Raw genomic sequence first — 115343 nt, forward strand, 5'->3', positions numbered from 1 at the left:
AGGCCGGGTTCCTGCGGCTCCTTCTCGACCCGCGGGGGAGCGTAGTTGATGTAGTAGTCCGCCGCCGTGGGCTGGTAGCTGGCCACTGACGTGGCCTGGGCCGCCGGGACGGTCAGCGCGGCGCCGAGGAGGGCGACCGCCGGGAACGCGACTAACAGGCGCTTTGAGCTTGGCACCAGGTACCCTCTCTGCCCGGGGTCGCCGGGCGCATGGCCATAGGGTGTGCAATGCCGGACGCTAGAGGGTGGATAAACGGGTCGTAAAGTACGTTGTTGAAACGTGATCAAACTACGACATTTTGACCAACAGAATTGCCGCGGCGGCGTCGCCCGCAATCGCCTCGGATAAACCGAACGACGCGATCTTGAAACGCCGTGTCAGTCGGCGGCGAGCGCCGGGGGCGGCTGCTCGGGGCCGGTGTCCGGCTCCACGGCGGGCGTCGCGTCCTCGTGCGGGTAGTGCAGGTCGAACGCGGGCCGCTCGGAGCGGATCGGCGGCATGCTGGTGAAGTTGTGCCGCGGCGGCGGGCAGGAGGTCGCCCACTCCAGCGAGTTGCCGTAACCCCAGGGGTCGTCGAGCGTGACCCTGGGCGCGTGCCTGGCCGTCCGGTACACGTTGTAGAGGAACGGCAGCGTCGAGGCGCCGAGCAGGAACGCCCCGGCCGAGGAGATCTCGTTGAGCGCGGTGAAGCCGTCGGCCGCGCTGTAGTCGGCGTACCGGCGCGGCATGCCGAGCTGGCCGAGCCAGTGCTGGACGAGGAACGTGGTGTGGAAACCGGCGAACAACGTCCAGAAGTGCACCTTGCCGAGCCGGTCGTCCAGCATCTTGCCGGTCATCTTCGGCCACCAGAAGTAGAAGCCGGCGAACATGGCGAACACGACCGTGCCGAAGACCACGTAGTGGAAATGGGCGACGACGAAGTAGGTGTCGCTGATCTGGAAGTCCAGCGGGGGCGAGGCCAGGATGACGCCGGTCAGCCCGCCGAGCAGGAACGTGACCAGGAACCCGACCGCGAACAGCATCGGCGTCTCGAACGACAGATGGCCGCGCCACATCGTGCCGATCCAGTTGAAGAACTTCACCCCCGTCGGCACCGCGATGAGGAACGTCATGAACGAGAAGAACGGCAGCAGCACCTGCCCGGTCGCGAACATGTGGTGCGCCCACACGGTCATCGACAGCCCGGCGATGGCGATGGTGGCCCCGATCAGGCTCATGTAGCCGAAGATCGGCTTGCGGCTGAACACCGGGATGACCTCGGTGACGATCCCGAAGAACGGCAACGCGATGATGTAGACCTCGGGATGGCCGAAGAACCAGAACAGGTGCTGCCACAGCATCGGCCCGCCGTTCGCGCCGTCGAACACGTGCGTGCCGAGCTTGCGGTCGGCCTCCAGCACGAGCAGCGCGGCGGCCAGCACGGGGAAGGCCATCAGCACGAGCATGCTGGTCAGCAGCACGTTCCAGGTGAAGATCGGCAGGCGGAACATGGTCATTCCGGGGGCCCGCATGCCGATGATCGTGGAGATGAAGTTGACCGCGCCGAGGATCGTGCCGAGGCCGGACATCACCAGGCCCATGATCCACAGGTCGCCGCCGACCTGCGGCGAGTGGACGGCCGACGACAGCGGCGTGTAGGCGAACCAGCCGAAGTCGGCGGCCCCGCCCGGGGTGAGGAAGCCCGCCAGCACCATCAGCCCGCCGAACAGGAACAGCCAGTACGCCACCGCGTTCAGCCGGGGGAAGGCCACGTCGGGCGCGCCGATCTGGAGCGGCATGACCACGTTGGCGAACCCGGCGAACAGCGGCGTGGCGAACAGCAGCAGCATCACCGTGCCGTGGATGGTGAACAGCTGGTTGTACTGCTGCTGGGTGACCACCTGCATGCCGGGCTGCGCCAGCTCGGCCCTGATCAGCATCGCCATGACGCCCGCGACGAGGAAGAAGCCGAAGGAGGTGATCAGATAGAGGTACCCGATGACCTTGTGGTCGGTCGTCGACAGCCAGGAGGCGATGACGGTCCCGGTACGGCGGCGCCTGACCTGCTCGATCGAGGTGTCCCGAACAGTCGTCACGGCTGCTCCCTCCTTCGCGGAGTTGTGCCTGCCCCGATGTCCTCCATTCCACTCCGGCGAACGCCGGACGGGAAGCGCTTCTTTAGAACGTCTTTGATCCGGTGTCCCACATGCCGGGCGATTACCGGACCCCTTGGGGAGTTCTTCTATCCTTTGGACCGAACCGACTCGGAGGAGAGATCTCGTGACCGCACAGAGTGACTACGCCGCCCTCGTCCAGCGGGGGCTCTCGCTCGACCTCACCCGGGGCAAGCCGTCACCGCGCCAGCTCGATCTCTCCGACGGCATGCTCAAGCTGCCCACCTCCGTCAAGGCCGCCGACGGCACCGACGGCCGCAACTACGGCAACCTCCAGGGACTGCCCGAGCTGCGCGAGATCTTCGCGCCGCTGGTGCAGGTGCCCGCCGGGCAGCTCGTCGTGGGCGGCAACTCCAGCCTGACGCTGATGCACGACACGATCGTGCACGCGCTGCTGTCGAAGGTGCCGGGGGCCGAGCGCCGCTGGGTCGAGGAGCCGGAGATCACGTTCCTGTGCCCGGTGCCCGGCTACGACCGGCATTTCACCATCTGCGAGCGGCTCGGCATCAAGATGACGGCCGTCCCGATGACCGCCGACGGCCCCGACATGGATGTCGTGGAGCGCCTGGTCGCCGCGGACCCGTCGGTCAAGGGCATCTGGTGCGTGCCGAAGTACAGCAACCCGTCCGGCGTCACCTACAGCGACGAGACCGTGCGCAGGCTGGCCGCCATGCCGGCGGCCGCCCCCGACTTCCGGATCATGTGGGACAACGCCTACGCCGTCCACCACCTGACCGACACCCCGGACGAGCTGGCCGACCTGCTCGCGCTGGCGGCCGAGCACGGCAACGCCGACCGCGTGTTCGTCTACGCCTCCACCTCGAAGGTGACGTACGCGGGCTCGGGCGTGTCGTTCTTCGGCTCCTCGCCGGCGAACGTGGAGTGGTTCCTCGCCAACACCGCCAAGCAGTCCATCGGCCCCGACAAGCTCAACCAGCTCCGGCACGTGGAGTTCCTGCGCGACGCCGCGGGCGTGGCCGCGCACATGCGGCGGCACGCCGAGCTGATCGGCCCGAAGTTCGAGCTGGTCGACAAGGTGCTGACCGAGCGCCTGGGCGACCTGGCCGCCTGGACCAGCCCGCGCGGCGGCTACTTCATCAGCCTGGAGGTGCCGCACGCCGCCGAGGTGGTGGCCAGGGCCAAGGCCGCCGGCATCGCGCTCACCCCGGCCGGCGCCACCCACCCCTACGGCCAGGACCCGGCCGACCGCACGATCCGCATCGCCCCCACCTTCCCCGAGCTGGACGAGCTGGAGCAGGCCATCGAGGGCCTGGCCGTCTGCGTCCGCCTGGTGGCGGAGGAGCGCGGCTAGATCGCCCGGCCGCGGAAGCCGAAGATGTACTCGCGCGTCTCGCCCGGATGGAACGAGACGCCGACCCCCGGCTCGAACGCGACGTTGTCGCGGGCGCAGTAGTACAGCCGTTCCCACACGGCCAGCGCCTTCTCCCGGGCCGGGGCCTCGGCGTGGTCGCGCCTGCGGGCGCCGCGCGCGCCGAGCACGAAGAACAGCCCGAGCCCCCAGAACAGCCCGGTGAGGCAGAACGGCGCGAGCAGCACCTCGCTCCACTGCGAGTCCTTGCCCATCGCGATCACCAGCGACACGACGAGGTGCACCAGGGCCGCCACGCCGAGCATGATCCACCCCTGGTTCCTGGCCCAGGGCGTGTAGTGGCGGCTGGGGAACGACATCCACACCGCGAGCTGCGTACGGCTCATGACGTGCTTCGACGCGCCCATCGACGGCGCGGTCGGCAGGTCGGCGACCTCCCGCTGGCCGGGCAGCCTGACCCTGCCGATCCGGTATGTCGTCCCCGCGGCGACCGCGCCCGGGACCGCGACGAGCTGGTCAGCCTGCGTACATACCGGGCACCTGACTTCCACCCAGGGCAGTCTGGCCTTAAGGAACGGTCGGCGCAAACCGTAGGGTGCAGGTGTGAGACCGATTGATGCCCTGGCGAACTCGCTGTCCGAAGCTCGCGTGCTGACCGACCCGGACGTGATCGACTCCTACGCCCGCGACCGCACGTTCGTCGAGCCGGGCAAGCCGCTCGGCGTGGTGCTCGCCGCCTCGCGCGAGGACGTCGTGACGACCCTGCGGTGGGCCACCGAGCACCGGGTGCCGGTCGTGCCGCGCGGCGCGGGCACGGGCCTGGCGGGCGCGGCCACGGCCGGCGACGGGACGATCGTGTTGTCGCTGGCCAGGATGACGGCCATCAGGGAGCTCTCGCCCGCCGACGAGATCGCCGTGGTGGAGCCGGGGGTCATCACCGCCGACCTCGACCGCGCGGCCCGCGAGCACGGGCTCATGTACGCGCCGGACCCCTCGTCGTACGAGATCTCCACGATCGGCGGGAACCTGGCCACCAACGCCGGCGGCCTGCGCTGCGTGAAGTACGGCGTCACCAGGGACGCCACGCTCGGCCTTGAGGTCGTGCTGGCCGATGGGCGGATCCTGAACACCGGCCGGCGCACGATGAAGGGCGTCACCGGCTACGACCTGACCGGGCTGTTCGTCGGCTCGGAGGGCACGCTCGGCGTGATCACCGCGGCCACCGTGCGGCTGCGGCGGGCGCCGGCCGCGCCGCCGGCCACGTTCGCCGCCGAGTTCGGCTCGCTGCGCGAGGCGGGCGCGGCCGTGTCGGCGATCATGGCCGCGGGCTGCCAGCCCTCGCTGATGGAGCTGCTGGACCGGGCCACGCTGGAGGCCATCGACGACTGGCGCAACATCGGGCTCGAACCGGCCACGCAGGCCATGCTGATCGGCCAGTCCGACGCGAGCGACGGCCAGGACGTGGCCGCCCGCATGGAACGGCTCTGCCTGGACAACGGCGCCTCGTTCGTGGCCGTCTCCACCAGCCCGCAGGAGACCGAGGAGCTGGTCGGGCTGCGCAGGATGGCCTACCAGGCCAAGGAGCGGCTGGGGGCGTGCCTGGTCGAGGACGTGTGCGTGCCGCGCTCGGCGCTGCCCGAGATGATCACCGCGATCGAGGCGGCGGCGGCCCGGCACGGCGTGCGGATCTGCACGGTCGCCCACGCCGGCGACGGCAACCTGCACCCGGTCTTCATCTTCGAGCACGGCACGGCCGAGCCGCCCGCCCAGGTGTGGGCCGCGGCCGACGAGGTGTTCCGGCACGCGCTCTCGCTCGGCGGCACGCTGACCGGCGAGCACGGCGTGGGCGTGCTCAAGCGGCGCTGGCTGGGACTTGAGTCCGGGCCGGTGGCGGCCGAGGTGCAGCAGGGCATCAAGGCGGTCTTCGACCCGCTGGGCATCATGAACCCGGGCAAGGCCATCTGAATTTGCCAAGCCGTGACCTTGGGCTCCGGAGCGGACACGACCTGCGACGAAACACTGACATGTCCGGTCAAAAGGTGGAACTTACTTACAGGTCCGGCAGACGTCCCACATGTCACGCTGGTAGCGTTTTGCCCCATCTATTGGGTTGTCATGGGGGTCCGACGTGAATCAGTTCCAGCCGTTGGCGGCGGACGACCCGCGGCGGCTGGGGGCGTACGACATCGTCGCCCGGCTCGGCGAGGGTGGTCAAGGCGTCGTCTATCTGGGCAAGAGCGACTCAGGTGACCAGGTCGCCGTCAAGCTGCTGCACAACGCCCTCGTGGCCGACGCCGACGCGCGGACCAGGTTCCTGCGCGAGGTGGCCGTGGCGCAGCGGGTCGCCCGGTTCTGCACCGCGCCCGTCCTCCACGCCGACCTCGACGGCAGCCGCCCGTACATCGTGAGCGAGTACGTGCCCGGCCCCTCGCTGCGTGAGCTCGTCATCAACGAGGGCCCGCGGCGGGGCGCGGCGCTGGAACGGCTCGCGATCAGCACGGCCACCGCGCTGGCGGCCATCCACCGGGCCGGGATCCTGCACCGCGACCTCAAGCCCGCGAACGTGCTCATGGGCCCCGAGGGGCCGGTCGTGATCGACTTCGGCATCGCCCGCGCGCTGGACTCCCCCGGCGCGACGGCCACGGGGATGGCGATGGGGACGCCGTCGTACCTGGCGCCGGAGCAGCTCAGCGGGGCCGCCGTGTCGGAGGCGGCCGACGTCTTCGCGTGGGGCGTCACGATGGTGTACGCGGCCACCGGCAAGCCCGCGTTCGGGGCCGACTCGATCCCCGTGGTGATGAACCGCATCCTGAACGAGGAGCCGCAGCTCGGCGGGATGGAGGGCGAGCTCGCCGCGCTGGTGGGCCTGTGCCTGTCGAAGGACCCGGCGCAGCGGCCGAGCGCCGACGAGCTGATCGTCCGGCTCACGGGGCAGCCCGCTCCCAAGGCCGCCGTCGAGCCGGTCACCGGGGCGACCGCCACCCCGGCCGTGCCCCACCAGGCCGGGCCTTCGCACGGGTCCGCCGGTCCCTCCGGTGCGGCGCAGGACGCCTACCCCGGCCCCTGGACCCAGCCCACCGGCACCAACGCCGTGCCCCGGCAGCCGGGCCCCCAGGGTGCGGCGGGTCCGCAGGGCGTGGCAGGTCCTCAGGGTGCGGCGGGCGGTCCTCAGGGCGTCCCGGGCCCCCAGGGTGCGACGGGCCCCCAGGGCGTCCCGGCCGGTCCCGGCGCGCAGGGCGGTCCTCACGCGGGCGCCATGCCCGCCGCCGCCCAGGGCGTCCCCCACCCGGGCGGCCCGCAGGCCGGTGTTCCCGGCGGTCCGCACACGCCGGGCGGGCCCCAGACGGGCGCTCCCCACGGCGGCTCCCCCACCGGCTCACCCGGCGCGCCTCACGGAGGCACGCCCGGCGGCCCCCAGACCGGCGTTCCCGGCGGACCTCAGAGCGGCGTCCCCGGCGGCCCCCAGAGCGGCGTCCCCGGCGGACCCCAGGCCAGTGGCATGGGCGGGCCGGCCGCGCAGGGCGCGGTGCCGCACGGGCACCCGCACGGCGGCATGCCGGGCGCCCCTCAGCCGGGACACCCCGGCGGTCTCCAGGCGGGACACCCCGGTGGGCCGCAGGCAGGGAATGCGGGGGCGACCAGGGTCGGCGGGCCGCAGGGCGGGGCGTCCGGTGAGACGTCCGGCAAGGTGCCGGACCGGCAGCGGCGGACGCTGACGCTCGCGCTCTCCGGCGCGGCCGCCGCCGCGCTGCTGGTGGTGGCGGGCGCCGTCGTCGTGCAGGCCAACAGCGACAAGGTCGCCGTGACCGCCACCGGAAACGCCTCCCAGAACCCCTCGGGCGACGGACAGGGCGCCGGGCAGCCCGAGCCGCCGGTCGCCGAGGTGACCCCGGACCCGATCCTCACGGCGGAGACCGGCGAGCCCGTCCCCACGCTGGACGTCGGCCAGGCCGAGCCGCCCAAGAAGGTCAAGCACACCAAGGAACCCGTCATCGCCGTCCCGAACCCGGTGACGACCGTGACGGCGACGGCCCACCCGGCCGCCAAGAGCCCCACGCCCAAGCCCACCCCCAAGAAGACGAAGAAGCCCACGGGCCTGATCGACGGCGAGGACCAGCCGACCACGACCCCGACCCCCGGGCCCACGACCACGGTCCCGGGCCCGGCCAAGAAGCCGACGACGAGCAAGCCGACCGTCAAGCCGACCGTCAAGCCGACCGCCACGCCCAAGCCGAACACCTACAACGTGGTGACCGTCTGCGGCTCCGGCTACAAGGTGATCGACAAGCACGCGCTGGGCACCTCGGCCACGATCTACCTGCTCTACAACACCGCCGCGGGCAAGAACTGCGTCGTCACGATGTCGAAGCTGGTCTATCCCGGCAAGGTCTCCATGAACGCCACCCTCCAGGTCCAGGGCGGCGCGAGCGGCGGCAACCCGGGCACGTTCACCGCGTACGCGGGCCCGGTCCGGCTGGCGGCCGTGAAGAAGTGCGTGATCTGGGGCGGTTCGTGGAAGTCGCTGAGCTGGAAGTCCGGCTGGAGCCACTGCACCTGACGTGACGGCGCGCGGCGGGACCCCTTCCTTCCGCGCGTCCCGCTCGCTACGGTGACTGACGTGATCGTCAGGTCCCTGACCCTGCGCGGCAAGCGCACGCGGGCCACGTTGCTCGCCGCCGGGCGCGAGGCGTTCGAGGAGCACGGGTACGACGCCGTGCGGATCGACGACGTGTGCGCGCGGGCCGGGGTCTCCCACGGCACCTTCTACACCTACTTCGACTCCAAGGAGTCGCTGTTCGGCGAGGTGGCGCAGACGGTGGTCGGCGAGATGTTCGCGGCGAGCGCGGTCGGCGACGCCGCCTCCGGCGACCCGTACGCCCGCATCGAGGCCGCCAACCGCCTCTACCTGCGGGCCTGGGCGGCCAACTCGCGCCTGGTCCGCATGGTGGAGCACGCCGCCGACGCCGACGCCCGGTTCAGGCGGCTGGTGCTGGAGCTGCGCGAGGCGTTCGTCCGGCGCGGCGCCGACGGGCTGCGCCGGCTGCAGGAGCAGGGCCTGGCCGACCCCTCGCTCGACCCCCGGCTGACGGCCGTCATGCTGGGCGGCATGGTCGAGCACTTCGCGCACGTGTGGCTGGATCTCGGGGAGCGGGCCGGCGAGCAGGACGCCGTCGACCACCTGACCCGGCTGTGGGCGCGGGCCATCGGGCTGACGCCCGCGTCGACTTCCCGACAGGAGGCCCCGTGATCAGGAGCCGGCTCGATCCGCGCGACGCCGAACATCTGGCCCGGCGCGCGGCGATGCTCGCCAAGCTGGCCGAGCTCGACGCCGAGCACGCCAAGGCGGTGGCCGGCGGCGGCGAGAAGTACGTCGAGCGCCACCGCCGGCGCGGCAAGCTGCTGGCCAGGGAGCGCGTCGAGCTGCTGATCGACCCCGATTCGCCGTTCCTGGAGCTGTCGCCGCTGGCCGCGTGGGGCAGCGAGTTCCAGGTGGGCGCGGGCATGGTGACCGGCATCGGGGTGATCGAGGGCGTCGAGTGCCTGATCACCGCGAACGACCCCACGGTCAGGGGCGGCGCGTCCAACCCGTGGACGCTGCGCAAGTCGCTGCGCGCGGCCGACATCGCGCTGGCCAACCGGCTGCCGTACGTCAACCTGGTGGAGAGCGGCGGCGCCGACCTGCCGACGCAGAAGGAGATCTTCATCCCGGGCGGCCGGATCTTCCGCGACCTGACGCGGCTGTCGGCGGCGGGCGTCCCGACGGTGGCGCTGGTCTTCGGCAACTCCACGGCCGGCGGCGCGTACGTGCCCGGCATGAGCGACTACGTGGTGATGGTCCGCGACCGCGCCAAGGTGTTCCTGGGCGGGCCGCCGCTGGTGAAGATGGCCACCGGCGAGGAGTCCGACGACGAGTCGCTGGGCGGCGCCGAGATGCACGCCAGGACCAGCGGCCTGGCCGACTACCTGGCCGAGGACGAGCACGACGCGCTGCGCATCGGCCGCGCCGTCGTGCGCTCGCTCAACTGGCGCAAGCAGGGCGTGGCGCCGCTGCCCGCCCGCGAGCCCGCCTACCCGGCCGACGAGTTGCTGGGGATCGTCCCGGAAGACCTGAAGATCCCCTTCGACCCGCGCGAGGTGCTCGCCCGCGTGGTGGACGGCAGCGAGTTCGAGGAGTTCAAGCCCCTGTACGGCCCCTCGCTGGTCACCGGCTGGGCGCGCGTCCACGGTTACCCGGTGGGCGTGCTGGCCAACGCGCGCGGGGTGCTGTTCAGCCAGGAGTCGCAGAAGGCGACCCAGTTCATCCAGCTCGCGAACCAGTCGCGCACGCCGCTGCTGTTCCTGCAGAACACCACCGGCTACATGGTGGGCAAGGACTACGAGCAGGGCGGCATCATCAAGCACGGCGCCATGATGATCAACGCCGTGTCGAACTCGACCGTGCCCCACCTGACCGTCGTCATGGGCGCCTCCTACGGCGCCGGCAACTACGGCATGTGCGGGCGCGCCTACGACCCCCGCTTCCTGTTCAGCTGGCCGAGCGCCAAGTCTGCGGTGATGGGCCCGGCCCAGCTCGCCGGGGTGCTGTCGATCGTCGGCCGGGCCGCGGCGCAGGCCAGGGGGCAGGTCTACGACGAGGAGGCCGACGCGGCGATGCGTGCCATGGTGGAGTCCCAGATCGAGGCGGAGTCGTTGCCGTTCTTCCTGTCGGGGCGGCTCTACGACGACGGGGTGATCGACCCCCGCGACACCCGTACGGTGCTGGGGATGTGCCTGTCGGCGATCAACAGCGCGCCGGTGCCGCCCGCGGCGGGGTTCGGGGTGTTCCGCCCGTGATCACCCGTCTGCTCGTGGCCAACCGGGGCGAGATCGCCCGCCGGGTCTTCCGCACCTGCCGCTCGCTCGGCGTCTCCACGGTCGCCGTCTTCTCCGACGCCGACTCCGGCGCGCCGCACGCCCGCGAGGCCGACCTCGCCGTCCGCCTGCCTGGGGTCCATCCGGCCGAGACCTACCTGGCGGTGGACCGGATCATCGAGGCGTGCCGGGCCTGCGGCGCCGACGCGGTGCACCCGGGCTACGGGTTCCTGTCGGAGAACGCCGCCTTCGCGCGGGCCGTGCTGGCGGCCGGGCTCACGTGGGTGGGGCCGCCGCCCGAGGCGATCGAGGCGATGGGATCCAAGATCGCGGCGAAGCGGCTGATGGCCGAGGCCGGGGTGCCGGTGCTGCCCTCGCTCGACCTGGCCGCGCCGGGAGAGTTCCCGCTGCTGGTGAAGGCGTCCGCCGGCGGGGGCGGGCGGGGGATGCGGATCGTCCGGCACGCCGGCGAGCTGGCCGCCGAGGTGGAGTCGGCGCGGCGGGAGGCCGAGGCGGCCTTCGGCGACGGCGCCGTGTTCGCCGAGCCGCTGCTGGAGGCCGCCCGGCACGTCGAGGTGCAGGTGCTGGCCGACGCGCACGGCACGGTGTGGGCGCTGGGCGAGCGGGAGTGCAGCGTCCAGCGCCGGCATCAGAAGGTCGTCGAGGAGTGCCCGTCGCCGGGGATCTCGGAGCGCACCCGCGAGCTGCTGTGCGCGGCGGCCGTGCGCGCGGCCCGCCGGATCGGCTACGTCGGGGCCGGCACGGTGGAGTTCCTGGTCAAGGGCGAGCGGGTGGCGTTCCTGGAGATGAACACCCGGCTCCAGGTCGAGCATCCGGTGACCGAGCTGGTGTTCGGCGTCGACCTCGTCCGGTTGCAGCTGGAGGTGGCCGAGGGCGCGGCGCTGCCGTCCGGGCCGCCCGCGCCGCGCGGCCACGCGATCGAGGCGCGGCTGTACGCCGAGGACGCCTCCTACGTGCCCCAGACGGGCGTGCTGCGCCGGTTCGAGGTGCCGGGTGACGTCCGGGTCGACTCGGGCGTCGAGTCCGGGTCGCAGGTGTCGCCGCACTACGACGCGATGCTGGCCAAGATCGTCGCGTACGGCGGGACGCGGGCGGAGGCGGCGCGGAAGCTGGCCGCGTCCCTGCGCGGGGCCCGGCTGCACGGCCTGACCACCAACCGCGACCTGCTGCTGGACGTCGTGACCAGCCCGGCCTTCCTGGCCGGCGAGACCGACACCGCCTTCCTCGCCCCGGACGGCCCGCTCGCCGCGCGACGCGGCGGCCCGGCCTCCGCCGACGCCGATCCGCTCTCCTCGCGACCCGGCGGCCCCGCCCCCGCCCCCGCCCCTGCCCCGGCCTCCGCCGACGGCGATCCGGAGGGCGGGCTGCCGGCGCTGGCCGCCGCGCTCGCCATGGCCGCCGCGCACCGGCGCGACGCCTCCGTCCTGGCCGGGCTGCCCAGCGGCTGGCGCAACGTGCGCTCGCAGCCCGCCCGCGCCCGGTTCGAGGAGGCCGACGTCGTCTACGACCCGCTGCCCGCGGGCGTCACGGTGATCTCCGCGCGGCCGGAGGAGGTGGTCCTGGAACGCGACGGCCTGCGGCGCACGTTCCAGGTCGCCCGGTACGACGGCGACGAGTGCGTATACGTCGACTCCCCCATGGGCGCGGCCGTGCTGACGCCGGTGCCGCGCCTGCCCGAGCCGGTCGAGCACGTCGCCCCCGGCTCCCTGCTCGCGCCCATGCCGGGCAGCGTGCTGCGGGTCGAGGTGGCCGCGGGCGACACGGTGGCCCGGGGCCAGCCGGTCCTGGTGCTGGAGGCGATGAAGATGGAGCATCGCATCGCCGCCCCGGCGGGCGGCGTGGTGTCGGACGTACGCGTCGAGAAGGGCCAGCAGGTCGAAGCCGGGGCCGTGCTGGCGATCATCCAGGAGGAGACCACATGACGAGCCTGGTGCACAGGGAGCTGGCGGAGGGCGTGGCCACCGTCACGCTCGACTCGCCGGCCAACCGCAACGCGTTGTCCAGGCGGCTGCTGGCCGAGCTGGCCGAGCACCTGCGCTGGGCGCTGGCCGAGCCGGACGCCCGGGTGATCGTGCTGACCGGCACGGGCCCGGTGTTCTGCTCGGGCGCCGACCTGAAGGAGCAGCGCGGCGACGCGGACGCGCCGGTGACGGCGTCCTTCCCGGAGATCATGACGCTGCTGTGGGAGAGCCCGAAGCCGGTGATCTGCCGCCTGAACGGCACGGCCCGCGCGGGCGGCCTCGGCCTGGTCGCCGCGTGCGACTTCGCGATCGCGCCGGACACGGCGTCGTTCGCGTTCACCGAGGTGCGGCTCGGGGTGGTGCCCGCCATGATCTCGGTGCCCGTGCTGCGCAGGCTCGACCCGCGCGCGGCGGCCGAGTACTTCCTGACCGGCGAGGTGTTCGACGCCGCCACGGCGGCCCGCATCGGCCTGCTGACCAGGGCCGTCCCGCAGGACGAGCTCGACGCGACCGTCGGTCACTACGCGGGGATGCTGGCCAGGGGCGGCCCCGAGGCGCTGGCCATCACCAAGCGGCTGGTGCGGGAGGTCCCGGCGGTCTCGTTCGAGGAGGGGCTGCGGCGGATGAGCGAGCTGTCGGCCGAGCGGTTCACCTCGGCGGAGGGGCAGGAGGGCATCGCGGCGTTCATGGACAAGCGCCCGCCCAAGTGGGTGCCGTGATGGCGCTGCGCGTCGCGAACTGCAGCGGCTTCTACGGCGACCGGCTCTCCGCGGCCAGGGAGATGGTCGAGGGCGGCCCGATCGACGTGCTCACCGGCGACTGGCTGGCCGAGCTGACCATGCTCATCCTGGCCGGCAACCGGCTCAAGGGCCGTCCGGGCTACGCCCCGACGTTCCTGCGCCAGCTTGAGGACGTGCTCGGCCCGTGCCTCGACCGCGGCATCAGGATCGTGACGAACGCGGGCGGCCTCGACCCGGCCGGGTGCGCCGAGGCCGTGCACGAGCTGGCCGCCCGGCTGGGCCTGTCCCCCAAGGTCGCCCACGTGACCGGTGACGACCTCATGGGCCGTCCGCTCGACCTGGTCCACGCCGGCACCGGCGAGCGCGCGCCGGCCGCGCCGCTGACCGCCAACGCCTACCTCGGCGGCCGTCCCATCGCCGCCGCGCTGGCGGCGGGCGCGGACGTCGTGGTGACCGGCCGCGTGACGGACGCCGCCCTGGTCACCGGCCCCGGCATCTGGCGGTACGGGTGGGGCCCCGGCGACCTCGACCCGCTGGCCGGCTCGGTCGTCGCGGGCCACGTCATCGAGTGCGGCTGCCAGGCCACGGGCGGCAACTACGCCTTCTTCCAGGACGTGCCCGACCTGGCCCACTGCGGCTTCCCCATCGCCGAGCTGCGCGCCGACGGCTCGGCGGTGATCACCAAGCACCCGGGCACGGGCGGCCTGGTCTCGGTCGGCACGGTCACCGCGCAGCTCGTCTACGAGCTGGGCGGCCCGCGTTACCTGGGCCCCGACGTGGTGGCCAGGTTCGACACGATCACGCTCTCCGACGACGGCCCCGACCGGGTGCTGATCTCCGGCACGCGGGGCGAGCCGCCCCCGGACACGCTCAAGGTCGCCGTCAACTACCCGGCCGGCTACCGCAACACGATGACGCTCGTCCTGACCGGCCTGGACGTCGAGGCCAAGGCGCGGGTCGCCGAGGAGGCCGTCTGGGCGCGGGTGCCGCGCGAGACCTTCGACCAGGTGGACGTGACGCTGACGGACGCGGGCCTGCTGCGGATCACCGTCATGGACGCCGACCGGCGCACCGCGGGCCGGGTCTTCTCCTCGGCCGTCGTGGAGACGGGCCTGTCCAGCTACCCGGGCTTCCACGGCCTCACCCCGCCCGGCGACGCCTCCCCGTACGGGGTGTACTGGCCGGTCCTGGTGCCGGCCTCGCAGGTGCGCCCGCGGGTCTTCCTGGACGGGGTGGAGCTGCCCGTCCAGGAGGAGCCTCCCGTTCCGCAGGGCGAGCCGGTCCCCGAGCCGCCCGCGCCGCCGCTTCCCGCGCCTCCCGGCGGGCCGGCCGTGCGCGTGCCCCTGGGCCGGGTGGCGGGGGCGCGCTCCGGCGACAAGGGCGGCGACGCCAACCTCGGCGTCTGGGCCGCGACCGACGAGCAGTACGCCTGGCTGGCGGCCACCCTCACCGCCGACCGGCTCACGTCCCTGCTGCCGGAGCTGGCCGCCCACCGCGTCGAGCGGTACGAGCTGCCCAACATCAGGGCGCTCAACTTCGTCGTGCACGGGCTGCTGGGCAGGGGCGTGGCGGCCAGCCCGCGCCTGGATCCGCAGGCCAAGGCCCTGGGCGAGGAGCTACGCGCCCAGGTGGTCGACGTGCCCGCCGTCCTGCTCCCCCAGCGCCCGCAGGCCGAGCAGCCCGGCGCCTAGCAGGCCCGCGTCCACGCCGAGCGCCGACACCCGCACCTCGGGCGCGGGGCGGAAGGCGAGCCGCGCGGCCAGCCGGGCGCGCAGCGGGGTCAGCAGGGCGTCCCCGGCCAGCGACAGGCCGCCGCCGACGACGATCGCCGCGGGGTCCAGCACCAGCGTGTACGTGGCCAGCGCCAGCGCCAGCGCCTCCACGGCCTCGGCCCACACCCGGGCGGCCGGCTCGTCCCCGGCGGCGGCCCGGCGGACGACGTCCTCGGCGGAGGTCTCGCCGGCGCGGGCGGCGACGGAGGCGGCCGAGGCGTAGGCCGACAGGCAGCCGCGCTGCCCGCACGGGCACGGGAGCCCGCCGGGACGCACCGGGATGTGCCCGATCTGCCCGGCCCAGCCGGCGGCGCCGCCGTACAGGGAGCCGGTCAGGACGACCGCTCCGGCGATGCCGGTGCCGATGGGCAGGTAGAGCGCGTCGGGGGCCGCCGATCCGTACGCCAGCTCCGCCTCGCCGGCCGAGCGCACGTCGTGGCCGAGTGAGAGCGGGAGCCTTCCGTCGGTGAAGGCCGCGGCGGGCACGTCCCGCCAGCCGAACGCGGCCGAGAAGACCGCCCGCCCGGACGCGACCAGGCCGGGCACGGCCAGGCCCACGGCCGCCGGGCGCAGCGGGACGCCGGCGACGGTCCGCGGCGCGCTCAGGTCGGCGACGAAGGCGGAGATCGCCGCGATCACGCGGTCGGGCCCCTCGGTGCGGGGGGTGGGGCGGCGTTCCCGGTAGAGGATGCCGCCGTCCTGGGCGATCAATCCGCCCTTCAGGGTTGTTCCGCCCACATCGACTGCCACAACACACGTCATCCACCCATATTGTCCCAATGAAGGATGAGGGCGGCCAGGGCGAGCCGTCGGGCCGTCCTGCCGTTCCCGCCGGCGCCGGGTTGACCGGGGGTCGGGGCTCTCGTAGGTTGAAGCCTCCAGAATATCGTTCTGTCAAAGGGCGGCCATGACCTCCACCCACATCGACGTCAGCGCCATCGACCTCGACGACCTCGGCGCGTGGATGGACGCCGAGGGGCTGCCGGGCGGGGCGATCACGGAGGTCGCGCCGATCCCCGGCGGCACCCAGAACGTCATGGTCCGCCTCGAACGCGGCGGCCGGCCGTACGTGCTGCGCAGGCCGCCCCTGCACGCCAGGGCCAGGAGCAACGAGGTGCTGCGGCGCGAGGCGCGGCTGCTGGCGGCGCTGAGCGGCACGGCGGTGCCGGCGCCCCGGCTGGTGGCCGCGCAGACCGCCCGGGAGCCGGTGTTCTACCTGATGGAGCCGGTGGCCGGGTTCAACCCCTCGACCGGGCTGCCCGAGCCGCACGCCTCCGACGCCGCGATCCGGCACCGGATGGGCCTGGAGGCCGCCGCCGCGCTGGCCGAGCTGGGCCGGGTGGATCCGGCGGTGCTGCCCGGTTTCGGCCGTCCCGAGGGCTTCCTCGACCGGCAGGTGCCGCGCTGGCTGAAGGAGCTCGACTCCTACGGCGAGCTCGACGGCTACCCCGGCCCCGACATCCCGGGCCTCGACGCCACCGCCGACTGGCTGACCCGCCACCGGCCGGCCGCGTTCGTCCCGGGGATCATGCACGGCGACTACCACTTCGCCAACCTGATGTTCGCCCTCGACGGGCCCCGGGTGGCGGCGATCGTCGACTGGGAGATGTGCACGATCGGCGACCCGCTGCTCGACCTGGGCTGGCTGCTGGCCACCTGGCCGGTGAACAACGGGCACGTGCCGGGGCTGCCGTCGGAGCGGGAGCTGGTCGCGTACTACGCGGCGCTGTCGGAGCGCGACCTGTCGGCGATCGACTGGTACGCGGTGCTGGCCTGCTTCAAGCTCGGCATCGTGCTGGAGGGCACGCACGCGCGGGCGTTCGCCGGCAAGGCGCCCCGGGACATCGGCGACGTGCTGCACGCGACCACCCTCGGTCTGTTCGCCCGCGCCCACGACATCATGGAAGGCTTGTTGCGCTGAACCCGATGCGGGAAAAGGATCACGCCGGACGCCCAGATGCGTACAATTGCGCGCAATTGCATCTGGCATTCGGGGAAAGGATCGTCATGCGCATGCGGTTCCTCGGCTCCACCTCGGAGGCGGGCGCCTGCCCCACCCTGTACGAGACCGATCGCGGCACCATCGTCGTCCAGGGGCTTCACGTCACCGACCCCGAGGCGCTCGCGGACCTCCGCGACGTGCTCGACGGCGAGGCCGCCGTCGAGGTGCCCCGCGAGCTCCTCACCGAGATCGCCCGCCGGGTCCTGACCGACGGGCCGGCCGGCGCCCTGCCCACCAGCGACGGGACACCGTCGGCAACCGCTTGATCACGATTGCGCGGCTGGGCCTGGCATGATCGGTGCCCGCGGAGCTAGCCTCTTGCCGCGTGACGTCCTATCAGCAGGCGCGCATCGACCTCGGCGGCCAGCTTCGCCAGTTGCGCGAGGCCGCCCACCTGTCGGGCAAAGACCTGGCCGAGCGGCTGCGCTGGCAGCCGTCCAAGGTCTCCCGCCTGGAGAACGCCAGGCAGACGGCGACCGAGGACGACGTGGTCGTGTGGGCGCAGGCCGTCGGGGCCGCGCCCGACACGACCGACGAGCTCATCAGGCAGGCCATCGCGCTGCTGGAGCGGCACGACGACTGGAAGCAGCGGCACCGCAGCGGCCTGGCCGCCATCCAGGAGGACATCCGCGACCTGGAGGCGCGCACGAAGCTGTTCCGCGTCTTCGAGCCCGGCATCGTCGTCGGCCTGCTGCAGACCTCCGAGTACGCCCGGCACGTGTTCCGCAAGGTCAAGCGCCTCTACAGCGCGGCCGACCAGATCGACGCGGCCGTCCGCGTGCGCATGCAGCGGCAGGAGATCCTCTACGACCGCACGCGCACGTTCCGGTTCGTGGTGCCGGAGTCGGCGCTGCGCAGCGCGCTGGCCCCGGCCGACGTCATGCGCGGCCAGCTCGACCGGCTGCTGGCCGTCAGCACGCTGCCCAACGTGGAGTTCGGGGTGATCCCGTTCGGCACCGAGCTGCCGTCCGCGCCGATCAACGGGTTCTGGATCTACAACGAGGCCATGGTGGGCGTCGCCACGATGACCAAGGACCTCGTGCTGCGCGACCCCGACGACATCGCCTTCTACGTGCGGGCCTTCGACGACTACGCCAAGGTGGCGGAGTTCGGCGAGCCGGGGCGAGAAGTCATCATCCGTATTCTTCGCGAATACCTGCAACAAACCCCACATTAACCTCAGCAATTGCTTGCCACCCGCAGCAAGATCGTGCAATTCTGTCGCGAGACGTTGCGGAGGTGACGCATGATGCTTGATACCGCGCTCTGCCTTGAGCGGTTCGCGTGGCACGCGGGCCGTCACGCCGATCTTTCGGTGCAGAATGTCGCGCTGGCCAGCGACCCGGCGTACGTGTCGGTGCGCAACCGGTTCTCCGCCACCCTGGCCGAGACGGTGACCTGCTCCGACGACGGCGCGTACATCACGTCGTGGGGCTACCGCCTCGGCACCGCCGAGGACGTCGAGTCGGCGGCCGCCCGCCTGGCCTTCCTGCTGGCCGCCCTGCCCGCCTGACGCCGGCCGGACCCGAGCCCGGCCCAGGCCGGGCTCAGCCGAACCGCTCCACCGCGATGCCGGCCTCCCCGGCCGCGGCGGTGCGCGCGTGGGCCAGCAGCCGCGCCCGGTCAAGCACGTTGGGATGCAGGGTGTAGCGGATGATCAGGCCGTCGAGCATGGCGTCGATGCGCTCGGCCGCGCCCGCCGGATCGGCGCAGGCGAACTCCCCGGCCTCGGTGCCGGCCGACAGCACCTGGGCCAGCGCGTCGAGCCAGGCCGTCTCCAGCTCCAGCATGATCGCGTTGACCGCGGGCTCGCGCAGCGCGGTGTTCCAGGCGTCGATCCAGAGCAGCCAGCTCTGGTCGGAGCGCGACTCGGGGATGTAGTAGCGCAGCACCCGGTCGAGGCGCTCCACCGCCGTGCCGGGGCCGTCGGCCAGCTCCTTGAGCCGGGCGCTCTCGATGTCGAGCGTGGCCCGCAGCATGGCGGTGATCAGCTCGTCCTTGGTCGCGAAGTGGTAGTGGATCAGGCCGCCGCTGACGTTGATGGACTTGGCGATGTCGGCGATGCGCGTGTTGGCCAGGCCGCGTTCGAGCACCACTTTGCGGGTGGCCTCGAGAAGCTCTGCTCTGCGCTGGTCGGCCTGATCGGCCCGGGTCGTACTCGCCACCCGATCAGCCTATAGCGCGCCGCGGGAACGGGCCCCGCGGCCGCCGTCGCTTCCTCAGTGGGCGCAGTCGTACAGGCCGGTGTGGCCGTCCACGGCCGCGCAGTTGGCGGTGACCCAGGCGGTCACCTCGGTGTCGCCGCCGGGGCCGCCCCGGCCGCCGGGCAGCACGTACCTGAGCCGTCCCGACGAGACGAGCTCCCGCAGGCGGGGGACGGTCATGGCGGGATCGGAGCCGGTGAAGCCGCCCATGGCGATCACCGGGCGGCCGGTGGACAGGATGATCGAGGACGCCTGCTGGGCGCTGCCCACGGCCACCAGCCACGTCGCCCGGCCCTGGTTCGCGACCAGGTACTTCACCGTCGAGTCGGTCACGCCCCCGCCCGTGAGACCGCGGTCCCTCGCGCCGGGCTGCCCCGCAGGCGGCCGGTCCTGTGGCGGCTCGCCGTCCTGGAGGGCGTCCGGCCGGCCGGTGGGGAGCTCGCCGCCCGGTGGCGGGCCGCCGAAGCCGCCGGGACCGCCCGTACGCCCCGTGGACGGGCCCGCCGTGGGGTTGGTCCCGTTCACCCGCGCCCCCAGCGGTGAGACGGCGTAGGCCGCCGGACCGGCGAGCCCCGCGACCAGAGCGGCCGCCAGCGCCACGACGCTCACCCGGCCCACCACCCGGCCCGTCATCCGGCCCGCCACCCATCCGCTGCCCGCCACGAGCCCTGCCACGGCCACTGCGGTCGCCCCGAGCACGACCCAGGCCAGCCACGGCAGCCACTCCGGCGTACGGCGCAGCACCGCGAACGCCCACCCGCCGGTCACCGCGACCGCCACGGGCAGCGCCCACGCCCACCCCCGCGACCTGCGGTACTCCCGCCACATCACGGTCGCCCCCGTGCCGGTCAGCGCGGCCACGGCGGGCGCCATCGCGGTGGTGTAGTAGGGGTGGAACGTGCCACTGGAGAAGCTGAACACGGCGTGGTGCACGACCAGCCAGCCGCCCCACAGCAGCCAGGCGGCCCCGTCGAGGGGCCTGCCGCGCACCCGCAGCAGCACGGCGAAGGCCAGCGCCACCGCGCAGAACGGCAGCAGCCAGGAGATCTGCCCGGCCATGACGTCGTTGAACAGCCGCCCGGCCCCGGCCTGCCCGCCGAAGTTCGCGCCGCCGAACCCGCCGCCACCGGCCCGGTCCTGGCCGAAGACCCGGCCGAGCCCGTTGTAGCCGATCACCAGGTCCCGGACCGTGTTGTCGGTCGAGCCGCCGACGTAGGGCCGCGAATCGGCGGGCCACAGGTCGACGACCACCATCCACCAGGCGCTCGACACCACCATCACGGCCCCGGCGGCCAGCAGGTGCCCCACCCGCCGGGCCAGGCCGTGGCGGGCGCACGCCAGGTACGCCACCCCGAACGCCGGCACCACCAGGTACGCCTGCAACATCTTGGCGTTGAACCCGAGCCCCACGAACAGCGCGGCGAGCAGCAGCGGCCGCAGCCGGGCCGTGCGCAGCGACTCCAGGCAGAACCAGGCCGCCAGCACCAGCAGCAGCACGAGCACGGTGTCGGGGTTGTTGTCCCGGTTGATGGCCACCGTGATCGGGGTGAGCGTCATGACCACGGCCGCGACCAGCGCCGCGACGTGCCCCTGGCGGGCGCGCCCGAAGGACCGGCGGACCGCCGAGTACACCGCCCCGACGGCCCCCACGCCGGCCAGGACCTGCGGCATCAGCATGCTGTACGTGCCGTGGCCGAAGATCCGCGCCGACAGCCCCATGACCCACAGCGCGAGCGGCGGCTTGTCCACCGTGATGAACGACCCGGCGTCGATCGCGCCGAAGAAGAACGCCTTCCAGCTCCGCGTGCCCGACAGGACGGCGGCGGCGTAGTACTCGTTGGCGTTCCCGCTGAGCGCCCAGGCGTACAGGGCGAAGGCGGCGGCCAGCACCGTCCACATCGCGGGCCGCGACCAGCGCGGGTCGCCCGCGGCCCCGGTCAGCGCGCGCACGCGGGCCGGCGCGGCGACGGCGGTCATCGCCCGCTCCTGCGCCGGGGGTTGAACACCCACACGCGCAGCAGCAGGAACCGGACGAGGGTGGCCGCCGCGTTGGCCGCGACGACCGCCACCAGCTCCACCCCGTGCGAGACCCCGCCGGGCAGCAGCGCGAGGCTCCCCGACGTCAGCGCCAGCCCCACCAGGAACGCGATCAGGCCTTCGAACTGGTCGCGCAGCGCCCCGCCCGAGCCCCTGACCCCGAACGTGAAGCGGCGGTTGGCCGCCGTGTTGGCCACGGCCGTGACCAGCAGCGCGACCGCGTTGGCGAGCTGCGCCGGGACGACCTGACGCGACATCGAGAACAGCGCCAGGTAGGCCAGCGTGCTGACCACGCCCACGATCGCGAACCTGGGGAGCTGCCTGGCCATCCCCTTCGGCAGCTCGGCCCGCCGCACCCGGGCGGGCATCGGCAGGCGCGCCGCGCCCGACAGTGTCCTGCGGGCCACCCTGGCCAGCCCGCGCAGGTCGTCCAGGGCGGTCCGCAGGAGGTCCACGCGGCTGTCGGGGTCGTCCACCCAGTCGACGGGGACCTCGTGGATGCGCAGGCCGTGCCGCTCGGCCAGCAGCAGCAGCTCGGTGTCGAAGAACCACTGCTCGTCCTCGACGGCGGGCAGCAGCGCCTGCGCGATCTCCGTCCGCACGGCCTTGAACCCGCACTGCGCGTCGGAGAACCCGGCGCCCATCACCGAGCGCAGGAGCAGGTTGTAGGAGCGGGAGATGAACTCCCGCTTGGGCCCGCGCTCCACCCGCGAGGCCCTGGCCAGGCGGGTGCCGATGGCCAGGTCGCTGTGGCCCGACAGCAGGGGTGCGACCAGCGGGAGGAAGGCGTCCAGGTCGGTGGACAGGTCGACGTCCATGTAGCTGACGACGTCGGCCTCGCTGGTGGACCAGACCTGGCGCAGGGCCCGGCCGCGGCCCTTCTCGTCGAGGTGCACGGCCCGCACCTGCGGCAGCTCGCGGGCCAGGTCGGCGGCCAGCCGCCAGGTGTCGTCGGTGCTGGCGTTGTCGGCGATGGTGATGCGGAAGCCGTACGGGAACGTGGTGGCCAGGTAGGCGTGCAGCCGGGCGACGCTCTCACGCAGCGCCCGCTGCTCGTTGTGGACCGGGACGACCACCTCTACCAGGCGCGTCCTTACCGCTGTTGTCTCCATGCAGCCAGCTCACGATTCGGGTCTTTGAGAGGACTTATCCGATTGTGAGTGACGAATGAGAGTTCCGGGAAGATCGATCGTGGCGATCGCGCCGCCGCCGGGCGCGTTGGACAGCCGTACCTTGCCGCCGGTCTCCGACACGGCCTGCGCCACGATCGCCAGGCCCAGACCGGAGCCGGGCAGGCCGCGGGCCGAGGGCGAGCGCCAGAAGCGCTCGAAGACGTGCGGCAGCTCCTCCTCGGGGATGCCGGGGCCGTGGTCGCGGACGGTCAGCCGGCCGTCCTTGAGCGAGACCTCGACCTGGCCCTCGGGGCTGAACTTGCGGGCGTTGTCGATGAGGTTGAGCACGGCGCGTTCGAGCGAGGCGGGGCTGCCGACGACGTACCAGGGGTGCAGGTCGGTGCGCACGTCGGCGCCGCGCAGCCGGGCGCGTTCGGCGGCGGCTGTGACGACGTCGTGCAGGGCCAGCTCGACGTGCGGCTCGTGGTCGGTGTCGCCCCTGGCGAGCTGGAGCAGGTCGCCGACCAGCGTGGACAGCTCGGCGAACTGCGCCTTGACGTTGACCAGCAGGCGTTTCTTGGCGCCCGGGTCGAGCTGCCTGCCGGTCTGCTCGCTGCGCAGCAGCAGGTCGATGTTGGTGCGCAGGGTGGTGAGCGGGGTGCGCAGCTCGTGACCGGCGTCGGCGACGAGCTGCTGCTGGCGTTCGCGGGAGCCGGCCAGGGCGGCGGTCATGGCGTTGAAGGAGGAGCTGAGCCGGGCGATCTCGTCGTTGCCCTGGACGGGGATGCGGGTGTTGAGGTCCTCGGTCTCCGCGATGTGCTCGGCCGCCCTGGTCAGCCGGCCCACGGGACGCAGGGCCGTACGGGAGATGGCCCGTCCGGCCAGAGCGGCGCCGATCACCCCCACGGCCGCGATGGCGGCGAGCGCGAGCGCGGTGTTCCGCAGGGTGATCTTGATGTGGTAGAGCGGCCTGGCCTCCAGGACGGCCACGCCGGGCGCGAAGTTGATGGCCACGACGCGCACCTCCTTGCCGTCGCGCGTCACGCCGTTGCGGTAGACCGGCTCGTCGTGTCCGGGGATCGCCTTCTTGTCCTCTTCCACCGGCACGATCGGCGAGCCGAGCGAGCAGGTCCTGCCGTCGGCGTACAGCAGCGTCACCAGGTCGTGGTAGACGAGGGCGCCCTCCGGCCTGCACCTCTCCTGCAGGAACCGCTTGTCCCCCTCGAGCTCCGGTTCCAGGATGGTCTGGTCGAGCTGCCTGATGACCTGGTTCTGCACGATGAACCAGGACAGCCCGGCGCACACCGCGATCGCGATCGCGACCGCCGCCGCGACCAGCAGCGTCAGCCGGGTGCGCAGGCTGCTGCGGATCACGGCGCGGCCCGCAGGACGTACCCCACCCCGCGGACCGTGTGGATCACCCGGGGCTCTCCCCCGGCCTCGGTCTTGCGGCGCAGGTACATGACGTACACGTCGAGGGAGTTGGAGGTCGGCTCGAAGTCGAAGCCCCACACCTCGTTGAGTATCTGGTCGCGGGTCAGGACCTGGCGGGGGTGGGCCAGGAACAGCTCCATCAGCAGGTACTCGGTCCTGGTCAGGTCGAGCGCGCGGGCGCCGCGGGTGACCTCCCTGGTGGCCGGGTCCATGCGCAGGTCGCCGTAGGAGAGCGTGCCGCCGTCGGCGGAGGCGGCGTTGAGCGCGCCGCGGCGCAGCAGCGCGCGCACCCGGGCCAGCAGCTCGTCCAGCTCGAACGGCTTGACCAGGTAGTCGTCGGCCCCCGCGTCGAGCCCGGACACCCGGTCGCCGACGGCGTCGCGGGCGGTGAGCATGAGGACGGGGATGTGGTTGCCCTGGGCCCGCAGCCGCCGGCAGGTGGTGAGCCCGTCGAGCCGCGGCATCATCACGTCGAGCAGCACCGCCTCGTACGATCCCGCCGCCAGCGCCTCCAGCGCCGCCTGGCCGTCGTTGGCGGTGCCGACCCGGTAGCCCTCGAACTCCAGGCTCGACTGCAGCGCCTCGCGCAACGCGGGCTCGTCGTCCACCACCAGCAACCGTGCGGGCTCAGTCATGTGTCACAAGATATGAGCCCACTATGAGAACACGATGAACGGGTTCACCGGCGTCCTCTGAGAATCACCACGCCACGGGCAGGGCCTTGAGCCCGAAGATGACGCCGTCGTACTTGGCGGGCACGTCCTCGTCGGCGACCGTGACGCGCAGGCCGGGGACGCGCTCGAAGAGGGTGCGCAGCGCGATCTCCAGCTCGGCCCTGGCCAGGTTCTGGCCGAGGCACTGGTGCACGCCGTAGCCGAAGGCCACGTGGTGGCGGGCGCCGCGGGCGACGTCGAACTCGTCCGGACGGTCGAAGACGCGCTCGTCCCTGTTGGCGGAGGCGCCGAGGACGAAGATGCCCTCGCCCTTCCCGACCCGCTGCCCGCCGATCTCCTGATCCCGCGTGGACACCCGGTCGAAGGCCACCCAGTCGACGATCGAGTGGTAGCGCAGCAGTTCCTCCACCGCCATCGGCCAGCCCGAGGGGTCGGCGCGCAGGGCGGCGAGCTGGGCGGGGTGGCGCAGCAGCGTGAGCACGCCGAGCGGGATCATGTTGGCCGTGGTCTCGTGGCCGGCGACGAGCAGCAGGAAGAGCACGCCGACGAGCTCCTGGTGAGTGAGCTGCCCGCCGGTGATCAGGCGGCCGAGCAGGTCGTCCTCGGGTGCGCGTGCGGCGGCGGTGACCAGGTCGTCCAGGAACCCCCTGATCTCCGTGACGGCCGTGTAGCCCGCCGCGGGGTCATCGACGGCGGAGACGATCATGCGGGTACGCGACTGGAAGAACTCGCGCTCGGCGTACGGGACGCCCAGCAGCCGGCAGATCACCAGGGACGGCAGCGCCAGCCCGAACGCCTCGACCAGCTCCGCCTCCGTCCCCTTGGCCAGCATGTCGTCGATGAGCTCGTCCACCAGCCGCTGGATGGACGGCCGCAGCTCCCTGACCCGCCGGACGGTGAACTCGGGGATGAGCAGCCTGCGGAAGCGGGTGTGCTCGGGCGGGTCGAGGTCGATGAAGTTCCCGATCGCGAACTGGCGCAGCGTCTCCGCCTGATCGGGCGAGGGCGGCTCGGGGCTGAGGAGCGCGTTGGGGTGGCCGGGCGTGGCCGGGTTGGTGCTGATGCCCTCGCCCGACAGCACCCGCTGGGCCTCGGCGTGCCGGGTGACGAGCCATGCCTCGCCGCCGGGGAGCGCCGCCCTCACGAGGGGGCCCTGCTCGCGCAGGCGGGCGTACTCGGCAGGCGGGGCGAACGGGCACGTGCGCTGGACAGGGAAGTGCTGAGCCATAGTCTGCTCCCTACAAGCCGGACCGCATTGCTTACTTACGTGAAAGTAAGCAATGCGAGGGCCGGCCGTCAAGGGATGGGAGCACGATGGCAGGGCGGCGGACGGACACTCGTGAGCGGATCCAGCGGGTGGCGCTGGAGTTGTTCGCCGAGCGCGGCTACGACAAGACGACCCTCCAGGAGGTCGCCGAGCGTCTGGAGATCACCAGGCCCGCGCTCTACTACCACTTCCGCACCAAGGAGGCGATCCTGGCCGGCGTCGTCGACCACCTGGTGGTCTCGATCGACGAGCTGGTGGCGTGGGCGAGAGAGCAGCCGCGCACGCCGGAGGCCAGGCAGGAGATCCTGCGCCGCATCTCCGGGCTGCTGGAGGACAGGTGGCGGCCGCTGTTCAGGTTCGCGCAGGTGAACCAGGGGGTGATGGGGGACCTGCCGTCCGGCTCGCGGATGCAGGAGGGCCTCGTCTCCATGCTGTCGGTGCTGAGCTCGCCGGAGGACGACCCCGTTCAGCAGTTCGAGGCCAGGCTCGCGGTGATCGCGGTGATCCTGGGGAGCGTCCCCGTCCTCTTCGACCTGCAACTGCCCGACGCCGAACGCACGGGCGTGGCGCTCACGGTGGCCACGAAACTGATTTCCCGGTGATTCCCGCCTGATTCACGGGCGCAGCAGCGCCATGGCCGCGTTGTGGCCGCCGATCCCGCTCACGCCGCCGCCCCTGCGGGCCGCGGCGCCGCACAGCAGAATGCGTTCGTGCCCGGTCTCGACGCCCCAGCCCCTCTCTTCCGCGTACGGCCAGCTCAGGTCGGCGTGGAAGATGTGGCCGCCCGGCAGTCCGGCGTCCCGCTCCAGGTCGACGGGGGTTTTGACCTCGACGCACGGGGTGCCGTCGGGGGCGCGCAGCAGGCAGTCCTCGATGGGCTCGGCGAGCACCGCGTTCATGGAGGCGAACGTGGCCCGCAACGCCTCTTCCCGCGCTTTTTCTGGATTTTTCCGGAAAAGTCGGGCGGGCATGTGGAGGCCGAACAGGGTCATCGTCTCGGCCTTCCCCCGCAGTTCCGGCCCCAGAATGGACGGGTCCGTCAGGGAATGGCAGTAGACCTCTGCCGGCGGCGATTCCGGGATCTCCCCGCGCGCCGCCTGCTCGTACGCCTTCGCGAGCTGGTCGCGCCCCTCGTTGATGTGGAACGTGCCGCTGAAGGCGGCCCGGGGGTCGGCCGAGCGGTCCTTCAGCCGGGGCAGCCGGGCGAGCACCATGTTGACCTTGAGCTGCGCGCCCTCCGGCACGGTCGCGGGCCGGCCGAGCACCCGGTCCAGCACCGCCGGGGGCAGGTTGACCAGCACGTGGCGGCCGTCCACGGTGTGCTCGCCGTCCTCGGCGACGTAGGTGACCTCGCCCGACGGGGAGATGCCGACGATCTCCGCGCCGGTCCTGATCTCGGCCCCGGCCCGCCTGGCCGCCCGCTCCAGCGCGCCGGAGACCGCGCCCATGCCGCCCACCGGGACGTTCCACTCGCCGGTGCCGTCGCCGATCACGTGGTAGAGGAAACACCTGTTGGCCAGCAGGTCGGCGGACGGGTCGGCGAACGTGCCGATCAGCGCGTCGGTGAGCACGACGCCGCGCACGGTGTCGTCGGCGAACCGCTCGTCCACGGTCTGCCCGATCGGCCGGGCGAACAGGTCGCGCCAGGCCTGCGGGCCGACCAGGCGCTCGATCTCGGCGGGGGTGCGCAGGGGTTCGAGCAGGGTGGGGGCCAGGGCGCGGGCCACGTCCGCCGTCATGGCGTAGAAGTCGCGCCAGGCGCGGTGGTCGCGCTCGCCGCCGGTGACGGCGCGGAAGGAGGCGGCGGTGCGGGCCTCGTCCTCGTTGTCGACGAGCAGGCCGGTGTCGCCCACGGGGGTGTAGGAGGCGTACCGGCGGCGGCGCAGGTCGAGGTCGAGACCGAGGTCGCGGACGATCTGGGCGGGCAGCAGGCTCACCAGGTAGGAGTAGCGGGACAGGCGGACGTCCACGCCGGGGAAGGCCCGCGTGGAGATCGCCAGGCCGCCGACGTGCCCGAGGCGCTCCAGCACCAGCACCCGGCGGCCGGCTCCGGCGAGGTAGGCGGCCGCGACCAGCCCGTTGTGCCCGCCACCTGCCACGACGACGTCATACGCACCCATCCCCGCACCTTATGACCCGACCTGTGCCCTTAGTCAACGGTTCGCGCGGATATGGTGCGGGCCGCTCGCGGGTCGGCCCGGCCGGGTCCACTCCCGGCCGGGCCGGACCCGTCAGCCCGTCCTGTTCACCCAGACGCGCTTGACCGGCCACGGCGTGAGCCGTACCGAGGAGACCCCGCCGACGGCCGTCCAGCCGCCGGTCAGGACGATGGGACCGGCGTACGGGTGCGACTGCTCCACCCCGACGGCGTGCTGGCCGGTGCCGGAGGCGCAGCTGCTGTAGGCGTAGCCGCCGCTGACCCAGGCGGTGCAGTCGGTGGGCGCGGCCAGCGCGGGCGACGGCGCCAGGCCCGCCGCGGCGAGGCACATCACCGCCGATCCGGCCAGGGCGACGAGAGGACGACGAAGGCTCATGCGGAGTCTCCTGAGGTTCGGGGGGTGAACGCGCTCTTACTTTTAGGAAACTTTCCTAAGGGAAAGCTAGATCGTGCTCCAGGCGGCGTCAACGGCCACCTTCGGGCGACGCGCTCACGGACGGCTGGCGATGGCCAGGAGCGTGGCGGCCGGGGCGGTGAGCGAACGCCCGCGCCGCCACACCGCGCGCAGGTTCCGGACCAGGGTGAGCCCGGCGAGGGGCACCTCCACCAGGCGGCCGGTCGCGACGTCCGCCTCGACCGCGTAACCGCTGAGCACCGCGGGCGCGGCCCCCGCCTGCGCCGCCCCCTTGACCGCCGAGTTCGACCCCAGCTCCAGGCGCGGGCTGGCCCGGTGGAGGCTCTTGAACGCCACGTCCAGGGTCTCGCGGGTACCTGAGCCCGGCTCGCGTACCACCAGCGGCGTGGCGGCCAGCTCGGCCCCGCGCAGGGCCGTCCGGCGGCGCGCCCAGGGATGGCCGGGGGCCACCACGACCACCAGCCGGTCGGTGCCGACCACCCGGCTGTCCAGCCCCTCGGGCACGGTCGGCCCCTCGACGAACCCGAGCTCCACCTCCTCGCCCAGCACCCTGGCCGCGACGTCGGCGGAGTTGACCACGTCCAGCCCCACCTGGACCTCGGGCTCGCGGTTCTGCAGCTCGCCGAGCCAGCGCGGCACCAGGTACTCGGCCACCGTCATGCTGGCCGCCACCCGCAGGTGGGCCGCCTCGCTGTGCCGCACGGCCTCCACGGCCCGCATCAGCTCCTCGGCCGCGGCCAGCACCTGGGCCGCCCACCCGGCCACCATCCGGCCCTCGGCGGTGAGCGTGGACCCGCGCGGCGTGCGCTCCAGCAGCGGGACGCCGAGGCGGCGCTCCAGCATGGCCACCCGCTTGCTGGCCGACGGCTGGGCCATGCCCGCCGCCTTGGCCGCCTGGCCCAGGCTGCCCAGCTCGCCCACGTCGACCAGCAGCTTCAGCGAGTCGAGATCCGGCAGCGCACTCATAGCCACAGGCTATGGCCTCCCACCCAACGCGTGTCTACCGGCCGGTACGAAGGCCCCGAAGACTGGGATCATGCCTCTCCCCGACCAGCGGATCCCCCCGCTCACCGCGCCCCGGCCGGCCCCCGATCCCCAAGGCGGCCAGGGCGTCCGCGCGGCGTCGGTGTGGCCCGGCATCGGGCTGGCGGCCGTCGCCGTGGTGGCGGCCATGGTGGCGAACCGGTACGTCCCGGCGTTCAGCCCGGCGGTGATCGCGGTGCTGTCCGGGGCGGTCCTGGCCAACCTCGCGGCCTGGGCGGCGACGTCCGCGCGGGGGGCCGGGGCTGGGGCCGTCTGGGAGCGGTTCAGGCCGGGGCTGGCGTTCGTGGCCCGGCGGGTGCTGCGGGTGGCGATCGCGCTGCTCGGGCTCCAGATCGCGCTGCCGCAGGTGCTCGCGCTCGGCTGGCAGACGCTGGTGATCGTGGTGACGGCGACCGGCGTGACGTTCACGGTGACGCCGCTGATCGGCCGCCGCCTGGGCCTGTCGTCCGGCACGTCGCTGCTGGTGGCGACCGGGGTGTCGATCTGCGGGGCGGCGGCGGTCGCGGCCATGCGCGAGAGCGCGGAGGACGCCGACGACGACGACGCGGCCGCCGCGCTGAGCGTGGTCGTCCTCTACGGCAGCGCGGCCATCGTGGCCGTCCCGGCGCTGGCGGCGCTGCTCGGGCTGTCGCCGGCCCAGCTCGGCGTCTGGACCGGCGCGGCCGTGCACGAGGTGGCGCAGGTGGCCGCGATCGGCGCGGCGTCGGGCGTCCTGTCCGCCGCGGTGACGGTCAAGCTGGCCCGCGTCGTCCTGCTGGCCCCGCTCGTCGCCCTGACGTCGTTCCGCGCCCGCCGCTCGGCGGCCGGTGCGCCCGCGGCGGGCCGGCGGGAGGGGCGCAGGACGCCCGTCATGCCGCTGTTCGTGGCGGCGTTCCTCGTCATGGTGGCGGTACGCAGCACCGGCTGGGTGCCGGACATGGTCACGCGGGCGGTCCCGCAGGTCACCAACGTGCTCATGGCCGCCGCCCTGTTCGGCCTGGGCACCGGGATCGACGTGCGCAAACTCGTCAAGGGCGGGCGGGCCGTGCTGCTCGGCGGCATCGCCACCGCGATCATCGCCGCCGTGTCGCTCACCGGGGTCGCCGTGCTGCTGTGAGGCCGCCTGAGTGGACGTCCTGGCCAGGCCACCGTACGCTGCTCTGTTCGGAACAAATTCCGTCAGGCACGCCGTTCTCCCTGAACCGGCCAGGACCACTCAAGGAGCTTGAAACCCGTCATGCGCAGCGCCACCGATCCCCTTCTCCAGCCGTCCGACGAGGTCGCCGAGGCCCTGGCGGGCGGCGCGCCCGTCGTGGCCCTGGAGTCCACGATCATCTCCCACGGCCTGCCGCAGCCGCGCAACCTGGAGGTGGCCCGCGAGCTGGAGGGCGTGGTCCGCGCGGCGGGCGCGGTCCCGGCGACGATCGCCGTCCTCGACGGCGTGGCCAGGATCGGCCTGAACGAGCTGGAGCTGGAGCGCATCGCCACCGAGTCCGGGCTGCGCAAGCTGGGCCAGCGCGACCTGCCGCTGGCCGCCGCGCTGAAGGCGAGCGGGGCGACCACCGTGTCGGCCACGTCGTTCCTGGCCGCCCGCGCCGGCGTCCGGATCTTCGCGACCGGCGGTCTGGGCGGCGTGCACCGCGGCTGGACCGAGGACCAGGACGAGTCCGCCGACCTCGACACCCTGGCCCGCACCCGCATCACGGTCGTCTGCGCGGGCGTGAAGTCGATCCTCGACGTGCCGGCCACGCTGCAGCGGCTGGAGACGCGCGGCGTGACCGTGGCCGGCTACCGCACCGACACCTTCCCCGGCTTCTACCTCAACTCCTCCGGCCAGCCGATCGACTGGCGCATCGAGTCGCCCGAGGACGCCGCCGCCGTCATGCGCGGCCAGGACGCGCTGGCCGGCCCGGAGACCGCGTTCATCGTGGCCAACCCGGTGCCGCGCGACCAGCAGCTCGACCCGGCGCTGCACGACCGCGTGCTGGCCGAGGCGCTGGCCGCCGCCGAGCGCGAGGGCGTCAAGGGGCAGGCGATCACGCCGTTCCTGCTCAGCTACCTCGTCAACGGCACCGGCGGCGCGTCGCTGGAGGCCAACCTGGCCGCCGTGCGCGGGAACACCGCCCTGGCCGCCGAGATCGCCGTGGCCTGGTCGCGGGCGTGAGCGACACCGGCCTCCTGGTGATCGGTGACGTCGTCACCGACGTGGTGGCGCTGCACGGCTCCCCGGTCATGGCGGGCACCGACACCGCCGCGGAGATCGTGCTGCGGCCCGGCGGCTCGGGCGCGAACACCGCCGCCTGGGCCGCCCACCTGGGGGCCGACTCGCGGCTGCTGGCCAAGCTCGGCTACGACAGCAGCGAGTGGCACACGACCGAGCTGGTCAGGACGGGGGTCCGGCCCCACGTGCTGGTGGACCGGGAGCACCCCACGGCGGTCGTCATCGCCATGGTGGACAAGACCGGCGAACGGTCCATGCTCACCAACCGCGGCGCGGGCGGCCTGATCTCCGACGCCGACTGGGACCCGTCCCTGCTGGACGGGGTCGGGCGGCTGCACCTGTCGGGGTACACGCTGTTCGCCGCGCCCGGCCTGCGCCTGGTCAGGGCCGCCGTCCGGGACGCCGTCGCCGCCGGGGTGCCGGTCAGCGTCGACCCGGCCTCGACGGGCCCGCTGCGGGACTTCGGCGTCGAGCGTTTCATGCGGGAGACGTCCGCGGCCGACCTGATCATCCCGAACCTGGACGAGGCGCTGGTCCTGACCGGCGTCACGGCGCCGGAGCGGGCCGCCGTGCTGCTGAGTGAGACGTACGGCACAGCGGTCGTGAAACTGGGCGCCGAGGGCGCGCTGGTGGCCGTGGACGGCAAGATCACGGCGACGTGCGCGGGCGTGTCCGCCGAGGTCGTGGACTCCACGGGCGCCGGTGACGCCTTCGCGGCCGGGTATCTGGCCGCCACCCTCCAGGGGGCGGGCGCCGCGCTCGCGCTGGAGGCGGGTTGCCGTGCCGGTGCCCAATGTGTGGCCCAGGTGGGCGGCCGTCCACGGTACGGTTTGGATCTGAACCGTCTTTACCCTATTCACACTGATTGATAGCTTGCCGCGTAGGCTGCACCATTAGCCACATGCGTACCGGGTTGCCCACGCGGCCCACTGGGGAGGATAAGGTCCGCCGATGGAAGTCGAGTCATCGATCTGCCTGAGCGACCTCGTCCCTGCTCTGCGCTGGAGCCGCCCTCAGCAGGTGGCCGAGGTGCTGGGTGATCCGCGGCTGCCGGCGGGGTGGTGGTCCTCGCTCGCGGTGTCCAGGGCGCTCGGCACGGCGGGTCTCGACTGGGTCTGCGAACGGCTCGCCCGGCTGATCTCCTCCCGCTGGGACCATCTGCCGCTGGTGGACCTGCTTCCCGCGCTCGCCGTCCATCAGGTCGATCCGGCGCTGCCCGGCTGGCCGGAGGCCACCCGTACGGCGATCACCGGGCTCGGCGGCTGGCAGCGGCTGCGCCGCCTGTCGCCCGGCGATCTCGGCACCCCGTCGGCGACGCCCGAGGTGGTGGTCGGCTCGGTCCTGCGCGAGGTGCTCGGGCGCATCCCGGCGCAGCGGGAGGCGGTGCCCGCCCAGCAGTCCGGCTCGCCGGACGTCACCCGTCCGCTCGCGCGCGGCGCGACGGGGTCCTTCCCGGCCGTTCCGGTGGCCGAACCCGGCGCGTACGCCGCCCAGCCCGGCAGCGGCCCCCAGCGCCCGCCCGCCGCCTTCACCCCGCACAGCGACGCCTTCCCGGCCCAGCCCGAGGGCGCCCCGCGCCCGGCACCGGCCGGTGAGGGCGGCCTGCCGCAGCGCACGGCCGCGGCCCGGCCCGCCGCCCAGCAGCCCGGCCCGTTCCCTCCGCCGCCGGAGAACGCCCAGGGACACCAGACCGGCTCCTTCACCGCCCAGCCCGACGCCACCCGCCAGACCGGTTCGTTCCCGGCCCAGCCCGAAGGCGGCCGTCAGACCGGTTCGTTCCCGGCCCAGCCCGCCAGCGGGCCTCAGACCGGCTCTTTCCCCGCCCAGCCCGCCGGCGGGCCTCAGACCGGGTCCTTCCCGGCGCAGGGTGGTGCGCGGCTGCCGCAGCGGCCCACCGCCGGGCGTCCGGACGGCGGCCCGCAGGCCGGCGCCGACGGCCCCCCGTATGCCGCCCCCGTCCCCGGCGGGACGGCCGCTCCCGGCCAGGTCCCCGCCGACCCCGACCACGCGATGGTCCGCGTCGTGGACGGCCTGTTCCGCAGCCTGGACAAGCTGGAGCTGGCCGTCGCCGTGCACCGGCTGTTCGCCGAGGACCCGGTCAGCCTGCGCACCCTGGCACACAAGCTGCTGGTGGACCGCGACGTGCTCTCCCAGGCCCAGCGCACCGCCGAGGAGCGCGTCCTGCACTGGCTGCGCTCGTCGGAGTCGGCGCCGGTCACCGGCCACATGTTCCGGCTCACCGAATGGCTCGGCGCGGCGGCCACCGAGGAGCAGCTCATCGGCGCCGACCCGGCCCACCCGGCGATGGTCCCGTCGCTGCGCACGCCCCTGTGGCGGGTCCTGGTGACGCTCATGCCCGACCGCCGCCTCCAGGACGGCTGGCTGGTCGTCGGCGACATCCACGGCCTCCAGGCCCGTACGCGGCAGCTCCTGGCCGCCGCCCCGCCGGACACCGACGTCGTGGAGCTGCTCTCCGAGCTGGGCATCCGCGCCCACTCCGCCAAGGCGTGGCTCGACGCCCTGCCCTCGGAGTCGGCCCCCGGCCCGGCGGACGCCTCCCCGCAGCCCGCCCAGCCCCTCCCCCGCCGTACGCCGGGCGCCAACGGCCACCACCACCGGGGCGGCCAGCCCATCCCGACGGCGGGCGCGAACTCGATCGACCCCTCGGCGGCCCTGGCCACGTTGTCGGCGCTGTCCGGCGGCCGGTCGGGCATGCTGCCCGGCAGCCTGGCCGGAACGCCGTCCACGCCGCCGCCGCCGCTGCCGAGCCCGTCGTCGGACCCGCGCCGCTGGCAGCGCATCGAGGTCACCCCGGAGCACCTCAGGGGCGGCCCGGTGCCGGTGCCGGAGGGCTACGCGGCCCAGCTCGGCATGCGTCCGGGCACCCTGCTGTCGGTGACCGGCCCCGGCGACAACGCGATCGTGCTGGTCTGGCAGGGCCACCAGCCGGTCTTCGACTCGCTGCAGCCGGTGCTCATGCGCCTGAACGCCCGCCCCGGCGACCAGGTCTACGTCACGGTGGACGGCTACCGCCTGGAGGCCCAGCTCACCGGCTGACGCCCGCCCCCGGTCACCCGCCCGCAGGCCCCCGCCCGTCCGCGGTCACCCGAACAGGCCCAGCCGGTGGGCCGTGGCCGCCGCCTCGCCGCGGGTTCCGACGCCCAGCTTGGCCAGGATGTTGGAGACGTGCACGCTGACCGTCTTCACCGAGATGAACAGCGCCGCGGCGATCTCCCGGTTGCTGCGCCCGTTGCTCACCTCGCGCAGCACCTCCAGCTCGCGCGCGGTCAGCCCCAGCGGCGGCCCGTCCGGCTCGTCGGCGCCGCCGACGCGGGCCCGCCGTCCGAGCACGTCGAGCTGTTCGAGCAGCGGCGTGGCGCCCAGTTGCGCGGCCAGCTCCCGCGCCCGCGTCACCATCCCGGCCGCGGCGCGCCGGTCGCCCTCGGCCAGCGCCGCCTGGGCGGCCCCCACCAGGCACTGCGCCTCCGCGTACGGCTGCCGCAACCCCGCCCAGGCCGCCACCGCCGACTCCCACGCCTTGAGCTGGGCCGCCCCGCCGAGCCCCTCCTCCGGCCCGGTCAGCGCCGCGAACGTCAGCCGCTGCGCCTCCTGGAGGTCACCGTCCACGGCCAGCTCCCGCGCCACCTCGCGCAGCCGCGCCACGACGGCCGCCGCGACCCCCGCGTACGACGCGCCGCCCTCGCCGAGCGCGGGCCGGGCGACCTGCGCGAACGTCACCAGCAGCGGCCAGGCGTAACGCGGCGAGGGCAAGAGGTCCTGGTTCGCCAGCCCCCGGGACACGGCCTCCAGCGCCTCGCCGAGCCGCCCCTGCGCCCGCAGCAGCAGGACCTGCCTGCGCAGCTGCGGCAGCACGGTCTGGTCCCGGTAGGTGCCGCGGGCGAACACGCTGGCGGAGGACGACAGCAGCTTATCGGCCCGGTCGATCTGCCCCCGCGCGAGCGCGATGTCCGCCAGGAAGCCCTGGAGGCTGGCCCGGTAGGGGGCCGGCGGCGCGAGGTCGAGCGCCTGCTCGACCACCTGGAGCGCCTCGTCCCAGCGGCCCAGCGAGAGCAGCGGCTCGGTCAGGTTGATCGCCAGGAAGGTGCCGGACGTGCGTGCCAGGCCGTAGTGCCCGGCCTCCTGCACGCCCTCGCGGGCGACCTGGGCGGCCCGCTCGTGCCGTCCGGCGCCCTCCAGCGCGTCGGACTCGGAGATCGCGCATCGCATCAGCGCGTTGTAGGCGCCGTGGGCGCGGGCGACCCGGCGCGCCTCGGCGAACTGCCCGAGCTGGGCCTCGATGTCGGAGAAGCGCGAGCGCGCCCAGGCGATGCTGATGAGCGCGTGGGCCTCGACGTTGGCGTCGCCCACCTGGTGGCCGATCTCCATGGCGAGCTGCGCCGTCGCCAGCTTCTCGGGCCAGTCCTCCGGACGGTGCAGCATGCGCGCCAGCGTCTCCAGGACCTGGCCGCGCAGCTTGCTCGGCGGCTCGGCGGGCACCAGCTCGGCCGCCTGGCGCAGGTCGTCGAGGTAACCGGCGCGGCCCAGGTCGTAGCGGGTCAGGCCGCGCTGGCGCAGCAGGGTGGCCGCGGTGATCGGGTCGGCGTCGAGGTCGACCTCGGCGAGCGCGGCGCCGGCCATGGCCAGGCTGCGTTCGTACTCGCCGGCGAGGTGGGCGACCGTGGAGGTCTGCCTGAGCACGTCGAGGCGGCCGCAGCCGATGCGCTCGGCGGCGTCGGGCACCTGGTCCCACAGCTCCAGCACCCGCGAGAGCATCCTGAGCTGCTCGTCGTAGGCGGTGGACTTGCGGGCCGCGGCGGCCGCGCGCCAGGCGCTGACCAATGCCCAGGTGGAGTCGTGGGCGGAGTGCCAGTGGTGGGCCAGCTCGATCGCGCCGCGCGGGGCGGGCAGGATCGACAGGTCGCGTTCGAGTGCCTGGGCGTAGCGGGTGTGCAGGCGGGTGTGCTCGCCGGGCAGCAGGTCGTCGTGGAGCGCCTCGCGGATGAGCGCGTGCCGGAAGCCGTAGCCCTCGCCGTCGACCACCAGCACGTTGCCCGCCACGGCGGGGCGCAGCGCCCGCGACAGGGCGGTGTCGTCGAGCCCGGCCACCGCGCTCAGCAGGTCGTGCTCGATGCGCTGGCCGCCCGCGCTGGCCACGCGCAGCAGCTCCTGGGTCTCGTCGGGCAGCCGCTCGACGCTGGCCAGCAGCAGGTCGCGCAGGGACTCGGGCAGCATGTCGCCGCCGTCGGCCTCGCTCAGCAGCGCCTCGACGAACAGCGGGTTGCCCTCGCTGCGGGCGTAGATGAGGTCCATCGCGGCGGCCGACGGCTCGCGCCGCAGAATGCTGGCCGCCTGCGCGACGGCCTCCCTGCGGGTGAGCCTGCGCAGCTCGACCCGGCTCACCCACTCGATGCGGCCCAGCTCGGCCAGCATCGGCCGCAGCGGATGGGTGCGGTGCAGCTCGTCGGTTCGGTAGGTGACCACGATCATCAGCCGGGCCGCGGTGCGCTGGTAGCGGACCAGGAACGACAGCAGGTCGCGGGTGGAGCGGTCGGCCCAGTGGGCGTCCTCGACCACCAGCAGCACCGGACGCTCCTCGGCCAGCCGCTCCAGCAGCCCGAGCACCTGCTCGAACAGCCGGGCCCGCGCCTCGGCGCCGTCCTTGTCCGGCTCGCCGAACTCGGGCAGCAGCCGGGCCAGCCCGCGCGTCGTGCCCCCGGGCACCAGCGCCGCCACGCCGTCGCGCCCCAGCTCGCGCACGAGCCCGCGCAGCACGGCCGTGAACGGCGCGAACGGCAGGCCCTCGGTGCCCAGCTCCAGGCAGCCGCCGACGAGCACCCGCGCCTCGCCCGCCCGGTCGATGAACTCGCTGATCAGGCGGGTCTTGCCGACCCCCGCCTCGCCGCCCACGAGCACGGTGGACGACGCGCCCGCACGTGCTCTGGCCAGGGCGTCGCCCAGAGCGTGCAGCTCGCGGGAGCGCCCGACGAACAGGGGGCTGACGGTGTGAATGCTCACGCCCCAAGGATGCCATCAAACACCGACAAAACGGACCGAAACTCCGGCCCGTCGTCTGTCAGCGCAAAACCTTGCGGAAGAAGGTGGCCGACGCCTCGTAGCCCAGGGCGTGGTAGAACTCCGGCGCCCGCCGGGTGGCCATCGCCACGTACCCCGCCTGCCGGGTACGGGCCCACGCCTCGAACTCCTCCAGCAGCCGGCGGCCGATCCCCTGCCGGCGCGAGCCCGGCTGGACCATCGCCTCCTCGACCCAGGCGACCGGCCCGTTGGCGAACAGCGTCAGGTGCACGAACCCCAGCAGGTACCCGTGGACGCGCCCGCCCACCACGGCCGTGAGCAGCAGGGCGTCCTCGTTGCGCAGGAGCTGCGGGAGCGCGGCGTCGAAGGCCGCGCGCTCCGGCCGGAAGGTCAGCCCGAACTCCCGCGCCAACGCGAACACCTCGTCCGCGTCCGCCTTCTCCGCCCTCCTGATGAGAAGATCGTCCGCTGTCATGAGGTACGACACTAGAACCTCTGTGCCCTTTCGTCCATCGTGCCACGGGAGTGTGCCGTGACGTCCGGTACGGCGCCTGACATGGCGTCCGGTCAGAGGTCGCCGAGGCCGAGCTGGCGGGCGATGAGCATGCGCTGCACCTCGCTGGTGCCCTCGCCGATCTCCAGGATCTTGGCGTCGCGGTAGAAGCGGCCGACCGGGAACTCGTTCATGAAGCCGTACCCGCCGAACACCTGGGTGGCGTCGCGGGAGTTGTCCATGGCCGCGTTCGAGGACACCAGCTTGGCGATCGCCGCCTCCTTCTTGAACGGCACCCCGGCCAGCATCTTCTCGGCCGCGTGGTAGTAGGCCAGACGGGCGGTGTGCGCGCGCACCTCCATGTCGGCGATCTTGAACTGGATGGCCTGGTAGTGGCCGATCGGGTGGCCGAACGCCTTGCGGTCCCTGACGTACTTGAGGCATTCGTCCACGCAGCCCTGGGCCAGGCCCACGCTGAGGGCGGCGATGGCGATGCGGCCCTCGTCGAGGGTCTGCAGGAACTGCGCGTAGCCGCGTCCGCGCTCGCCGAGCAGGTTGGCGGCGGGCACCCGGCAGTCGGAGAAGGACAGCTCGCGGGTGTCGGAGGCGTTCCAGCCGACCTTGGAGTACTTCTTGGAGACGGTGAACCCCGGCGTGCCGCTCGGCACCAGGATCGTGGAGATCTCCCGCTCGCCGGTGAGCGCGGCCACGCCGATCACGCCGGTGATGTCGGTGCCGGAGTTGGTGATGAACGCCTTCGTCCCGTTGATCACCCATTCGCCGCCGTCGAGCACGGCGGTCGTCCGCATGCCGCCCGGCACGTCGGAGCCGCCGCCGGGCTCGGTCAGCCCGAACGCGCCCAGCATCTCGCCGGAGGCCAGCCGGGGCAGCCACTCCTGGCGCTGCTCGTCGGTGCCGAACCGGTAGATCGGCATCGCGCCCAGCGAGACCGCGGCCTCCAGGGTGATCGCCACGCTGGAGTCGGCGCGGGCCAGCTCCTCCAGGGCCAGGCACAGCGCGAAGTAGTCGCCGCCCATGCCGCCGTACTCCTCCGGGAACGGCAGGCCGAACAGCCCCATGTCGGCCATCTTGCGCACGATGTCGTAGGGGAACTCCTCGCGCTCGTAGTAGTCGCCGATCACGGGCGCCACCACGTCACGGGCGAACGCCTCGACGGTCTTGCGCAACTCTTGGTATTCGTCGTTCAGCATGATCAGCCTTTCGCGAGGGCCTGGACGACGCGCGAGGGGCTGGGCCGGCCCAGCCGCTCGGCCAGCCAGGTGCTGGTGGACACGAGTTTGTCCAGGTCGAGCCCGGTCTCGATGCCGAGCCCCGACAACATCCACACGAGGTCTTCGGTGGCCAGGTTGCCGGTGGCGGACTCGGCGTACGGGCAGCCGCCGATGCCGCCGGTGGAGGCGTCGACGGTGGTCACGCCCGCCTGCAGGGCGGCGAGCGTGTTGCCGAGCGCCTGCCCGTAGGTGTCGTGGAAGTGCACGGCGAGCCGCTCGGGGCCGCCGAACGCGCCGATCAGCTCGGTGACGTGGCCCGGCGTGCCGACGCCGATCGTGTCGCCGAGCGACAGCTCGTAGCAGCCGAGCCCGAGCAGCCGCTCGCCGACCGCGACGACCTGCCCGACCGGCGTGGGCCCCTCCCAGGGGTCGCCGAAGCACATCGACACGTACGCGCGCACCCGCAGCCCGTGCTCCAGCGCCCTGGCCACGACCGGCTCGAACATGTCGAACTGGCTCTCCAGCGTGCGGTTGAGGTTCTTGGCGGCGAAGGTCTCGGTGGCGCTGGCGAAGATCGCGATCTCGGTGACGCCCAGCTCCAGCGCCCGGTCGAGCCCGCGCTCGTTGGGCACCAGCACCGGGTAGCGCACGCCGGGCCTTCGGTCGAGGCGGCCGAGCAGCTCACCGGCGTCGGCGAGCTGCGGCACCCACTGGGGGTGCACGAAGCTGGTCGCCTCGACGACCCGGTGGCCGGCGTCGGCCAGCCGGTCGATGAACTCGGCCTTGACCTCGACCGGCACGATCGCCGACTCGTTCTGCAGGCCGTCGCGCGGGCCCACCTCGTAGACCGTGACCCGCTCGGGAAGCCCTCGCATGCGGTACGGCATCACGCCTCCTCGTCGGTGACCACGGCCAGCACGGCGTCCATGTCGACCGGCTTGCCCGGCTGGACGGGCAGCTCGGCGACCACGCCGTCACAGGGGGCGGTGACCGTGTGCTCCATCTTCATGGCCTCGACGACGACCAGCGGCTGCCCCTCGCTCACCCGGTCGCCGGGCTGCACCTTGACCAGCAGGACGGTGCCGGGCATGGGGCTGCGCACCACGCCGTCGCCCGCCCCCGCGGCGCCGGGCCGGTCGCCCGGGTCGCCGATGAGGTGGCGGGTGAACGCCCACGACTCGCCGTCCTTGCCGAGCCAGAGCGTGTCGCCGTGGCGGGCGGTCAGGTAGCGGGCGGTCCGGCCGCCGAGCGTGACGGCCGCCGCGCCGCCGCCGGTCGTGATCCGGGCGGGCACGGCCTCGCCGTCCAGCAGCACCTCGGCCGACCGGCCGGGCAGGCCGCGGACGGGCACCGCGTGCACGCCGTCGCGCGACTCCAGCCGCCAGGTCGTCCAGGCGGGCTCGCCGACCCGCCAGCCGTCGGTGACCTGCCAGGGGTCGGGGCCCTGCGGCAGCGTGTGGAAGATCAGCGCCGCCGCCGCGGCCACCTCGCGCGGCACGCCGGACTCCGGCAGCAGCTCGGGCAGCACGCGTTCGACCAGGCCGGTGTCCAGCTCGCCCGCCACGACCGCGGGGTGGCGGGCCAGCCCGCGCAGGAACGGCACGTTGGTGACCACGCCCAGCACCGCGGTACGGGCGAGCGCCCGGTCCAGCGCCCTGAGCGCCGCCTCGCGGTCCGGCGCCCAGGCGATCACCTTGGACAGCATGGGGTCGTAGTCGCTGCCGACGACGCCGCCCTCGGCCAGGCCGGAGTCGACCCGCACCCGTCCCGGGCCGTCGTCGCCGGGCTCGCGCAGGGCCAGCACGCGCCCGCCGCTGGGCAGGAAGCCGCGCGCCGGGTCCTCGGCGTAGACGCGCGCCTCGACCGCGTGGCCGTCGAGGCGCACCTGCTCCTGGCCGAACGGCAGCCGGTCGCCGGCCGCGACGCGCAGTTGCAGCTCCACCAGGTCCAGGCCGGTGACCAGCTCGGTGACCGGGTGCTCGACCTGGAGCCGGGTGTTCATCTCCATGAAGTGGTAGGAGCCGGTGGTGCCGTCGACGATGAACTCGACCGTCCCCGCGCCGACGTACCCGACCGAGCGGGCGGCCTCGACGGCCGCGGCGCCCATGTCGGCGCGCATGCCGGGGGTCACGAAGGGCGACGGAGCCTCTTCGATGATCTTCTGGTGCCGGCGCTGGAGGCTGCACTCGCGCTCGCCCAGGTGCACGACGTTGCCGTGGGCGTCGGCCATGACCTGGATCTCGATGTGCCGGGGGTTCTCGACGTAGCGCTCGATGAGCAGGGTGCCGTCGCCGAACGCCGCCCGCGCCGTACGGCGGGCCGACTCCAGCGCGTCGGGCAGCTCGGCCGCCGAGCGCACCAGCACCATGCCCTTGCCGCCGCCGCCCGCGGACGGCTTGATCAGCGCCGGGAACTCGGCCCACCGGGCCAGGTCGTCGCCCGGCTCGGCCCCGCCGGGGAGGACCGGCACCCCGGCCGCCGACACGGTGGCCTTGGCGCGGATCTTGTCGCCCATGGCGTCGATGGCCTCGGGGGACGGGCCGACGAAGACGAGCCCGGCCTCGGCGCAGCGCCGCGCGAACGCGGCGTTCTCGGCCAGGAAGCCGTAGCCGGGATGGACGGCCTGCGCGCCGGAGGCGAGCGCCGCCCCAACGATCGCCTCGATGTCCAGATATTTCGAGACTTCGAGGGCGATGTCTGCTTCGCGGGCGTGCCTGGCGCCCGCGTCGGGCGGGGTGAACACCGCCACCGACTCGATGCCGAGCGCGCGCAGCGTCCGGACGACCCGGACGGCGATCTCGCCCCGGTTGGCGATGAGAACACGGTCGAAGAGCATGATCACATCCGGAATACGCCGTAACCGGCGGGTTCGAGCGGCGCGTTGGCCGCCGCGGACAGGGCCAGGCCGAGGACGGTGCGGGTGTCGAGCGGGTCGATCACGCCGTCGTCCCAGAGCCGGGCGGTGGAGTAGTAGGGGTTGCCCTGGTGCTCGTACTGGGCGCGGATGGCGTCGGGGTCGGCGTTGCCGACCGTGGTCAGCACGTTCGCCGCCTGCTCGCCGCCCATGACGGAGATGCGGGCGTTGGGCCACATCCACAGGAACCGGGGCGAGTACGCCCGTCCGGCCATGGCGTAGTTGCCCGCCCCGAACGAGCCGCCGATCACCACCGTGAACTTGGGCACCCGCGCGCACGACACGGCCGTGACCATCTTGGCGCCGTGCTTGGCGATGCCGCCCGCCTCGTACGCCTTGCCGACCATGAACCCGCTGATGTTCTGCAGGAACACCAGCGGGATGCGGCGCTGGTCGCACAGCTCGATGAAGTGCGCGCCCTTCATCGCCGACTCGCTGAACAGGATGCCGTTGTTGGCCACGATGCCCACCGGGTGGCCGTGCAGGTGGGCGAAGCCGGTGACGAGGGTGGAGCCGTACTCGGCCTTGAACTCCAGGAAGCGCGAGCCGTCCACCAGGCGGGCGATGACCTCGCGCACGTCGTAGGGCTGGCGGGTGTCGGCCGGGACGAGGCCGTAGAGGTCACGCGGGTCGTGCCGCGGCTCCTCGGGGGCGACCGTGTCCCAGGGACGGGGTGCCCGGGGGGCCAGCGTCGAGACGATGTCGCGGACGATGGCCAGGGCGTGGGCGTCGTCCTCGGCCAGGTGGTCGGTGACGCCGCTGACCCGCGAGTGCAGGTCGCCGCCGCCCAGCTCCTCGGCCGTGACCTCCTCGCCGGTGGCCGCCTTCACCAGCGGCGGACCGCCCAGGAAGATCGTGCCCTGGCCGCGGACGATGACCGCCTCGTCGCTCATGGCCGGCACGTACGCGCCGCCGGCGGTGCACGAGCCGAGCACGGCGGCGATCTGCGGGATGCCGCGGGCCGACATCGTGGCCTGGTTGTAGAAGATGCGCCCGAAGTGCTCCCGGTCGGGGAAGACCTCGTCCTGCCTGGGGAGGAACGCGCCGCCGGAGTCGACCAGGTAGACGCAGGGCAGGTGGTTGTGCAGGGCCACCTCCTGCGCGCGCAGGTGCTTCTTGACGGTCATCGGGTAGTACGTGCCGCCCTTGACGGTCGCGTCGTTGGCCACGACCACGCACTCGCGCCCGGCCACCCTGCCGACGCCGGTGATGATCCCGGCGGCGGGCGCCTGGTCGTCGTAGAGGCCGCCGGCCGCCAGCGGCGACAGCTCCAGGAAGCGGGAACCCGGGTCGAGCAGCCCGTCGACGCGGTCGCGCGGCAGCAGCTTGCCCCGCTCGACGTGGCGCTGCCGCGACCGCTCTGGACCGCCGAGCGCCGCCGCGGCCAGCCGTTCGAGCAGCTCGGCGGCCAGCCGCTCGTTGAGCTCGGCGTTGCGTTTGTACGCCTCGCTCCCGGGCTCCACGGCCGACTTCAGCACCGGCCAGTCGCTCATGAGTCCCCTCTCGTCATGGCCGAGATGTTAGTCATCATTAACGTAATCGTCTAGCATGTGAGATGTGACCACTGCCTCCACACCTACCCGCGAGCGCGGCAGAAGGCGCATGGAGATCCTCGCGGCGGCCGCCCGGCTGTTCGCCGCCCGCGGTTTCCACGGGGTCTCCATCGAGGACATCGGGGGCGCGGTCGGCGTCTCGGGCCCCGCGCTCTACCGGCACTTCAGCGGCAAGGACGCGCTGCTCGCCGAGATGCTGCTCGACGTCAGCTCGCGGCTGCGGGAGTCGGCGGTGGCGGTGGCCACCTCCGCAGGCGGCCCGGCCGAGACGCTCGACGCGCTGCTCAACGTGCAGATCACGTTCGCGCTCGACCAGCCGGCGCTGATCACCGTGCACGACCGCGAGCTGGGCAACGTGCCCGAGCCGGAGCGGCGCAGGATCAGGCGGCTGCAGCGCCTCTACGTCGAGGAGTGGGTGACCGTGCTGGCCGAGCTGCACCCGGCGTGCCCGCCGGCCCGGCTGCGCGCGGCGACGCACGCGGTCTTCGGCCTGCTCAACTCGACGCCCCACAGCGCGGGCGAGCTGCCCCCGCACGACATGCGTCCCCTGCTGCACACGATGGCCCGCGCCGCGATCGAGGCCAGCGTTAACAATCACTAACTGACCGGCGACGCTTCAGCCCGTACGAAAACCTCCGAAACGCCGTAGACCTCTACAAACGGCCATGGATCAGGGTTAAACGGACCGGACCACAATCTGTCATGCACTCCGGCAGACGGCGGCGGCGTTGACGGACATAATCAGGGTGTGGCGCGCGACACTGTTGAGACACATTTCATCCAATCCGTTGAGGCGCTGAAGTCAGGCCCCGCCCGAGATCCCGGCGGCCCGGTGCGCGAGGGCACGTCGCTCACCGGCGACCGGTGCCGGACCCTGTTCCAGCGCCAGCTCGACAGCCGCCTGCTCGACATCGCCGCCCGCTGGCTCCGCGAGCAGAACGAGGGCTTCTACACGATCGGGTCGGCCGGCCACGAGGGCAACGCGGCCGTCGCCGCCGCGGCCAGGGCGAGCGACCCGGCGCTGCTCCACTACCGGTCCGGCGCCTTCTACCTGACCCGCTCCGAGCAGGCCGGCCGCCTGCCCGAGCAGGGCCTTCGCGACGTGCTGATGGGTCTCACCGCGGCGGCCGACGAGCCGATCGCCGGCGGCCGGCACAAGGTCTTCGGCCACCCCCACCTGGCCGTCATCCCGCAGACCTCGACGATCGCCAGCCACCTGCCGCGCGCCGTGGGCGTGGCCTTCGCCATCGAACGGGCCGCCGCGCTCGGCGACCGGTCGGCCTGGCCGCCCGACGCCATCGCCGTGTGCAGCTTCGGCGACGCCTCGATCAACCACGCCAGCGCCCTGACCGGGCTCAACACCGCCTCCTACGCCACCTTCCAGGGGCAGCCGCTGCCCATCCTGTTCGTGTGCGAGGACAACGGCATCGGCATCAGCGTCCGCACCCCCAAGGGGTGGGTGGAGGCGGCGGCGCGGCGGCCGGGCATCGCCTACTTCGCCGCCGACGGCTGCGACCTGGCCGACGCCTACGACGCCGCCACGCTCGCCGTCCAGCACGTCCGCGCCAACCGCTCCCCCGCGTTCCTGCACCTGTCCACCGTGCGGCTGATGGGGCACGCCGGGTCCGACGTCGAGTCGGCCTACCGCACCCAGCGGGAGCTGCGGGCCGACCTGGAGCGCGACCCGCTCGTCCGCACCGCGCGGATGCTGGTGGAGGCCGGGCTGGAGACGCCGGAGGAGCTGCTCAAGACGTACGAGTCGGCGCGCGAGCACATCCTGCGCATCGCCCTGGAGACCACCCGCGCCCCGCGGCTCGGCTCGGCCGCGGAGGTCATGGAGCCGATCGCGCCGCGCCGTCCCGACCTGATCGCCAACATCAGCCCGACCTCGGGCGAGGGCCCGATCAGGGAGAAGGCGTTCGCCGGCACGCTGCCCGAGACCGAGAAGCCGCTGACGTTGTCGCAGACCATCAACCGCACGCTCGCCGACGCGCTGGTGGTCTACCCCGAGATGACGGTCTTCGGCGAGGACGTCGCCAGGAAGGGCGGCGTCTACGGCGTCACCCGGGGGCTGCAGAAGCGGTTCGGCGGCTCGCGGGTGTTCGACACGCTCCTCGACGAGCAGGCCATCCTCGGCCTCGCGCTCGGCTCGGCGGTGTCCAACCAGCTCCCGGTGCCGGAGATCCAATACCTGGCCTACCTGCACAACGCGCTCGACCAGATCCGCGGCGAGGGCGCCACCCTGTCGTTCTTCTCGCGCGGCGCCTACACCAACGGCATGGTCGTCCGGGTCGCCGGCTACGCCTACCAGAAGGGCTTCGGCGGCCACTTCCACAACGACAACGCGGTGGCCGCGCTGCGCGACATCCCGGGCCTGGTCCTCGCCTCGCCCGCGCGGCCCGACGACGCCGCCGCCATGTTGCGCACCTGCCTGGCCGCCGCCCGTACGGCCGGGTCGGTCTGCGTGTTCCTGGAGCCGATCGCGCTCTATCACACGCGTGACCTGTTCGAGGAGGGCGACGGCGGCTGGCTGGCGCCGTACACGCCGCCGGGGCGCTGGCGCGAGACGCACGTGCCCGTCGGCCGGGCCCGCTCGTACGGCGAGGGCCGCGACCTGACGATCGTGACGTTCGGCAACGGGCTGCGGATGAGCCTGCGCGCCGCGGTCCGGCTCACCCAGGAGGGCTACGGCTGCCGCGTCCTCGACCTGCGCTGGCTGGCCCCGCTGCCGGTCGACGACCTGCTGCGGGCGGCCGAGCTGACCGGCAAGGTGCTGATCGCCGACGAGACCCGCCACTCCGGGGGCGTGTCCGAGGGCGTGACGACCGAGCTGATCGACGCCGGGTTCACGGGGCAGGTGGCCCGGGTGACCTCGGCCGACAGCTTCATCCCGCTGGGCGACGCGGCCAACCACGTGCTGCTGTCGGAGGAGGAGATCGAGCAGGCGGCGCGCAAGCTACTGGGCTGAGCGCGCCCCTCTGACGCAGGCGGGCTTCGACCAGGCGACGGTGGTAGCCGCCGAGATGCGCAGCGGCACGCCCACCAGGAAGCAGTAGCCGGTGTCGGGGTCGAGCCCGGCGACGCGGCCGCTGGTGGCGCCCGTGCCGAGGGCGACGACGGTCACGTCGCCCCCGCCCGCCCGCGTACGTTGCAGGACGACCGGGTAGCGGCGGGCGTCGGCCGGGAGCGCCCAGCTCAGCTCCACCAGGGCGCCGCGGTCGGCGGTGACCCTGAGCCGGCGGGGGGCGAGCGCGGCGACGTCCCGCTTGCTGATCGGCGGCGGGGTGGCGGCACTGGTCGCCGCTGCGGTCGCCGCGGGGGTCGCGGCCTCGGGGCGGCGGTCGGCGGGGCCCGGACCGGCGGGCGGCCGCAGCGACAGGTAGACGGCCAGGCCGGTGCCGCCGATCGCCACGGCCGCGACCGCGCCGCCGATCAGCAGGCGCCTCCCGAGGCCCCCTGCACCGGCGGGCGGCGTCGTGACGGCCTCCCGCCGAGCCCCGCCCATGTCCCCCGCCGTGGGGGCCTCCCGCCGAACGCCGCCGACGGCCCCTCCCATGGGGGCCTCCCGCCTTGCGCCGCCCGCGTTCCCCGGCAGGCCGGGCGGTGGCGGGACGGGTGCGGGGGCGTGGGGGTGGGCGAGCCGGCTGCCGGTGGCCGGGAGGGAGCTGTCGCCGGGGTGCGGCGGGGCCTGCGGGCCGCCGCGCGGGCGGCGCGGGACGGTGGACGTCGCCGGCCCCGGCCCCGGATCCTGGCCCACCAGGTCGGTCACCGACAGGCCCAGCTCGGCCTGCACCTCCTGCAACCGCCGCGCCAGCTCCCTGGCCGAGCCGGGCCGCGACGCCGGCTGCTTGGACATCGCGTGCAGGATCGTCCCGAAGACCGCCGGCGGCACGTCCGGCCGGTTGATCGGCGGCGGGTCGAGGCTCAGCACCCGGTACATCAGCGGCGCGATCGACGGGTCGGCCGGGTTGTGGAAGGCGGGCTGCCCGGCCAGCAGGTGGTAGAGCGTCGAGCCGAGGGAGTAGATGTCGCCGGAGGCCGAGTGCGGCTGCCCGGTGAGCACCTCCGGCGCGGCGTGCAGCGGGGTGAACGCCTGGGAGGTGGCCGAGATCTCCGCGGAGTCCACCACCCGGGCCACGCCGAAGTCGGCGATGGCGGGCTCGCCGTAGCGGGAGACGAGGATGTTCTGCGGCTTGATGTCGCCGTGCAGCACCCCGGCCTCGTGCACGGCGGCCAGCGCGCCGGCCAGCTTGACGCCCGCGCGCAGCACGTCGGGCACCCCGAGCGGCCCCTCCTTGCGGACCTTGTCGCGCAGCGAGCCGTTCTCGAAGAAGTCCATCGCGATGTACGGCTTGCCCGAACGCGTCACGCCGGTGTCGAAGACGGTCACGACGTTGGGATGGCCGGTCAGCCGGCCGGTGAGCCGCAGCTCGCGCTGGAAGCGGCGCATGGTGCGCTGGTCGACCCGGTCGACCGACAGGACCTTCAGCGCCACGACCCGGTCCAGGCGCTCCTGGTAGGCGCGGTAGACGACGGCGAAACCGCCCTGGCCCGCCTGATCGAGCACCCGGTAGCCGGGCGCGTCCTCGGCTGGCAACACGGCACTCCCCCCTGTTGCCGGTGAGTTTAATGTGAAATTTCGGCTTTCAAGGGGTCAACGGGTTCATCAGATACGCGCCGAACACCACCGACACGGCGGCCACGACCAGGAAGAAGAAGACGTAGAAGCCGCCGGGCAGGAACGTCAGGCGGGCGAGCTGGTCGGCGTCGGAGTCTCTGGCCTGCCGCCTGCGCCGCTTGCGCTGCAGCTCGACGATCGGCCGGACGCCGCCGAACAGCAGGAACCAGGTCGCCACCATGGCCACGATCTGCTGGACCTCGGCGGGGGCGTACATGGACAGGGCGAACACCGCGCCGCCGGTGACCAGCAGGATCAGCGCGCCGTAGAGGTTGCGGATCAGCAGCAGCATGCACACCAGGAAGAGCAGCACGCTCCAGATCAGCAGCGTGATGCGGCCCTGCTCGGTGAGCCAGGCGGCGGCCAGCCCCAGCAGCGAGGGGGCCAGGTAGCCGGCGAGGGCGGTCAGCACCATGCCGGGGCCGTTGGGGCGGCCCCGGGTCAGCGTGACGCCGGAGGTGTCGGAGTGGAGCCGGATGCCTTCGAGCTTGCGCCGGGTGAGCAGCGCCATGACCGCGTGGCCGCCCTCGTGGGCGATCGTGATCAGGCCCCTGGACACCTGCCAGGGGGTGCGGAACGCGACGACCGCGAGCGCGGCCAGAGCCGAGACCAGCACGACCCAGGGGTCGGGGTCAGGCTGAACCTTGATCAGGTGGGCCCAGAGCATGTCCATCGAGGAGAAACACTAGCCGGGTAAAGTCCCGGCTGTGGCAGCAGAACTGCATTCTGACGCGGACGTTCCGGCGTGGTGGCGCGACCTCGGGCTGACGGGCCTGATCGACCTGCATGTGCACTTCCTGCCCGAACGAATGGAACGCCGGGTCTGGCATCACTTCAACCACGGCGGCCCGCTGATAGGCGCCGGCTGGAAGATCGAGTACGAACGCCCGGTCGACGAGCGGCTGGCGAGGCTGCGCGAGATGGGCGTACGGCGCTTCCCCGCCCTGGCGTACGCGCACCGGCCCGACATGGCGCGCGACCTCAACGCCTGGACGCTCGACTTCGCCCGCCGCAACCCCGACTGCCTGCCGTCGGCGACGTTCTACCCCGAGCCCGGCGTCGCCGACTACGTGCGCGCGGCGCTGGCGGACGGCGTCCAGATCTTCAAGGTGCACCTCCAGGTCGGCGGCTTCGACCCGACCGCGCCGGAGCTGACCGAGGTCTGGGGGCTGCTGGCGGAGTCGGGCGTGCCCGTGGTCGTGCACGCCAGCTCGGTGCCCGTGCCCGGCGGCCACGTGGGGCCGGGGCCGATCGGCGCGGTGCTGGCCGCCCATCCGCGGCTGCGGGCGGTGATCGCGCATCTGGGCATGCCCGAGTACGAGCCGTTCTTCGAGCTGGCCGTCCGCCATGAGCGGGTCGCCCTGGACACCACCATGGCCTTCACCGACTTCTCCGAGCGGGGCATGCCGTTTCCCAGCCGATTGCGCCCGGTTCTGCGTGATCTCGGGCTTTCGGGGAAGGTGGTGCTCGGCAGCGATTTCCCGACCATCCCGCACCCCTACGCGCACCAGCTCGACGCACTCGCCCGCCTGGATCTCGGCGAGCAGTGGCTGCGGGCGGTGTGCTGGGACAATGGTGCGGCCATGATTCGATAGCAAGGTGAACGATCGGCACGTGGCGCTCATCAGCGCCTTCTACGACGCTCTGGGCCGCGCGGACTTCGCGGCCATGGAGCGCTGCTACCACCCCGAGATCAGTTTCGGCGACCCCATCTTCCAGGAGGTCGAGGGCCGCGACCGGGTGATGGCGATGTGGCGGTTGCAGCTCGGCGTGCGCGACGGACTGAGATCCGGCTACCGCGACGTCCAGGCCGACGAGTTCAGCGGCTCGGCCCACTGGACGGCCAGTTACACCTTCTCCTCCACCGGCCGCACGGTCGTCAACGAGATCGACGCGCTGTTCAGGTTCGAGGACGACCTCATCGTCCGCCACCACGACGAGTTCGACTTCAGGCGCTGGTCCAGAATGGCTCTCGGCAGGCCGCAGGGGCTGCTGTTCGGCTGGACGCCGATGTGGCGCAAGACCATCAGGGACCGGGCGACCCAGGAGCTCGACAGCTTGGTGTCGTCGCAGTAGTTCTTACCCGAGCAACCGGATCGGAGGGTGCATGGCCAGGGTGAAGGGGTTCAGGCGCAGCGGTGACCACCGCGAGGAGGCGCCGGAGCACTCGATGGACCCGCGCGCCGCCGAGGAGCACCCCTACCGGCCCACCGTCATCGACAACGCCGTCTACCAGAACGGCGAGCGGGTCGACAACCCCGGCTCGCTCGCCGACGCCTTCGAACGCCTCAAGCAGATGCCGGACAGCATGGCCTGGATCGGCCTCTACCGTCCGAAGGAGTGGGAGCTGGTCAAGCTCGCCGAGGAGTTCGAGCTGCACGAGCTGGCGCTGGAGGACGCGATCGTCGGCTCCCAGCGGGCCAAGGCCGACCGCTACGGCGACACGCTGTTCGTGGTGCTGCGCGCCGCCCGCTACCTCGACGACGTGGAGGAGGTGGCCTTCGGCGAGCTGCACGTCTTCGTCGGCCCCAACTTCGTGATCACCGTGCGCCACGCCGAGGCCCCCGACCTGCAGGGGGTGCGCAAGCGCATGGAGTCCGACCCCGACCTGCTGCGCCAGGGCCCGCAGGCCGTCCTGTACGCGATCCTCGACGCCGTGGTCGACGGCTACGCGCCGGTGGTGGCCGGGCTGCAGAAGGACATCGAGGAGATCGAGGTCGAGGTCTTCAGCGGCGACCCCTCGGTGTCGCGGCGCGTCTACGAGCTGTCCGGCGAGGTGATCGAGTTCCAGCGGGCCATCGCGCCGCTGGTGGGCATGATCCACGGCTTCATCGCCGGCGCCGCCAAGTACGGCGTCAACGACGAGCTCCAGAGCTACCTGCGCGACGTCGCCGACCACGCGATCACGGTGACCGAGCGCATCTCGGCCTTCCGCCAGATGTTGCAGAACATCCTGGTGGTCAACTCGACCCTGGTGACCCAGGCCCAGAACGCGGAGATGGCCCGCATGACCGAGGCCAGCATCCAGCAGGGCGAGGAGGTCAAGAAGATCTCCGCGTGGGCGGCCATCCTGTTCGCCCCGACGCTGGTCGGCACCATCTACGGGATGAACTTCGACTTCATGCCCGAGACCCACTGGGTGTTCGGCTACCCGTTCGCGATCCTGCTGATGGCGGCGGTGTGCATGGTGCTCTACATGGTCTTCAAGCGCCGCGACTGGCTGTAGGGCCCGCCGCGGGCACAGGCCCGAGCCCTGCCCAAGTGGCAGGTTCTTGGTCGAGCCGATCCCGCGACCGCCCGGCGTTCCATGCGCGGCCCGCGTGCCCCCGCCCCCCAGAAAGGGCCGGCCGGTGACCGAACCGACGCCACGCCGAGGGCGCAAGGGCGAGCGCACGCGCGCCCGCATCCTCGACTCCGCCACAGAGCTGTTCTCCCGCTCGGGCTTCCACGCGGTGTCGCTGCGCGACATCGCCGCGCACGCGGGCCTGACCCACGCGGGACTGCTGCACCGCCTCCCCGGCAAGGAGAGGCTGCTCATCCAGGTGCTCAGCCGCCGCGACGAGGTCGAGGCGAGCTGATGGGCGGCCCCGACGACGGGCTCTCGCCGCAGGACCTGCGCGACCGCGCGGTCGCGCAGGTGGCCGGGAACATGAGCGCCCCCGGCCTGGTCGGTCTGTACGTCAAGATCTCCGGCGAGGCGGCCGACCCCGGCCATCCGGCCCACGACTACTTCGTCCAGCGCTACCGCAGGCTGCGCCGGCAGGCCGCGTGGCTGCTCGGCGCCCTGTTCGAACGCGCCACGCCGCCGCTTGACCATGATCCCGACGCCGTCGCCCAGCAGCTCATCGCGCTCGTCGACGGCCTGCGGACGCAATGGCTGCTCGACCCGGACCAGGTGGACATGTGGGCCGCCGTCATCACCTTCCTCAAGCAACTAGGACTGCGTCCCCGATGACGAGGTGTTCCACAGCTCTTCCCCCGACCTCACCACGGCAGAGAAGGCGTCGCTCACGTCCGGGAGCGACGCCTGGCACACCACGGCGGTCCGCGACGCGGTGCCCGCGATCACGCTGTCCGACGGGCCGCACGGCACCCGCGCTCACCTCCCCTCGCCTGACACCGCCCCCAGGCTTACCCCTCCACCGAAATAGCGCGTTTTAGCCTACTTATCACCACAAACCCTCGCCCAATTCATCAGCCCAAAGCCGAATTACCGGCGGGCCCCTTTTTCATTTCACCGACGCCGACGCAGCGGGCTAATATGCCATCGACCACCCCTCCCCCTCCCTCCCCAAAGCGCAACGAAATCGGGTGATGATGGCGACGCAGCACGAAATAACCGCCGCCCGGCGTCACATCGAGCGACTGCGCGACGAACACGCCAACGACCTGACCGCACTGATCCGCCTGGTGGACGGCGGCGCCCTCAGGGGCCCCGCCGGCGACAGCCTCGCCGCCGACCTGCGCACCTGGGACCACGGCCTCAAGGACCTCTTCACCCGGGCACTGCGACTGCTCGACACGCTGCACCCGTCCGAGCCCGCCCCATGACCCCTCCCCTGGGCATCGACCCCGCCCTGATGACCCAGCTCATCAACGGCATGAAGCGAGCAAGCAGCACACTTCCCGACATCGGCCTCCAAGTCGAACGAGCCCTCACCACCCTCGGCCTGTCCTTGTGGGGCCCGGCCCAGCTCTCGACCATCGGCCGCCGACTGCACGACCAGATCCCCACGCTTCAGGGCCGTCTCGACCTCATCCTCGCCACCCCCGACCGACGCCCCGGCGAAGACGGCGTCCTGTGGGCCGACGAATCCCCATGGCTGTCGAAATCCCCCTCCGAAGGCGCGGCCGCGGCCACCGCACTGGCCGCGCGACTCCGAACACAAATCGCATCCCATTCACTCGACGCGGAATCCGTAGCCGAACTCGAACGCCACAAGAACGACCCGTTCTTCGCCGTGGCCTTTCTCACCCTGATGCCGCCACGTGAACTCAAATCGCTCATCGCCCGCGCCTATTCGTGCGACCTCCCGCCCGGCGACCGTCCCCTTCTCTATGACACGGCCATCCAGGACAGGTTCCTCACCATGCTCAGCACCCTGCTCGGCACCGCCTCCCACGGCGTCGGCCGGATGCGCCTGGCCGCCGACTACGCCGACCGCCTCATCGAGGGCATCGACCACCCCCAGAACGCGTTCGCCGTCAAGCGACTCCTCCAGGACGGCGACTTCGACCACACCTTCCTGCTCACCCTCGTCCGCAAGCTGCACGACCAGGACCTGGCCCATCCCCCCGACCTCTCCCTCCCCCGAGATCCCTGGACGCTCCCCGGCCCCAGAGACGTCTCCCCCGGCGACCTCAGCCCCATGGGCGCCGCCCTGATCGCCCTGGCCCACCACCCCGCCGTGGCCCAGGACTTCTTCACCGACCCCGCCCGCAAACCCCTCGCGTACCTGATGCGCACCCACCCCTGGCTCGGCGACGCCGACGCCGACCTCGGCTGGGCCATCCAGGCGGCAACCACGGAGTTCCGCGACCATGACCTGCCACCGGGTGGCTCACGCGGCTACAAGTCCGCCCTGATCGCCTCCTGGGCGGTCCGCTTCTGGAGCGACCCCGAGGTCCAGACCAACCTCCCCTCCACCCGCCCCCACCTCAGCACTGTCCTCAGCCAGTACATCGGCGACGTGCACCGCGACGCCCAGTCGTTCACCGACAAGAGGCCCGGAGTGGAGACGAGCGCCGATGCGGACAAGAACCTCCTCGGCGGCGCCCCCTACGGCGCCAAGCTCAACGCAAAGGACATGAAGCGGGCCATGGCCTGGGCGTTCGAGGACGACGACGCCTTCCGTAAGGTGACCGCCGCCCACGGCCTGTACGCCGCCCGGATGCTGGACGAACTGGCAGCCAAGATCGAAGCGGAGGTCGAGGCCGATGTCACGGCCTGGCGCCGGTCACACCCCGGCGCCACGCGGCAACAACTGGACGCCGCACGACAGGACATCCTCGAGGAGCGGATGAGCCGGAGCGGAGGCGCGGAGTTCGCCCGAGCGGCACGCGGCCTCAGCGTGACGACCTGGATGATCACCGACGCGGCCGGCATCTCCGGCATCGAGCAGGCGAAGGCGGAAGACGCCCGTTTCTCCGCGTTCAAGGAGATGACGGAGGCGGTCGTCGGGCTTGCCCCCGGCCCTCCCGGCAAGTTCATCGGACTGCTGGTCGACACGGCCAAGGGAGAACTCTTCGGCAAGATCAAGCCCAACCGGGAGGAACAGGCCCGCATGAGCGCCGACGATGCGCTGGGGGCCGCCAAGCACATGTTCTCTGACCTGACCGCCGCCACCATGATGCGCCACGGCTTGTTCGGGGACGGTTCCGTACCGGCCAGGACGCACCCGTACCGCCACCAGGACTTTGCACCGGGGGCTGCCGGGCACTTCCTGGTCAACGGGCAGATCAAACCCTGGGACGAGATGAACGCGGATCAGCGGGAGTCCTACGACGAGTGGCTACATCTCAACGAGACCGGCCGCGTGTTCGACCGCCCGGACGCGGCCATCGAGATCGGCTTCGACAACGCCACGGATTACCACGCCGGAAGTGGATCATGAAGGCCAATCCAGCGATTGCCCTTACCGCGCTCATTCTGATGGGATGCTCGTCGGTTCCCTCTCCAGATGCCAGACCGCTCGGAAATGTCACCGCCGCTCCACGCGAATGCGATTTGATCTCCGCCAATTCCATCATGGTCGCGACCGGCCTCCATGAATACCGCGCATTCGGCACGGAGATGGATGGGGGCCGCAAGTTCGAGTCATGCACGGTAACCGAGAAACCGGATGCGGAACACAACCGAGGTCTGCTGATCGAAGTGTTCGATCCGTCGCCGGATGATGCGGAAGATCTGGAGAACACCAAACGATCCACCGATGGAACCGATCTTCCTGGTGGTCTCGGGCCGGGTTTCGCTGCTCGGCGGAGGAATGGTCAGGATCAAAGCATTGCGTTTGTCTACGGGTGGACGTCTGACTACAAGCGGCTGCTCACCGTGAACATCATCGAGGGGGCGCCGGGGAGGGATTCGTTGGCGGATGCGGTGGAGTTTTTTCGGCAGCTCAAGCCGCTGTTGCTCACGTCGTCTCGATAGTTCATTGCCTTGTGGTGGTCGGGGCGGGTGGGTCAGGCGGGGAAGTCGGTGAGGTGGGGTTCGGCCTCGGTTATGGATCGGCGGAGGTCGGTCAGGAGGGACGGGAGGCGGTCGGGGGTGTAGCGGGCCGAGGGGATCGAGATGGACAGGGCTCCCACGGGGGTGCCGCGGCCGTTGCGTAGGGCCGCTCCGACCGCCGAGACGCCCTGTTCCGTGCCGTCGAGGTTGAGGGCGTAGCCGCGGGGGCGGATCTCGTCGAGTTCGCGGAGCAGGGACGCGCGTTCCTGCTCGGGCAGGTCCTGGTAGAGCTCGGTGAGCTGGTCGGGGGGCAGCGAGGACAGCAGGACCTTGCCGCCGGAGGCGCGGTGGGCGGGCAGGATCGTGCCGCGGCGGTCGCCGACGTACAGGATCTGCGGGGACTCGATGCTGTCCAGGAAGCGGACTTCGGTGCCCATTCTGACCATGAGGTTCACGGTCTCCCGGACGCGGGCGCACAGGGCCTCCATGGCGGGCCGGACGTGCGCGCGCAGCTCGCGCAGGGACGAGCCGCCGTCGCCCGCCGCCGGGCCGAGGAAGGGGCCCGGCAGGTAGGTGTGGTGCTCGTCCTGGACGGCGAAGTCGCGATAGACCAGCATCGCCAGCAGGCGGTGCGCGGTCGAGCGGGCGATGCCGAGCTCCTTGGCGACGTCGGTGACCTTGAGCCGTCCTTGGTCACGCAGCATGTGGAGGAGAAGCAGCGCGTTGTCGACCGAGCCCAGGGGGTACGCGGGCTTGTTCTTCACAGCAGAACGCTAGTGCAGTACGCGGAATTACTCCCTAGCGTTGGGCAGCATGACTCCCGACGAGAGGTTGTACGTGGACGTCGCTGTCGTGCATCTGTCCTGTTCTGGGTGCAGGTCGGTGGCTTGATGCCTGTACGTCCTCGGTTCAGGGCGCGGCTGCGTGGGGGCGTGTTGGGTTCGGTGGGGTGGGGTGGCGAGCGGCGGGCTGTCGTGTCGGCCCGCCCTGGTTCGGACGGTCCGCCGGGTGTCACCCCGGGTCTCTTGACGGGCCTCCAGCGGCTGCCGTTGCCTGAGCTCCGTTGCATCTGGAAGGCGGTTGTTTCAGGCGCGCCCGGGTCGAATTGTTCTGGTTCGTCGAGACGCCCTCCTGAGGGCCTGCACCGGTATCGAGAGGAGCTCGAGTGAAGCTCGCGACGCTGCGACTGCCGCGCCGTACGGCCGCCGTCCGGATCGACGGGGAGCACGCCGTTGAGGTCGGGGCGCCCGACGTCGGGATGTTGCTGGCCGATCCGCGCTGGCGGGAGGTGGCCGCCGCGGCGGACGGGGCGCGGCATCCGCTGTCCACGGCCGATCTGGCGCCCGTGGTGCCGGTGCCGGGGAAGATCATCTGTGTCGGGCTCAACTACCGCGATCACATCCTGGAGATGGGACGGGAGTTGCCGCGCTATCCGACGGTGTTCGCGAAGTTCGCCGAGGCGCTGATCGGGCCGTACGACGACATCGAGTTGCCGGCGGTCTCGGATTCCATGGACTGGGAGGGCGAGCTGGCCGTGATCGTCGGGGCGGAGGTGCGCAATGCCTCGCGGGAGGAGGCCGAGGCGGCCATCGCCGGGTACTCGGTGCTCAACGACGTGACGGCCAGGGACTACCAGAACCGTACGGCGCAGTGGCTGCAGGGCAAGACGTTCGAGGGGACGACGCCGTTCGGGCCCTTCCTCGTCACGCCGGACGAGATCATCGGGGCGATGACCCTGGAGTGTGAGGTGGACGGGGAGGTCGTGCAGCAGGCGGACACGGCAGGCCTGGTGTTCCCGCCGGGCGAGCTGATCGCGTACCTGTCGCGGATTCTCACGTTGCGGCCGGGCGACGTCATCGCGACCGGCACGCCCGGGGGTGTGGGGCATGCCCGGAGGCCGCCCCGGTACCTGATGGACGGGAGCAAGGTCGTCACCCGGATCGCGGGGGTCGGCGAGCTGGTGAACACGGCCCGTCGCCTGGCCTGACAGTGATGATGTAGATGAGTGCTTCCCGCCAGGGTTTGACCCATGGCCTGACTGACCTCTGGGTCCTCAACGGGATCTGTCGGCCCTGGCCGGGAAGCACTCATGTGCACTCACCGGACGCGGCACCTGTGACTTCATAGGAGCCTGGCCAGAGGCCCCATCACTGTCTTGTCCACGTTGCCCGGCTGGTGCGTGCCGCCCTGCCCCTCGGTCAAGACGACAGGACGACGATGACCTCCATTACACCCGACACCACCCCGATCAGCGAAGTCGCCGGCGGCGTGGACACCCACCAGGACACTCACACCGCAGCCGTGCTCGACCTCCTCGGCCGAGTCCTGGGAACCGAACAGTTCCCCGCCAACCCTGCCGGATACACCGCCCTGCTGACCTGGATGCGTGCCTTCGGGCAGCTGACACGGGTCGGGGTCGAGGGCACCGGCGCCTACGGGGCCGGGCTCACCCGCCTTCTGCAGGCCGAGCACATCGACGTGATCGAGATTGATCGGCCCGACCGCAAGACCCGCCGGTTCCAAGGCAAGTCCGACCCGATCGACGCGATCCAGGCCGCCAAGGCCGCACTCGCCGGCGACCGCACCGGCACCCCCAAGCAGCGCGATGGCCGCATCGAGGCACTACGGAACCTGCGCATTGCCCGGCGCAGCGCCATTGACCAGCGCGCCGATACCCAACGCCGTATCAAGGCCCTGATCGTCACCGCCTGCGACGAATTGCGCCAGCAGCTGCGCGGCCTGTCGACCACGAAACTGATCACCACCTGTTCCGCCCTGCGTCCCGACCGCGGCGACGCCGCCAGCCCGGCCACCGCCACCCAGCTCGCGCTGCGTTCCCTGGCCCGCCGCCACCAGCAGCTCACCGTCGAGATCGCCGACCTCGACGAACTCCTGGACGCCCTGGTGGCCGCCATCAACCCCCGCCTGGCCGCCACACACGGCGTGGGCACCGACACCGCCGGGCAGCTCCTGGTCACCGCCGGCGAAAACCACGATCGGCTGCACAGCGAAGCCGCCTTCGCCATGCTGTGCGCAAGCGCACCGATCCCCGCCTCCTCCGGCAAGACCACCCGCCATCGCCTCAACCGCGGCGGCGACCGCCAAGCCAACGCAGCCCTCTACCGCGTCGTCCTGTGCCGCCTGCGCTGGGACCCACGCACCCGCGCCTACATGGAACGACGCACCCAAGACGGCCTGTCCAAGAAAGAGATCATCCGCTGCCTGAAGCGCTACGTCGCTCGCGAGCTCTACCGAATCATCACATCAAACGATCAAGAACATCTCGCTTGACATCCATAGGAGCATCCCGGCCTCGCTGAACATCGGGCCGATGTACGTCCCGGACCGCCTCGGGTCCGACCTGGTTTCGCTGGGACGATCTACATCGTCGGTTGAAAGTGGGCAGCCGGATCTCGATCGTCCCTTGGGTTGGCGGGCTACGTGGGGGTGCGAGTGGCCGTCGTGGGTGGCTGCCGAACTGCACGAGGGTTCGGCAGCGGCCCGAGAGCCGGGGTGCAGGGCCGGTCTCAGCGGACGGGGTGGGGTGGCGGTCCCGGTGGACGTGGGGTCGTGACGGGCAGGGCGTGGTGACGGTCTCGGCGGGCGCGCTGGGGCGGTGGTCATGGTCCCGGCAGGGCAAGGCGCAGAGGCGGTCCCGCCGAACGGGGAGATGGTGACGGGCAAGGTCCGGTGACGGTCTCGGCAAACGAGGTTGGCGAGCCGCCGGTGATGTGGTGTCTTGTGGGGCGACATGGCGCGGCCGATGCAGGTTCCTCGGCCCGACCTGGTTTCGCCGGGTGCCGCGACGGCTGCGGCGTCTGACGGACCGCGAGGGGGCGTGCGAGTCGGCCGTGGGGGCGGTCGTGATGGCGGCGTTGGTGATGGCGGCCGTGGTGACAGCGACCGCGGTGACAGCGACCGCGGTGACAGCGACCGCGGTGACAGCGACCGTGGTGATGGGGGCCGTGGTGATGGGGGCGCGGTGCTGGTTGGCTGACGGGGTGCCAGGGGTGTGGTCAGAGTGAAGGGGGCCATGGCAGGGGTAGGTGGGCGGGGTCGGGGGTGTCGGTGCCGGGAAGGATTACGGTCAGGACTTCGGGTGCGCTTCCGGACGTGACCGTCACCGCCTCCTGCGTGCGGAGGTAGCCGGTGGAGACCTTGATGGTTCCCACCTCCATGCCCGACGCGGGCCGCTGGAGCAGCGTGACCCGCCAGTCGCCGTCGCCGAGCACCACGGCGTCCGCCCGCCGCTCGACCAGCCGTAACGCCGGGTCGAAGTGCCACAGGCTGCGCAGCGTCCCGGACGGCACCGAGTCGCGTACGGCCATCACGTCCGCGCCGTGCCCGACCAGGACGCGGCGGGTCCTGGTGACCCCGTAGGCGTCGTCGGCCAGCTCGAACTCCTGGCGTCCTGAGCCGAGGTCGGCGTGCACCAGGCGGGTGGCCGTACCGGGACGGAACTCACCGTCCGGGACGGGCACGTTGTGGGCCTGCGGGGTACGGGTCCAGGCCGCGTACTCGGTCCGTTCGTAGGAGTGGAACCCGGCCTCGACCAGGATGCGGCGGCCCTGGGCGCTGTAGGTGACGCCGAGGTGGTCCTCGTGGCCGTGCAGGCGGCGGCCGGGGCCGAACCTGATCGAGTAGTGGGCCGAGCGCGGGTCGTCCCAGGCGGTCCGGCCGAAGACGTATCCGGCGTCGAAGACGCGTACGAGGGGGCCCTCGTGGGGGAAGCCGGGGGCGCGGGTGTCGGCCGGGCTGTCGCCGATGGGGGTCAGGCAGCCGTCGGGCTGGGTGGCGTGCGCGATGTAGCCCTCCAGGGCGGTCCGGCGGGCGGCGAGCCGGGCCGGGGGCTCGGCGCCGCTCTCGGTGATCGCGCGCAGGGCCACGCCGAGGCGGCGGTGCACGTACAGGCCGTAGCGGGGAGCCTGTTCGTGCAGCACGCCCTGGGCGTCGACGGCCAGTTCGGCGGACCCGGTCATCCTGCGTACGGCCAGGTCGCGCCACTTGGCGCGGCCGAGGCGGCAGCCGATGAGCAGCAGCCCGATGTCCTGGTCCAGGCCGTGGTTGTGGCCCGCGCGGTAGAGCGCGGGGTCGGCCAGGACCTCGCCGTGCTCGGCCAGGCTCTGCCACAGCAGCGGGGTGCGCACGTGCTCGCTCAGGCAGACCAGCACGGGCGCGCGCAGGGCGACGGCGTGCTCGGCCCACGCCCACGGGCTCAGCCCGTGCCCGCCGCGCGGGTTGCGGCCGATCCACTGCGCGGTCACGTCGGCGGCGCGCTCCAGGCAGGCCCGCTCGCCCGTGCGCTCGTACGCGCCGACCAGGCGTCCCGCCCAGCGCAGCGTGTGCAGGTTCAGCGCCCAGGAGCGGTTGCCGTACGGGTCGGCGGTCCAGTCGATCTCCTTGCCGAGGTCGGCGGGCGGCAGGCCGGCGAACCTGACCCGTCCGTCCATCACCTCCGCGACGTCGGCGGCGGGGAACTGGTCGCTCAGGCAGATGGCCCTGCCGGTGGTCGTGCGGGCACGCCAGAACACGTCGCGGCTCCTGTTTCGGGGCGCGCTGAACTCGCCGCGCGGCGGTCACGCGCCTGCCGGGGCGAGGTCAGTGCGGGTCGGGGTGGGAGAAGTGCGGGTCGGGCAGGGGGGTCACTTCAGGTGGGAGGCAGTGCAGGTCGGAGGGTCAGCGCAGGTCCGGGGGCTGGTCGGTCCAGCCTGCCGTGAGGACGATCTGCGAGCCGCCGGTCCCGCCCGCGTCGGCGCCGGCGAGGACCTGGGAGGTGGCCGGATCGATGATCAACGTCCGCCGGACGCCGGTGGGGAGCGGATAGCTGAACGCCTCCCCGGGACGGCCCAGCGGGTCGGCGCGACCGCCCAGGTAGCGGACGTCGGGCAGGTCGGCCAGCGCCCGGTAGGCGGCGGCGCGTACGGCGGGGGGTGACGGCTTGCTCCACAGCAGGCCGCTGAGCGCGTCGGCGAGCAGGCCGGCCGAACCGGCGGGCAACATGGCGGCCACCCGTTCCTTGAGCGCCGCGGGGTCGGCGGGCAGCTCCTGGATCTGGCGGAACGTCAGGTCGCGGCCCGCCGTGGTGAACGGCGCCCGGCCCGTCACCGGGACGACCCGCCCACGTCCCGCACAGCTCTTCTCGGAGGCCGGCCCCGAGGAGGAAGAGGTGGGAGCGAGGGTGGAGGTGATGGTGAGGGCGGAGTCGGGAGCCGGGGTGGAGGTGCAGGTCCAGGCTCGGCCGTCTCTGGTGGCCCAGAGCTCGGTGAGGCGGTCGCCGTCGTGCAGCCGGCTGATGTGCCAGTAGGCCGCCTGCTGCCCGGAGGCCGCCGTACTGGCCGCGGCGAGCAGGATCGAACGGCCCGGCACCGCGGACGGCGTCCCTCTGACCAGCATGAGCGCTACGGCGAGCGCGGCGGCCGTGGCCAGGGAGAGCGCCGACAGCCGTGCCAGGCGCCGGCGGCGGCGCGCGGCCGCCACCCGCCGCCACACCCTGGCCTGGGCGTAGGGGGCGGGCGCCGGATGCCCGTACAGGTCGCGGACGGCCCGCAGGTCGTCACCGGCGCCCCCGGGGAACGGACGAGGGTCGGGAGCGGGCTCGTCGGAGGCGGGAGGGCGGAGGTCAGCCATGGGTGGTCTCCAGGACGTGCGGGCCGAGCAGGGCGCGCAGCTTCCTGCGGGCCCGGTTGAGCCGCGACCCGACGGTCCCGTACGGGATGCCGAGGACGGTGGCGATCTCGTCGTGGCTCAGCCCGGCGAGGGCGACGAGCAGCAGCACGTCGCGGTCGCGCCGGTCGAGCCCGGCCAGGGCGGCGGCCAGGTTGGGGCGCAGGCTCTGGGCGCTGACCCGCAGGGCGACGGCCTCCTCGTGGCCGGGCGCGTCGCCGTCGGGGCCGCAGCGGCCGAGCGCCCGCAGCGTGCGGGCCTCCAGCCGGCGCTGCTTGCCGATGAGGTTCGTGGCGATGCCGTAGAGCCAGGCGCGCACGCCCGCCCGCGACGGGTCGTAGTGCGCGCGCTTGCGGAAGGCGGTCAGGAAGGTCTCGGCGACGATGTCCTCGGCGTGGTCGGGGCCGAGCCGCTGGGCGACGTAGGCGTGGATCTCGCCGAAGTACCGGTCGAACACCTCCTCGAAGCGCTCGTCGAGCGTGCGCTCGCCGGGCGCGCGGGCGGCCCACGGCACCGCCGTCGCGATGGTCTCCCCCGTCATGTCCAGCCTCCGTGCGTCAAATGGTCCTTCTCTTATCACCCGACGCGCCGGTTTACGTTCACGACAATTCACTCTCAACGGTCACACGCCCTCTTCCCGGGTAGGCGGATGGGCATGGGGGAGCCGGTCATCGCCCTGGTCGGGGTGGGACTGGCGGGCCGGCCGGCCCGCGTGGTTCGGGGCCAACACGACGTTCGGGGCCAACACGACGTCGGGCGAGAGCACGGTGCGCTCGCCCGACGGCCTCCTGCCCGAGGAGCGCTTCGGGTCGCTGGGCGCCGGGACGCCGGTCAGCGACCGGTGAGGAAGCGGCGGACGTCCTCGATCTCGGCCCGGACCGGCTCCTCGGGCAGCTCGCCGAACGGCCGCACGCTGACCTGCGCGCCCTTCCTGGACCACACGCCCGCGACCGTCCCCGCCGACACCACCACCGGGCGCAGGACGCCGCCGCCGGGGAACACCTCGGCGGCGTGCTCGGCGGCCAGGACGCCGTCCCGGCCGCGCCAGCCCATCAGGTACTCGTCGAAGGCGGGCGCGAGGCGCAGCACGGGCTCGCCGGGCTCGGGCGGGTCCTGGGCGGCGCTCGCCCGCCAGGCGGCGCGGGCCTCGCCGAGCGGCAGGCCGGACCAGGCGGCCAGGTCCTCGGGGGTGGCCGGGTGGTGGGCGCGGCGGTAGCGCACGCCCAGTTCCCTCAGCGCCTTCCCGCGGTCGGGCTCGGGCACGACGGGCGCGCCGAGCCAGTCGCCCGCGTGCACGTACGTCGGCTTGCCCGCCCTGGACGGGCCGAGCACCGCCAGGCCGTGATGGGCGGCCAGCGCCATCAGGTGCACGACGCCCTGGCCGCGGGCCCGTCCGGCGAGGCGTTCCGTCAGCTCGGCCTTGGTCAGCGGGCCCTGGCCGGCGAGGGCGTTCACGGCGAGCGGGAGCAGGTCGTCGCCCGTGACGCCCTCCTGCCGCAGGCGGCGCAGGGCCGCGGTGTCGCTGCTGGTGAGGGCGTGGATCCAGGGGAGGTCGTCGGCGTGCACGAAGTGCAGCGTGCCGCGCGGGCCCCACGTCCTGACGATCTCGCGGGCCTGCCAGGCGGCCTCGATGCCGGACGGCGTGAGGGTGGCCGAGCGGGCGCGGAAGGCTAGCAGGGCGGAGGGCACGTCCTGGGCCTGCATCGCGGTCAGGTGCCGGACGACGTCGGCCGCGGTGAGGCCGGGCGGGCGGTGCAGGAGCTGGGCCTCGACGCTTCTCATGGACGGGATCATCGCAGGAGGAGGCGATCGCGCAGGCGGGTGGGGAGGGGGGTGCGCGAGCGGGCGGCGCGGCGGACGGCGTCGCTGCTGTCCCAGGCGCGGGCGGCGTCGGCGTCGGTGACGTCGTCGGGGGCGTACCGGACGAAGTTCGAAATTTCGGCCAACGGCCTGAGATGAGTGGTGATGTCGGGCGGCTGGCCGGTCAGGACGTCCTCGGCGGTCAGCGTCCGCCTGCCGCCCAGCCGCAGGTCGTCGCAGGTCTGCCGCCAGGCGCCGAGCACCCGGTCGCCGGGCGCCCCACCGCGTCTCCTGGACCGCCTGCGCCACCAGGGCAGCACGGCGGCCGTCACCGCGTACGCCGCCAGCAGGCCCGCGCCCGCAACGGCGGCGAGCACCCAGGGCGACGGCCCGCCGCCGGGCCGCGCGCCCTGGTCCGCGGCCTTCGGGCGGGCCGTGCCGGACCGGTCGCCGCCGCCGCGCGCGAACTCGCCCTCCAGCTGCTCGCTCTCCTCGATCGCCGAGGAGACGACGTCGTGGTCGTCCTTGGCGCCGCTGCGGCCGGGCGTGGGGTAGAACGGCCGCCAGCCCAGCCGCTCGAACTTGATCTCCGCCCACGCCATGACGTGCCCCGACCTGACGTGGTAGACGCCCCCGGACGCCTGTCCCGGCCGGAAGCCCACCACCACCCGCGACGGCAGCCCGAGCGTCCTGGCCATGAGCGCGAACGTCGCCGCGAACTGCTCCGACGTGCCCCGGTGGGTGGTCCGCAGGAAGAACTCCAGGCCCTTGAGCGAGTGGCCGGGCGGCGCGGTGACGTCGTAGGAGGCGCTGGTGCGCAGGTGGCTCTGCAGCCGGTACGCCTGCTTGATCGGCGCGTCCGCGCCCTTGGTCGCCTCCTGCGCGAGCTCGCGGAACAGCTTCTCCTGCGGCCCCGGCGGGAACGCGGTCAGCGCGGCGTCGTCGTGCGCGGGGGTGGCCGCCAGCAGGTCCTCCTTGGACGGCTCCGGCACCCTGGACGTCACCTCGTAGGCGAAGCCCCTGCCGGGACGCCTGCCCGCGCCCGCGGCGGGGTCGGCCAGCAGGGCGCCGCTCTGCGGGTCGGCGGCCAGCCCGGGGACGCCGTCGACCTCGACCGGCCGTTCGGCGGCGGGCAGCCACGTGCCCGGCAGCCCGGTGAAGGTCACCCGCTGCCGGACGACCCGCGCGGCCCCCGTCCACTCCCCCTCGGGGATCCGGCCGCCCGTGGGACGGAAGCGGGCCCCGGACGTCCAGCGCACGCCGTCGTAGCGGTCGAGCACGGCCAGCCGCCAGTTGAGCGGCTTGTCCGCCTTGACGGTGAACAGCTCCCTGTCGGGGATCTGCAGCCAGCCCGACACGCGGTCGAGCGGGCTCACGCTGTCCACCCGCCTGGGCGGCGGCAGTTCGGCGTCCTGCCTCGGGTCGTACGGCTGCGCCGCCACGGGCAGCAGCGGTCCCACCGCCAGCGCCAGTGCGGCCAGGACGGCGGCGGCGGGCAGGCCGCCGAGCAGCCAGAGCGGCGATCGGTCGTCGCGGACCAGGGCGAGGGCGGCGACGAGTACGAACAGGGCGGCGGCGACCGGCAGGTTCGAGCCCTCGCCGTCCACGCCGAGCAGCAGCGCGGCGGCGAACACGGCCAGGGCGGGGACGGCGGCGGCGATCCTGGTGCGGGTCCGGGTGAGGGTCTCGGCGCCGATCACGGCCGCGGCCCAGACGAGCGTGTGCACGAGGACGAGCAGGCGCGGCTCGGGTTGCGCGGGGAGCAGCGTGGTGAGCAGCGCGTGCCAGGCGTCGGCCACGTCGGCGAGCACGCCGGGGGCCAGGCCGTGGTAGAGCGGGACCGTCCCGGCGAGCCAGGCGAGGAGGTCGAGCGCGAGCGCGAGCCACAGGGGACGACGCGCGGTGAGCGCCGCCACCAGGACGGGGGCGACGGCGGCGGGCACGATCGCGAGCAGGAGCTCCGTGCCGGGGAAGACCCGGTGGAACCCCCACCCGGCGACCCCGGCCACCGCCGCCACCACCACCAGCCCGGCCCCACCCCGCCACCACACCCCGCCCGCGAACGCAGACGCGGGAGAGACGGACGTGGGAGAGACGGACGCGGGCGCGGAAGGCACAGGCTGGGGCGTGGAGGGGACGGGCGGGGGCGTGGGAGGCACGGGCGCGGGGGCGGGGGCCGGGGGTGTCATCGGGGGGTCCAGGCGAAGGGGAGGGCGGCCAGGTCGGTGAGGGGGATGACCGTGACGCCGGGCACGCTCACCGGCCCCGGCCCCGTGAGCACGCAGATCACCCGGTCGAAGCGCCGCCGGACGCCCGCCGCCCGTCCCGCCTCGGCCGCGTCACCGGTGACCAGCACCAGCGACCCGCCGCCGCGCGCCATCCGCACGATCTCCCCCACCCCCGCCGAGCCGGGCCGCGCCAGGGCGAGCCGGTCGAGGATCGCATCAGGGTCGGCCTTGACGTCGGCCTTGGCGTCGGCCGCCGCCCGCTCACCGGCCAGCACCCGCACCGGGAACCCCGCGCGGGCGGCCGCCACCGCCACGGACGCCGCCGCGTCCACCGCCAGTTCCGTCAGCTCCCGCGTGTCCAGGACGACGGTCGTGGTGGGCAGGCTGGCGTCGATGAGCTGGCGGACCATGAGCGTGCCGGTCCTGGCGCTGGAGCGCCAGTGGACGTGCCGCAGGTCGTCGCCCACGACGTACTCGCGCAGGGTGTGGAAGGTGACGGTGCCGCTGGGGGCGTTGTCGCTGGTGGGTCCCTCCAGGTGATGGGCCCGGCCGGACGGCGGCACGGACAGCGCGACGGTGCGCGGGCGGACCAGGAGGGTGACGGCGTCGCCGTACCGCCGCACCCGGCGCGTGAGGCCGAACGGGTCGGCCCGGACCAGCAGCAGCGGCCCGACCGGGATCTCGCCGCGCACGCCGGTGGGCAGCGGATAGGAGACGGTGCGCGCGCCGTTGCCGGGCAGCCGCGGCAGGGCGATCAGGTGCTCCGACGTCCCGACGCGGTCCTGGACGCGCAGCCCCGACAGGCCGCGCCGCCCCCGGTTGACCACGTGCAGCACCGCGACCGCCGCCTCGCCCCTCGGCACCTTGAGCGGCGTCACCTCGCGCCGCACCGCCAGGTCGGGCGCGGGGGCCGTCCAGGCGAGGGCGGCGGCCAGGGCGAGCACGCCGCCGGTGGCCAGCACGACGGGCTCGGGGTAGCCGAGCGCGAACCCCGCCGCGTAGAGCGCCGCCGAGCCCGCGAGCGTGGCCCACCCGAGCGGGGTGAACAGGGCCGTGAGCCGCATCTAGGCCGCCTGCGGCACCGGCATCCCGGCGAGGATCTCGCCGAGCGCGGACGCCGCGCCGATCTCGCGCAGCTCGGCCTCCGGCGTGAGGATCAGCCGGTGCGCCAGCACCGGGACGGCCAGCGCCTTGACGTCCTCGGGCACCACGTAGTGCCGTCCGGCGGCGGCGGCCCTGACGCGGGCGGCGCGCAGCAGCGCCAGGCTCCCCCGGGGGCTCGCGCCCAGCCGCAGGTGCGGGCTGGTACGGGTGGCCGCGCACAGCCCGACGATGTAGTCGTAGACCGGGTCTGCCACGTGGATCCGGGAGGCGAAGTCGATCATCCCGGCCACGTCCGTCGCCCGCGCCACCACCGGGAGCCGCTCGACCTGCGGCCCGGTCGGGCCGCCCTTGAGCACCTCGACCTCCGAGACGTGGTCGGGGTAGCCGACGGAGATCTTCATCAGGAACCGGTCGAGCTGGGCCTCCGGCAGCGGGTACGTGCCGTCCATGTCCACCGGGTTCTGCGTGGCCACCACCAGGAACGGCCGCGGGACCGGGTGCGGTTCGGCGTCCACCGTGACCCGGCGCTCCTCCATGACCTCCAGCAGGGCCGACTGGGTCTTGGGGGAGGCCCGGTTGATCTCGTCGGCGAGCACGATGTTGGCGAACACCGGGCCCTGGTGGAACTCGAACTTCTGGTGCGCCTGGTTGAAGATGGACACGCCGGTGATGTCGCTCGGCAGCAGGTCGGGGGTGAACTGGATGCGCCGCCACTCGGCGTCCACGCTGGCCGCGACCGAGCGGGCGAGGGTGGTCTTGCCGGTGCCCGGGACGTCCTCGACGAGCAGGTGGCCCTCGGCGAACAGGCAGATCAGGGCCAGCTCGACGGCCTCGCGCTTGCCGCGGACGACGCGTTCGATGTTGCCGGCCAGGAGCTGGAACCGCTGCGCGAACTGGCCGGCCAGGGCGGCGGGCTGCTGGGCCATCTGGTCCGGGTAGGTGTACTGGGTCAACCGGTCCCCCTCCTCAGTCGGTGCACTCGAAGAGCGGCGGCGCCGGGAACGAGCCGCGGGGCGTGGTCATGAGCGTCTCGCTCAGGTAGGCCACGCCGCCGTTCCACTCGATCCTGTTCCAGACGTCGCTGGTCTCCTTGCTCTCGTCCTCCGTGACGCTCTGGCCCTTGACCTGGCAGATGACGGTGATCGAGAGGTACTGCCCCTTCGGGATGCGGCCCGCCTCGCCGGTCTTCGTCGCGGCGGGGCGGACCAGCGTGTCCACCACGTTGTTGTTGGCGTTCTTGTACTGCTGCCTCGGGTAGGTCAGGTCCACCTCGGCGGTGGCGACGTCCGGGCTCTCCCCCGCCGCGTTCGCGGCCTTGAGCTTGAAGGAGTACTTCGCGTTGTTCTTCAGCCCGTCCACGGTGAACGACGTCCCCTTGATCGCGTCGTTCGCGGCCGCGCCGCTGAGCTGGTAGGTCACGCCGGGGTCGCCGTTCTCGGGGGCGCTCCAGGTCAGCGTGGCGCCGCGGTTCCTGGGCCGGGCGGCGAAGTTCGACGGCGCCCCGGGCGCCACGCAGGGCCTGGCCCCCGCGCTCCGCTCCGACTCCACCTCGCCGCCCGCCCAGTGGGCGACGACGACGAAGGTGTACTCCCGGGCGCAGTCGCCGCCGGTGAACTCGAACTGGAAGGGCCCCTCGGCCTCCACCGACTGCGGCTCCGGCCGTCCCTCGCCGGACGCCTTGAGCGTGTAGCGCTCGACCTTGCCGCCGGTGGACGGGCTGAAGGTGACGGTCACCCGGCCGGGGCCGGACCGCGCGGTCACCGCGCCGGGCGCGCCGGGGGCGGTGGTGGGCGTCGGGGTGGGGGTCGAGGTCGGGGTGGTCGTGGGGGTCGGCGTGGCCGTCCTGGCCGGGTGGCGGGGCCGCTCTGCCTGCTTCGTCCTGGTCGGGTCGGGTTCGCTGGTCTCGGGCGGATCGTCCGGCGGCGGGTCGCTGATCGTGGGGTCGGGGCGCGGGGTCTGCTTGGGCTTGGGGGTGCTGGTCGGCCCCGGTACGTCGGAGTCGTCCTTGTCCACGTCGTGCTTGCGGCCCTCGGGGTCGATGACCAGGGCCTTGTCGCCGTTCTCGTCGTTGGCCCAGAGCAGGCCGTCCTTGACGAACACGTCCACCGGGCCGGGCCCGTCCGCCACCTGGAGGGTGGTGGGCCGCCCGCCGGCGGCGCTGTCCCAGACGATCAGCGCGCCCCGGCTCTTGTCCGGTACGTACACCTTCGACCCGAGCACCTGCGGCACCCCGAGCCCGGCGGGGTCGTCGATCGCGAACCTGGTGCTGAGCACGGCGTTGGAGGAGGTGTCGAGCACGACGAGCAGCCCCGAGCCGCCCGGCGTCAGCACCGGGACGAGCGGGCCCTCGGTCGAGGCCGGGGTGAGCACGCCGCCCTTGGCCGCCCGCGCGACCTCCTTGGGCAGGGCGATCTCGCCGACGCCGCCGTCCGCGCCGACGGTGACGGCGGTGGCGGCCCGCGTGTTGACCACGACGGGCAGCCCGCCGGCGATGGTCACGGCCAGTTCCTCGCCCGGTTCGCCCACCTTGACGGGGGTCGCGGCGACGCCGCCGGACACCGGCACGACCTCGCCCCTGGCGGTCACCGGCACCCATAACCGGCCGCCGCCGTCGATCCTGGCCGCGCCGAGCGGCCCCGGCAGGGTGACCGGCGCGCCCACGGCGTTCAGCGTGACCGGGTCGATGCGCTGGACGCGGCCCGCCGCCGGATCGACGGCGTAGGCCGTGCCGCCGGAGACGGCGAGCTGCGTCCCGGCCGCGCCGAGGTCGCGGGTCTGGGTGACGGTGAGCTGGCTGGGCTCGACGCGGCTGACGAAGCCGGTGCGGTCGTCGACGAGCAGCACGTTCGCGCCGTCCTGGACGACGCGCAACTGCTTGCCGGCCTTGTCGTCGAGGTAGCCGTCCACCTCGCCCGACAGGCCGTTGACGTGCACGACCCGGCCCTTCGCCTTGGTCCACAGCCACGCGCCGACGTCGGCCAGCTCCGGATTGGCGCTGGAGACGCCCACGCCGAACCACGCCGCCGCGGCCACCAGGAGCACGGCCGCCCCACCGGCCGTCAGGGCCGTCGCCCGGTCCCCGCCGAGCACGCGGATGGACACCCGTCACTCACCCCGTATGTGCGATCACAGAGAGTTTGCCCCGCTTTAACCGGGATCACCCTAGCGGGCAGGAGTCCCATCCGCGTCCGTACCGGCTGGTAGCCCGCGCCGAGTTCCGTGTCTGTCGGTGTGAAGCCGTACCTTAGTGCGCGTGTCCGAACAGCCCCTGACCCTCGACGCCGCCCTCTCCGAGGAGGCGGTGCTGTCGACCTACCGCCGCATGTTCGCCGCGCTGGCCCGCGACAGCGGCGCGGTGGTCGACGACCCCGCCCTGGTCGACATCGCCGAGACGCTGTTCGCGGCGTTCGCCGAGGCGGGCGAGGAGTGGCTGACGCACGAGCAGATGCGCTTCGCCTGCCGGGCCTACCCCAGCGACCAGTTCGACAACCGGCTGCGGGTGCTCAAGGGGCTCGGCGCGATCCGCGAGGTCTTCCCCAAGCCCAACCAGCTCCGCTACCGCGCCTCGTTCACCAGCGTCGTCGGCCTGATGTTCATCCGCCGCATGATGGACGACGGCGGCCAGTCCGAGATGCACCGCCTGCTCGCCCTGGAAGACCTCAACGTCGCCGACCCCCGCACCACGATGGAGGAGGCCCGGCAGAGCGCGGTCAACCTGGCGCGCGCGTTCCGGCTCTGGGCCCTGGAGCTGATCACGCTCACCACGGGCACCATCGAGGAGCTGCGCGAGCAGGCCCCCAAGCTCTGGGGCACCGAGGAGATCGCCCGGCGCGCCCAGGGCCTGCACGGCACGATCCTGACCCGCTGGCCCGAGCTCGACCGGGTCTGCACCGACCTGCGCGCGTCCATCTACTCCTACAGCGACGCCTCGCGCCGCGCCGCCGGCCGCCTGGCCGACTCGGCGGGCACGACCCGCAACCTGACGCTGCTGCCCACCGAGACGTGGCGCACGTTCGCCCAGACCGCCTCCAAGGAGCGGCTGGCCTCGGTGCTCGACGGGTTCGTCTTCGACGCGCCCGCGCCGTGGCACGATCCGGCCGCCGTCGCGCGGGCGGTCGACGAGGCGCCGCGGCCGGCCCCCGTCCAGCCCACTCCCCCGCGTTCCGCGCTGCCCGACCCCGGGCCGGAGGGCTCGCTCGACTCCTCGCCGGGGGCCGCCGTCGAGCGGCTCACGCAGGTGGCCGAGTCGCTGCTCGGCGCCGCCTCGCGGGTCGCGCTGGCCGACGTGATCGGCTCCGACTGGCCCGCCGCCCGCCGCCTGCTCGCCGACCTGACCACCGCCGACCTGCGCCCCGAGCTCCCCTACCGGCTCACCTGGTCCGACGGCCTGACCGTCGATCCCGACGGCGAGCCCGCCTGGCTGTCCCACGGCTACCTGGAGCGCACCTCATGACGTCCACCGGTTCTCCGGCCTCCGAGCGCGGCCGGTCCGCCGGTCAGGCGCTCGCCCACGCGCGGGCGCGCTCCGGCGGGCCGCTGCCGCTGGGGGCGGGCGTGCCGGCGCCCGCCGGGATGACCCGCCTGACCCGGCCCGACTCCACCGGGCACGCGCTGCCGGTGTGGCCCGACGGGGTGACCCCGTCGCTGCTGGAGGAGTACCAGGTCGCCGCCGTCCCGGTGGAGCGGGCCGGCGAGACGCGGCGGGTGCTGGCGGCCACGCTCAAGTGCTGCTGGAACGATCTGTCCGTCGATCCGTGGCCCGGCGATCCGGCGCCCGTCGAGCTGGTGCTCGACACCTACCGGGCGCTCATCGGGCGTACCGACGACCTGATGCGCAACTGGGCGCGGGGCGCGCTGCGGCGGCTGCACGACTCGGCGTGGATCGTCCTCGACGACGGGGTGGTGACGCTCGGGCCGCGCTGCGCGCTGTGGCCGGTGGAGTCGCACGCCCAGTTGCAGGAGCTGGTGCGCCGCCTGCCCGAGCCGGAGCGGCCGGAGCTCACGGTGGTGGGCGACGCCGACATCGTGGCCGCGGCGGTGCTGCCCCTGCCCGGCGCGGGAGGGCGGGTCGAGCTCGGCGTGGCCGAGTTCGACGACCTGCTGGGCGCCTACGACGAGCGGCGGCGGGCCGAGCTGGTGGCCGCGTTCATGGTGGTCGAGCACGCCGCCGAGCCGGTCGCCGAGGGGCGCTTCGCCGCGCTGCGCGATCCGGCGCTGCGCCACACGCTGGGCGAGATGCTGGCCCGCCGCGGCCGGTCCCTCATCCAGCTCCGCGAGCGCTGGACGTCGGGCTACGACGACACCCACACCGCCGCCCTGGCCCAGCCCCCGGCCGCCTCTCCCGGCGAGGAGGCGGCAGGCGTCGAGATGGCCGGCGTGGAGGTGGCGGCTCGTCCGGCGGCGGGCGCGGGGCTCGGCGTGAGCGAGCGGGCGGTGCTGACGCTGGTGCTGGTGCACTCGGTCGCCATCCCCAGGGCCGAGGGCCTGCTGCCGGAGGACTCCTGGCTGTCGCCGCACCCCACCCCGGTCGAGGAGCTGCGCCGCCACACCCAGGTCCCGATCGGCGAGCTGGAGTCGGCGCTGCGCACCCTGCGGCACGCCGGCCTGCTGGCCCAGGTGAAGGCCGGCGAGGAGGCGGGCGGCTACGTCCCGGGCCCGCAGTTCCACCGGCTCACGCCGGCGGCCCGGCGGCGGCTGCAGGAGGAGCTGATCCTGGCCGCCGGCCCGCACACGCCGCTCGCGGCGGCCGTACGCGCCCGCAGGTCGGCGCAGTGAACGTCATGACAGATGGAAGGGTTACGGGGGTTCGGGTGTCGCAGATGGAGAACGTCGTCGGAGACCGGGTGCTGATCGCCGTGCAGGCGGTCAACATCTCACGGCTGTCGACCCATCCGGTGCCCACGGTCCCCGGCACGCTCATCGTCGTCGCGGGCGCGGGCCCCAAAGACTCCAACGGCGCGGGCAAGTCGTCGTTCATCGCCTCGATCACGGCGCTGCTCGGCGACGAGCAGTGGCGCTTCGCCTCGGGCGCCAAGGCGGTCTCCGAGCTGCTGTTCAACGCCGAGCTGGCCAGCGGCGCGGGCGCCCGCCAGTGGGCGAGCGCCGACCACGGCTACATCGTGGGCGTCTTCGGCCCGCCCGGCATGGACTCCTTCGCCCCGCCGGAGCCGATCACCGCCCCCGGCCCCGCCCTGACCGAGGCGGGCGAGGAGGAAGGCGGGGAGGACAGCGGGGAGGACAGCGGGGAGCTGTTCGAGGTGCCCGACACCTCGGGCGGCGCGATCACCGTGTGGCTCAAGGTCAACCAGGAGGCCCCGCACCTGGAGATCCGCTGGCGGGAGGGCGTCCATCTGGCCGCCTCGCCGTCCGAGGCCGAGCGGGTGGCGCGGGCCGACGAGATCTGGGCGTCGCTGCCGAGGTCTGCGGGCAAGCGCGACGTCGTGGCCCGCGACCTGACCAAGGTGCTCTACGGCGACCGGGTCAGGTGCGTGTCGTTCCTGTCCACGTCCGTGCGCAGCAAGGTCGCCACCAACCTGCTCTCCCAGCCGCTCAACGAGATCTCCCCCGAGCGCGTCTTCGAGGCCATCGCGGCGCTCACCGGCCTCGACGCCGAGCTGGAGCAGGAGCGCGAGGCCCGGCGCGACGAGCACGCCAAGCGGGTGCGGGCGGCGCAGGCGGCCGACCGGCTGGCCGAGTTCGAGGTGGAGTCCAAGGCGCTGCTCGGCACGTTCGACCGCCGCGACCAGGCCCGGGTGCGCCTGGCCGAGGCGTTGCGCTGCTGGCGCGGCAGGCAGGCGCGCAAGCTCGCCGACGCCGCCGCCAAGGACGAGCTGCTGGCCGCCGACCTCGGCCGCCACCGCGCCGCGGGCGAGTCGGCGGCAGAGGAGATCGCGCTGGTCAAGGCCGAGATCGCCACGCTGCGCGAGGACACCCTCGACCGCCAGGTGTCCCAGGCGCGCAAGGAGCTGGCCGCCCTGCAGGCCCGTACCACCAAGCTCGACGCCGACCGCGCGGTGGCCGAGAACTCCGCCGACGAGCTGCGCGCCGCGATCCCGGCGCTGGAGGAGACGCGCAGGTTCGCCGACGGGCGTGACGTGCCCGCCGCCGAGGGCGAGCTGCGGCAGGCCGGGCTCCGGCTCAACGAGGCGCTCAAGGCGCTCGGCGTGGCCGACCAGGAGGTGTCCTCGGCGCGGGCGGCGCTCGACGACGCCGAGGGCGGCCCGGCCGCGGCCCAGCTCGACGCGCTGTCGGCGGCGGGTGTCGGGGCGACCGGCCTGCTCGACGCCCTCGACGTGGCCGAGCAGGCCCGTGACGCCGCCCTTCCCGGCGCCGGCCTGCGCGGCTGGCCGCACGAGCACGCCGTCATCGTCGACGCCGCGCGGCTCGGCGAGGCGGCCGCGGCCCTGGCCGAGCTGCCCGGATCCGTGCTGGTCAGCGCGGCCGGGGTGAGCGTGGTGGGGGCGTTCGACGGGGTGGCCACCGGGCGGGAGGCCCGCATCAAGGCCGCCGGCCAGCGGCTCAACCGGGCCGAAGACGCCCAGGAGAGCGCCGCGGAGGTGGTGCGCGAGGCCGAGGAGGCCGTCGCCGAGGCGCAGCGGCGGCTGGAGGGCGCGCGGGCCGGGGTGCGGCTGGCGGAGCTGGAGGCCAGGCTGGCCGAGCGCCGCGACCGGCTCGTCGGGCTCAACGCGGCGATCGAGGAGCTGGCGCCGAAGGTCGCCGAGGCCGAGCGGCAGGCGGGCGCGCTCGACTTCCGGGCCCGTACCCGTGACATGGAGATCGAGCGGCTCGACGGGCGGCGGCAGCGGCACGAGAGCGAGCGGGCGCAGGCCCGCGAGCAGGAGGCCAAGGTCACCGCCGAGCGCGAGGCGCTGCGGCTCGACGCGCTGGCCGCCGACTGGGGCGGCACGGTGGAGACCGCCCGCGAGTGGATCGCGGCGCTGCCGGAGGAGGAGCGTCCGCGCGCGGCCGAGGAGTGGTGGCGCATCGCCGAACGCCACTTCGACCAGGCGCTGCGCGACACCTTCCCCGAGGAGGACGCCGAGATCCCCGAGGAGCTGGCGTTCCTGCTGTCGGAGCGGGGCGGCAGCACGGCGCGCGAGCAGGCGACGTTCGCGGCGGTGTGCGGGGCGCTGGCCTCCTACCTGCGCGGCCAGGAGGAGTACGAGAAGCACCAGCGGCGGCAGATCGAGGCGCAGGTCGTCTCCCGGCAGCGCGACCTGGCGGCGGCGGCCCGCGGCGCGGAGGAGGCGGCGCAGTCCACGGCCGTCCACCGGGCGGCGCTGACGGCGGCGATCAAGGCGAGGCTGACGCGGGTGGCCGAGGAGTTCGAGAAGCTCGACACCTCCTACGGCGGCTACGGCGCGACGCTGGAGTTCCCGGTGCCGCCCGCGCCCGCCGACCCCGAGCAGCGCTGGCAGTGGCGGGTGACGCCGAAGTGGCGGCGGGGCGAGGGGCAGGGGTTCGTGCCGTACAACCGGCGGGCCAACACCGCGCTCATGGACGAGAAGGCCGTCAAGCTGGTGTGCGCGGCGGCCATCGCCTCCTCCGGCGGCGGCCACCTGTGCCTGGTGCTCGACGAGCTCGGCCGCAACCTGGGCAAGGAGCACCGCAGGGAGGCGGTCGCGCTGTTCCGGCGGATCGGCGAGACGTACGGCATCACGGTGATCGGCGCGCTCCAGGACGACATGGAGCCGTACGCGATCGACGCCTGCGGCCAGTACGTCAAGCTGCGGCGGTCGTCGGACGCGATGCCGTACAACGAGCCGCCGGTGATCGTCGGCCACGACCAGCACGCCGAGCGGGTGCGCGCGCTGGCCGCGTACGTCGACCGTGGCCAGCCGGTCGGGCAGCCGGTCGGGCAGCCGGTGTAGCGAGGGCGGGTCAGGCGGCGCGGCCGAGGCCATCGGCCGCCAGGGCCCGGCGGAAGTCCTCCCCCGCGTGCTCGATGGCCGTGAGCTGCACCGCCTCCCGCCGGAACACCATCGACAGCCCCCAGTCCGCCAGCACCCGCGCCTTGTGGTTGAACGTCGGCACCCACGCCAGGTGGTACGCCCGGTGCGCCAGCCACCCCAGGAACCCGGTCAGCCGGATCGCGTGCACCTGGGCCACGCCCTGGTGATGGCCGAGCCCGGCCACCGACCCCAGGTACGCGTGCCGGTACGCCTTCAGCCTGCCTCCCCTGACGTGCGCCGCCAGGTTGCGGGCCAGCAGCTTGGCCTGGCGCACCGCGTGCTGCGCGTTGGGCGCGGTGAACGTGCCCGGACGGGTCAGGTCGGGCACCGCCGCGCCGTCGCCGGCCGTGAACGCGTCCTCCAGCCCGGCCACCGTCAGGTGTTCGGTGGCGCGCAGCCGTCCGGCCTCGTCCACGGGCAGCCCGCTGTCGGCGGCGAGCGGGCTGGGCCGGCCGCCCGCCGCCCACACCAGCGTCCCGGCCGCCAGCGACGTGCCGTCCGACAGCCGGGCCACGCCGTCCTCGGCCGAGTTCAGCCGGGTCTCCAGCCGCACGTCCACGCCGCGGGCGCGCAGCGCGTCCACGGTCCAGCGGCCGAGGCCGGGGTGGAGTTCGGGCAGGATGCCGCCGGTCGCCTCGACCAGGGTCCAGCTCAGGTCGGCGGGCTCGATCCCGTCGTGGTAGCGCAGGGCCTCGTCCGCCAGGCCCTGCATCTCGGCCAGCGCCTCGACGCCCGAGAACCCGCCGCCGACCACCACGAACGTCAGCGCCCTGCGCCGCACCAGCGGGTCGTCGGTCGAGGCCGCGGCGGCGAGCTGGGCCAGGACGTGGTTGCGCAGGTGCACGGCCTCGCCGAGGCTCTTGAACCCGACCGCGTGCTCGGCCAGCCCCGGGACGGGCAGCGCGCGGGTGATCGACCCGGCCGCCATCACGAGGATGTCGTACGTGAGCGTCCTGGCCGGACCCTGGACCGGCTGGAACCGCGCGGTGCGGGCCTCGTGGTCGACGCGGGTGACGTGGCCGGTGAGCACGCGCGCGCCCTTGAGCACCCGGTTGAGCGGGGCGACGACGTGGCGGGGCTCGATCGTCCCGCCGACCGCCTCGGCCAGGAACGGCTGGTACGTCATGTACCCCCGCGGGTCGACCACGGTGACCGTCACCTCGCCCGACCGGATCAGCCGCCGCAGCCCGCGGGCCGTGTACATCCCGACATATCCACCGCCGACGATCAGAATGTGCTTGCTCATCGTCCGCTCCTCCTCATCAGGTTCTTCACCAGGAGGACGGGACAGCCCCCGCGGATGTGACAGCGGAAACCCGGGATCAGCGGAGTGAGCTGTCGCCGGTCTCCGGCAGGGCGAGCAGGCAGAGCAGGCTCAGCAGGGCCATCGCCGAGACGTAGAGGCCGACGCCCATGACGCCGAGGCCGCTGGTCTGGAGGCTGGTGGCGACCAGCGGCGGCACCGCCCCGCCCAGCACGCCGCCGAGGCTGTAGGCGACCGAGGCGCCGCTGTAGCGGAACTCCGTCCTGAACAACTCGGGCAGGTACGCCCCCATCGGCCCGAAGATCAGCCCCATCAGCCCGAGCGCGCCGGCCAGCGCCACCCCGGCCAGGACCACCGACCCGGTCTCCATCAGCGGGAACATCACCAGCCCCCACGCGACGGCGACGGCCGTGCCGGCGAGCAGGGTGCGGCGGCGGCCCAGCCGGTCGCCGGCCACCGCCGAGACGACCGTGCCCGCCGCCATGAACAGCACGCCGACCATGGTGAGGATCAGCATGGTGGTCTTCGGGATGCCGAGGGTGGCGGTGCCGTAGGACAGGCAGTAGGTGGTGGCGGTGTAGAAGAGCGTGTAGGCGACGGTCATCGCCCCGGCGGCGAGCAGCACCCGCCGCCACTGGTGGCGCATCAGCCCGGCGAACGGCACCTTGGCGATGCGGCGCTGGTCGAGGGCGGCCCGGAAGACCGGCGTCTCGGAGATCCGCAGCCGCACGTACAGGCCGACGACCACGAGGAGCAGGCTGGCCACGAACGGCAGCCGCCAGCCCCAGCCGCCGAACTGCTCGTCGGTCAGCGTCTCGCCGAGGATCAGGAACAGCCCGTTGGCCACGATGAACCCGGCCGCGGGGCCGAGCTGGGGGAACATCGCGTACAGGCCGCGCCTGCCGGGCGGGGCGTGCTCGGTGGCCAGCAGCGCCGCGCCGCCCCACTCGCCGCCGAGGCCGATGCCCTGGGTGAAGCGGAGCAGCACCAGCAGCACGGGCGCGGCCACGCCGATGGCCGCGTAGCCCGGCAGCAGGCCGATCGCCACCGTGGACAGGCCCATCACCAGCAGCGAGACGACCAGCATCGACTTGCGCCCGACGCGGTCGCCCCAGTGACCGAACACCGCCGACCCGAGCGGGCGCGACACGAACGCCACCGCGAACGTCGAGAACGCGGCCAGCCGACCGGCCACCGGGTCCATGCCGGGGAAGAACGCGGTGTTGAGCACCAGCGCGGCGGCGGTCCCGTAGATGTAGAAGTCGTAGAACTCGATCGCGGTGCCCATGAGGCTCGCCACCGCGATCCTGGTCGTGCTGGGCGCCGAGACCCGGGGGGAGGTCTTCACTCCATGTCTCACAATCCGGACTGTCATCTTGTCAAGCGATACAACGACGCTACCACCTGCGCAATGTCACACAGCCGCCCGATAGATTCGACCGCAAACGTCGCCTTTTGGGAGGACCGCACCTTGGCCGTGGAACTGGTCATCTTCGACTGTGACGGGGTGCTCGTCGACAGCGAGCGCATCTCGGTACGCGTGGGCACCGCCGCCCTGCGCCGCCTGGGCTGGACGATCGACGAGAACGAGTACGCCGAGCGCTTCGTCGGCTGCAGCAACGAGTACTGGGACGAGCAGGTCGGCGAGACGCCCCCGGGCTGGCGCGACCAGATCACCCGGGAGTACCTGGCCGCGATGGAGGCCGAACTGCGTGCCATCGAGGGCATCGAGTCCGCCCTCGACCGCCTGGACATCCCCTACTGCGTGGCCTCCAACGGCCGGCACGCCAACGTCCGCAACAGCCTGGAGCTGACCGGTCTCGCCCGGCGTTTCGACGGCCGCGTCTTCAGCGCCGAGGACGTCGCCCGCGGCAAGCCGGCCCCCGACCTGTTCCTGCACGCCGCGGCGACGATGGGGGCCGCGCCGGAGGGGTGCGTGGTGGTCGAGGACAGCCCGTTCGGGGTGCGGGCGGCGATGAGCGCGGGGATGCGCTGCCTGGCGTTCGCTGGCGGCCTGACGCCCCCCGCCCGCCTGTCCGGCCTCGGCGCCACCCTCTTCCACGACCCCACCACGATCCCCGACCTGATAGCCACCCTCCCCTGACCCCACCTTTTCCCCTGCCACCCGCCCGTGCCCGTGCGCCTCTGCCACCCACCCCTGCCCCCGTACCCCTGCCCCGCCCCTCACGCCGTCCTGACCGGCTCCTGCCTCCGCCGGCCCAGAGGGACCCGCCCCCCATCAGCCGACCCAACCAACCTGCCGCCCCGCCTCCCGACCCGCCCAACCTGCCGCCCCCTCTCCCCGGCGGAGGCAGGCGGCGGGCAGCCGGTGCCAGGCGATGGGGGTGGGGCGAGGAAACGGGCGCTGCCGGGTCTCACGAGGGCCGGTCACCCCTCGCCGCACCCGGCCGACGATCGCACCTGAACGGCCGGGGCGCGTCCAGGCCGGGCGGCCGGCAGGGTGCCGCCATCGGGGCTGCCCCCAGGCACGCGAGAAGGGACCGGTCAGATCTCGCCGTACCGGGCGGGCGGGCAGGCGGGGTCGAGGCGGTCGGCGGTGCGGCGCAGTGAGTGGGCCAGGCGCGCCCGTACGGCGACCCGCTCCGGATCCCGCCTGCGCGGCGCCCCCGGCAGGGCCGCGTCGAGCGAGCCGCGGAACCCCATCGCCGTCCGGTGCGCGAGAACCTGCATGGCATCCATCTCTCTCCTCCTTAATCAATTAAGATCTTAATCAATTAAGAACGCACCGGCAAGCCCGTTCGATACGGTTGGACGATGGCAAGGGTCACCCTGCAGACGATCGCCGACAGGCTCGGCGTGTCCCGCGCCACCGTGTCGTACGCCTTCTCCCGTCCCGACCAGCTCAGCGACGGGCTGCGGCGGCGCATCCTGGAGGTGGCCGACGAGCTCGGCTACGCGGGCCCCAACCCGACGGCGCGCTCGCTCCGGCTCGGCCGCGCCGGCGCGCTCGGCCTGCTGTTCAGCGAGACGCTGGCCTACGCCTTCGCCGACCCGTACGCGCTCGGGTTCTTCCAGGGGCTCGCCACCGCGGCCGAGGAGGCGGGGGTGGGCCTGCTCATCCTGCCGCTGCCGCACGGCGACCGGCGCAGCGACACCGTGCGCGACGCGGTGGTCGACGCGTTCTGCGTGGTCTCGCTGCCCGACGGACATCCGGCGCTGGCCGAGGTGCTGGCCAGGAAGCTGCCCGTCGTGGTGGTCGACGAGCCGTACGTGCCCGGCCATCCCTTCGTCGGCATCGACGAGCCCGCCGCCGGGGCCGCCGCCGCCGCGCACGTGCTCGGCCTCGGGCACCGCCGGGTCGCGGTGGCCATGGTCGGCCTGCACGACGACGGCCACACCGGCTGGGCCGACCGCGCCCGCCAGGAGAGCGCGGTGTTCGCGGCGATGCGCGCCCGGCGCGGCGGCTACCAGGCGGCCTGCGAACAGGCCGGCCTCGACTGGGACGACGTGCCCTTCTACGAGGTCGCCAGGAACTCGCGGGAGGCGGGCAGGAAGGCCGGCCACGCGCTGCTGCGGCTGGACCCCCGGCCCACGGCGATCCTGACCAACACCGACGTGCTCGCCCTCGGCGTCCTCGACGCCGCCGCCGACCTGGGTCTCGACGTGCCGGGCGAGCTGTCGGTCGTCGGGTTCTCCGACAGCGCGGCGCAGGAGGCGGGGCTCACCACCATCCGGCAGGCCAAGCAGGAGATCGGGGAAGCGGCCGGGCGGCTGCTGCTGTCGGGGGCCGCGGCCCGGCCGGAGCGGCGGCTGTTCCCGCACGAGCTGATCGTGCGGACCTCGACCGCGCCGCCGCCTAGCTGACCAAGGTCCGTACGAGCTGATCGTGCGGACCCCGACCCCGCCGCCGCCTAGCTGACCAAGGTGGACCCCCTGCGGGTCTTGCCCACCTTGAGCTGCACGGGGATGCGGGTACGCAGCTCGCCGACGTGGCTGACGATGCCGACCGCGCGTCCGCCGTCGCGCAGCCCGTCGAGGATGTCGAGGACGTCGTCGAGAGTGTCCTCGTCGAGGGTGCCGAAGCCCTCGTCCACGAACAGCGTGCCGACCTCTGCGCCGCCCGCCTCCGCCGTGACCACGTCGGCCAGGCCGAGCGCGAGCGCGAGCGAGGTGATGAAGCTCTCGCCGCCCGACAGGGTCGCCGGGTCGCGGTCGACCCCGGTCCAGGCGTCGGCCACCTTCAGGCCCAGGCCGCCGCCGGAACGCGCCCGGGATCCTGCGGTCTTGCGCAGGTCGTGCCGGAGCAGGTAGCGGCCGGACGACATGTGGTCGAGGCGCTCGTTGGCGGCGTCGACCACCTGCCGGAGCCGCTCCCCCAGCACGAACGACGTCAGGCTCATGTTCCACCGGTTGTCGCCGGACGTGCCCGAGGCCAGCGCCGCCATGCGTTCGGCCAGCCGGTGCCGCTCGGCCGCGGGACGCCACCGCTCGATGCGCGCGGCCAGCTCCTCGCGCAGCTCGGCGAGGCGGGCGGCTCTGGCCACGGCGCGGTCGCGCTCGCTCGCCAGCCGCGTGTGCGCCTCCTCCGCCGCGTCCCTGCCGGCCTCGGCGGCCGCCAGGTCCGGCGCGGGCTCGGCGGCCGCGGCGATCAGCTCGGGGTCGGCGAGCAGGGCGGTGACGGCCGCGTGCTGGTCGTCCAGCCGCCGCAGCAGCTCCGCCTTGCCCTCCCGCTCGGCCGGGCTCCGGTACGCCTCCTCGGCCTCCCGCACGTCGGCGAACCCCGCCTCGACCGCCGCCCGCCCGGCCGCCTCGGCCGCGGCGTCGAGCTCGGCGACCGCCGCGACCGCAGCCCGGGTGGCCTCCAGGGCCTCGCGCAGCAGCTCGGCCTCGTCGTGGAGCCTGGACAGGCGGGCCGTCAGGGTCGGGTCGCCGCCCCGGGCCGCGTCGAGCCGGGCGCCCAATCGCCCGGCGTCCGCGCTCAGCTCCTCATGTCTGGTACGTCCGGCCGCCACCCGCGCCGCGATGCGGCGTCCGCGCTCCTCCAGCTCGGCCCGCTCGCGGCCGAGCGCGGCCACCTCGGCCGCCAGCCCGGCTTCCTTGGCCGCCACCGCGGCGAGCCGCCGCAACTCCTCCTCGGCCGCGGCCAGCACCCGCCCACCGTCGACCCCGCCCGCGCCACCCGCGGTCCCCGGAAGGGAACCTCCCGCGAGAGCGCGCTCGGGGTGCACGGTTTCGGTGCCCAGGGTCTCGGGGCGCAGCGTCTCGGAGTGGAGGGCCTCGGGGTGCAAGGTCTGGGCGAGGCGGGTGTGGAGGCGGGTGCGTTCGGCGGTGAGCCGGGTGCGGTGGGCGTGGTGGGCGGCGAGCGCCTCGGCGATCTCCCTGGCCCGGTCGCGGACGTGGTCGCGCTCGCCTTCGAGGCGGTCGAGCGCGTCGGCGAGAGCGGGCTCCCGTTCGGCGGCCGACCGCAGCCGGTCCAGTTCCTCCTCGGCCGCGAGCACGCGATCGGCCGCGGTGTCGGCGGACAGCCCCTCGGTGGCCGCCGAGGCGTCGGCGAGCCGGGACTCGATCGAGGCCAGAGTACGTTCGGCGGCCTCCCGGTCGGCGGCGGCCGCCTCGTGGGCGGTCTCGGCGGCGTGCTCGTCGTCGGGCGAGGGCGCGCTGGGGGCCGGGGCGGCGGGCACGGGGTGGTGCTCCGAGCCGCACACCGCGCACGGACGCCCGTCGGTCAGGTCGCGGGCCAGCTCGGCCGCCATGCCGTCGATCCTGGCCTGACGCAGGTCGAGCCAGCGTTCGCGGGTCTCCTGGGCGCGGTCCACCAGGACTTGGTGGGCGGCGGCGGCCGACTCCAGCTCGGCGGCGAGGGCGTCGCGGCGGTGGGCGGCCTCCAGGACGGAACGGGCGGCGTCGAGCCGCGCTGAGGCGGCGGGCACGGCCGCCGCCTCGGTGCGCACCTCGGCCAGGGCGGCGCCCGCCGCGGCCAGCCGGGCGGGCAGCTCGGCCTCGGCCGCCGCCACCTCGGCCTCGCGCTGCCCAAGCGCCTCCAGCTCACCGGCCAGCATGGCGAGCTCCCGGTCGACGTCGATCAGGTCCGCGGCAGCGTCGCGCACGGCCTGGGCCGCCGGAATGCGCGCCGCGGCCACCCGCGCGCCGGCGAGCCGGCCCTCGGCGTCGGCGACCAGGCCGGGCAGGACGGCGAGCCGCGCGGCGACGGTCTCGTCGGCGCTGACCAGCTCGGCCAGCTCCTGTTCCACCCGCGACAGGTCACGCCGGACGACCGACAGCCGGGCCTCCTCGGTGAGCAGCTCGGACAGCCGCGCCAGCTCGGCCCGACGCTCCCGCTCCAGCCCCTCCAACTCCTCCACCGACGGCTCCCCGCCCCCCGGCGCCCCTCCGCCGCCCGACGCCCCTCCGACGCCCGCCAGCCCAGCGACGCCCGGCGCCCCTTCGCTGCCCGGCGCCCCTTCGACGCTCGGCAGCCTCCCGGCACTCGGCGTGGGGCGGCGGGGAAGGAGGGGGCGGGCGCGGGCCAGGGCGTCGGCGACCATGGCGCGGGCCTTGGCGGCGGCCTCGGCGCGCTGCACGGCGGCCGTGATGAGCGGGAGCACGCGGTCGGCGCGGGCGGCGTCGTCGATGACGGCCTGGAGGTCGGCGCGTTCGTCGGCGCGCTCGTCGAGGGTGCGGCGCAGGGTCAGGGCCTCGGCGTGGCGGCGGCGGCGTTCGGCGAGGGCGGCGGCCTGCTCGAACCGCGACCGCGCCGCGCGTACGGCGTCGCCCGCGGCGGCGTGCTGCTCCTCGCACCGGTGGACGACGGCCCGCGCCGCGTCCAGCAACGCACCGGCCCATCCCAGCGGATCCTCCGCCGCCGACGGCGGCCCCCCGTCGTCCAGCGCAGACGGATGCGACGACGCGGCGGCAAGGGCGGGATCAGAGGGGGGCAGCGCGGCAGAGAGGACGGGCCCGGCAGATTCCGGCGCGGAAGAGATGGCGGGCCCGGCAGGCTGCGGCCCGGAAGCGAGAGCGGAATCGGCGGGGTGGGGCGTCGAGGGGAGGAGAGGGCCGGCGGCTTCCTGGAGGCGTTCGACGGCGAAGGCGACCTCGCGCCCCAGCTCCTGCTCCTCCCGCCCCGTGACCCGCCGCCGCTCGGCCAGCCACGCCTCGGCCTGGGTGAACACCTTGACGGTGAACAGCCGCTCCAGCAGCCGGGCGCGGTCGTCGCCGTCGGCGCGCAGGAACTTGGCGAAGTCGCCCTGCGGCAGCATCACCACCTGGCAGAACTGCTCGGCGTTCATCCCGAGCAGCCCGCCCACCAGGTCGCCCGCCTCGTCGAGCCGGGTCGTGAGCCCCTGCCAGGCCTCCCCGCGGCGCTCCTCGACGACGACCTTGGCCTTCTCCTCGGTGAACCCGGTGCCGCGCAACTTGGGACGCTGCCACGAAGGCGAGCGCCGGATGCGCAGCGAGCGGCCCCGGATCGTGACCTCCAGCGTCACCGAAGGGCCGGCGCCGGCGGGCGCGTGGTCGCAGCGCAGGCTCCGGGCGCTGTTGCGCTGGCCGGGCACGACGCCGTAGAGGGCGAAGCAGAGCGCGTCGAGGATCGTGGTCTTGCCCGCCCCGGTGGGCCCGTGGATGAGGAACAGGCCCGCCTCGGTGAGGGCGTCGAAGTCGACCGTCTCGGTGCCGGGGAAGGATCCGAAGGCCGTGAGGGAGAGCCGGTGAGGCCGCATCTACGCCATCGTCTCCTTCACGCGCGACGCCTCGACCGCCTGTCTCAGCAGGTCTTCCTCCTCGGGCGCGGCGGGCTCGCCGCGCACCTCGCGGACGAAGTCGAGGGCGACCTCGGCCTCGGGCCGCCCGCTGACCCGCACCGGCCCGGCGGCGGGCGCCGCGCCCACCGGCTCGAACGACAGGGCCAGGGCGTGCGGGAAGCGGGCCCGCAGCCGGTCCATGGCCTGCTTGGGACGGACGGCGTCGGTCAGGGTGATCTGCAGCCAGTGGTCTTCGTAGGCGGCGAAGGCGGGCAGGGTCAGCAGGTCGTCGAGGTCGCCGCGGAGCCGCCCGACCGGCCGGGGCACGGGCGCGGGCACGAACTCCGCGCCCGAGCCGAGCGTGACCAGCCAGCAGCCCTTGACGTGGCCGGTCTCGGAGAAGGAGTAGGCCAGCGGGGAGCCGGAGTAGCGCACGGTCTCGGACATGCGCTGCCGCCCGTGCAGGTGGCCGAGCGCGACGTAGTCGACGCCGTCGAAGGCCGACAGGGGGACGTGGGACACCCCGCCCACGCTGATGTCGCGCTCGCTGTCGCTGGCCTGCCCGCCGGTCACGAAGCAGTGGGCCAGCACGACGGCGGCCCGGTGGCGGACGGCGTCGGCGCGCACGCGGCTCATCGCGTGGGAGATGGCGGCGGTGTGGCCGCGGTCGGGCAGCTGCCAGGGGGTGCGCACCAGCTCGGGCTCCAGGTAGGGGATGCCGTAGAAGGCGACGTCGCCGACCAGCACCGGCTCCCACGACTGCGCGGGCTCGGTGCGGACGTGCACCCCCGAGGACTCGAACAGCGCCGACCCGAACCCGAGGCGCAGCGCCGAGTCGTGGTTGCCGCTGATCAGCACCACCCGCGCCCCGGCGGCGCGCAGGCGGGCCAGCGCGTCGGAGAGCAGGGCCACCGCGTCGACCGGCGGCAGGGCGCGGTCGTAGACGTCGCCGGAGACGGCCACGACGTCGACCCGCTCGGCGCGCACCGTCTCGACCAGGTGGTCGACGAACGCGGCCTGCGCCCCTAGCAGGCTCTCCCGATGGAAGGAGCGCCCGAGGTGCCAGTCGGAGGTGTGCAGGATCCGCATGTCGCAGGAAGCTAACATCTCTCACCGACAAATGCGGCCCCTCCTGTCACAGAAGCCGGGAGTAGGCTGGATGATCAGCGGGCAAACCAACGCACATGGGGAGGCCGATGCGCACTGGCCGTGGCACCTTGAGCGTCGCCGCCGGCCTGGTGCTGGTGGCTCTCGCGTCGGTCGGCTACGTGTTGCCGCCCGCGTTCGACCCGCCGCCGCTGAAGGCGGATCCGGCGTTCGCCGCGATTCCCCCGCAACCGGCCGACGAGCTGCGCCCGGTGGTGGCGGCCACCGGCGTGCGGCGGGAGGAGATCTCGCTGCCGGCCGAGGGCCAGCGCCTGGAGGGCACCTTACGCGTGCCGCTCTCGCCCGGCCCGCACCCGGCGATGGTGTTCGTGTCGGGGTCGGGCAACGGGTCGCGGACGGAGTTCACGCCGCAGGCGGAGTTCCTGGCCAGGGCGGGCGTGGCGACGATCGCCTTCGACAAGCGGACGGTCGGCTACGACTTCCGCGACCGCGACTTCGGGCTGCTGGCCGACGACGCCCTGCGCATGGTGGAGTACCTGCGCACCCGGCCGGAGGTGGACGCCTCGCGCGTCGGGCTGTGGGGGGTCAGCGAGGGCGGCTGGGTCGTGCCGATCGCGGCGGCCAAGAGCGCGGCGGTGGGCTTCGCGGTGCTGGTCTCCTCGCCGAACGTCTCGCCGCTGCGGCAGGTCGCCTGGGCCCTGAACGAGCAGCTGCTGCGGCTGCACGCCCCCATCGGCGCCCGCGACCTGCTGACCAGGGCGATGGGCGGCGTCGGCTTCACCTTCCTGCGTTACGACGCGATGCCGGCCTTACGTCAGGTCAAGCAGCCGGTCCTGGCGTTCTACGGCACGACCGACCCCTCGATCCCCTTCGTGGAGTCCACCAAGGCGCTGGTCACGGCGCTCACCGAGGCGGGCAACGACCGGTACACGATCCGCTTCATGGACAAGGGCGACCACGCGATGCGGGTCAACGGCGGCCCGTTCACCAAGGGCTACCTGGAGACGCTGGCCAACTGGATCACCGGCCTGCCGGCCACCGCCAGGCCGTCGGCGCACATGGCGGGCAGCACGCCGGTGCAGCGGTTCGAGGCCAGCGACGTGCCCGCGGCCCCCTGGTACGCGGGCGGCACGATGCTCGGGCTGACCATCTGCCTGGCCGCCGTCGGGTACGTGGCCGGCCCGGTGGCGGCGATGGTCGTGCGGCTGCGCGGCCACGGCAGGCAGCCGGTCGAGACCAACGCCCGGCTGTGGCCGCCGATCAGGCGCAGGCTGCGCAGGATGGCCTGGACGGGCCTCGGCCTGCTGGCCTCGGTCGTGGCGTTCATCATGCTGCTGGTGCTGTTCTCGGTGAACCAGGCGGGCGCCTGGCCGGCCGTGCTGGCGGGCTGGCTGGTGGTCCGCGTGCTGGCCGTGCTCATGCTGGTCCAGGAGGTCACGGCGGTGGCGGCGTACGTGTCGGCGCTGCGCGAGGGCATGCAGCCCACCCGGTGGCAGTACGTGGCGATCGGCGGCGTGCTCGGCGGCACCGGGCTGCTGCTGGTGGCGGCGGCCTACTACGGCCTGTTCTCGTTCCCCTGGTAGGAAGTGCCTGGTAGGAAGTGCCTGTCAGGAAGTGCCCTGGTAGGCGTTCATCCAGCGGTCGAGCTCGGCGAAGACCTGCTTGCGCGCAGGCTCGGCCGACAGCACCAGGTCGTGCACGCCGTCCTGGATCCGCACGCAGGTGACGTGGGGGCCGATGGAGGTGGCCCAGCGGGCCATGTGCTCGGGGTCGAGCACGATGTCGGCCGATCGGGCCTCGGGCACGAAGTCGCGTACCCGCAGGCCCGTGGAGGAGGCGAGGACGAGCACCGGCACGTCCACCCCCAGCCCGCGGTGCAGCCGCCGCTGGGCCCGCCGGATGGCGGCCAGCCACATGGCGTGCACGGAGAACCCGACCAGCGGCTTGAGCTCCAGGTCGTAGTCCCATTCGCCCTGTTCGGTGCGGTGCAGGCTCTGGCCGTAGGCGGTGCTGATGCCGAGGGGCAGCGGGCGCCGGACGTAGGACATCGGGGTCTTGAGCAGGTCGGCGGCCAGCCGGAGCGGGGCCGGCACGTTGAGGTCGAGGAACGGGCTGTTGAGCACGAGCCCCTGCACCAGGCCCCGGCCGCGGACCCGGTCGGCCCACAGCGCGGCGATCAGGCCGCCGGTGGAGTGGGCGTTGACGGTCAGCTCGTCGTGGTCGCGGCGGATGAGGCGGACTGCCTCGTCGATCTCGGGGAAGTGGTCGGTGACGCTCCTGATCAGCCCCCTGGTCTGGTGCGGGAGCAGTGAGCGGCCGTACTTGCGCAGGTCGAGGGCGTAGAAGTCGATGCCGCGCTGGACGTAGTGGTCGGCCAGATGGTCCTGGAAGAAGTAGTCGGTGAACCCGTGGACGTAGAGCACCGCCCTGCGCGAACCGGTCTTCCTGGAGATCAGGGTCGCGACGACCTCGCCCTCGAAGTCGGGCTGCATGGGGAGAACGGTGATCTCGTACATATCAGACAGAATATGGATTGTCCGGCCATGTGGGGACGCCAGGCGGAAGGTCGGTGCTCACCTTCATCGGGAAGTCGGCCGGACGCTTCTCCAGGAACGCCGTCACCCCCTCCACCGTGTCGGCCGCGCCCCCGAGTTCGGCCATGAGCCTGGAGTCGGCGGCGTGCGCCTCCCACGGCGAGGCGGCCGACAGGCCCGACCACATCAGCCTGCGCACGGCGGCGACGGAGACGGCCGAGGTGTTGTCGGCGATCTCGCGGCCCAGCGCGTACGCGGCGGGCAGCAGCTCCTCGTCCGGCAGCACCCGCGAGACCAGGCGGCCCTCCAGCGCCTCGGCGGCGGGGAAGATGCGGCCGGTCACCGCCCACTCCATGGCCCGGGAGATGCCGACCACCCGGGGCAGGAACCAGCTCGACGCCGCCTCCGTGACGATGCCGCGCCGGGCGAACACGAACCCGAACCTGGCGCTCTCGGCGGCCAGCCGGACGTCCATGGGCAGCGTCATCGTGACGCCCACGCCCACCGCCGGGCCGTTGATCGCGGCGATGACGGGCTTGAGCGAGGCGGCGATCCGCAGCGCGACCGTGCCCCCGCCGTCGCGCGGCGCGCCCTCGACCAGCTCGGCCTCCGCCCGGTGGCCGAACGTCCCCCCGCCGCCGCCCAGGTCGGCCCCGGCGCAGAAGGCCCGCCCGGCCCCCGTGACCACCACCGCGCGCACGTCGTCGTCGGCGTCGGCGAGGTCGAAAGCGCTGATCAGCTCGGCGCGCATGGTCAGCGTGAACGCGTTGAGCCGCTCGGGGCGAGACAGCGTGATGGTGGCGACGCGATCGGCCACGTGGTACTCGATCTCGGAGAAGGCCATGACCCGAATCTTATTCGGTTACCGATGTTCACCCTCCGATAAAGACATATTTCGCATCCAATGCGTAGGCTGCCCGCGCTGTCCGTGCCTGGGGGTTACGGTGGAGTTCGGGGAACGGGGATGCCGTGCAGGGTAAGGAACCGGTGAGCGCGGGAGCGGTCCTCGGCTGGCTGGCGCTGTCGGCGCTGGCGCCCGGGGCCGCGCATCTGCGCGCCGGCCGGCGCACGGCCGGCCTGATCCTGCTGTCGTGCTACTTCGCCGGCCTGCTGGCGCTGCTGGCGCTGGTGCTGACGTCCGACAACCTGCTGGGCTCGCTGACCCAGGACTCGTGGCTGACCGGGATCGTCGTCGGCGCCGCGGCGCTGGGCGTCGCCTGGTTCGCGGTGATCGTGCACTCCTTCGTGGTGCTGCGTCCAGGGCGGCTGCCGCAGAACGGGCAGATCCTGGCCGGCACCCTCGCGGGGCTGCTCGCCGTCGCCGTGGTGGTGCCGTTCGGGCTGGTCGCGCAGAACGTGTGGACGTACCAGCAGACCCTCGGCGACATCTTCACCGGCCCCGAGCCGGTCGAACCCGCCGTCCCGGCCGGGCAGGAGCCGCCGCAGGACCCGTGGGCCGGCCGGGACCGGGTCAACATCCTGCTCCTCGGGGGCGACGCCGACGACAACCGCACCGGCGTGCGCACCGACAGCATGAACGTGGCCAGCATCGACGTGAAGTCCGGCAACACCGTGCTGGTCAGCCTGCCGCGCAACCTGGAGAACGTGCGCTTCCGTCCCGGCACGCCCATGGCCCAGCGGTTCCCGGACGGTTTCCGCCTGCCGCCCGACCCCGGCGGCGGTCGCAGCGACCTGCTCAACAGCGTCTGGGAGTACGCCGACGCCCACCCGGAGATCTTCGGCGGCCGCCGCCAGCAGGGCCCGCAGGTGCTCATGGACACCATCGGCTACACCCTCGGCCTGCAGATCGACTGGTACGCCCTGGTCAACATGTGGGGCTTCGCCCGGCTCATCGACGCCATCGGCGGCATCACGCTCACCGTCGAGCAGGACGTGGTGTTCGGCAAGTACAACGAGGGCCTGGTCAAGGCCGGCACCAGGAAGCTCAAGGGCGCCGACGCCATGTGGTACGCCCGCTCGCGCACCTTCAGCGACGACTACACCAGGATGCGGCGGCAGCGCTGCGTGCTCGGCGCGCTGCTGGACCAGGCCGACCCGGCGACCGTGCTGGCCCGGTTCAACCGGATCGCGCTGGCCACCAAGGAGCTGATCAGGACCGACATCCCGCGCTCGATGCTGACGAACCTGGTGCCGCTCGCGCTCAAGGTCAAGAACGCGAAGGTGACGAGCCTGCAGTTCGTGCCGCCGCTGATCCGCACCGGCTACCCCGACTGGGACAAGATCCGCCGGCTGACCGCCAAGGCCGTGCGCGACTCGGCCGCGGCCACGTCCGCCGTCGCCGCCTCGGCGACCCCGTCGGCGGCCCCGTCGGCAAGCGCGTCGGCGAGCGCGTCGGACACGGACGGCCCCGCATCCGGGAAGTCCGCCAAGCCCTCCGCGCCGCCGACCAAGGGGCTCACCGAGGGATGCGGAGCGGGTTGAGCCGGACGCCCCGGTGACCCGGCCACGGGTGGCATGCTGGGGGCACCGGCAGATCTGGAGGAGATTCGCGATGTCCCACCCCCTCGGCAGCTCACCCGCCGTCCGGCGCACCCCTCTCGACGCCGACGAGAGAGTGCGGGCGGAGGCGGGTTTCGTCCCCCTCGTGGCCCAGCAGCTCGCCGAGAACGGCCGGTTCAGGGTGAGCGCCGACAGCCCCGAGCTGGTGGAGGTGTTCCAGGGGGTCGCCCGCAAGGTGGGCGAGCTGCTCGGCCGGCCGGTGGTCAGCTACTCCAACGGCCGGTACATGGTGATCGCCTTCGCCCAGGACTCACCGGCCGGCTGAGGCGTGACTGCGGTCCAGGAGGGCGCGCAGGATCCGGTGGGGGTGCGTCCACAGCAGCGCGCCGCCGGCGCCGGGCACGACGTGCCGCACGGCTCCCGGGATGCGGGCGGTCAGCCCCTCCCCCAGGTCGGGCGAGTGGGTGGCGTCGAGCTCGCCGTACCAGACGTCGACCGGCGCCGTGATCGACGACAGGTCGAGGTCCCAGCGGCCCATCGCCAGGACGGTGTCGCGGGCGTAACCGGCCGGCCCCTGCGCGAACGCCTCCCCCAGCGCCTCGCGGTATCCGGCGGCGAACTCGGGCCGCTGGTAGACGGCCAGGTCGCAGGCCGGGCTGCCGCCCATCACCAGGTCCCACATCGCCTGCGGGGTGAAGCCCGCGAAGATCCGCTCGGCGGCCTGCGGGTCGTGCGTGGACAGCTCCGTCAACTGCCGCAGCTCGGCGGGCAGCGCGCCGGCGAAGCGCGGGTCGGCCACCTCGTCGGCGGCCGAGACCAGGGCCAGCGCGCCGGTCACGCCGGCGGCGGCGCAGGCGAGCGCGAACGGCGCGCCCTGCGAGTTGCCCACCATCGCCGGACGCCCGAGGCCGCGCAGCCCGGCGAAGACCTCGACGTCGGCGGCGAAGGCGGCGAACGTGCGGCCCGGCGCGGGGGTGGAGGCGCCCAGGCCGGGCCGGTCCAGGGAGATCAGGCGCACGCCGAGGTCGTCGGGGGCCGCCGCGCCCATGCCGAGCCGGCGGCTGGTGGCGGCCCCCGGGGAGAGCAGCACCGGCCTGCCGTCCGGCGGCCCCCACTCGGCCCAGCCCAGGAGGCGGCCGTCGGGCAGCCGTTCGGCGCCCGTGCGGGCAGGAGGTGCGACCAAGGTGTCCATGCGCCCATCATCCCGCGCGCACCTCGGGGTGTTTCCACCGGTTTTCCGTGGCACGCCGGGTCGCCCGGCGGGTGAATCCGCAGGTCATCCTGCACACTGGGCTTGTGCTCATCGATCTGGCCCCGCCCTTCGAAGGGCGTCACTGTGAGACGACCACCGCCGGCGCGCTGCTGCGGCACACGGGCGTGGAGCTGTCGGAGTCGATGCTGTTCGGGCTGGGTGAGGGGCTGAGCTTCATCTACTGGGACAGCGGCTCGCTGGACGTCCCGCTGATCGGCGGACGGGTCAAGCCGCACGCGCTCACCGAGAAGCTGGCCGCCGCGCTCGGGTGCACGCTGGACACGCAGGAGACCTCCTCCCCCATCACGGCCTGGTCGAACGTCCGCCGGCACCTCGACGAGGGCACCCCCGTCGGGATCCGGCTCGACTGCTTCCACCTCGACTACGTCAGGACGCCGTACCACTTCGGCGGCCACTACGTGGCGATGATCGGCTACGACGAGGGCCACGCCCACCTCGTGGACACCGCCCAGCACGGCACCCGCAACCGGGTCCCGCTCGACTCGCTCGAACGGGCCCGCGCGGCGACCGGGCCGATGACGGCGCACAACCTGTCGTACACGCTGGGGCCGTGCGCCGAGCCCGACCTGCCACAGGCCGTCAGGACGGCCGTCCGGTCCACCGCCGCCGCCTTCCTCAACCCGGCGATGAGGAACGTCGGCTACCGGGGCATCGAGCAGGCCGCCGCGCTCATCCCCACCTGGCTGGAGCGCGGGCCGACCGCGCAGCTCACGCGTACGGCCAACCTCATGGAGCGGGGCGGCACGGGCGGCGCGTTCTTCCGCAACCTCTACACCGAGTTCCTGGCCGAGGCCCAGATGATCGCGCCCGGCAAGGCCCTGGAGACGGCCTGCCAGGCGTACATGGCGCTGGCGCCCAAGTGGAGCGAGGTGGCCGACCTGCTGGCCCAGGCCGGCGAGACCGGCCGGCAACAGCCGCTGGACCAGGCGGGGGCGCTGCTGTACGACCTGGCCGTGCGCGAGCGGCTGGCCATGGAGACGCTGTACGAGGCGGCGTAGCGGGAGCGGGGCCCAGCGGGGTCAGCGGGGGCGGCGGGGCGCCGACCGGGCCGCCGTCCTCGCGGCCGGACGCGATCACCAGCAGCGTGCCCCCTGGCCGGACGAACCCGGCCACGCTCTCGTGGCGCGGGCGTGCAGCTCCTCCGGGAGTGCCTGCACGGTCATGATCTCCACCACCAGGTCGAAGACGTGCCGCCAGGCGGCGGGCGGGTCGAGCAGGTCGGCGGTGACGTAGTCCACGGGGCTGTCCGGGAACCGCTCGCGGGCCAGGCGCACGGCCGACGCGCTCACGTCGAAGGCGACCGTCTCGTGACGGGCGGCCAGCCGCCTGGCGTCGGCGTCGGGGTCGCGCTCGGTCATCGGATCTGCGGGCCGGTCATGCGTGGAAGGACTCCTTGGCCAGGCGGCCGAGGCGGGTCTCGTCGATCGTGTGGCCCAGGCCGGGCTGGGTGAGCGGGACGGCGATGACGCCCGCGTTCGCGCCCACCAGCGGCGTGACGATCTGGTTCTGCTTCGGCGGCTGGGTGACGTCGCACGGCAGCGTGCAGCCGGGCAGGCTCGCGACCGCCACCGTGGCCGCCCTGGCCAGGCCGGCCCCCTGGCCGCCCGCGCACTGGATGTCCCAGCCGGCGGCGGCGGCCCGGTCGTGCGCCCGCCGGGCCTCCGACAACGACGGGAAGGCGGTGGGGCGCAGCAGGAGCACCCTGGCGGCGCGCAGGGTCAGGTAGTCGTCCAGCTCGGCGGTCGAGCGCACCTCGACGGCGACCGAGGCGGCCACGTCGTCCTGGAGCGCGGCGTGCGCGTGCACGTCGCCGAGCGGGAAGGGCCGCTCGATGACCTCCAGGCCGTAGGAGTCGAGGGCGACGAGCTGGCCGCGGTCGGTGTAGGCGTTGCCGCCGTCGACGGCCAGGGTCAGGGCGGGGTAGGCGCGCCGCACCGCGCGGACGGGCTCGACGTCCCAGCCGGGCCTGATGTCGAGGGTGACGTGCCCGTAACCGGCGCAGACCTGCTGGTTGACGCGGGCGACCAGGCTCTCGACGGACGGGTCGGGCGCCAGGCGCACGGTGGCCATCACCGAGGTGCGGGTGCCGCCGATCGCGTGCGCGAGCGGCACGCCGCGCATCCTGGTCCACAGGTCCCAGCAGGCCATGTCGACGGCCGGATCGCCGCTCGGCACGGCGTCGGGGTGCTCCCAGTCGACGCCGATCAGCAGCGCGGCCAGCGACTCCTCCAGCCGCGACCAGGCCTTGGGCTCCGGCGAGACGGCCTCGCCCCAGCCGGTCATGCCGCCGTGGTCGGTGAGCTTGACGAGCAGGCTCTCCGACCTCGCGCCGTACGGCAGGACCAGCCGGAAGACCTCCAGCTCCCGCACTCGCGGCATGAACCCCCCTTAAGCCATGACGAGAGAGTCGTCGCGCCTGGTGAAGGCCATCCACGCCGATGCGTTTGGCAGCGTTCTCAGCACTATGACGTTCTCATCACTATGACGCGGTCCCTTCCATAGTGCCTGCCTTGGCGGACTGCACAAAACGGGGGGCCAGCACGACGGCCAGGACGGCGAGCACGACGGTGAATCCGAGCCCCACGGCGTAGTTCTCGCCCGTGGCGGTGAACAGGGCGCCGCTGACGGCGACGGCCACGACGGTGAACACCGACTCGCCGACGCCCACGGCCGCGCTGTTCTGCCCTTCCTCGCCCTCCTTGGACATCTCCAGCACCAGCACGGACACCGTGGGGTGCAGCGCGCCGATGCCGAGGCCGGAGACGGCCATGGCGACGTAGGCGATCGCGATGGGCAGGGAGTCGACGAGCACGAGCGACACCAGCGCGATGCCGACGGCGATCATCGCCGCGCCGCCGCGGATGGCGGCCATGTGGCTGATCGCGCCGCGGCCCTTGATCCAGGAGCCGGTGGACCAGCCGAGCGCCCCCACCGTGAGGACGACGCCCGCGCCGGTGGCGGTCAGGCCGCGCTCCTTCATCAGCATGAGCGGGATGAGCACCTCGGCGGCCATGAGCGAGCCGTAGGCCAGGCCGCGCAGCACGGGGGCGGTCGGCAGGCCGCGGGCGGCGCGCAGCGAGCCGGGCAGCAGCAGCCTGGGCAGGGCCACGGCCAGCAGGACGACGCCGGCCACGAGCAGCGGCAGGCCGTCCAGCTTCGCGGCGCTGCCGTACTGGATGAGGGCGGCGGCGACGGCGGTCAGCGTGGCCCAGACGAGCTTGCGGCCGATGCCGGGAGCCGGTTCGGCCGAGCCGCGCTCGGCCGAGCGGCCCGCGGTGCCGCGCCACAGCAGCAGCGCCGCCGGGATGACCAGCGCCGAGACGCCGAGGAAGATCCAACGCCAGCTCACGTTCTCCACGACGAACCCGGCGATGGCCGGGCCGATCATGGAGGGCACCACCCAGGCGGCCGAGAACAACGCGAACACCTTGGGATGCATGGCCCCCGGGAAGACCCGGGCGACCAGCACGTACAGGGACACCTGGATCAGTCCGGCGCCGAGCCCCTGGATGAACCGCCCGGCGACCAGCACCTCCATCGTGGGCGCGAACCCGGCGACCAGCAGCCCGGCCACGAAGGCGACCACGCCGACGGCGATCGGCTGCACCGGCCCCCGCACGTCGCTCCACCTGCCGCCGAGCACGGTCGCGATCACGCTGGCCGCGAGGGTGGCGCTGAAGGCCAGGTTGTACAGGGGCATGCCGTCCAGGTCGCGGGCCACGATCGGCATCGCGGTCGCCACCGCCATCGCCTCGAAGGCCACCAGCATGACGAGCGCGACCAGGCCGACGCTGAGCGCCCGGTACTGCGCGGACAACACCCCGGCGGGGGCCGGGGCGAGGTCCTCGATCGGATCAACAGTCGTAGTCATGACGGTAAAGCTACGGGGAAGCCCGGCCCGGCACATCGGGCGCGGGGCCTAGGCAATTGGGCCTAAGGCATGCGCGACTCGATGCCGTCGAGCAGCAGTTCCAGGCCGTAGCGGAACCGTTCCTCGCCGTCGGCGGCGACCAGGTCGTCGATGTGCTCGACCAGGTAAGGGAACCGGTCCGCCGGCAGGGCGCGGTAGTAGTCGGCGATCTGGCCGGTGAAGGAGGCGAAGTACTCCTCCGGCGAGGACACGCCCGCGGCGCGCATGCGGCTGATGTGCACCGAGCCCTCGTAGGCGTCGCCGATGAGGTAGAGGGACAGGCGGTCGAGGCACAGGGCGGCCTCGCGCGGCGGCATGCCGGCCTCCAGCAGCAGCCCGTAGACGAACTCGCCGGCGCGCAGGGAGTTGCCGCCCGTGGGGATGTTCGCCAGGGCCGCCCTGGCGACGTCGGCGTGCCTGTTCAGCACTCGGTAGACCTCCAGCGCGTACGACCTGAGCTGGTCCTTCCACTGGCCGGCGTCGGGCTCGGGCAGCCGGATCTCGCCGAGCACCCGGTCGTAGACCAGTTCGAGCAGCTCCTCCTTGTTGGCCACGTGCGCGTACAGCGAGGCGGGGCCGGTGTCGAGCTCCTGGGCGACGCGTCTCATGCTGAGCGCGTCGAGCCCTTCGGCGTCGAGGACGCGCAGCCCGGTCTCGACGATGAGGTCCTGGCTGAGCTGCCGCCTGATCTGCGGTTGCTTGCGTGACTTGCGCCACGGCGGCACCGGCACGACTTCTTCCTTGCTCCCCATGGCGAACACTGTACTTGACACGAACGCTGTTCGCCACTAAAACGGTGTTCGTAGACGAACAGTGTTCGTCGATAAGAACAGCGTTCTGAAGGAGTTCCTTGTGACAATGACCAATGCGGGGCAGGCCACGGAGGCCGTCGCGCCCTACCGGTGGCGCTGGGCCGCCCTCTTCGTGATCCTGGCCGCCGAGGTGATGGACCTGCTCGACGCGCTGATCACCACGATCGCCGCTCCCACCATCCGCGCCGACCTGGGCGGCAGCGACAGCCTCGTGCAGTGGCTCGGCGCCGGCTACACGCTGGCCATGGCCGTCGGCCTGGTCACCGGCGGGCGGCTCGGCGACCTGTTCGGCCGCAAGCGCATGTTCCTCATCGGCGCCTTCGGCTTCACCGCCGCCTCGCTGCTGTGCGGAGTGGCGGGCAGCCCCGAGATGCTCATCGCCAGCCGCGTGCTGCAGGGCCTGTTCGGCGCGGTGATGTTGCCGCAGGGGCTGGGGCTGATCAAGGAGATGTTCCCGCCGCAGGAGATCGGCAAGGCGTTCGGCATGTTCGGGCCCGTCATGACGATCTCGTCGGTCGGCGGCCCCGTGCTGGCCGGCTGGCTGGTCGACGCCGACTTCTTCGGCACCGGCTGGCGCATGATCTTCCTGATCAACCTGCCGATCGGCCTGGCCGCCGCGGTGGCCGGCATCCGCTACCTGCCCGAGTTCCGGCTCTCCAACGCCACCAGGCTCGACCTGGTCGGCGTCGGCCTGGTCTCGGCCGCCGGGTTCCTGCTGATCTACCCGCTGATCCAGGGCCGCGAGCTCGACTGGCCCGCCTGGACGTTCGTCTCGATGGCCGCCTCGCTGGTCGTCTTCGTCCTGTTCGGCAGGTACGAGTCGCGCCGCGCCGCGTCCGGCAAGGACCCGCTGGTCACGCCCAGCCTGTTCCGCAAGCGGGCCTTCTCCGGCGGCCTGGTGGCCGGTCTGGCGTTCTTCTCCGGCATGATCGGCCTCAGCCTGGTCTTCAGCATCTACATGCAGGCCGGCCTGCACTTCAGCCCGCTCAAGGCGGGCCTGGCCAGCCTTCCCCAGGCGGTCGGCGGCGTGCTCGGCTTCGGCCTGGCCATGTCCGGGCTCCAGGAGAAGCTGGGCCGCGGGCTGCTGCAGATCGGCGTGGTCGTCATGGCCGCCGGCGCGGCCGTGCTCGGGGTGACCATCCACCTGGCCGGCACCGACGTCGGCGTCTGGCAGCTCGCTCCCGGGCTGGCGCTGGTCGGCATCGGCATGGGCCTGACCATGGCGCCGTTCTTCGACATCGTGCTGGCCGGCGTCGAGCCGCACGAGTCGGGGTCGGCCTCGGGCACGATGACCGCCGTCCAGCAGCTCGGCGGCGCGCTCGGCACCGCCGTGCTCGGCACGCTCTTCTTCAACCTGCTCAGGCACGAGTGGAGCTTCGGCTCGGCGATGCAGGTGACCGTCTGGGTCGAGATCGGGCTGCTGGCCGTGACCTTCGCCCTGTCGTTCCTGATGCCGCGCAAGGCCCGTCCCGAACAGGCCGGCCACTGAGCGCTGACCCGGCCGCGGCTCCCCTGCCGGGGGTGGAGCCGCGGCCGTTCGCGTGCCCCGGTCAGGCGCTGACGCGGCGCCCGGAGCCGCCGTCTTCCGCGTGCCCCGGCTATGTGCCGACGTGGCGTTCGGCCCAGCGCGCGATGTCGCGGCGTTCGATGGCGGCGGCCATCAGGTCGGGGAAGGCGTCGGGGGTGCAGGCGAACGCGGGCACGCCCATCGCGGCCAGCGCGGCGGCGTTGTCGTGGTCGTAGAAGGGCGCGCCCTCGTCGGAGAGCGCGAGCAGCACGATCACCTGCACGCCGGCCTGGGTCATCGCCGCCACCCGGCGCAGCATCTCCTCGCGCACGCCGCCCTCGTACAGGTCGCTGACCAGGACGAAGACGGAGTCGGCCGGGCGGGTGAGGAGCCCCTGGCAGTAGGCGATCGCCCGGTTGATGTCGGTGCCGCCGCCGAGCTGGGTGCCGAACAGCAGCTCGACCGGGTCGTGCAACTGCTCGGTCAGGTCGACCACCGCCGTGTCGAACACGACCAGCGACGTCTTCAGCGACCGCATCGAGGCCAGGACCGCCCCGAACACGCTCGAATACACCACCGAGGCCGCCATCGAACCGCTCTGGTCGATGCAGAGCACCACCTCGCGCTGCACCGACCGCTGCCGGCGCGCGTAGCCGACGAGCCGCGACGGGACGACCGTGTTCCGGTCGGGCAGGTAGTTCTTGAGGTTCGCCCGGATCGTCCGGTCCCAGTCGATGTCGGCCACCCGCCTGGGCCGGTGGGTGCGCGCCGAACGGTCGAGCGCGCCCGTCACCGCCGCCCGGGTGCGGTCGGCCAGCCGGCGTTCGAGCTCTTCGACGACCTTGCGCACCACCGCCCTGGCCGACTCGCGGGCCTGCGCGGGCATCACCCGGTTGAGCGCCAGCAGCGTGCCGACCAGGTGCACGTCGGGCTCCACGGCCTCCAGCATCTCCGGTTCGAGCAGCAGCCTGGTGAGGTTCAGCCGCTCGATCGCGTCCTTCTGCATGACCTGGACGACCGTGGAGGGGAAGTACGTGCGGATGTCGCCCAGCCAGCGGGCCACCCGCGGCGCGGACGCCCCGAGGCCGCCCTCGCGCCGGCTCTGCCCCTCGCGGCCGTCGTGGTCGTAGACGGCGGCCAGGGCCGCGTCCATCTGCGCGTCGGCACCCTGCAGGGCGCAGCCGGTGCCGTCGGCGTCGCCGCCCCCGAGCACCAGCCGCCACCTGCGCATGCGCTCATCCACGGTCTCTCCCGATGATCGCCAGCACGGTCGCCACGGCTCCCGCCGCGCGCCGCTCGTCGATGTGCGGCTCGCCGGTGCTCCCGGTGCCGCCGGTGCCGCTCGCGCGGCCCGCGGCGCTCACCCGCTCGCCGACGGCCCGCCGCTCCGGCACGGCGAAGCCGCCGAACGTGCGGCGCAGCAGCGGCAGCACGTCGGTGAACTGGTCGGCGGGCAGCGCGGTCAGCCAGGCGTCGACCAGGCCCAGCAGGCGCGGGTCGTGCACCAGGAGCAGGCCGCCGCCGGACAGGAACCCCTCGACCCAGGCCGCCGCCCTGACCGGGGTCTGCCCCCGGGACATGGCCCTGGACATGCGGTCGCCCGCGTCGGCCAGCTCGCCGCAGTCGAGCAGGAGGCGGGTGAGCCGGCCCTCGATGAGCCCGTGCAGGTCCTGCCGGTCGGCGATGCCGCGCAACGTGCCCAGCCACCGGGCCCGCGGCGACCCACCCGCCCCGCCCTCATCGGCCGCCTCCCCCGAGTCGTCCCCGTCGTCGGCGTCGGCCTTCGCGGCGGGTCCGTCGTCGGCGTCGGCCTCCGGTTCGGGGGCTGTGGGGGGCGGCGGGCCGGTGGGGGGTTCGGCGAGCAGGGCGACGGCGGCGTGCACGGCGTCGACGTGTTTGAGCAGCCCGGCCGCCGCGTCGTCGTCGAGCGCGGTGACCGCGACCGGCAGCCCGACGCAGATCCGGTCGAGCATCGAGCGCACGATCACCGCCAGCCCCTCGGCCGAGGTGCCGCGCACGTCGCCGTACCGGTGGGCGCGGACCATCGCGGGCAGCGCCGCCATCAGCTGGGTGACGTCGGTGTCCAGCGCCGCCTTGGCCGACAGCGCGGCGAGCACGCCGGGCAGCGCCTGCGGCAGGTCGGCCAGCAGGCACTGCTCCACCAGCGCGGTCAGGTCGGCGAGCGCCGCCGAGGCGGCCCCGGCCAGGTCGCGGGCGCGCCGCGCGGCCGCGGCGGCGACGGTGGTGCCGAGGGCGGCGTGCTCGATGAGGGCGAGGTCGTGCTCGGGCCGCCACTGCAACGTCCAGGACTCGCGGAAGGTGCCCTTGCCGCGCGCCTGCCCCGGCGTGCCCCAGCCCACCTCCAGCAGCCGCAGCCGGTGCAGCAGGTGGCTGCGCTCCAGGTCGAGCGGCTTGCGCAGGTCGAGGTCGAGCTCCCGGTCGAGGGCCTCGGGCCGCAGCTTCAGCCGCCGCCGCTGCTCGCGCAGGTCGCGCTGGAGCGGGACCATCGGGGTGCCGTCGGTGACGTGGCCCAGCCGGTCGGCGACGACCATCCGCCGCTGGATCAGCTCGACGGCCAGGTCGTCGCCCTCGCACAGCACCGCCCTGGCCGCCTCGGTCACCTCGCCCAGCCCGGCCAGCGGCCGGCCGCGCAGCCCGGCCAGGGTGGCGGCCAGGCGGACGGACTCGATGACGTGCGCGGAGGAGACCGGCAGCCCCTCCTCGCGCAGCACGGCGGCGGCCTCGGTGAGCCAGCGCTCGACCGGCCGGTCGGGGGCGGTGAACAGGTGGTGGTACCAGCCCGGCGAGGTGATGCCCGCGCCGTAGCCGCTCCAGGAGGCCAGCCGCCCGTACGTCCAGGGCACCCACGTCAGCTCGGCCTTCACCTTCGGCAGGCCGCGCAGCAGCGCGTTGTCGGCCGCGGCCGGGGGCAGCGGCCCGGCGAGCGCGGGCACGTGCCAGGCGCCGCAGACCACCGCGATCGTGCCGAACCCCTCCTTGATCGCGGCCCGCAGCACCTTGCGCATGTACGCCTCGCGCCTGGCCTCCCGGCCGGCCGGGACATGGCCCTCGCGCACGGCGGCCATGGCCTCGGCGATCACCTCGAAGGGCGTGTCGCCGCGGTGCTCGACGACGTCCTCCCACCAGCGTTCTGGGTCGTCGTGCCCGGCCGCGGCGGCCAGCGCGCCGATCGGGTCGGTACGCAGCCCCTCCCCGGTCCCCTCGCCGGTCTCCTCGCCGGTCTCCTCGCCGGCCTCCTCGTCGTCGGCCAGGGAGTGGGCGGCGGGCAGGTCGCAGAAGCGCACCGGGACGCCGGCCGCGACGCCGTACAGGATCGCCTGCCATTCGGGCGAGAACCGCGCGAACGGCCAGAACGCGGCCCTGGCCGGAGCGCCGGGCACGTGCGCGAGCAGCGCGACCGGCGGCTCCAGGTCGGGGGCGAGCGCCACCAGCGCGTCGGCCTCCGGCGGCCCCTCGACGAGGATCGCGTCGGGGCGCAGGCGGTCGAGCTCGCGCCGCAGCGCGCGGGCCGAGCCGGGGCCGTGGTGGCGCACGCCCAGCACGCGGACGGCGCTCATGACACCTCGCGGCAGGCGCGGTAGAAGTCGCGCCAGTCGGGACGCTCGCGCACCACGGTCTCCAGGTACTCGCGCCACACCACCCGGTCGGAGACCGGCTCCTGCACCACCGCGCCCACGATCCCGGCCGCGACGTCGGCGGGCCGCAGCACGCCGTCGCCGAAGTGGGCGGCCAGCGCGATGCCGCTGGTGAGCACCGAGATCGCCTCGGCCGTGGACAGGGTGCCGCTCGGCGACTTGACCTTGGTGCGGCCGTCCTCGGTGACGCCGGCGCGCAGCTCGCGGAAGACGGTCACCACGCGCCTGATCTCGGCCAGGCCGGTGGAGGTCTCCGGCAGCTCCAGCGAGCGGCCGAGCTGGGTGACGCGGCGGGCGACGATGTGCACCTCCTCCTCGGCGCTGGCGGGCACGGGCAGCACGACGGTGTTGAACCGGCGGCGCAGGGCGCTGGACAGCTCGTTGACGCCCCGGTCGCGGTCGTTGGCGGTGGCGATGACGTTGAAGCCGCGCTCGGCCTGGACCTCGCGGTTGAGCTCGGGGATCGGCAGCGTCTTCTCCGACAGGACGGTGATCAGCGCGTCCTGGACGTCGGAGGGCATGCGGGTCAGCTCCTCGACGCGGGCGACCCGCCCCTCGGCCATGGCCCGCATGACCGGGGAGGGGGTCAGCGCCTCGAACGAGGGGCCCTCGGCCAGCAGCCTGGCGTAGTTCCAGCCGTACCGGACGGCCTCCTCGGCGGTGCCCGCGGTGCCCTGGACGAGCAGCGTCGAGTCGCCGCTGACGGCGGCGGCCAGATGCTCCGACAGCCACGTCTTGGCCGTGCCGGGCACGCCGAGCAGCAGCAGCGCGCGGTCGGTCGCGAGCGTGGCCACGGCGACCTCGACGATGCGGCGGGCGCCGACGTACTTGGGGGTGACGCGGTCGTCGTCGCCCAGGATGTAGCGGGTCACCGCCCACGGCGACAGCTTCCAGCCGGGGGGCCGGGGGCGGTCGTCGTCCTTGGCCAGGTAGGCCAGTTCCTCGGCGTACTGGTCTTCGGCGTGGGGACGCAGGACGGTCATGCGAGCTCCTTGTACATGTCGGCACGGAAACGCAGGAGGGCGGCGACCTGCTGGATCGGCGCCACCGGCGAGTAGCTCTCGGCCAGCGGGAACAGCGCGGGGTCGATGTGCTCGCCCGCCAGCTTGACCAGCTCGCCGAGGTTCCACGGCTGGACGGCCGCCACCTTGACGATCTTGTGCAGGACGGCCGTGGCCAGGCCCTCCCGCCAATGGGACGAGACGCCGCCGAGCACCATGATCAACTGGCTGTCGAGGTCGTGCTTCTTGACGAAGCCCGCGGCGAGCTCCTGCTGCTCGGCGGGCGGGAGCGCTTCGAGCAGGTCGGCGATCGGGTCCCAGCCGAACATCGCGCGCGCCCACTCGGGGTCCTTCTGCAGCACCGCGGCCCGGACCCAGGCGGCCTTCACCTCGGCGTCCCAGTCGGGGACGCGCATCTTCAGCAGCGCGGACGGCGGCCGGCCCCAGAAGCCCAGCGGCGCGCGGGCCAGGATCTGCTGCAGCCACCAGGCCCGCTCGCCGATGCCGCGCGGCGGCTTGGGACGCACGCCGTCGCGCTCCATCGCCCGGTCGCACTCCAGGGGCGCCTCGACGGCGATGGCCGAGCCGGTGATCGACACGCACGCCCGCGCCCGCTCGGCCATGCGCCTGGACAGGCGGGAGCCGGGCAGCCGGGTCAGCAGGTTGGCGGCGGCCTGGCGGACCTCCCGGCGCCGGTCGTCGAGCGCGGCCTCCAGGAACGGCTCGTCGCCCATGGCGAGCCCGTCGGCCAGCAGCTCGACGAACTCGGCCCGGTCGTCGGGCGTCTCCCGCTCCCAGGTGCTCTCCAGCAGCTCCCTGGCCGCGGCGGGGTCGGCGGCGCGCAGGGCGCGCAGGTGGGCGCGGCGGTCGGCGGGGCCGCCGAGCTCCCAGGTCTCGCCGGTCGGCTCCTCCAGCAGGTAGCCCCACGCCGGGTTGAGGCCGGCCAGCCAGCGGCCGCGCTGCCCGGCCAGGACGCCCAGATGGGCGCGGATCGAGCGGTCGCGCCGGCCCCGTTCGAGCAGGTCGGGCAGCACGTCGGAGGGCACCCTGCGGCCGGTCGCGGCGGCCGCGGCCAGCCATTCGGGCAGCAGGCGGTCGTAGTCGCCGCCCATGATCCGGACCAGCCGCTCGGCCGCGCGCCTGCCCACGGCGGGCAGTTCCTCGGCGGGGGCGGGGGGCGGCGGCGCGGCCTCGACCGGGCCGCGGCCCGCGCGCCGCCGGGCCGTCTCGACGGCGGCGGCGGCCAGCAGATCTCCCCGGTACGGCCTGCGGCCGGTGCCCACCAGAGCCGTGGAGGCCAGGTCGTCCCAGGTCACAGGAGCACCGCCGTTCCGTCGTCGTCGTAGGTGGTCAGCGGGCGCAGGCCCTGGGGGGTCCATTCGGCGGCCAGCGTGACGGGACGGCCGCCCGAGACGGCGATCAGCCGCCAGGGGTCGCGGGCCCGGGGGTGCAGCGGCAGCCCGCCGACCGCCGTGCGGCCGGGGACGACGCCGGCCAGCACGAGCGGCCAGGACTCGGTCCAGGGGTCGTCGGCCAGCACCCGCGCCACCTCCTCCAGCGCCTCGCCGGCCGGCACCCCGGCCGGCGGAGCGCTCCCGCCGGGAAGGGGGTCGGCGGGGTGGCGGGCGGCGACGAGGGCGCGGAGGGGGGCGGCGCCCGGGTAGAAGGCGAGGTCGGCGTCGACCGTGGCGCCCGTGACCAGCGAGGCGTCGAGGGCCTGGCCGGGCGGGGCGAAGGAGAGGATGAGCGCCGCCCGGCCGGTGGCGCGGCCCTTGAGCCAGACGCGGCGGGCGGTCAGCCGGTCGTGCTCGTCGTCGCGGCGGCCGAGCACGTGCCAGTGGTCGCGCACCGCCGGCCCGGCCAGCACCTCTTCCCTGGTGACCGGGAACCCGGTGCGGATGCGGACGGTCTCGGCCAGGGGGCCGGGCAGCTCGGCGCGGCGGCGGTGGGCGACGGCGAGCAGGTTGATCAGCGCGTACTCCTCCAGGAGCCGGCCGGGCCAGTCGTCCTCCGCCCGCACCTGGGTCAGCCGGGACACCAGGCCCGCGACGCCGGGGGCCTGGGCGTCGATGAGGCGCTTGGCCAGGCCGTCCCAGTCGTGCTCGGCGGCGGACGCGAGGCCCTGGCGGATCTGGTCGGCCAGCCAGCGCTCCAGCTCCGCCAGCCCGGCCCCCACCCGCGCCTGCCGCACCGACTCCGCCTTCCCCGCCCCGGCGCCGCCGGTCCCAGCCCCGGTCGCGCCCCCGGCCGCGGTCCCGGCCTCAGCCGCGGTTCCGGTCCCGGTCGTGGCGGCGGCGTCGCGAGCGGACTCGGCGCGGGCCGCGGACCTGGCGGCGCGCTCGGCGCGGCCGTCGAGCCACTCGGTGACCCACTGCGGCGCGGCCTCCGCGGCGGGCACGCCGTCGGCCGACCACAGCAGCAGCAGGCCCAGCGCGTGTTTGCAGGGGAACTTGCGGCTGGGGCAGCTGCACCGGTAGGCGGGCTCGGTCAGGTCGACGCACGCCAGGTAGGGCTTGGACCCGCTGCCCGCGCACTCGCCGTAGAGGACGCTGCCCGTCGTGCCGCGCGAGGACCACTTGCCCGCCGCGGCCACCCCCTGAGCCGCCTTCCTGGACGACGCGTCGGGGGCGAGGGCGAGCACCTGATCAAGGCTCCACCGTTCGATCACCTGCCGCAGACTAGCCAGGCCGACCGACAGTTCGCGCGGCGGGCGGCCCGTCCGCCGGACGCGGCCCCCGCGCGCCCCCGGCCCTCGTAAGATCGGCTCTGTGGAGCTGAGGATCTATCCCGACGGCGCGCCCACCGAGGTCGCCGACGAGGCCGCCGCCCTGGCGCTGGCCGCCGCGCTCGACGGCCAGGCCGTCCTCGACGGCACCCGTTTCCTGCGGCGCGACGTCACCGGCGCGCCCGTCGCCTTCGCCGCGCGGCCGCCCGTGGCCGCCGCGCTCGACCTGCTCCCCCATCCGGAGGGCGGCTGGTACCGCGAGACCTGGCGCTCGCCCGTCACGGTCCGGCCCGACGGCTACCCGGGGCCGCGCGCGAGCGCCACCGGCATCTACTTCCTGCTCCAGCCGGGCGAGGAGTCCGTCCCGCACGTCGTCAGGTCGGACGAGGTGTGGCTGTGGCACCGGGGCGGGCCGCTGAAGCTGACCGTGGGAGACCGCGACGTCGTCCTGGGCCCGCTGGTGGAGCGGGGGCAGGTGCCGCAGGCGGTCGTGCCAGGCGGCGTGTGGCAGTCCGCGCGCCCGGCCGGGGACGAGGCGGTGCTGGTGAGCTGCGTCGTGTCGCCGGGGTTCGACTTCGCCGATTTCACCGCGTGATCGTAAAGATCGTCTTATATAGAAGGCATGCCGGGCATCGAGGCGGCCCTGACCGCCGCTGGGAAGAGCGTCGCGGAGCGCGCCATGCGCGAATGGCTGGCCGTCCGGGCCGCGCGCAAAGACCGGACGAGTGAGCTGAAGGACCTGGTCCAGAGCGGCTTTCGCGACCGGCTGGCGCCCCGGAAGATCGACAACCAGCTCCAGGGCATCGCGCTGGCCGTCGAGGGCCGGCTGTCGCGCCTCATCGAGCAGGAGTTCCGCGGGCTGGACGAGTCCGCGCGGGCCGCCGTCCTGCTGGAGACCGTGGCCGCGCTGCGCGCCGCCGACCTGTCGGACGAGGCGCTGTTCGAGTCCGACGCCGACCCGGCCAGGCTCGCCGAGCGCATCCTGGCCGCCCTCCCGGAACCGCGCCTCGGGGAGGCCGAGGACCGCCTGTACGCCGTCCTGCTCGCCGAGTCCGTCGACTGCCTGGTCGGCCTGATGCGGCAGCTCCCCCAGTACGTGCCGCGCGCCGCCACCGAGACGCTGGGCAGGCTCAGCGGCCTGGCCGAGGGCGTGGAGCGGCTGCTCGCCAGGCTGCCGCAGCGCACGCTGGAGGCCCCGGAGGGCACCCAGGACGACGCCGCCTTCGAACGCCTCTATCTCGCCTTCGCCAGCCGCACCCTCGACGAGGTCGAGCTGTTCGGCGTCCGGGTGGAGACCTACCGCCCGCGCACGTCGCTGAGCACGGCCTACATCAGCCTCAACGTCTCCTCCGGCGAGCGCGCGCCGCGCGCGCCGGAGCGGCTGTCGATCGCCGCGCTCACCGGCGGGCATCCCGCCGAGCGCGGCACCGAGCGCATCGAGTCGGCGCTCGGCCGCGCCCGGCTCACGCTGCTGCGCGGCGACGCGGGGTCGGGCAAGAGCACGTTGCTGCGCTGGCTCGCGGTGACCGCCGCGCGCGGCGGCTTCTCCGGCGACCTGGCCGCCTGGAACGGCTGCGTGCCGTTGATGATCAAGCTGAGGAGCCATTCGTCGGGACGGCTGCCCGCGCCCGCCGCCTTCCTCGACGACGTCGCGCGGGAGGTCGCCGGCCGCATGCCGCGCGGCTGGGTGGAGCGCGTGCTGGACTCCGGCCGCGGCCTGCTGCTGGTCGACGGGGTGGACGAGCTGCTCGTCCGGCACCGGCCGGCCGTGCGGGAGTGGCTGTCGCGGCTGCTGGCGGCGTATCCGGGGCTGCGGGTCGTGGTGACCTCACGCCCGACCGCCGCCGACGCCCGCTGGCTGGCCGACGAGGGGTTCGCGGCGTCCACGCTGGAGCCCATGACGCCCGACGACCAGCGGGAGCTGATCCGCCAGTGGCACGTCGCGATGCGCGACTGCCCGAGCCTGCCGTGCGAGCCCGGCGAGCTGGAGGGCTACGAGGTCGCCCTGCTGGCCCGCATGGAGTCCAACCCGCATCTCGGCGTGGTCGCCTCGACCCCGCTGCTGGCCGCCATGCTGTGCGCGCTCAACCTCGACCGCCGCACCCAGCTCCCGCGCAGCCGGATGGGCTTCTACGACGCCGTGCTCAGCCTGCTGCTGGAACGCCGCGACGCCGAACGGCGGATCGACGACGACGTGTCCCTCGACCCCGGCCAGAAGGTGTGGATCCTGCGCGACCTGGCCTGGCGGCTGGTGTCGATGGGCCGTTCGGAGCTGTCGAAGGCGACCGCGCTGCGCCGGGTCGAGCAGAAGCTCGCCTCGATGACCCGCGTCTCGCACACCGCCTCCGACGTGCTGGAACACCTGCTGCGCAGGAGCGGCGTGCTGCGCGAGCCGGTGCCCGGCCGGATCGACTTCGCGCACCGGACCGTGCAGGAGTACCTGGCCGCCGGGCAGCTCGTGGAGGACGAGGACGTCGAGGCCGCGGTCGAGCGGGCCCACCTGGACCAGTGGCGCGAGGTCGTGGTGATGGCCGCCGGGCACGCGAACGGCCGGCTGCGCGGTGAGCTGCTGGGCGGCCTGCTGGACCGGGCCGACCAGGGCGGCAAGCACGCCCGCCGGCTGCGGCTGCTGGTGGCCGCGTGCCTGGAGACCGTCCAGGAGATCCCGGCGGGGCTGCGTGACCGGGTGGAGGCGTGCCTGGCGCAGGTGATCCCGCCGCGTACGGAGGAGGAGGCGACCCTGCTGGCGGCGGCGGGCGAGGAGATCCTGCGCCGCCTGCCCCTCGACCTGTCGGGCCTGCCGGAGCGGCGGGCGGCGCTGACGGTCCGCGCCACGTACCTGACCAACGGCCCGGAGGCCCTGGACCGCCTGGCCGGTTACGCCTCCGACCAGCGCTACGGCGTGCAGGACCAGCTTCGCCAGGGTTGGCAGTACTTCGACGCCGACGTCTACGCCCGCCGCGTCCTGGCCGACATGGAGGAGATCACCTTCTTCGGCACCCGCCATCTCCGCGCCGCCGCCCGCCTGAAGGCGGCCAACGTGACCGTCACCGTGACCGACCCCCTCACCGACCTGCGATTCCTCCGCGCCATGCCGCATGTGCGGGTGTTGAGCGTGCAGGACGCCCCGCTCAGCTCCCTGGACGGCGTCGAGCTGCTGCCCCACCTGCGAACCGTGCAGTTGCGCTGGCTCACCGCGCCCGCGCTCGACCTCGGCGCCATGGAGCGGCTGCCGGCGCTCGACGACCTGTGGCTCCAGGGAGTCCCGTTCGATCCGGGCATCCTCGACCGCCTGCCTCGCCTGCGCGAACTCGGCATCGACCTGCCGGACGACTGTGAGGACTCCTGGCAGGAGCCGCTGTCCCGGCAGAGCGAGCTGGAGTTCCTGTACCTCATGGGAGACCGCCTGCCGGTTCCCGGGACGCTGTTCGCCGGGATGCGGCGGCTCAAGACGCTGTGGCTGGACGGCGTCGCCGGGGCGGCCGCCTGCCTCGACGTCGCCGCCCGGTCCTGTCCCTCCGTCGCCGACCTGTACCTCAACGACCTCGAAGACATCGACCTCGCGGCACTCGACCGCTTCCCCCTGACCAGCCTCCACCTGCGCGGCCTCGGCGCCCTGACGGATCTCGCCCCGCTGCGCGGCCAGGACCGGCTCAGCGGGCTGACGCTGGCCGGCTGCCCCGGCGTGACCGACCTGTCGCCCCTGGCCGCCCTCCCCCGGCTGCGCACCCTGAGCCTGATCAACATGGGGCACGACCTCGACGTGAGCCCGCTGGCCGGGATGCCGGGGCTCACCGTCCGGCTCGGGCGCGCGCAGCGGGTCGTCGGCGGGACCGGGATGCGGATCAAGAAGATGTGACGTCCCGGCAGGGGTGGGCGGCGCCTTTTACAACCCGGAATTTCGTGCTAAACGTGGCAATATCCCGTTCGGAGTTCCCATCAACCGGCCATGTCCGGCCTGGCGCGCTGCCCTGATGACCGTCCAGGCCGTCGTCACAGAAGTCGTCACAGAACTTGCACGGCGTGTACACGTTCACCCCCCCCGGGACGCCCGGCGTCCGCCCGTGCGCGGTCGCCGCCTCCCGCTGGACGAGAAGGGGAACCACCATGACCCTGCCCCTCGCCGCGACCCCCGCCGTCGACTCCGCCCCCGCCCGCCGCCGCGGACTCGTGCTCCTGCTCAGCGCCCTGGCGGGATTCCTGCTGACCGTGGTGTGGTCGGCCGAGTTCGTGGACCAGACGATCGGCTCGACGGTCGCCGACACGATGCTCGGCCGCGACGCCGACGCCACCCCCATCGCCGGGACGCTCTCCGGCATCGTGTTCGCCTTCGCCTCCGGCCTGGCGGGCTCGTTCACCGCCTGCAACATCGCCGCGCTCGGCGCGGTCGCGCCCCTGGTCGGGGCCAGGCCCTCGGTCGGCGCCCGGATCCGCGGCACGCTGCGCCCGCTCGGCTGGCTGGCGGCCGGCGCGCTGGCCGTCTCCGGCGCGTACGGCGTCGTGGTGGGGATCGTGGGCACCGCCATGCCGCAGTTCGCCACGGCCGGGCCCGCGCCGGGCACCCTGTCCCCCGGCCTGATCCAGGCGATGGTCACGTTCGGCCTGATCGGGCTGGCCTTCCTCTACCTGGGCCTGGCCGCGCTCGGCTACCTGCCCGACCCGCTGGCCCGCCACCCGAGGGCCCGCATGGCCGTCATGGGCGCGCTGATCGGCGGCTTCCTGATCGGCCGCCCGTTCCCGCTGTTCCGCCAGCTCTTCAGGGACGCCGCCGAGAGCCACAACCCCCTGTACGGCGCGCTGGCGTTCATGCTGCAGTCGGCCGGCAACATCGTCGTCATGTCGGTCCTGTTCGTGCTGCTCGCCCTGGCCACCGGGGGCCGCGCGCACCGCTGGCTGACCGCCACCCCGACCCGCCTGGCCCTCATCACCGGCGCGGCGCTCGTCGTGGCCGGCGTCTTCACCCTTCTGTACTGGGACGTCCGCATCCTGGCCCGCCGCGACCTCATCTGGTACCCGACGGCGCCCTGGAGCTGACCGGCGCGGCGGCTGCCCGCGGGCGGGCTACCGGCCGCTTCTGCGGGAAGGAGGAAAGGTGACCGTGGGAGGTGCGCGATGAGGGCCGTCATGAACGCCGCGATGTTGCGGATCCGCAGGCACCGGCCGGACCGCAACCCGTTGCGCCGCCGCTCCGACCGGCTGGAGAGCGCCGGGCTGGCGGTGGCGGTGCTCCTCGTCCTGCTGAGCCTCTGGCCGGCCGTGCTGGCCGGCCGGATCACCTACGAGGGCGGCCTGCGCGAGGCCCGCGTGGGCCCCGGCTTCCGGCAGCAGGTGACCGCGACGACGCTGCGGGAGCCGCGGCCCGTGCGGCCGTCGTTCGGCGAGGCGGCGACCAGCATGGTCCCGGCGAGCTGGACCACCCCGGCAGGGGTGGCCAGGACCGGGCAGGTCCAGGTCCCGGCCGGCACGCGGGCGGGCCAGGCCGTCCCCCTGTGGATCGACCGTGAGGGCGACCCCACGACGCCGCCGCCGAGCCGCACGGACGTCGTCCTGCGCGGCGTGGGCATGGCCGCGTTCGTCCAGGTGCTGGCCTTCCTGCTGGTGCTGGGGGCCGTCGCGGCGCTGCGCCGGCTGCTGGACCGGCGCAGGTACGCCGACTGGGACGCGGCCTGGATCCGGGCCAACGACCGGTGGCGCCGCCCGCGCCGCCCGTAGCCGGGCTGTCCGGTTTACCGCCGTGTGTCCGGGCAGCCGTACGCGGGAGGAGGCGAGCCATGGAAGCCAAGGAGTGGACGGTCCGGATCAGTCTGGCCGAGGACGGCGACGACACCTCGGCGCGGGCGGTCCTGACCATCCCGGACGGCACGCGGGTCGAGGGCGCCGGCCACGCCCGCCGCAACCCCGCCGACCCGTCCATGCCCGAGGTCGGGGACGAGCTGGCCGTCGCGCGGGCGCTGGCCGACCTGGCCGGCCGGCTGTCCAGCGACGCCCGGCACGAGCTCGGCGACGGCGGCCCGGTGCCGACCCGGTCGTGGTGAGGGCGCAGGCCCCGGCTTGACGCGCCCGTCCCCGGTCCGCTGACATGGCCCCCGCGGATCGTACGGACCGAGGGGGAGCGCATGGGCGGCAGAATGCACGCGGACGAGGCCGACATCGACGAGGCCCTCGTACGGCGGCTGCTGGCCGCCCAGTTCCCGCGGTGGGCCGGTCTCCCGCTGCGCCGTTCCCCCTCCTCCGGCACGGTCAACGCGGTCTTCCGGCTCGGCGACGACCACAAGGACACCGACCCGGCCATGGCGGCCGACGCCCGGCACGTGATCCGCGAGGTCCTCGGCAGCCCAGCGCACTGAACCGCACACCGGACCGCACGCTGACGGGATTCTTGGGTTTTTTCCGGCGAGATGATTGTCTGTCCGGAGGAACTACGAGGAGGCCACCGGTGAGCCGTCAGATCGTGTCAATCGTGGGTGGGAAGGACACCACCGGCGAGAGCGTGTACGAGTCGACCAACCCCGCCCGCCCCGGCGAGGTCGTGGCCCGGGTCGGCCTGGCCGACGCCGCCGCGTTCGCCGCCGCCTGCCGCACCGCCAGGGAGGCCCAGCGCGAGTGGGCCAAGGTGCCGCCGCCGGTGCGCGGCCGGGTGATCTCCTCCATCGGGCGGCTGGTCGAGGCCAACGCCGAGAGCCTGGCCCGCCTGGTCACCCGCGAGATCGGCAAGCCGTACGCCGAGGCGCTGGGCGAGGTGCGGGAGATCGTCGACACCTGCGACTTCTTCCTGGGCGAGGGCCGCCGGCTCTACGGGCAGACCGTTCCGTCGGAGATGCCGGACAAGAACCTGTTCACGTTCCGCAACCCGGTCGGGGTCGCCGCGGTGATCACGGCGGGCAACTTCCCCGTGGCCGTGCCGTCCTGGTACCTCGTGCCCGCGCTGCTGTGCGGCAACGCCGTGGTGTGGAAGCCCGCCGAGTACGCCGCCGCCTCCGCCGAGGCCATGTACCGGCTGTTCGCCGCCTCGGGGCTGCCCGACGGGGTGCTCAACGTGGTCTTCGCCGACGGCGCGCAGACCTTCGCGGGGCTGGAGCTGGCCCTGGAAGAGGGCAGCGTGCACAAGGTCGGCTTCACCGGGTCGAGCGAGGTCGGCAGGAAGGTCGGCGAGCTGGCCGGTCGCCACCTGCAGTCGGCGTGCCTGGAGCTGGGCGGCAAGAACCCGATGGTGATCATGCCGGACGCCGACCTCGACCTGGCCGTCGAGGGCGCGCTGTTCTCCGGCTTCGGCACCGCCGGGCAGCGCTGCACCAGCCTGGGCACGGTCATCGTGCACGAGAGCGTGCACGACGAGTTCGTCGAGCGGTTCGCGCGGGCGGCCGGCGAGGCCAGGATCGGCGACCCCGAGCAGGACGTGCTGGCCGGCCCGCTGCTCGACCAGAAGTTCGCCGACCGGTACGAGGAGTACCTGACCTGGATCCAGCCCCACCACGAGGTCGTCTCGGGCAGCACGGGCAGGATCACCAAGGACAACCCGCGCGGCGACTTCGACGGCGACGGCGGCCTCTACTACCACCCGGTCATCGTCGACGGCGTGCGGCCCGGCGACCGGCTGTTCCTGGAGGAGACGTTCGGCCCGATCGTCGGCGTGACCACCTTCGCCACCCTGGACGAGGCCGTCGAGCTGGCCAACCGCCCCGGGTACGGCCTGTCGAGCTCGATCTACACCACCGACCCCAAGCACGCCTTCCGCTTCCGCGAGGGCATCTCGGCCGGCATGGTCAGCGTCAACAACTCCACCTCCGGCGCCGAGGCCCACCTGCCCTTCGGCGGCAACGGCAAGTCGGGCAACGGCAGCCGCCAGTCGGGCATGTGGGTGCTCGACCAGTTCACCCGCTGGCAGGCGATGAACTGGGACTTCTCGGGCCGGCTGCAGAAGGCCCAGATGGACGTGGCGGAGATCGTCCCGGACCTGGAGTTCCGGATCTGACACGCGGGAAGCCGCCCCCGGCCGGGGGCGGCTTCTCCTGTGCGCGGGCGGATCAGACCTGGCCGGCCTTCTCCAGGGCCTCGCAGCAGGTGTTCACCAGCAGGCGGGTGACCACGTACGGGTCGACGTTGGCGTTCGGGCGACGGTCCTCGATGTAGCCCTTCTTGTCCACCTCGACCTGCCACGGGATGCGCACGGACGCGCCGCGGTTGGACACGCCGTAGGTGTACTTGTTCCACGGGGCGGTCTCGTGGTGGCCGGTCAGGCGCAGCTCGATGTCGGCGCCGTACTGGGAGACGTGCTCCATGGGCTTGTCGCCCTCGCCGAGCGCCTCGCAGGCGGTGATGATGGCGTCGTAGCTCTCGCGCATCGCCTTGGTGGAGAAGTTGGTGTGCGCGCCGGCGCCGTTCCAGTCGCCGCGGGCGGGCTTGGCGTCGAGGGTGGCCTCGACGCCGAACTCCTCGGCCGTCCGGTAGAGCAGGTAGCGGGCGACCCACATGTGGTCGGAGACCTCAAGGGGGCCGGCCGGGCCGATCTGGAACTCCCACTGGCCGGGCATGACCTCGGCGTTGATGCCGGAGACGGCCAGGCCCGCCGCCAGGCAGCGGTCGAGGTGCAGCTCGACGATGTCGCGGCCGAACACGGCCTCGGCGCCCACGCCGCAGTAGTAGTGGCCCTGCGGGGCGGGGAAGCCGCCCTCGGGGAAGCCGAGCGGGCGGCTGCCCTTGAAGAAGGTGTACTCCTGCTCGATGCCGAACCAGGACTCCTGCTCCGCGTACCGCTCGGCGATCGGGCGCAGCAGGGCGCGGGTGTTGCTGGAGTGGGGCGTCCCGTCGATCTCCTCGACCTCGCACAGCACGAGCACGTTGTCGCCGCCGCGGATCGGGTCGGGGCAGGTGAACACCGGGCGGAGCACGCGGTCGGAGGCGTGGCCCTTGGCCTGGTTGGTGCTGGAGCCGTCGAAGCCCCAGACCGGAGGCTCGGCACCGTCGGCCAGGATCTTCGTCTTCGAGCGCAGCAGAGCCGTGGGCTCGGTGCCGTCGATCCAGATGTACTCAGCCTTGTAGCTCACGGTGGTCCTTTCGGGATTTCTCTCAGCCACGCCGAGTCTTGTGGACGGCCATTTCCCGGTTTTTGCCCGAATGTGAACGCCGTGTTAATCGTGCTGCCACCCGTCCCGCTATTAGGGGGTAAATCCAATAAAAAAGGTTAGCTGGGGCAGGTCG

At 73.5% G+C, this 115343-nt stretch carries 93 protein-coding genes and 1 pseudogene (1 of these 94 cut by a window edge); 46 read left to right on the top strand and 48 right to left on the bottom strand.

All coding sequences use genetic code 11. From position 1 onward, the window contains the following. Both ACIBQ8_RS10040 and ctaD read right to left on the bottom strand, forming a co-directional pair. Nucleotides 1-176, bottom strand: the 5' portion of a protein-coding gene (locus tag ACIBQ8_RS10040) for an immune inhibitor A domain-containing protein (RefSeq protein ID WP_397174938.1). It extends 2575 nt beyond the left edge of the window; the window shows 176 of its 2751 coding nt (coding positions 1-176); its start codon is at nt 174-176; its stop codon lies off the left edge, out of view. Between the two features lie 201 nt (nt 177-377). After that, nucleotides 378-2075, bottom strand: a complete 1698-nt coding sequence (gene ctaD, locus ACIBQ8_RS10045) for a cytochrome c oxidase subunit I (RefSeq protein ID WP_397174936.1) — start codon at nt 2073-2075, stop codon at nt 378-380. Between the two features lie 184 nt (nt 2076-2259). On the opposite strand from ctaD, the gene ACIBQ8_RS10050 reads away from it, so the two are divergent. Beyond that, nucleotides 2260-3465, top strand: coding sequence for an aminotransferase class I/II-fold pyridoxal phosphate-dependent enzyme (locus ACIBQ8_RS10050; protein WP_397174934.1), 1206 nt, complete (start codon nt 2260-2262; stop codon nt 3463-3465). Here the strand turns inward: ACIBQ8_RS10050 and ACIBQ8_RS10055 are convergent. Beyond that, the gene (locus ACIBQ8_RS10055; RefSeq protein ID WP_397174932.1) at nt 3462-4034 is read right to left on the bottom strand and encodes a hypothetical protein; all 573 of its coding nucleotides are present in this window, start codon (nt 4032-4034) and stop codon (nt 3462-3464) included. The two genes, ACIBQ8_RS10050 and ACIBQ8_RS10055, sit on opposite strands and share 4 nt — an antisense overlap. Nucleotides 4035-4086: 52 nt before the next feature. Between ACIBQ8_RS10055 and ACIBQ8_RS10060 the strand changes: the two genes are divergently transcribed. The 7 genes from ACIBQ8_RS10060 (at nt 4087) to ACIBQ8_RS10090 (ending at nt 14748) form a co-directional block, all read left to right on the top strand. Then, complete coding sequence (locus ACIBQ8_RS10060) at nt 4087-5448, top strand: FAD-binding oxidoreductase (RefSeq protein ID WP_397191733.1); 1362 nt, start codon at nt 4087-4089, stop codon at nt 5446-5448. A gap of 163 nt (nt 5449-5611) precedes the next feature. Further along, nucleotides 5612-8041: a serine/threonine protein kinase gene (locus ACIBQ8_RS10065; RefSeq protein ID WP_397191734.1), complete on the top strand. Its 2430-nt coding sequence runs from the start codon at nt 5612-5614 to the stop codon at nt 8039-8041. 60 nt (nt 8042-8101) lie between these two features. After that, entirely contained in the window at nt 8102-8731 is a 630-nt protein-coding gene (locus ACIBQ8_RS10070) for a TetR/AcrR family transcriptional regulator (protein WP_397191735.1), read from the top strand. 53 nt (nt 8732-8784) lie between these two features. Beyond that, nucleotides 8785-10317, top strand: coding sequence for an acyl-CoA carboxylase subunit beta (locus ACIBQ8_RS10075; RefSeq protein ID WP_397175448.1), 1533 nt, complete (start codon nt 8785-8787; stop codon nt 10315-10317). After that, a complete protein-coding gene (locus tag ACIBQ8_RS10080; RefSeq protein WP_397191736.1) occupies nt 10314-12278 on the top strand; it encodes a biotin carboxylase N-terminal domain-containing protein in 1965 nt (654 codons plus the stop codon). Before ACIBQ8_RS10075 ends, ACIBQ8_RS10080 begins: the two co-directional genes overlap by 4 nt. Next, on the top strand, nt 12275-13036 hold the full coding sequence (locus ACIBQ8_RS10085; RefSeq protein ID WP_397174925.1) for an enoyl-CoA hydratase-related protein: 762 nt from the start codon (nt 12275-12277) through the stop codon (nt 13034-13036). The genes ACIBQ8_RS10080 and ACIBQ8_RS10085 overlap by 4 nt, the downstream gene beginning before the upstream one ends. After that, a complete protein-coding gene (locus ACIBQ8_RS10090; RefSeq protein ID WP_397191737.1) occupies nt 13036-14748 on the top strand; it encodes an acyclic terpene utilization AtuA family protein in 1713 nt (570 codons plus the stop codon). Before ACIBQ8_RS10085 ends, ACIBQ8_RS10090 begins: the two co-directional genes overlap by 1 nt. On the opposite strand, the gene ACIBQ8_RS10095 is transcribed toward ACIBQ8_RS10090, so the two are convergent. Further along, nucleotides 14674-15579, bottom strand: coding sequence for an ROK family protein (locus tag ACIBQ8_RS10095; protein WP_397191738.1), 906 nt, complete (start codon nt 15577-15579; stop codon nt 14674-14676). The two genes, ACIBQ8_RS10090 and ACIBQ8_RS10095, sit on opposite strands and share 75 nt — an antisense overlap. 157 nt (nt 15580-15736) lie before the next feature. On the opposite strand from ACIBQ8_RS10095, the gene ACIBQ8_RS10100 reads away from it, so the two are divergent. The 4 genes from ACIBQ8_RS10100 (at nt 15737) to ACIBQ8_RS10115 (ending at nt 18344) form a co-directional block, all read left to right on the top strand. Further along, nucleotides 15737-16750 carry a phosphotransferase family protein gene (locus tag ACIBQ8_RS10100; protein WP_397174920.1) on the top strand — a complete coding sequence of 338 codons (1014 nt, stop codon included), beginning with the start codon at nt 15737-15739 and terminating at the stop codon, nt 16748-16750. 86 nt (nt 16751-16836) lie between these two features. After that, nucleotides 16837-17097 carry a hypothetical protein gene (locus ACIBQ8_RS10105; protein WP_397174918.1) on the top strand — a complete coding sequence of 87 codons (261 nt, stop codon included), beginning with the start codon at nt 16837-16839 and terminating at the stop codon, nt 17095-17097. A gap of 59 nt (nt 17098-17156) precedes the next feature. Then, nucleotides 17157-18008 (top strand): helix-turn-helix transcriptional regulator, encoded by an 852-nt coding sequence (locus tag ACIBQ8_RS10110; RefSeq protein ID WP_357964569.1) that lies wholly within the window; start codon nt 17157-17159, stop codon nt 18006-18008. 69 nt (nt 18009-18077) lie between these two features. After that, on the top strand, nt 18078-18344 hold the full coding sequence (locus ACIBQ8_RS10115) for a hypothetical protein (protein ID WP_352320256.1): 267 nt from the start codon (nt 18078-18080) through the stop codon (nt 18342-18344). 34 nt (nt 18345-18378) lie between these two features. On the opposite strand, the gene ACIBQ8_RS10120 is transcribed toward ACIBQ8_RS10115, so the two are convergent. The 6 genes from ACIBQ8_RS10120 to ACIBQ8_RS10145 all read right to left on the bottom strand — a co-directional run bounded on the left by ACIBQ8_RS10120 (nt 18379) and on the right by ACIBQ8_RS10145 (nt 25520). Further along, nucleotides 18379-18996: a TetR/AcrR family transcriptional regulator gene (locus tag ACIBQ8_RS10120; protein ID WP_387664398.1), complete on the bottom strand. Its 618-nt coding sequence runs from the start codon at nt 18994-18996 to the stop codon at nt 18379-18381. A 54-nt stretch (nt 18997-19050) separates the two neighbouring features. Further along, nucleotides 19051-21012 (bottom strand): glycosyltransferase family 39 protein, encoded by a 1962-nt coding sequence (locus tag ACIBQ8_RS10125; protein WP_397191739.1) that lies wholly within the window; start codon nt 21010-21012, stop codon nt 19051-19053. Continuing rightward, the gene (locus tag ACIBQ8_RS10130; RefSeq protein WP_397174914.1) at nt 21009-22184 is read right to left on the bottom strand and encodes a glycosyltransferase; all 1176 of its coding nucleotides are present in this window, start codon (nt 22182-22184) and stop codon (nt 21009-21011) included. Before ACIBQ8_RS10130 ends, ACIBQ8_RS10125 begins: the two co-directional genes overlap by 4 nt. A gap of 9 nt (nt 22185-22193) precedes the next feature. Further along, nucleotides 22194-23558, bottom strand: a complete 1365-nt coding sequence (locus ACIBQ8_RS10135; protein WP_397174912.1) for a sensor histidine kinase — start codon at nt 23556-23558, stop codon at nt 22194-22196. Continuing rightward, the gene (locus tag ACIBQ8_RS10140; RefSeq protein ID WP_397174911.1) at nt 23555-24253 is read right to left on the bottom strand and encodes a response regulator transcription factor; all 699 of its coding nucleotides are present in this window, start codon (nt 24251-24253) and stop codon (nt 23555-23557) included. Before ACIBQ8_RS10140 ends, ACIBQ8_RS10135 begins: the two co-directional genes overlap by 4 nt. Before the next feature lie 64 nt (nt 24254-24317). After that, nucleotides 24318-25520 (bottom strand): cytochrome P450, encoded by a 1203-nt coding sequence (locus ACIBQ8_RS10145; RefSeq protein ID WP_397174909.1) that lies wholly within the window; start codon nt 25518-25520, stop codon nt 24318-24320. 86 nt (nt 25521-25606) lie between these two features. Here ACIBQ8_RS10145 and ACIBQ8_RS10150 point away from each other — a divergent pair, with 86 nt between their 5' ends. After that, nucleotides 25607-26161, top strand: a complete 555-nt coding sequence (locus ACIBQ8_RS10150; protein ID WP_397174907.1) for a TetR/AcrR family transcriptional regulator — start codon at nt 25607-25609, stop codon at nt 26159-26161. Between the two features lie 12 nt (nt 26162-26173). Here the strand turns inward: ACIBQ8_RS10150 and ACIBQ8_RS10155 are convergent, their stop codons facing one another. The 3 genes from ACIBQ8_RS10155 to ACIBQ8_RS10165 all read right to left on the bottom strand — a co-directional run bounded on the left by ACIBQ8_RS10155 (nt 26174) and on the right by ACIBQ8_RS10165 (nt 29098). Further along, a complete protein-coding gene (locus tag ACIBQ8_RS10155; RefSeq protein ID WP_397191740.1) occupies nt 26174-27679 on the bottom strand; it encodes a phytoene desaturase family protein in 1506 nt (501 codons plus the stop codon). Nucleotides 27680-27790: 111 nt separating this feature from the next. Beyond that, on the bottom strand, nt 27791-28093 hold the full coding sequence (locus tag ACIBQ8_RS10160; protein WP_352320270.1) for a hypothetical protein: 303 nt from the start codon (nt 28091-28093) through the stop codon (nt 27791-27793). Between the two features lie 114 nt (nt 28094-28207). Continuing rightward, nucleotides 28208-29098 carry a LysR substrate-binding domain-containing protein gene (locus tag ACIBQ8_RS10165; protein WP_397174903.1) on the bottom strand — a complete coding sequence of 297 codons (891 nt, stop codon included), beginning with the start codon at nt 29096-29098 and terminating at the stop codon, nt 28208-28210. A 70-nt stretch (nt 29099-29168) separates the two neighbouring features. Between ACIBQ8_RS10165 and ACIBQ8_RS10170 the strand changes: the two genes are divergently transcribed. From ACIBQ8_RS10170 to ACIBQ8_RS10185, 4 genes are all read left to right on the top strand, one after another. Next, nucleotides 29169-30272, top strand: a complete 1104-nt coding sequence (locus ACIBQ8_RS10170) for a YeiH family protein (protein WP_397191741.1) — start codon at nt 29169-29171, stop codon at nt 30270-30272. A gap of 120 nt (nt 30273-30392) precedes the next feature. Next, the gene (locus ACIBQ8_RS10175) at nt 30393-31319 is read left to right on the top strand and encodes a pseudouridine-5'-phosphate glycosidase (RefSeq protein WP_358285202.1); all 927 of its coding nucleotides are present in this window, start codon (nt 30393-30395) and stop codon (nt 31317-31319) included. Beyond that, nucleotides 31316-32245 carry a carbohydrate kinase family protein gene (locus ACIBQ8_RS10180; RefSeq protein WP_397174899.1) on the top strand — a complete coding sequence of 310 codons (930 nt, stop codon included), beginning with the start codon at nt 31316-31318 and terminating at the stop codon, nt 32243-32245. The genes ACIBQ8_RS10175 and ACIBQ8_RS10180 overlap by 4 nt, the downstream gene beginning before the upstream one ends. An 82-nt stretch (nt 32246-32327) precedes the next feature. Then, complete coding sequence (locus ACIBQ8_RS10185) at nt 32328-34433, top strand: hypothetical protein (RefSeq protein WP_397191742.1); 2106 nt, start codon at nt 32328-32330, stop codon at nt 34431-34433. Nucleotides 34434-34478: 45 nt separating this feature from the next. On the opposite strand, the gene ACIBQ8_RS10190 is transcribed toward ACIBQ8_RS10185, so the two are convergent. The 6 genes from ACIBQ8_RS10190 to ACIBQ8_RS10215 all read right to left on the bottom strand — a co-directional run bounded on the left by ACIBQ8_RS10190 (nt 34479) and on the right by ACIBQ8_RS10215 (nt 43541). Beyond that, on the bottom strand, nt 34479-37391 hold the full coding sequence (locus ACIBQ8_RS10190; protein WP_397174895.1) for an AAA family ATPase: 2913 nt from the start codon (nt 37389-37391) through the stop codon (nt 34479-34481). Nucleotides 37392-37449: 58 nt separating this feature from the next. Beyond that, entirely contained in the window at nt 37450-37884 is a 435-nt protein-coding gene (locus ACIBQ8_RS10195; RefSeq protein ID WP_364337917.1) for a GNAT family N-acetyltransferase, read from the bottom strand. Nucleotides 37885-37976: 92 nt separating this feature from the next. Further along, nucleotides 37977-39113 carry an acyl-CoA dehydrogenase family protein gene (locus ACIBQ8_RS10200; RefSeq protein WP_352357043.1) on the bottom strand — a complete coding sequence of 379 codons (1137 nt, stop codon included), beginning with the start codon at nt 39111-39113 and terminating at the stop codon, nt 37977-37979. Nucleotides 39114-39115: 2 nt separating this feature from the next. Further along, a complete protein-coding gene (locus ACIBQ8_RS10205) occupies nt 39116-40021 on the bottom strand; it encodes a hydroxymethylglutaryl-CoA lyase (protein WP_397191743.1) in 906 nt (301 codons plus the stop codon). Next, nucleotides 40021-41970 (bottom strand): acetyl/propionyl/methylcrotonyl-CoA carboxylase subunit alpha, encoded by a 1950-nt coding sequence (locus ACIBQ8_RS10210; RefSeq protein ID WP_397191744.1) that lies wholly within the window; start codon nt 41968-41970, stop codon nt 40021-40023. Before ACIBQ8_RS10210 ends, ACIBQ8_RS10205 begins: the two co-directional genes overlap by 1 nt. A gap of 2 nt (nt 41971-41972) precedes the next feature. Continuing rightward, complete coding sequence (locus ACIBQ8_RS10215) at nt 41973-43541, bottom strand: carboxyl transferase domain-containing protein (protein ID WP_387664371.1); 1569 nt, start codon at nt 43539-43541, stop codon at nt 41973-41975. A 109-nt stretch (nt 43542-43650) separates the two neighbouring features. Between ACIBQ8_RS10215 and ACIBQ8_RS10220 the strand changes: the two genes are divergently transcribed. Together ACIBQ8_RS10220 and ACIBQ8_RS10225 are read left to right on the top strand one after the other, a co-directional pair. Further along, nucleotides 43651-44202, top strand: coding sequence for a TetR/AcrR family transcriptional regulator (locus ACIBQ8_RS10220; protein ID WP_397175446.1), 552 nt, complete (start codon nt 43651-43653; stop codon nt 44200-44202). 231 nt (nt 44203-44433) lie between these two features. After that, nucleotides 44434-46569 (top strand): thiamine pyrophosphate-dependent enzyme, encoded by a 2136-nt coding sequence (locus ACIBQ8_RS10225; RefSeq protein WP_397191745.1) that lies wholly within the window; start codon nt 44434-44436, stop codon nt 46567-46569. Here the strand turns inward: ACIBQ8_RS10225 and ACIBQ8_RS10230 are convergent. Together ACIBQ8_RS10230 and ACIBQ8_RS10235 are read right to left on the bottom strand one after the other, a co-directional pair. Continuing rightward, complete coding sequence (locus ACIBQ8_RS10230; RefSeq protein ID WP_397174888.1) at nt 46558-48201, bottom strand: protein kinase; 1644 nt, start codon at nt 48199-48201, stop codon at nt 46558-46560. The genes ACIBQ8_RS10225 and ACIBQ8_RS10230 overlap by 12 nt on opposite strands. Nucleotides 48202-48247: 46 nt before the next feature. Continuing rightward, nucleotides 48248-48952: a M50 family metallopeptidase gene (locus ACIBQ8_RS10235; RefSeq protein ID WP_397174886.1), complete on the bottom strand. Its 705-nt coding sequence runs from the start codon at nt 48950-48952 to the stop codon at nt 48248-48250. Between the two features lie 34 nt (nt 48953-48986). Here ACIBQ8_RS10235 and ACIBQ8_RS10240 point away from each other — a divergent pair, with 34 nt between their 5' ends. From ACIBQ8_RS10240 to ACIBQ8_RS10275, 8 genes are all read left to right on the top strand, one after another. Next, on the top strand, nt 48987-49874 hold the full coding sequence (locus ACIBQ8_RS10240; RefSeq protein ID WP_397191746.1) for an amidohydrolase family protein: 888 nt from the start codon (nt 48987-48989) through the stop codon (nt 49872-49874). Nucleotides 49875-49878: 4 nt separating this feature from the next. Further along, the gene (locus tag ACIBQ8_RS10245; protein ID WP_352357058.1) at nt 49879-50355 is read left to right on the top strand and encodes a nuclear transport factor 2 family protein; all 477 of its coding nucleotides are present in this window, start codon (nt 49879-49881) and stop codon (nt 50353-50355) included. Nucleotides 50356-50386: 31 nt separating this feature from the next. Beyond that, nucleotides 50387-51505, top strand: a complete 1119-nt coding sequence (locus tag ACIBQ8_RS10250) for a magnesium and cobalt transport protein CorA (RefSeq protein ID WP_397174882.1) — start codon at nt 50387-50389, stop codon at nt 51503-51505. A 124-nt stretch (nt 51506-51629) separates the two neighbouring features. Next, on the top strand, nt 51630-51857 hold the full coding sequence (locus ACIBQ8_RS10255) for a TetR/AcrR family transcriptional regulator (RefSeq protein ID WP_397191747.1): 228 nt from the start codon (nt 51630-51632) through the stop codon (nt 51855-51857). Then, on the top strand, nt 51857-52234 hold the full coding sequence (locus ACIBQ8_RS10260) for a TetR family transcriptional regulator C-terminal domain-containing protein (RefSeq protein ID WP_397191748.1): 378 nt from the start codon (nt 51857-51859) through the stop codon (nt 52232-52234). The genes ACIBQ8_RS10255 and ACIBQ8_RS10260 overlap by 1 nt, the downstream gene beginning before the upstream one ends. Before the next feature lie 359 nt (nt 52235-52593). After that, nucleotides 52594-52830: a hypothetical protein gene (locus tag ACIBQ8_RS10265; protein WP_397191749.1), complete on the top strand. Its 237-nt coding sequence runs from the start codon at nt 52594-52596 to the stop codon at nt 52828-52830. Further along, on the top strand, nt 52827-54893 hold the full coding sequence (locus tag ACIBQ8_RS10270) for a hypothetical protein (protein WP_397191750.1): 2067 nt from the start codon (nt 52827-52829) through the stop codon (nt 54891-54893). Before ACIBQ8_RS10265 ends, ACIBQ8_RS10270 begins: the two co-directional genes overlap by 4 nt. Further along, nucleotides 54890-55429 carry a hypothetical protein gene (locus tag ACIBQ8_RS10275; protein ID WP_397191751.1) on the top strand — a complete coding sequence of 180 codons (540 nt, stop codon included), beginning with the start codon at nt 54890-54892 and terminating at the stop codon, nt 55427-55429. The genes ACIBQ8_RS10270 and ACIBQ8_RS10275 overlap by 4 nt, the downstream gene beginning before the upstream one ends. 32 nt (nt 55430-55461) lie before the next feature. On the opposite strand, the gene ACIBQ8_RS10280 is transcribed toward ACIBQ8_RS10275, so the two are convergent. Beyond that, nucleotides 55462-56211: an IclR family transcriptional regulator gene (locus ACIBQ8_RS10280; RefSeq protein WP_397176080.1), complete on the bottom strand. Its 750-nt coding sequence runs from the start codon at nt 56209-56211 to the stop codon at nt 55462-55464. 401 nt (nt 56212-56612) lie between these two features. Between ACIBQ8_RS10280 and ACIBQ8_RS10285 the strand changes: the two genes are divergently transcribed. Both ACIBQ8_RS10285 and ACIBQ8_RS10290 read left to right on the top strand, forming a co-directional pair. Next, the gene (locus ACIBQ8_RS10285; RefSeq protein ID WP_397191752.1) at nt 56613-57434 is read left to right on the top strand and encodes a fumarylacetoacetate hydrolase family protein; all 822 of its coding nucleotides are present in this window, start codon (nt 56613-56615) and stop codon (nt 57432-57434) included. Nucleotides 57435-57664: 230 nt separating this feature from the next. After that, nucleotides 57665-58767, top strand: a pseudogene (locus ACIBQ8_RS10290) (IS110 family transposase). A gap of 696 nt (nt 58768-59463) precedes the next feature. Here the strand turns inward: ACIBQ8_RS10290 and ACIBQ8_RS10295 are convergent. From ACIBQ8_RS10295 to ACIBQ8_RS10330, 8 genes are all read right to left on the bottom strand, one after another. Further along, nucleotides 59464-60978 (bottom strand): heparinase II/III family protein, encoded by a 1515-nt coding sequence (locus tag ACIBQ8_RS10295; protein WP_397191753.1) that lies wholly within the window; start codon nt 60976-60978, stop codon nt 59464-59466. Nucleotides 60979-61123: 145 nt separating this feature from the next. Further along, nucleotides 61124-62074, bottom strand: a complete 951-nt coding sequence (locus tag ACIBQ8_RS10300) for a hypothetical protein (RefSeq protein ID WP_397191754.1) — start codon at nt 62072-62074, stop codon at nt 61124-61126. Then, the gene (locus ACIBQ8_RS10305) at nt 62067-62651 is read right to left on the bottom strand and encodes an RNA polymerase sigma factor (protein WP_397176087.1); all 585 of its coding nucleotides are present in this window, start codon (nt 62649-62651) and stop codon (nt 62067-62069) included. The genes ACIBQ8_RS10300 and ACIBQ8_RS10305 overlap by 8 nt, the downstream gene beginning before the upstream one ends. 290 nt (nt 62652-62941) lie before the next feature. Continuing rightward, complete coding sequence (locus ACIBQ8_RS10310; protein ID WP_397191755.1) at nt 62942-63892, bottom strand: winged helix DNA-binding domain-containing protein; 951 nt, start codon at nt 63890-63892, stop codon at nt 62942-62944. Nucleotides 63893-63900: 8 nt separating this feature from the next. Continuing rightward, nucleotides 63901-65961, bottom strand: coding sequence for a DUF3488 and transglutaminase-like domain-containing protein (locus tag ACIBQ8_RS10315; protein ID WP_397191756.1), 2061 nt, complete (start codon nt 65959-65961; stop codon nt 63901-63903). Between the two features lie 134 nt (nt 65962-66095). Further along, entirely contained in the window at nt 66096-67202 is a 1107-nt protein-coding gene (locus ACIBQ8_RS10320; RefSeq protein ID WP_397191757.1) for a DUF58 domain-containing protein, read from the bottom strand. Then, nucleotides 67203-68195, bottom strand: a complete 993-nt coding sequence (locus tag ACIBQ8_RS10325; RefSeq protein WP_397176093.1) for an AAA family ATPase — start codon at nt 68193-68195, stop codon at nt 67203-67205. 13 nt (nt 68196-68208) lie between these two features. Further along, nucleotides 68209-70344, bottom strand: coding sequence for a fibronectin type III domain-containing protein (locus ACIBQ8_RS10330; RefSeq protein WP_397176095.1), 2136 nt, complete (start codon nt 70342-70344; stop codon nt 68209-68211). 151 nt (nt 70345-70495) lie between these two features. On the opposite strand from ACIBQ8_RS10330, the gene ACIBQ8_RS10335 reads away from it, so the two are divergent. The 3 genes from ACIBQ8_RS10335 to ACIBQ8_RS10345 are packed head-to-tail and all read left to right on the top strand — an operon-like array spanning nt 70496 to nt 76112. Then, nucleotides 70496-71695, top strand: coding sequence for a hypothetical protein (locus tag ACIBQ8_RS10335; RefSeq protein WP_397176097.1), 1200 nt, complete (start codon nt 70496-70498; stop codon nt 71693-71695). After that, nucleotides 71692-73017 (top strand): hypothetical protein, encoded by a 1326-nt coding sequence (locus ACIBQ8_RS10340; RefSeq protein WP_397191758.1) that lies wholly within the window; start codon nt 71692-71694, stop codon nt 73015-73017. The genes ACIBQ8_RS10335 and ACIBQ8_RS10340 overlap by 4 nt, the downstream gene beginning before the upstream one ends. A 44-nt stretch (nt 73018-73061) precedes the next feature. Beyond that, the gene (locus tag ACIBQ8_RS10345) at nt 73062-76112 is read left to right on the top strand and encodes a chromosome partitioning protein ParA (protein ID WP_397191759.1); all 3051 of its coding nucleotides are present in this window, start codon (nt 73062-73064) and stop codon (nt 76110-76112) included. A 10-nt stretch (nt 76113-76122) separates the two neighbouring features. Here the strand turns inward: ACIBQ8_RS10345 and ACIBQ8_RS10350 are convergent, their stop codons facing one another. Both ACIBQ8_RS10350 and ACIBQ8_RS10355 read right to left on the bottom strand, forming a co-directional pair. Then, a complete protein-coding gene (locus tag ACIBQ8_RS10350) occupies nt 76123-77439 on the bottom strand; it encodes an NAD(P)/FAD-dependent oxidoreductase (RefSeq protein ID WP_397191760.1) in 1317 nt (438 codons plus the stop codon). A 76-nt stretch (nt 77440-77515) separates the two neighbouring features. Further along, nucleotides 77516-78805, bottom strand: a complete 1290-nt coding sequence (locus ACIBQ8_RS10355; protein WP_397176103.1) for an MFS transporter — start codon at nt 78803-78805, stop codon at nt 77516-77518. A 129-nt stretch (nt 78806-78934) separates the two neighbouring features. Between ACIBQ8_RS10355 and ACIBQ8_RS10360 the strand changes: the two genes are divergently transcribed. Continuing rightward, nucleotides 78935-79561 carry an HAD family hydrolase gene (locus tag ACIBQ8_RS10360; protein ID WP_397191958.1) on the top strand — a complete coding sequence of 209 codons (627 nt, stop codon included), beginning with the start codon at nt 78935-78937 and terminating at the stop codon, nt 79559-79561. A gap of 401 nt (nt 79562-79962) precedes the next feature. Here ACIBQ8_RS10360 and ACIBQ8_RS10365 read toward each other — a convergent pair whose 3' ends face one another. Beyond that, the gene (locus ACIBQ8_RS10365; RefSeq protein ID WP_397191761.1) at nt 79963-80157 is read right to left on the bottom strand and encodes a hypothetical protein; all 195 of its coding nucleotides are present in this window, start codon (nt 80155-80157) and stop codon (nt 79963-79965) included. 75 nt (nt 80158-80232) lie between these two features. Here ACIBQ8_RS10365 and ACIBQ8_RS10370 point away from each other — a divergent pair, with 75 nt between their 5' ends. Next, the gene (locus ACIBQ8_RS10370) at nt 80233-81282 is read left to right on the top strand and encodes a LacI family DNA-binding transcriptional regulator (protein WP_397191762.1); all 1050 of its coding nucleotides are present in this window, start codon (nt 80233-80235) and stop codon (nt 81280-81282) included. A 47-nt stretch (nt 81283-81329) separates the two neighbouring features. On the opposite strand, the gene ACIBQ8_RS10375 is transcribed toward ACIBQ8_RS10370, so the two are convergent. Continuing rightward, entirely contained in the window at nt 81330-85139 is a 3810-nt protein-coding gene (locus ACIBQ8_RS10375; RefSeq protein ID WP_397191763.1) for an AAA family ATPase, read from the bottom strand. Then, nucleotides 85140-86249: an exonuclease SbcCD subunit D gene (locus tag ACIBQ8_RS10380; protein WP_397191764.1), complete on the bottom strand. Its 1110-nt coding sequence runs from the start codon at nt 86247-86249 to the stop codon at nt 85140-85142. A gap of 107 nt (nt 86250-86356) precedes the next feature. Between ACIBQ8_RS10380 and ACIBQ8_RS10385 the strand changes: the two genes are divergently transcribed. Further along, nucleotides 86357-87850, top strand: coding sequence for an alpha/beta hydrolase family protein (locus ACIBQ8_RS10385; protein ID WP_397191765.1), 1494 nt, complete (start codon nt 86357-86359; stop codon nt 87848-87850). A gap of 24 nt (nt 87851-87874) precedes the next feature. Here the strand turns inward: ACIBQ8_RS10385 and ACIBQ8_RS10390 are convergent, their stop codons facing one another. Next, nucleotides 87875-88783 (bottom strand): alpha/beta hydrolase, encoded by a 909-nt coding sequence (locus tag ACIBQ8_RS10390; RefSeq protein WP_397176111.1) that lies wholly within the window; start codon nt 88781-88783, stop codon nt 87875-87877. 1 nt (nt 88784) lies between these two features. Beyond that, nucleotides 88785-89645: an enoyl-CoA hydratase-related protein gene (locus ACIBQ8_RS10395; RefSeq protein ID WP_397176113.1), complete on the bottom strand. Its 861-nt coding sequence runs from the start codon at nt 89643-89645 to the stop codon at nt 88785-88787. 143 nt (nt 89646-89788) lie between these two features. Here ACIBQ8_RS10395 and ACIBQ8_RS10400 point away from each other — a divergent pair, with 143 nt between their 5' ends. Together ACIBQ8_RS10400 and ACIBQ8_RS10405 are read left to right on the top strand one after the other, a co-directional pair. Further along, the gene (locus tag ACIBQ8_RS10400) at nt 89789-91243 is read left to right on the top strand and encodes an LCP family protein (RefSeq protein ID WP_397191766.1); all 1455 of its coding nucleotides are present in this window, start codon (nt 89789-89791) and stop codon (nt 91241-91243) included. Nucleotides 91244-91313: 70 nt separating this feature from the next. After that, nucleotides 91314-91586, top strand: a complete 273-nt coding sequence (locus ACIBQ8_RS10405) for a hypothetical protein (RefSeq protein WP_397176117.1) — start codon at nt 91314-91316, stop codon at nt 91584-91586. On the opposite strand, the gene ACIBQ8_RS10410 is transcribed toward ACIBQ8_RS10405, so the two are convergent. Beyond that, nucleotides 91572-92453 carry an alpha/beta fold hydrolase gene (locus ACIBQ8_RS10410; protein WP_397191767.1) on the bottom strand — a complete coding sequence of 294 codons (882 nt, stop codon included), beginning with the start codon at nt 92451-92453 and terminating at the stop codon, nt 91572-91574. The two genes, ACIBQ8_RS10405 and ACIBQ8_RS10410, sit on opposite strands and share 15 nt — an antisense overlap. A gap of 104 nt (nt 92454-92557) precedes the next feature. Here ACIBQ8_RS10410 and ACIBQ8_RS10415 point away from each other — a divergent pair, with 104 nt between their 5' ends. After that, nucleotides 92558-93532 carry a BtrH N-terminal domain-containing protein gene (locus ACIBQ8_RS10415; RefSeq protein ID WP_397191768.1) on the top strand — a complete coding sequence of 325 codons (975 nt, stop codon included), beginning with the start codon at nt 92558-92560 and terminating at the stop codon, nt 93530-93532. 75 nt (nt 93533-93607) lie between these two features. On the opposite strand, the gene ACIBQ8_RS10420 is transcribed toward ACIBQ8_RS10415, so the two are convergent. From ACIBQ8_RS10420 to ACIBQ8_RS10435, 4 genes are all read right to left on the bottom strand, one after another. Then, a complete protein-coding gene (locus tag ACIBQ8_RS10420) occupies nt 93608-93892 on the bottom strand; it encodes a methyltransferase domain-containing protein (protein ID WP_397191769.1) in 285 nt (94 codons plus the stop codon). Nucleotides 93893-93908: 16 nt separating this feature from the next. Continuing rightward, nucleotides 93909-94913, bottom strand: coding sequence for an enolase C-terminal domain-like protein (locus ACIBQ8_RS10425; protein WP_397176123.1), 1005 nt, complete (start codon nt 94911-94913; stop codon nt 93909-93911). Nucleotides 94914-95013: 100 nt separating this feature from the next. Further along, nucleotides 95014-96405 (bottom strand): MFS transporter, encoded by a 1392-nt coding sequence (locus ACIBQ8_RS10430; RefSeq protein WP_397191770.1) that lies wholly within the window; start codon nt 96403-96405, stop codon nt 95014-95016. 62 nt (nt 96406-96467) lie between these two features. Next, nucleotides 96468-97196 carry a TetR/AcrR family transcriptional regulator gene (locus ACIBQ8_RS10435; RefSeq protein WP_397176126.1) on the bottom strand — a complete coding sequence of 243 codons (729 nt, stop codon included), beginning with the start codon at nt 97194-97196 and terminating at the stop codon, nt 96468-96470. 106 nt (nt 97197-97302) lie between these two features. On the opposite strand from ACIBQ8_RS10435, the gene ACIBQ8_RS10440 reads away from it, so the two are divergent. After that, nucleotides 97303-98745: a DHA2 family efflux MFS transporter permease subunit gene (locus tag ACIBQ8_RS10440; protein ID WP_397191959.1), complete on the top strand. Its 1443-nt coding sequence runs from the start codon at nt 97303-97305 to the stop codon at nt 98743-98745. Nucleotides 98746-98854: 109 nt separating this feature from the next. On the opposite strand, the gene ACIBQ8_RS10445 is transcribed toward ACIBQ8_RS10440, so the two are convergent. Genes ACIBQ8_RS10445 through ACIBQ8_RS10465 form a run of 5 tightly spaced genes read right to left on the bottom strand, consistent with a single transcriptional unit; the run spans nt 98855 to nt 106088 of the window. After that, a complete protein-coding gene (locus tag ACIBQ8_RS10445) occupies nt 98855-99994 on the bottom strand; it encodes a VWA domain-containing protein (protein WP_397191960.1) in 1140 nt (379 codons plus the stop codon). Nucleotides 99995-99998: 4 nt separating this feature from the next. Then, complete coding sequence (locus ACIBQ8_RS10450; protein ID WP_397191771.1) at nt 99999-102341, bottom strand: DUF5682 family protein; 2343 nt, start codon at nt 102339-102341, stop codon at nt 99999-100001. After that, a complete protein-coding gene (locus ACIBQ8_RS10455) occupies nt 102338-103402 on the bottom strand; it encodes an AAA family ATPase (RefSeq protein WP_352357136.1) in 1065 nt (354 codons plus the stop codon). Before ACIBQ8_RS10455 ends, ACIBQ8_RS10450 begins: the two co-directional genes overlap by 4 nt. Further along, nucleotides 103399-104736 (bottom strand): DUF5691 domain-containing protein, encoded by a 1338-nt coding sequence (locus tag ACIBQ8_RS10460; protein WP_397191772.1) that lies wholly within the window; start codon nt 104734-104736, stop codon nt 103399-103401. The genes ACIBQ8_RS10455 and ACIBQ8_RS10460 overlap by 4 nt, the downstream gene beginning before the upstream one ends. Then, nucleotides 104733-106088 carry an SWIM zinc finger family protein gene (locus ACIBQ8_RS10465; protein WP_397191773.1) on the bottom strand — a complete coding sequence of 452 codons (1356 nt, stop codon included), beginning with the start codon at nt 106086-106088 and terminating at the stop codon, nt 104733-104735. Before ACIBQ8_RS10465 ends, ACIBQ8_RS10460 begins: the two co-directional genes overlap by 4 nt. Before the next feature lie 100 nt (nt 106089-106188). Here ACIBQ8_RS10465 and ACIBQ8_RS10470 point away from each other — a divergent pair, with 100 nt between their 5' ends. The 7 genes from ACIBQ8_RS10470 to ACIBQ8_RS10500 all read left to right on the top strand — a co-directional run bounded on the left by ACIBQ8_RS10470 (nt 106189) and on the right by ACIBQ8_RS10500 (nt 114117). Then, on the top strand, nt 106189-106740 hold the full coding sequence (locus tag ACIBQ8_RS10470) for a cupin domain-containing protein (protein WP_397191774.1): 552 nt from the start codon (nt 106189-106191) through the stop codon (nt 106738-106740). A gap of 27 nt (nt 106741-106767) precedes the next feature. Then, on the top strand, nt 106768-110004 hold the full coding sequence (locus ACIBQ8_RS10475; RefSeq protein ID WP_397191775.1) for an NACHT domain-containing protein: 3237 nt from the start codon (nt 106768-106770) through the stop codon (nt 110002-110004). 248 nt (nt 110005-110252) lie between these two features. Beyond that, complete coding sequence (locus tag ACIBQ8_RS10480; protein ID WP_397176138.1) at nt 110253-111179, top strand: hypothetical protein; 927 nt, start codon at nt 110253-110255, stop codon at nt 111177-111179. Nucleotides 111180-111257: 78 nt separating this feature from the next. Further along, nucleotides 111258-111857: a hypothetical protein gene (locus tag ACIBQ8_RS10485; protein WP_397176139.1), complete on the top strand. Its 600-nt coding sequence runs from the start codon at nt 111258-111260 to the stop codon at nt 111855-111857. A 59-nt stretch (nt 111858-111916) separates the two neighbouring features. Further along, nucleotides 111917-112180: a DUF1876 domain-containing protein gene (locus tag ACIBQ8_RS10490; protein WP_397176140.1), complete on the top strand. Its 264-nt coding sequence runs from the start codon at nt 111917-111919 to the stop codon at nt 112178-112180. An 81-nt stretch (nt 112181-112261) separates the two neighbouring features. Continuing rightward, nucleotides 112262-112492, top strand: coding sequence for a hypothetical protein (locus tag ACIBQ8_RS10495; protein WP_397191776.1), 231 nt, complete (start codon nt 112262-112264; stop codon nt 112490-112492). 113 nt (nt 112493-112605) lie between these two features. Continuing rightward, nucleotides 112606-114117, top strand: coding sequence for an aldehyde dehydrogenase family protein (locus ACIBQ8_RS10500; protein ID WP_397191777.1), 1512 nt, complete (start codon nt 112606-112608; stop codon nt 114115-114117). Between the two features lie 52 nt (nt 114118-114169). Here the strand turns inward: ACIBQ8_RS10500 and glnII are convergent, their stop codons facing one another. After that, on the bottom strand, nt 114170-115189 hold the full coding sequence (gene glnII, locus ACIBQ8_RS10505; RefSeq protein WP_397176146.1) for a glutamine synthetase: 1020 nt from the start codon (nt 115187-115189) through the stop codon (nt 114170-114172). Between the last annotated feature and the right edge of the window lie 154 nt (nt 115190-115343).

This window comes from Nonomuraea sp. NPDC049646 (assembly GCF_044465525.1).
GTDB lineage: Bacteria > Actinomycetota > Actinomycetes > Streptosporangiales > Streptosporangiaceae > Nonomuraea.

Excerpts from the sequence above, each read along its gene's own strand:
- ACIBQ8_RS10200 (WP_352357043.1), bottom strand. The coding sequence starts at position 39,113 with ATGCTGAACGACGAATACCAAGAGTTGCGCAAGACCGTCGAGGCGTTC.
- ACIBQ8_RS10170 (WP_397191741.1), top strand. The coding sequence starts at position 29,169 with ATGCCTCTCCCCGACCAGCGGATCCCCCCGCTCACCGCGCCCCGGCCG.
- ACIBQ8_RS10150 (WP_397174907.1), top strand. The coding sequence starts at position 25,607 with ATGGCAGGGCGGCGGACGGACACTCGTGAGCGGATCCAGCGGGTGGCG.
- ACIBQ8_RS10160 (WP_352320270.1), bottom strand. The coding sequence starts at position 28,093 with ATGAGCCTTCGTCGTCCTCTCGTCGCCCTGGCCGGATCGGCGGTGATG.
- ACIBQ8_RS10495 (WP_397191776.1), top strand. The coding sequence starts at position 112,262 with ATGGGCGGCAGAATGCACGCGGACGAGGCCGACATCGACGAGGCCCTC.
- ACIBQ8_RS10215 (WP_387664371.1), bottom strand. The coding sequence starts at position 43,541 with ATGAGCGACTGGCCGGTGCTGAAGTCGGCCGTGGAGCCCGGGAGCGAG.
- ACIBQ8_RS10375 (WP_397191763.1), bottom strand. The coding sequence starts at position 85,139 with ATGCGGCCTCACCGGCTCTCCCTCACGGCCTTCGGATCCTTCCCCGGC.
- ACIBQ8_RS10085 (WP_397174925.1), top strand. The coding sequence starts at position 12,275 with ATGACGAGCCTGGTGCACAGGGAGCTGGCGGAGGGCGTGGCCACCGTC.
- ACIBQ8_RS10445 (WP_397191960.1), bottom strand. The coding sequence starts at position 99,994 with ATGCGCAGGTGGCGGCTGGTGCTCGGGGGCGGCGACGCCGACGGCACC.
- ACIBQ8_RS10100 (WP_397174920.1), top strand. The coding sequence starts at position 15,737 with ATGACCTCCACCCACATCGACGTCAGCGCCATCGACCTCGACGACCTC.
- ACIBQ8_RS10145 (WP_397174909.1), bottom strand. The coding sequence starts at position 25,520 with ATGGCTCAGCACTTCCCTGTCCAGCGCACGTGCCCGTTCGCCCCGCCT.
- ACIBQ8_RS10220 (WP_397175446.1), top strand. The coding sequence starts at position 43,651 with ATGGAGATCCTCGCGGCGGCCGCCCGGCTGTTCGCCGCCCGCGGTTTC.
- ACIBQ8_RS10450 (WP_397191771.1), bottom strand. The coding sequence starts at position 102,341 with ATGAGCGCCGTCCGCGTGCTGGGCGTGCGCCACCACGGCCCCGGCTCG.
- ACIBQ8_RS10165 (WP_397174903.1), bottom strand. The coding sequence starts at position 29,098 with ATGAGTGCGCTGCCGGATCTCGACTCGCTGAAGCTGCTGGTCGACGTG.
- ACIBQ8_RS10395 (WP_397176113.1), bottom strand. The coding sequence starts at position 89,645 with ATGGCCTTCTCCGAGATCGAGTACCACGTGGCCGATCGCGTCGCCACC.
- ACIBQ8_RS10075 (WP_397175448.1), top strand. The coding sequence starts at position 8,785 with ATGCTCGCCAAGCTGGCCGAGCTCGACGCCGAGCACGCCAAGGCGGTG.
- ACIBQ8_RS10440 (WP_397191959.1), top strand. The coding sequence starts at position 97,303 with ATGACCAATGCGGGGCAGGCCACGGAGGCCGTCGCGCCCTACCGGTGG.
- ACIBQ8_RS10105 (WP_397174918.1), top strand. The coding sequence starts at position 16,837 with ATGCGCATGCGGTTCCTCGGCTCCACCTCGGAGGCGGGCGCCTGCCCC.
- ACIBQ8_RS10490 (WP_397176140.1), top strand. The coding sequence starts at position 111,917 with ATGGAAGCCAAGGAGTGGACGGTCCGGATCAGTCTGGCCGAGGACGGC.
- ACIBQ8_RS10410 (WP_397191767.1), bottom strand. The coding sequence starts at position 92,453 with ATGGACACCTTGGTCGCACCTCCTGCCCGCACGGGCGCCGAACGGCTG.
- ACIBQ8_RS10175 (WP_358285202.1), top strand. The coding sequence starts at position 30,393 with ATGCGCAGCGCCACCGATCCCCTTCTCCAGCCGTCCGACGAGGTCGCC.
- ACIBQ8_RS10420 (WP_397191769.1), bottom strand. The coding sequence starts at position 93,892 with ATGACCGAGCGCGACCCCGACGCCGACGCCAGGCGGCTGGCCGCCCGT.
- ACIBQ8_RS10140 (WP_397174911.1), bottom strand. The coding sequence starts at position 24,253 with ATGACTGAGCCCGCACGGTTGCTGGTGGTGGACGACGAGCCCGCGTTG.
- ACIBQ8_RS10115 (WP_352320256.1), top strand. The coding sequence starts at position 18,078 with ATGATGCTTGATACCGCGCTCTGCCTTGAGCGGTTCGCGTGGCACGCG.
- ACIBQ8_RS10275 (WP_397191751.1), top strand. The coding sequence starts at position 54,890 with ATGAAGGCCAATCCAGCGATTGCCCTTACCGCGCTCATTCTGATGGGA.
- ACIBQ8_RS10195 (WP_364337917.1), bottom strand. The coding sequence starts at position 37,884 with ATGACAGCGGACGATCTTCTCATCAGGAGGGCGGAGAAGGCGGACGCG.
- ACIBQ8_RS10430 (WP_397191770.1), bottom strand. The coding sequence starts at position 96,405 with ATGACTACGACTGTTGATCCGATCGAGGACCTCGCCCCGGCCCCCGCC.
- ACIBQ8_RS10365 (WP_397191761.1), bottom strand. The coding sequence starts at position 80,157 with ATGGATGCCATGCAGGTTCTCGCGCACCGGACGGCGATGGGGTTCCGC.
- ACIBQ8_RS10350 (WP_397191760.1), bottom strand. The coding sequence starts at position 77,439 with ATGAGCAAGCACATTCTGATCGTCGGCGGTGGATATGTCGGGATGTAC.
- ACIBQ8_RS10480 (WP_397176138.1), top strand. The coding sequence starts at position 110,253 with ATGACCCTGCCCCTCGCCGCGACCCCCGCCGTCGACTCCGCCCCCGCC.
- ACIBQ8_RS10260 (WP_397191748.1), top strand. The coding sequence starts at position 51,857 with ATGGGCGGCCCCGACGACGGGCTCTCGCCGCAGGACCTGCGCGACCGC.
- ACIBQ8_RS10130 (WP_397174914.1), bottom strand. The coding sequence starts at position 22,184 with ATGGAGACAACAGCGGTAAGGACGCGCCTGGTAGAGGTGGTCGTCCCG.
- ACIBQ8_RS10340 (WP_397191758.1), top strand. The coding sequence starts at position 71,692 with ATGACGTCCACCGGTTCTCCGGCCTCCGAGCGCGGCCGGTCCGCCGGT.
- ACIBQ8_RS10425 (WP_397176123.1), bottom strand. The coding sequence starts at position 94,913 with ATGCCGCGAGTGCGGGAGCTGGAGGTCTTCCGGCTGGTCCTGCCGTAC.
- ACIBQ8_RS10125 (WP_397191739.1), bottom strand. The coding sequence starts at position 21,012 with ATGACCGCCGTCGCCGCGCCGGCCCGCGTGCGCGCGCTGACCGGGGCC.
- ACIBQ8_RS10370 (WP_397191762.1), top strand. The coding sequence starts at position 80,233 with ATGGCAAGGGTCACCCTGCAGACGATCGCCGACAGGCTCGGCGTGTCC.
- ACIBQ8_RS10185 (WP_397191742.1), top strand. The coding sequence starts at position 32,328 with ATGGAAGTCGAGTCATCGATCTGCCTGAGCGACCTCGTCCCTGCTCTG.
- ACIBQ8_RS10390 (WP_397176111.1), bottom strand. The coding sequence starts at position 88,783 with ATGTACGAGATCACCGTTCTCCCCATGCAGCCCGACTTCGAGGGCGAG.
- ACIBQ8_RS10235 (WP_397174886.1), bottom strand. The coding sequence starts at position 48,952 with ATGGACATGCTCTGGGCCCACCTGATCAAGGTTCAGCCTGACCCCGAC.
- ACIBQ8_RS10305 (WP_397176087.1), bottom strand. The coding sequence starts at position 62,651 with ATGACGGGGGAGACCATCGCGACGGCGGTGCCGTGGGCCGCCCGCGCG.
- ACIBQ8_RS10300 (WP_397191754.1), bottom strand. The coding sequence starts at position 62,074 with ATGGCTGACCTCCGCCCTCCCGCCTCCGACGAGCCCGCTCCCGACCCT.
- ACIBQ8_RS10265 (WP_397191749.1), top strand. The coding sequence starts at position 52,594 with ATGATGGCGACGCAGCACGAAATAACCGCCGCCCGGCGTCACATCGAG.
- ACIBQ8_RS10320 (WP_397191757.1), bottom strand. The coding sequence starts at position 67,202 with ATGCGGCTCACGGCCCTGTTCACCCCGCTCGGGTGGGCCACGCTCGCG.
- ACIBQ8_RS10205 (WP_397191743.1), bottom strand. The coding sequence starts at position 40,021 with ATGCCGTACCGCATGCGAGGGCTTCCCGAGCGGGTCACGGTCTACGAG.
- ACIBQ8_RS10455 (WP_352357136.1), bottom strand. The coding sequence starts at position 103,402 with ATGACCGTCCTGCGTCCCCACGCCGAAGACCAGTACGCCGAGGAACTG.
- ACIBQ8_RS10475 (WP_397191775.1), top strand. The coding sequence starts at position 106,768 with ATGCCGGGCATCGAGGCGGCCCTGACCGCCGCTGGGAAGAGCGTCGCG.
- ACIBQ8_RS10210 (WP_397191744.1), bottom strand. The coding sequence starts at position 41,970 with ATGCTCTTCGACCGTGTTCTCATCGCCAACCGGGGCGAGATCGCCGTC.
- ACIBQ8_RS10485 (WP_397176139.1), top strand. The coding sequence starts at position 111,258 with ATGAGGGCCGTCATGAACGCCGCGATGTTGCGGATCCGCAGGCACCGG.
- ACIBQ8_RS10090 (WP_397191737.1), top strand. The coding sequence starts at position 13,036 with ATGGCGCTGCGCGTCGCGAACTGCAGCGGCTTCTACGGCGACCGGCTC.
- ACIBQ8_RS10250 (WP_397174882.1), top strand. The coding sequence starts at position 50,387 with ATGGCCAGGGTGAAGGGGTTCAGGCGCAGCGGTGACCACCGCGAGGAG.
- ACIBQ8_RS10385 (WP_397191765.1), top strand. The coding sequence starts at position 86,357 with ATGCGCACTGGCCGTGGCACCTTGAGCGTCGCCGCCGGCCTGGTGCTG.
- ACIBQ8_RS10435 (WP_397176126.1), bottom strand. The coding sequence starts at position 97,196 with ATGGGGAGCAAGGAAGAAGTCGTGCCGGTGCCGCCGTGGCGCAAGTCA.
- ACIBQ8_RS10310 (WP_397191755.1), bottom strand. The coding sequence starts at position 63,892 with ATGAGAAGCGTCGAGGCCCAGCTCCTGCACCGCCCGCCCGGCCTCACC.
- ACIBQ8_RS10155 (WP_397191740.1), bottom strand. The coding sequence starts at position 27,679 with ATGGGTGCGTATGACGTCGTCGTGGCAGGTGGCGGGCACAACGGGCTG.
- ACIBQ8_RS10270 (WP_397191750.1), top strand. The coding sequence starts at position 52,827 with ATGACCCCTCCCCTGGGCATCGACCCCGCCCTGATGACCCAGCTCATC.
- ACIBQ8_RS10345 (WP_397191759.1), top strand. The coding sequence starts at position 73,062 with ATGGAGAACGTCGTCGGAGACCGGGTGCTGATCGCCGTGCAGGCGGTC.
- ACIBQ8_RS10380 (WP_397191764.1), bottom strand. The coding sequence starts at position 86,249 with ATGCGGATCCTGCACACCTCCGACTGGCACCTCGGGCGCTCCTTCCAT.
- ACIBQ8_RS10405 (WP_397176117.1), top strand. The coding sequence starts at position 91,314 with ATGTCCCACCCCCTCGGCAGCTCACCCGCCGTCCGGCGCACCCCTCTC.